Origin of the sequence: Methanolobus bombayensis (assembly GCF_017873415.1) — an archaeon.
Lineage (GTDB): Archaea > Halobacteriota > Methanosarcinia > Methanosarcinales > Methanosarcinaceae > Methanolobus > Methanolobus bombayensis.
This window is the reverse complement of the sequence record NZ_JAGGKD010000006.1, coordinates 115,344-230,686: the sequence shown is the minus strand read 5'-3', so window position 1 is coordinate 230,686 and position 115,343 is coordinate 115,344. Positions and strand designations below refer to the sequence as shown.

The window sequence follows — 115,343 nt, the reverse complement described above, 5'->3', positions numbered from 1 at the left end:
GGAACAGAGGACATCCATACCTGCCATTTCTTCAATAGACACCAGTTTACTTACAATAGCACCCTTGCCTGCAAGATGGGTGGCACCCACGGCCATGGATACCGAAAGCACCGCGGGCAAGGCTGCAGGTATGGCAGCAACGACAAGTACAAGGGCAAACTGAAGGGTTTCTACAAGACTCTCATGACGGAAAATGGCGACAATAAAAACAATAGCAACAAGAATAGCAGCCAGGAATATAAGATAATCACCGATCTTAATAATAGCTTTCTGGAAATGGCTCTGTGTCTTGACACCCGTCAGCAACTTTGTTGTCTTGCCAAAATAGGTATTCATTCCGGTGGCAAATACAATCCCGTTCATTTCACCTTTCTGGATCACAGAACCTGAAAAAGCAATATCACCTGTTTCTTTGTCTGCTGGAAGGGATTCTCCTGTCAATGATGATTCATCTATCTGCAGGTATTCACCATCAAAGAGCTTGACATCAGCCGGTACAATATCACCTGATCGAAGACGGATAATATCTCCCGGAACAAGTTCACGTGCAGGAAGAGGTTTCCATTTACCATCTCTCAGAACCCTTGCCTGAAGAGCCATTTTTCGTTTCAGTAACTCTATGGCATTATCTGCTTTGTTCTCCTGCCAGAAACCCACCACACCATTTAAGACCAATAGAATCGAGATTATGACAAAGTCTTCCCAGCGTTGAATGAATGCTGAAAGCAAAGCTGCTATCTCTATCATCCAGGGAATCGGACCCCAGAAATAACCAATGAACTTTCTGAAAGGACTTTTCTTCTTTTCAAGCAGTTCGTTATAGCCATATTGCTGAAGCCTTTCCTGTGCTTCACTATCTTTGAGGCCGTTAATGTCAGAATTGAGTTGGTTAAATAATTCATCCAGAGTTGTATCTTTTGCATTTTCAATTTCAGAAGATGCTGATTGTTTCATGTTTTCATCTCAGTTCATTGAGATATGTCTAAGCAGATCTAAACACTATTCAACGAGCTTTTTGTGGAAAGCTCTAAACGAGTTTTCAAATAATAAAATCATTTTAACTCCCCATTGAGATGTTAAATTTATACTATTTAATATATGCTATTTAAAAAGAGAATATTCTGCATTCTGTGACCATGAATATGAATTAAAATCAGATTAACAATATTTATATACCAAGTTATATTCCTTTTATATGGTACACATGAGTGACAGTGGCAAGTCAAGCACAATGGGAATGATGCTTGTAATTCTCCTGTATATCGCAATGATAGTTGTCATGGGGTTAGCTGCAGCTTATATTAACCTCAGATAATAACAACATTTAGAACTGGAATAATGCTCTATATCAGCAACTTAGTTCATAGAATGAGTTCTTACTATTCTTTTTCAATCTAACTCAAAAAATAAGAAAATAATGCCAATGGAAGCCATAAGGCTCCCATTATCTAAAATCGAATTATTCATTCTTGTTTCTGAAAACAAGCATTGCAAGTCCAAACATGGACAATGCAAACATCAGACCAAATCCAGGAGATTCCTCTTCTGCAGTTTCTTCAACTGGCATTGATTCGGTCATTGACTCCTCTTCCTCAACCGGCATTTCTTCATATGCTTCTGTAGGAGCCACATCCATCACTGCTTCTTCAGCTTCATATTCATCAGAAGTGTAATCTTCCTCTGGCTCTTCGACCTGTGGAATCTCTACAAAGAACGATGTATAAGGAGTGACAAAACCATACTCAAGTGATAGATTGGTCACTTCAGAAACCAGTTCCTTGGTCTCTCCTTCAACTTTCATCATATCAAGTTTGTTCCTGATTGTATTATAAGCCCACAAACGAGGAATAAAATCATTATCATCTGAGGTCTGAACGGAGAAACTATTCTCAGAAGAGTAATTTCCGTCTCTTGTGTTTCCGTCTGCCGTTGAAATAACAGTTGCTGCAGTCTCATCGTAGTTACCAAGGACAATTGTCTCTGAACCAACGAAAAGATGGTCCTTTCCTGTGAGAACCACATTCTTGCCTTCAGCATAGGTGAACACCAGGTCTGTTACAAGTGGAGTTGAGATAGTCTCATAGAAATCACTTATACCTGCCGAAGCTTCTGAGTTCTCCTCGAAATAGACTGCAATACCCTTGTTCTCAAAGCTCAGTGCCTGAAGGAAACTGAAATCATAATTATATTCATTTCCAAATGCTATGGAGAATATAGCTGCATCGACATTATTTGCATCCAGTACATTCTGCCTGATGACCGCAGTTGAAGTGACACCTTCGGTAGGTTCGCCGTCCGTGAGGAATACTATAATAGGCACATTACCACTTTCGTCATAGAACATATCAAGAGCCTCTACAAGTGCATCGTTGATGTTAGTGCCCCCATCTGCAGTTGTATTGAGCACCTGTGACGCTGCTTTTCCCTTATTGACCTCAGTAGCCATAAGGATCTCTTCGCTATATGGCCTTACATGTGAATCAAAGAACACAATATTGAAACGGTCATTTTCAGGCAGGTCAGCTATTATACCGGAGAAAGCTTCCCGGACCTGTTCCATCTTAAATCCGGACATTGAACCGGATTTGTCTATCACAAAGATGATATCCTTGTTAAGAGGCGATGTACCTAACTCTTCAGCTGTGGGTGAGAAGATATGCATGAAATATCCCGTACCATTGAGCTCATAGAACAGCATCTCACCATCAACATCGGTATTTTCCGTCTTGAACACAACGATCATATCAGACTCAGGCAGACCTTCAGAACTATATTCCACCTTTGCAGTGTCGGTGGAAGGATAAGTGACATCGGTCTCAAATCCCGGTGTTTCAACGCTCAGGACATCGGTGGATGAACTTATATCGACATTTACACTCAGATCTTCCACAACATGATTGCTCCTTAGATATTGCAAATACTCATACTCATCCATCGTCCTTGTAAGAGCCTGCTCATAGGTGAGTTTCACTATGATGCTCTGGTTTGCCTCAAAATTCAGAGAATAAGAGAACAGTTCGGTATCTCTTGTTTCCAGAAGACCTGCTGTCCTGCCGCTTGACACCGCCTCTGCAAACTTTTGCTGTGCTTCCTCATTTTCAAGTATATCTGCCTGATACTCCTCACCATCTATCGTCATGGAGAAAGCAGACATGAAAGCACCATCAGGAATAAGGAACTGGAACTTGTCTGTTACAGATTCATTGTTCACGTTGTCAAGTTTTTCCTCAACGGTTGTTATGGCATAACCATCGTTTATTTTGACGTTTATGTTCATATAATCAGACTCAATATTCGATTGTGCCAGAGAAGGCACCACCAGCGATACACATGCTAAAAATAATAACAATAGAACCACAGCTCTTGCAGAGCTTTTTTTAATATCCATTATGACCACATATCCCAACTAAAATTCTTATTACTTTATGATGTAATTCATTGACTATATAAAATGTTTGGGCCAGAACTTTAAATATACACAGATTCCTCCTGCACAGCACATTTAAACCAGAAAAGGATAGATTACTATCATAAGAGGAGGATTGCTATGGCAATGAAATGCGCTTTATCCGAGGAACTGCCGGTTGATGAATACCTGATAACTGAAGAACCTTATTACGTACCAGTAGGCAACGAAGTGGAAATTTTTATAGCTGCTTACAGGAACAAACTACCAGTAAATCTCAAAGGACCGACAGGTTGTGGAAAAACACGATTCATGGAATACATGGCATGGAAATTACAGCGTCCTCTGATAACAATTGCCTGCCATGAAGACCTTACAGCAACCGACCTTGTGGGAAGATTCCTCATCAAAGGCGAGAATGTGGAATGGAGTGACGGACCACTCACAAAAGCGGTAAAAAGCGGTGCAATCTGTTACCTTGATGAAGTTGTCGAAGCCAGAAAGGATACCATAGTAGTCATCCATCCGTTAACCGATGACAGGCGCATAATACCCATCGACAAGTTAGGAGTTATTGTCAAAGCACCGAATGAGTTCATGCTCTCAGTTTCATACAATCCCGGCTACCAGAGCATTGTCAAGGACATGAAACAAAGTACAAGACAACGTTTTGTTGCAATTGAATTTGATTATCCTCCTGCTGAACTGGAAAAACAGATAGTGGCTCATGAAACACAGGTAGACGAGCAAACTGCAACCAGGCTTGTTGAAATCGGACAGAGCATCAGGAACTTTAAACACCATGGACTTGAAGAAGGAGTCAGCACACGCCTGCTCATCTACGCAGGAAAACTCATCCAGGAAGGCATCGAGGCAAAAGAAGCCTGCAAGATAGCAATGTCACAGCCTATAACTGATAATCAGGATCTGCAGAAAAGCATTGATGAGATCATTGCTGCAATTATGGGGTAAATATCGGGGAATTAATGAGTACCGGAGTGAATCTGTAACCAACTGGCGACTCTGAAAATAGAGATCCTATGAGTACTGAAATGATTACAGGACCTATATCATCCTGCTTTCCATCACTGGAAGATACACTGGTTTCTGAGCTTGCAATCGGATTTGACGATCTTGATAATGATGCACTTGAGATCATACTCCATGCAGGAAAAGGTGCACAGAAACGAGGGCAAAGAGTTCTCATTGCCTATCTTGGAGCAGCACCCGGAGTATACAAAGCCCTTGGAGATGCAGAATTCAATAACTGGCTTGAACTCGCAAAGGAAGTATCACAACTTAGTGTTTCATGCTGTGAAGGATTCTTTGACTCTTCAATTATTCTTATAGAAAAAGGCGGACTTGAGCTTCTGGAAAACTGGACCCTGAGAGGAATTGACCTATCAGACCTGAACAAATGGATTGCAATAGCCTATTTCAAATACACTGGAAAAGTTCTTGTTACTACAGAGCCTCAAATATTCCAGAAATTAGTTTCCAATGGGAACAAACTCGCAAATATCAACACAAAGGTTGCAGAAGTTTATTTTGAACATCTGGAACAAATCAGCTCACTAATAAATGAAAGTGACTTCGAAACCTACTGTGAGATTGTTGAACATATCAGCGGTATACACTGGCTTACAGGCATTGAACTCATCAACATTACTGAAAAGATATTAGCCGAGATCCCGCCTTTAAAAAGAAAGAAGCTTCTTGTTTCAATGAAAGAAACATTGGAATGCGGTGAACTTGTTACAATGGCATTATTCAGAAATGCCGGAACAATTGTGGAAAAAACAGATGATGAAAAACTGACAAAACTAATTGATGCTACCTGCAGTCTTGCAGATAAAGATAAAAAAAGCGCCAGTTCTTTTCTAAAAACATACCCGCAACATATTAGTACACTTGATCTTTCTGAAGCATTAGAATGGATAGACAAAGGAACCAGGGAATTCAGAAACAACAAAGATGCTCTTCGAGAGTTTATAACAACGGTCTTTGTACTTGGAAAATATGAAGATACTAGCCCTGAGATAAGATCAGTTATCGTAGAAGCGGGAATCGGGCTGGCGACTATTCAAACCGAATGCCTTGATAGTTATTTTGAGAATGCTTCGGCCGCTTTCAGCCTTCTTGATAAAGACATGTTCACCATCTGGACAGGAACTGGAGAAGCAATTGCATTACAAGACCCGGATAATGCCAGAGAATATTACGAAAAATCGGTTTTTTCTCTATCAAAAATACCACTTAAATTCCATGAAGAAATATTCAATATAGCTGACAGGCTTCTACAGAAAGAAGGAGCTCTTACCAGTGCATTCTTTATCAATCTTGGAAGTTTTTCTGAGAAAAACAATCCTGAAAATGTGAAAAAATGGGCAAACATAGGATTCAGGGTTTACGGAAAAGACAGGAAACTTGCACTGGATTTCTTTGAAAACTCACCAACAATTCTAGAAAAACTTGATATAAATGAGCTTGAAGAGTGGACTCTTAAAGGGCTGGAAGCGGCAGATGAAAAAAAGCCTGCCGGAAAAGCCTATTTCTCACTGGAATCGAAGAGCTCAAGAAAACTTGTGGAAGAACTCACCGGTGCTGTCGCTCTCAAAAAAGTGGCCAATGTACTCAGGTACTATGCCCTCGGTCTTTCAGGTAGCAATTTTATAATACGCTCCATGGCATCTCTGCCATTGCAAATCGAAGTTCAGGGTATGAACCCCATCATCGCAGGAAACACTATTTATCTTGCACCAAAGATGGGAGTTTACGAGAACATAAAAGACAATTTCAAGATCTACAAACTCAGTGTGATGCATGAAGTTGGACACGCACTTTACAGTTCACTGAATGTAGAACCCGTAAAATTGAAGGAACTGGAAAAACTTATCAGAAAAAGATACCCAGGATCAATTAGCGATAATACACAAGATGAAGGGAGCAGCGACCTTGTTGACCTGATCTCACTTTTCCCGAACCAGATAATTTCAGCCACCATATTCGGACTGCTGGAGGATGCACGTGTTGAGTATATGATAATGGAGCATTACAAGGGAGTGCGCACCGATCTTGAAGAAGTACGCCATAAAATGCTTTTGATGAGAGATGTTCCTGATAAAGACCTAGAAAAATTCATGGAAGGATTGCTATGGATTTCCACCGGACATGAACCAGGAACAGAACTAGAACTGGATGAAAAGATACTCCTGATCCTGAAAGGGATACAGGATGAAATTGAAAACAGAATATTCACTAAAGAATCAAGCACCTTCTCAGCCTTTGAGCTTGCTTTTGAAATATACTGCTCACTTGAACAAGAACTCGGACCACTTAATGAGATCAACTACAGGATGATTCAGAATATAACATATCGTGGGATGGATGTTGGTGCAACCGGTGAAACAGACCTTTCAATGACAAAACCATACGAAAATGTCATCAAGAACTTTATACCGGAAACTGAGGCAGACCTTACTGCTGATGAAGAACGACCTAAGGAGCAGGCAACGGATAAACCAACACAACCCCTGAATAACAACTGGCGAGTGCTTGGCAGTTACAAGTATGATGAATGGGACAGCAGTATCAATGATTATCGCTCGGAGTGGAGTACCGTCAATGAAATGGAACCCCATGGAGGGAACACTTCTCAGTACAAAAAAGCAATTGAACGTTATGGGAATGAGATCGCGCTTCTCAGACATACATTCGGCCTTATGAAACCCGAAGCATTCCACCGGATGAAAGGACAGAATGACGGTACTGAAATTGATATTGATGCTTATACGGAATCCCTGATAACTAAAAAATGCGGAGCAAATCCCGATGAAGGAATGTACATCAGGTGGCATAAACATGAGAGGGATGTAGCAACCCTTTTCCTAATGGATGTCAGTGCCTCCACACGCAAGATACTTGGAATGGATGGCAGAAGCATACTTGACGTTGAGAAAGATGCTTTGATAATTATGAGTCAGGCACTTGAAAGCATTGGAGATAAGTATGCAATCTATGCATTTTCGGGCAAGAGCAAAGATAACGTGGAATACTTCAAGATCAAGGAATTCGATGAGAAATTCTCAGATGATGTTGCAAAGAGAATGAGCATACTGGCTTCCGAATCAAATACACGCCTCGGACCAGCTATTCGGCATTCCATCAAAAAACTGGAAAAAACCGGTGCCAGAACTAAAATGCTGGTATTGTTATCTGACGGTGAGCCTTATGACAGGTCCAGAGGTGAGGATTCATACCAGGGCGACATTGCACAGGAAGATACCCGAATGGCAATTTCTGAAGGAAATAACCATGGGATGCATTTCTTCTGTATAACTGTGGATAAGAATCCGGGAGAATATCTCAACAATATATTTTCCGACGTTGGTTATACTATCATCGATGATGTTTTGATGCTGCCGGAAATGCTGCCTCTTTTGTATAAGAGACTTACAACGTAAAAAAAGAGAAAATCAAAAACAGTAAGTATCAGAATACAATAGTCCATCCGGACCTGACTTCTCTGCTACTGTATTTTACTTCATGCATGAGTTTTCTCTGATCATTATAAAGGCTGATAGAACCCCCTCTATTGGAAAGAATAACACCTTTACCAGATAGCAATATCCTAATACCGGATCCGGGGCGTATCGTGCCTTTAAGATTAGACTTACGATCTGCTGCATCCTTAATAGACCAGCCGCCAAGATCGATTGATTTTGGAGAAGCATTGAAGAGTGTCACAGACTCATTGCCTGAATCCACGCCTTCAGGATTTACAAGTGCCCCAATGATAAGCACTGAACCTGCCTCAACTGTTTCTGTTTGTTCAACCTCACTTTTTTCAGATGAGGTTCCAGGGACTTTCCGGACTTTCGGAGCTTCAGGTAAACAGTGTCCTGTGATATCATCGGTGTTAAAACATTGTGACTGGAAAGCCAGGAAAATAGCAACCCAACGGTCCTCTTCAGGCAAATTGATAATAAGGCCACCGTCCTGATACGGTGAATCGTCATGCTTCCATTTTTCGGAATTGCCCTGGTTCATGTGAATATCATGAATTCCACTTCCAGGCCTGAAACCAAAAAAGCTGTCAGGTAAAAATGATTCAGGACCCCATCTTTCTCCAAAAGCATAGATCATGCCGCCTTTCATATTAGCAGCTTTCTCCACGTATTTCTGTATCAGTTCATTAAGGTCGTTGGAGGGGCCAGGAATATCGCACTCAAGAGGAAGCATTTTTGATGTATCAAAAAGTCCTCCGCGGACGTAATCAAGACACATGTCTCTTGAGGATCTGTCAACATTCCTGTAACCCATTTCCAGATCCGGAAGCTTTTCAATTATGGGATGAATGAAGTTATCATCGACAAAGTAAAGCAATTCAGACGGGGATATCTTTGAATTTGCATTCACAGCTACACGGTGTTCATTTTTTCCATCATCAACAAGTATCTGGTAATGAGCACTCCTGCCCTTCCCCCGTTTGCAGTCTTTTGGTTTACCTTTCAATATCCCATAATTTTCAAGAGGCATAGTAAAACTTACTTTGCAACTGAATTAAAAGTTTTCCGTATTTTATTTCCTAATAGCAGAGCAGGTTACTCAAAATGTGCAACTTTAAATTTTAATCCAGCTGCATTAAATACATCTTTTATCAAAGCTAAAGGATGTTTTCTACTGTAAAACAGGTGTGAAGAACAGCCACAATCACTTGAGCCAAAACCGGGAATTAAATTCTTCAAACCTGATTGCAGCTTTCCTGCGAGCTCACATTCAACTGCTCTGTCTGTAATTGCATATACCACAGAGATAAGTTGAAATTCCTGTGAGACGGAGAGATAATCCACATGCCAGCGTGGTTTCTTGTTTTTCTCTAATGAGAGAAGCACATGTCTTTTCAGTCTTTTGAGACCTCCACTTCCAAGTGCAGAACCTACATAAACGTGGTAGCCTTTTGAAAACTCAATCTTTTTGAGACGACCTGCATCAAGAGTACAGTTCCCATTCCTGAATATAAGAAAGTAAACACCTTTTTTAGAAATATCCGGAAAATTCCCTTTGTCCTGCATATTAAAGAAAGGGGAAGAAAACATTAAATCGTTTCCTGCCAAATCTTGAGTTGCAAATCTAAAAAGAAGCAAAAGAAACAATGGAAGGGAAAGAACAGATGCCAGATGAAATAAAGGAAGCAAAAGATGTGAAAGGTTTCCAGCCAAGAGCTGTGACCTATGCAAAAAAGATGGGCGATGATTTTTCAGAAGCTGTAGCCGGATTATATAGTTCAGTATGGGAAGAGAAGGAAGGCGGACTTTCCAAGAAACAAAAACATCTTCTGGTATTTGCAATTGCATGCTCAAGCCAGAAAACAAAAAGTGCTGTGAAGATTCTTCAGAGGCTGAAGAAATATGGCGTAACCGCACAGGAGATCAAGGATGTCATGATGATAGCGGCCTGGACCAACGGTATTCAGAATTTCACCAATCTAAGCCCGGAAGTCCTTAAAGAGATGGAAAGACTTGAGTTCTGAACTTTAGCCTCAGCTTAAAGCGTATAATGGCAGAAGGAACCGGATCAAAACATAGATCTGTACCAGTAATATCAGAGGCATTCCTATTGTAAAAGATGGATGTTTCGTCTTATGACGGAAAAGATACATGCCTGCTATGGAACCAATGCTGCCCCCGATTATTGCAATCGTAAAAAGAGTTTTTTCAGGAATCCTGAATGCATTCTTTTTTGCTTTTCTTTTATCAGCCCACATCAGATAAAATCCAATAGTATTGACAAGCAGCAAATACAGAAGAAATATAAAGGATGTTTCCATAGCCTTTATTTCACCAGAAACCGTATAAGTTTTTCTGAAAATGTGTTCTAACACTCATTTTTAGAAAGATATATGGAATCTTCTAAGAATATAGAAATGGGTGGTATATTGAATAAAAAGTGGATGATATTGATTACAATATTTATGCTTGCAGGTGTTCTTGTCAGCGGATGCACTGACAATGCTGATGACACTGCGATGGAAGAAGAAACTGAAAATCCAACACCAGAAGAGATTACAGAGGAAGTAGATGTCGTTGGTGAAGGAATTGACTATGGTATCAGAATGGAATACTACGGAATGATGAAGCCTTCTGAAATAGAAATAAACAGAGGCGACACTTTGGTATGGACTAATTACAAACCACAGAACACATTCGTTCTTGTAAGTGACGACGGACTTTTTGAAAACCAGGAAATGTACGTTCACGACACATATGAGTACACTTTCATGAACAGTGGTACTTACACCTTCAGCGTTGCAGACGTACCAGACATGACCCTTACGGTCACAGTTAACTGATCAGAGGTGTAAACCTCCGATCACTACTTTATTCCTCTTTTTTAAAGTCCAGTGAAATGGAATTCATGCAGTATCTTTTACCGGTGGGTTCAGGTCCGTCATTAAAAACATGACCAAGGTGACTTCCACAGCGACTGCAGACAACCTCTGTCCTTTTCATGAAATGGCTGTTATCCTCTTTCAGCGTAACCTTGTCCTCTGAAATCGGTTCATAAAAGCTTGGCCAGCCTGTGCCGGACTCATATTTTGCTTCAGAGTTGAATAGTTCCTGACCGCAGGCTGCACAGAGATATAAACCTTTTTCTTTATTTGCATAATATTTACCAGTAAAAGGTGCTTCTGTACCTTTTTGCCTCAATACTATGAACTGATCTTTTGTCAGTATCTCTTTCCACTGGTCCTCGGATTTTTCAATCGTTTCTCCCATTTTAAACTCCTATAAAAAGGTGGAGATATTCACATAAAAAGATATCGTGAAGTAAATAGGAAATATTGCAGTAGTTAAATAAACAGATAAATATAAATATTATTTTTGAGAGATTTTATATCATTGAACTAACAAACCTTAAACATGGGATTAGTTTAATATTTGGGTAAAATCACAGGGGAAAGAAAATGTCGGATTGGATAAACTACTATGAAGACAACAAACAGACAGCATTGATGAGAATAAATAACATGGCTCTTTCTACAGGTTACAGCCGGGAACTCAACTGCTGGGTCAATAAATATCTGGATCCTTTTTCAGTTGCAAGAACAATAGCAGAGGTAAGAAAAGAAAGTCCTGATCCTTTTTTCAGAATTCGTATGGAAGCGGAAAAAGATCTTGAGTTCACATTGCTGAGGGCAAATAAAAGAGACAGAAGTGACCTTGATATCATCTTCTTTGAAAGCAATCTCTTGCTTATGTTCAATCTTATGCTTAAACACATAAGGACTGCATAAGCCATCTCAAGAACAATCTTCCGAATACCTGACAGTAATTCCTGATCGACCAATACAATGCATTTAAAAAGCATCGGAACAATTCAGAATTCATGTCATATGAGAACGGACCACTTTTACTTATGATACTTGACGGCTGGGGCTACACAACCGAAGAGAAAGGAAATGCAGTAATGGCTGCGAACACTCCGGTACTTGATTCACTTATAGAAAAATACCCATCTTGCTTGCTTCAGGTATCAGGAGAAGGTGTTGGTCTTCCTGAAGGGCAGATGGGAAACTCAGAAGTAGGACATCTGAACATCGGTGCCGGCAGGATAATCTACCAGGATCTTACACGCATAAACAAAGACATAAAAGAAGGCTCTTTTTTCAAAAATCAGGTCCTACTTGAAGCCATGGAAAATGTGAAAAAGAACAACTCAGCACTGCATCTTATGGGACTTTTCTCATATGGAGGTGTGCACAGTCACATGGACCACATGAGAGCTCTTGTGGAAATGGCAAAAAAGGAAGGGGTCGAAAAAGTCTACATTCACACATTCCTTGACGGTAGGGACGTGCCACCTCAGACTGCACTTGATGATATGAAATCACATGAAGAGTTCTGCAAAAGCACTGGCATTGCAAAGACAGCAACGGTAAGTGGAAGATATTATGCAATGGACCGTGACAAGCGCTGGGAGCGTACTAAACTGGCATACGATGCATTGACACTTGGTGAAGGCATCCTTGCAGATGATGCTGTTTCAGCCGTAAGTATGGCTTACGAACGTGGAGAGAATGATGAATTTGTAAAGCCTACTGTTGTTACCGATGAAGATGGAAAACCTGTTGCAACCGTGAAAGATGGAGATTCAGTAATCTTCTTCAATTTCCGTCCGGACAGGGCAAGGCAGATTACCTACGCATTCATGAACGATGATTTAGATGGTTTTGAAAGAAGGGTAAAACCTAAAGTTCACTACGTATGCATGGCAGAATACGATGAGAAACTGGATGCTCCAATCGCATTCCCACCGGAAACCATCATCAATACACTCGGGGAAGTCCTGAGTAAGAATAAGAAAAAGCAGCTCCGTATAGCTGAAACTGAAAAGTATGCTCATGTGACATTCTTCTTCAACGGTGGCGTGGAAAAGGAGAACGAAGGAGAGGAAAGATGTCTGGTATCTTCACCGGACGTTGCCACATATGACCTAAAACCTGATATGAGCGCATACGAGGTCACAGATCAGCTTGTAGAGAGGATACAGTCTGGTAAGTATGATGCTATCATTCTCAATTTTGCTAATATGGACATGGTCGGCCACACCGGAATAATGGATTCAGCCATCAGAGCAATCGAAGCTGTGGATGAATGTGTCGGCAGGATTATTGATTCACTCCTTAAAATGGGTGGGGCTGCACTCATAACAGCAGATCACGGTAATGCTGAGAAGATGATAGATTATGAAACAGGAAAGCCACATACTGCACACACATCAAATCCTGTAAGATGTCTTCTTGTAAACGGTCCTGATGGTGGTGAATTGCAGGATGGAAAACTTTCCGATCTTGCACCAACGATGCTTGAGATAATGAAAATAGACCAGCCTGCTGAGATGACAGGAGTTTCACTTATCGCAAAAAGCAATTGAATCTAAAGATTGATGGAAAAGTAGTTCTAGAACCATTTATCAAGGGTACTCTGACCGCTTCCTGATGAAGCTTCAAGGCGTTCCAGAGCCTTTGTTACCCTGTCCTCTGAGAAATCATGTTCTCCGCAGAGGAAGGATATAACTGCTGATGAATCAGGCTTTTTCCATTTGAGAGAATAATCATCGGTGACCGGTGGAGACTTAAAAAACTCTTTTATCTCTTCTAGATTCTCAATTTCCAGACCTTTTTCCTGAAGAACGATCTCTATGCCGCCGTGTTCTTTTACAAGCTTAAGAGCGGTCTTCGGACCAACACCCTCAATTCCATCATTGTAATCAGTACCAACACAAAGAGCAATATCGATAAGTTGTGACTGGTCAATTTCCAGTTCATCCAGGTTTTCCTGAAGATCAATGAGTTCAGGTTTGACATCCACGTAGATGTTCTTCTTAGGAAGTTTTCTCTTACCTGAAACTGTAAGGTTCCTTACAACCTTTGGTGAACCAAAAAGCAATGAATCGTAATCCTGTGATGCTATCCTGTCAGCATCTCCTTTTTTAACCATATAGGCTGCCTGCGCTTCACCTTCTGATGGAGCATCAACATAAGGAATGCCCATTGCACTCAGCAGTTTCTTTGAATCCTCAACAATTGTTGCATCAACCTTGGCAGATGCCTGAGCATATTTGTATGCTTCTTCAGCAAGTCCTTTTTCTTTGGCCACTTCATAATTGGCTTTTGCTTTTTCACGCTTTTCATTACGTTTTTGAATAGTTTTTGATTTAAAATCCGGAGACTTCCCATCAAAAACAAAAACAGGCTTCACTCCGGCTTCAACTATATTTGTCATCCTGTAAAGAATACCTGACAGGTGCGATGTAACGTTGCCCTGAGAATCTTTCAGGGGAGTGCCGTCTCTCTGGCGAATTATACTTAAGAATTGATAAAGTGTATTAAAGGCGTCTATTGCCACTGTATTTAATGAAAGGTCAGATACTTCGATCGTACTCCTCGTAAGGAGATCTCCTATATCAACACCCATAAAGAATCATAATATATTTAAATTCATTCAAAGCCTTTCAGGCTTCAGTTGTTATAAATCCATTGCATTCCAGTCGCACATCGATAACAGAATCATCATTTGCGTCTATCTTTCCCACTTTAAGGATATTCCCTACCCTGTCTATAAATTGTGTTTTACTAATCTGCACCTGATGAAGGTCGCTGGATTCTTTATTTTTGTGTACAACCACAAGACTATGCTGATCAGTTTCATCCCTGCTTAACTTTGACATCATGTTTTTCACAAGTTGCTCAAAGTCAGAGTAGATGAGAATTTCAGAACATTTTCCGGCTTTTTTGATAATCCCAATAGGTTCTAAATTAATGCGCATATACGCACCTCTTATAGATAGAGTATTTCTCATCACTCTACTACAATATAGTTAATATGGTTTTCGGGATTAAGAATGGTATTATTATTACAAGTAGTATAAATAAAAATTACCTATACCTTCGACGGTCCATGGAATCCATCATATCATCCATCTTTATGAGAACTTCATGCATTCTGGAATCCAGATTGTTCTCTACACTCTGTACATTGATCCTTAAAGAGCGTTCCTTTGCTTCAAGCATGTTATCGATCTTGCGCAAGCGCATATCCACTGAAAGTATCATGGCGGCCAGAGCGCCGACCATAACCATTGCAGACAATATTATCAAAGCATTTGCAGGACTGTATTTAAATCTGCCAAGCCATTCATATGTAAGTACAAACGAAGACACAACCATTACAACTGAAAATATGATATCTCTGGTTTCCATTCTGTTCCCTCATTATTAATAAGGGGTTTTTTGCTATTTATATTATTTAACTCTATTTTTTTAAAAGAGAATCACTTAAATACTGTACAGAATATTTACTATTCATAATTATATAATATTCATAAATTTATATATTTGGAGTTGCTGAGTTGAGTTCTGAAAAGACAGTATTAAAAGATTATGTTCCGATGCTTGTAATGGCTGGCATTATACTGGTAGTACAGATCACGGCGTTGCTTTTGGCTGCGCCAATGAACGCAAATGACATGCAGGCATTTGAAGATCCTGACTCGACCTCAAACGCCATATATTACATATTCCTGATCCTTATATTCACAGGCTTTTTGCTGCTGGCTATCAAAAAGAACATGGAATGGATAATACAGCTCGTAATCCTGCTTGCAGTCGGAGCAACCATGTATTATGTATTTTATGCACTACTTTCAATTGCCGATATATCCATCATGACAAACAACGTTGTATCCGGTCTTGTAGCTGCCATACTCACAATACTACTCTACAAATTCCCTGAATGGTACATAATCGACATAGTAGGACTTATCATCGGAGCCGGAGCCAGTGCGATATTCGGAATTTCCTTATCAATACTACCGGTAATTGTGCTTCTGGCACTGCTTGCTATTTACGATGCGATATCCGTTTACAAGACAAAGCACATGATCGACCTTGCAGAAGGAGTCATGGACCTCCATCTGCCAATCCTTTTCGTTATCCCGAAACATCTGAGATATTCATTCATTGAAGATTCTCTCAACAAGGAGGAAGGAAAAGAGAAGGAAGCTTTCTTCATGGGACTTGGAGATGCCATAATGCCTACGATCCTGGTGGTTTCAGCAAATGTTTTCCTGACGCAGAAAACTACCATCGCATCAATTGGTTTCATATCCTATCCTGCCCTTGGCGCAATGATAGGTACTGTTGTTGGATTTATAGCTCTGAGCATACTGGTCATGAAAGGAAAACCACAGGCAGGTCTTCCGTTCCTTAACAGCGGAGTTATACTGGGATATTTAGGTGGAGTGCTGCTCAGCGGAGCACCACTCTACTAATCTCATTTTTAGATTAACTTAAGAAAAGAAAATAATTCAGTCTTCCTCAGGAAGTTCTGAATTAATATTACATATTGAACAGTTTGCAGATGAGGCAATGCCCTGTTCCTCGTCAGCAAAAGCATTATCAACAGAACGAGTACCTTCTGCAAGGACAGCTGCTGTTGAAACACTGCTGGCTATGAGAACAGAATCAAATATCTCCTCTTTTGAAACGCCAAGCCTTTTTGCAACCCTTACGTGAGTCTTCAGGCAGTGCTCACAACGTAGTGCCGATGCCACTGCAATGCTGATCAGTTCTACGGTCTTAGGATCCATGCGTTTGAATTCACGCATAACACTATTCTCGTAGATCATTCTTGATATGAAAATTTCCGGCATATCCTTCATAAAATTAGTAATATAGGGAATTTCTCCATATCTTTTCTCAACATCAGCCAGAATTTCATCTACTGCGTCTTCTGGTTCTTTGTCAAGAAGCTCTTTGATTTTTTCAAGTTCCATAATAACCCCAGATAAGTTTCAAACATTGCAAATGTTTTTATCGAGCTTTAAGCTGTAAATCCTACCTCAGATTCACGTTTGATCTTGACCAATATATAATTTTTCATCCGGGATTTTGTGATGAGCGCTATATCTGAGAGTCTGACACCTTCATCAAATTCAAGGTTCTCCACCCTTTCATGGAACTCATCATATGGAAGTTTCACACGCAGGCCATCAAGCTGGAGGGTCACAGGTGCAGGAGATAACACATTAAAGATCTCAGGAATCTGCTCGTGTATCTCTTTCATAACTCTGGGTGGAAGCACAGCAAGCGGATCCTTTGCAAGGTCCTCACGCATTTTTTCCACAACTTCCACAACCTTTTCGAGCAAAACATCAAGTGAACTAAGTTCTCCGGGTTTTCTCAGACGATGAGCAACTCTGCCGATTCCACCAACATAAAGATCGGCATTTTCAACTTCCTCGGTCTTTATATTTTTAGGTCCGCCTGCTACGATCTTCGGAACGGTCACGCCTTCAAGAAGCTTTGGTTTCTTGTTCTTGATACAATCAGCAAAAGTGCCGAATGAGAATAGAGCAATGTCATGTTCATTAATAAGTTTCCTTTCATAATTATCCGAAAGAGATACCCTTCTGCCCATACCTCTTGCAAGACCGATCATATTAGTGTTTGCACCGCCTCTGCGCATGAATTCCGCAACGTCACATGCAGAGTGAGGAAGGTGATGGGAGGCAAGAGTCGGGGAAACTACAGCAATCTCAGTTCCGGTGAGAGGAGCGCGCTCCAGCTTGCCGAGAAGTTTCTTTCCAAGCTCTTCAATAAGATGAACATCATCTCTCGGGATGAGCATGACAAGAGTTACTTCGGTAGCTGCCGGTACTTTCTGGATAAGATAACCTCCGAGATCTTCCAGAAGCTCTGTAATGAGAGTGTGCTGGTGAATTCCACCTTCGTAAATATAAGGTTCAAGAACTGCTGCCATTATTCATCCTCCTGAAGTTCCGTTGCAATATCCTGCGCTTCCTGTATCCACTCTTTCTTGAGAATATCCTCGGTTGCAGCAAAAACAAACACATGTTTATCCATTGAATGGTAACGCACCCTGAATCCTTCAGGTGTTGCGCGGATAGCCATTTCAACAAGTCTTGACTGGAGTGTCTTCTGAGGATCTGCAACTACAAGGTTACGCAGAAGGTCAACCTCAGTGTCAAGGTCCTCTACGGTCATGATAAGGGTCTTTCTCTCAGGCTGGCGTACTCCTGCACGTCCGTATCTTGCCCAGAGTTGCTCAAGTAATTCAGGAAGATATTTTTCCTGTTCAATTGAAATTGTGACCTCTTTAGTAAGATGATTTGTGACATCAACGCTACCCATATCATATACTTTAACTGTTGGCTGGCTGTCCCTGAGGACTATAGCCATAAGAAAAAGAGAGTCTTCGGGTCTTACTCTCACCTTTATTCTTCCAATGGCACCCCCAAGCACCAGTTCGGTAATGATATCCGCAACTATGCTCTTGTAGGCATCCCCCTCTTCCGGCACCGTGGACTCTACTATGAAAGTCTCAAGAGGTTCCATAGAATTACTCCTCCACGAATCCAGAGGACAGTAAAGCACTTCCTACAGCACCGATAAGATGAGAGTTCGGTGGTACGAGAACATTGATCTTGAGCAGCTCTCCAAGTGCCTTTGGAACTCCTTCGATAAGGGATGAACCTCCTACAAGGATAAGTGGTTCCTTAACATCGACTTCCTGAAGCTGCTGTTCGAATATCTGCTCAACAACACTGTGACATGCTGCTGCAGCAACGTCCTCTGGTGTTGAACCCTTTGCAAGTGAGTTTACAAGCGACTGTATACCAAAAACGATACAGTAACTATTCATATCGACATTCTGTTCCATTCCCTTAACTGCAAGGGCACCCAGTTCTGTGATATCGACACCGAGCCTCTTTGCAGTCATATCAAGGAAACGTCCTGAAGCACCTGCACAAATGCCTCCCATGGTAAACATTCCGGGAATTCCGTCATCTACTGATATGGCTTTGTTGTCCATTCCACCGATATCGATTACAGTTGCATGGCCTTTCTGGGAGTTAGCAAGATAGACAGCACCCTTTGAATTTACAGTGATCTCTTCCTGTATGAGCTTGGCACCGAAATGCTCGCCGATAAGGAAACGACCATAACCTGTGGTACCGATAGCCTGGATATCCTCCTGTTTGACACCTGCCTCTTCAAGGGCCTGGTTGAAAGCCTCTGTAGCACTGTCAATAACCTTGATCGTAGGCACCCAGCCGGAACCTATGATCTCGTTGTCTCTCATGACAACAGCTTTTGTGGTGGTGGAACCGGAGTCAATACCTGCAGTAAGCCCGCTCTGCTTTTCTCTCGCAAGCAGGTGCCTTCTTCTTGCGATAGTTGTTAGAGCTTCCATACGTGTCAGCAGTGTTGCTGCAGTTGTACGCTCTGTAAATGAATAACTAATAACCGGAAGCTCAGAATGCTTGTTTATGTAACGGCGAACCTCATTTCTTACAATTGCCGCCTCAGCACATCTGAAACATGAGGTGATAAAAACACCATCAACATCAGAGAGCCCTTCCACAACAGCCTTTGCCCTTGCCATCATCAGACGAAGATCAGGACTTGCTGCCTCAATACCAAAATCCTTGCCAATATCATCCAGAATATCAATCTCGATCTCAGGATATACAAGTTTAGCATTGACACTTGAAGCCACAGACTCCAATTCTCCATGCACACCTGCGTATTCGGAACCACATGATACGAGTGCTACTTTAACAACGGCTTCGTCATTCATTCTGTTGCCTCCTCAGAATCGCCTTCACTTTCAGGCAGTGATTCCAGGAATTCTGCTATCTTGTAAACGAATTCCTGTCCTTCATCATCGGTCTGCGGGAATTCCAGTTCCAGAATTGGCATTTCACGGCTTCTGATAAGATACTTGGTGAGTTCATTGGTACGGGCACATCCCATGCAACCAAAAGCCATTGGAGATTCCCCTACAATAATACCGGCTTCCGCCTCCTCGATCATCGGGCCTACTATAGCCATCCTTCCTCTTACACCTGCAGGAACTTCAACAGCTGCATATTTCAGACCGTGCTTTGGTTCCTCTGCTGTAATATTCATGGGTGGTGAATCAACACCAACGGTAGTGACCTTTTCCTTTATCTTTTCCATCATTGCTATGGGTGTATGACCGAACCTCTGGACCAGGTCAGAAAGGATCAGACTGTTTGTAGGGTATATGATAACTTTAGCCATGGTATTGCCTCATAAGCTGGATTCAACTATATCCCGGAGATCTTTTACTCCAAGTTTTTTCTTGTGTTCTGTATCTTTAAGTGGAACATGTTCATCATATTTGTCAAGCGCCTTACCTATCATCGGAAGCATCATTGCCTCTTCTTTCAGGAAATAGAAACCGGGCCTTGAACCTCCTCCACGTGAAGCACGACAACGCCTGTCGTCACCCGGAGGGAAACCTCTCTCTTTTACGAAAATGTGATTCTTATCAAGATCAACAATCTCTTTTACCACTTTATTAACAGCCTCTCTGGGGCCTGTGACCATTGTTCCGAAACATGTTTCCTTGATTACGATATCAGTACTGGATTCGTATATCTTCATGGCAGCATCGATGGGCAGCACACTGTCAGAACTTGTGACAACAAGCTTTGTTATAACATCATCATTGTTCTCTTCGGACATACTTATTCCTCCTTGCTGCTCTCTAAGATATACATCATGTCTCCATCCTTGAAATGTTTGAGTTTCTCAGGTTCCAATATTTTTCCGATAATATTCGTACTTCCAAACCTCTCTCCGGTCGGGCCGAACAAATCATCATCATTTAACTTGACACCTATCATTCCGGCTCTCTTTGCAGCCTGATTGGTAACACCAATTTCACCTGCAATTGTCTTTTCAGGGATATTTTCCGGGAATATTTCCTTGTAGGATTCCGCAGGTTTCTCAGCCTTGAAGATATAAGTGTTCTCATAGGTCATCATTACCGGAAGCTCACCAACAGGATTATACTGCAGACCCACTGCATGTCTGAAGAAATCAAGAGTCTTGGGAGCAAGATCATCATAAAGCTCTATCCTTACAAGCATTTCAGGATCAACACCCTGAACTGTTACTTTCTTTTCATGCAGGATCTCAATTGTGGTTGATGGAGACTGCTTTACAATGAAACCATCATCATCGGTATAACCTTCTCTGATTACTTCAATATCCTGCTGAGACATTTCAGTTTCTGCGTCTGCATTGCTCTTACCAAGAAGCATTACCTGTTCAGGAACCGACTCCACCATGATCTTCTGGTCATTTTCTACCATTCTGGCAAGTTCTATACCTTTTACGACGTGACCTATCACAGAATGCATTATAGATGAAGTGCGGTCATCAGTTGAAATGAAAAGTTTTCCGGCACCATATCCCACAGTTCTCACAAATACCGAGCCCGTAGACCGTGCCTCAAAATTTTCATATGTTACCAGTTCACCCTGGAAACGATGATCGGATATAAAAGAAGTTGAAAGATAATCGATATGGAACGTACCGTCTCTTGTAACTGAAAAAAAGAACTCTGCACCTTCAGGAGCCAGAGGGTCGATCTCTATCTCAATGTAAGTAAAAATACGATATCCATTTTCCAGTTTTGTAGAGAGATCAGTTGTGGATATATGCTCACCTACTTTTTCCCATTCAACAACAGGCTCAATGGAAAGTATCCTGTCTCCTTTCTCAAGGTCAGGAAGAACATGTTTTCCGCTTATCAGTCTTGCAAACACACCGTCCTCAGGAGCTCCATATTCCGCAGAGTGACGGGTCTTACTTACAATAATATGAGTATTTGCAGCATCACCACCACCTGCACCAAAAAGAAGTGTGAACCTTTCCATCTCAGAAGTTCCACGTGCAGGTTCCATGTCAGTGCTGAACGGACCAAAGGCAAGTACATCTTTATTTGTCCATCGCACAGGAAGTTCTGTAAGATCTTTAAAAATAGATATCCAGCGTTTGGAAGAAGAAGATGATTCATCCAGAAGCTCTATTTTGAACTCACCTTTAGAGGTTTTCACAAGGTATTCTGTTGATGCCTGTGACCTGAGATCTTCCTTCTCTATAAGAATACCAATAGCTGTACCCTTTTTGTAAGGGGCGTTTGACACCTTGATGGCGTCCTCAAGGGTTGAACTTTCGGGTAATTTCAGTTCCTGTCCGTTGATCTCTAACGTTATTTCGCCACTCGTGCCAAACTCCTCCGTGTATATCTAAAATATCATGTCTCTGCTGCTTCCATACGCTCTTCATCGGTAAGCTCTGACAGAACAGCCTCTGGTTCTCCGACACTGACTATCTTACCCTGCCTCATGAGAGCTACACGGTCACAAATCTCTTGCAGGAAGTCCATATCGTGAGATACGATAACGAATGTGTCACCCATTTTCTCACGTGCTTCCAGAATAGACTTTGTTACCTCTTTCTTAGTGAACGGATCCATTGTTCCCGTTGGTTCGTCCATTATAATGATATTAGGTTCCTTCATCAGGATCTGGGCAAGTGCAACCCTGTGCCTTTCACCTTCACTAATCTCATCTGACATCTTTGATAATATAGATTTTGCCTTCTCTTCGGTAAATCCGGTTGCAACCAGTGTGTTGATAGCCTTTCTGACTGCAAGCTCATATGGAAGATCAATTCCTATGGATTCTGTAAGATTGTCAATTATGGTTCTGTGCGTGTAAAGACCATATTCCTGATGCAGTATTCCCATATACTTAACAGCACGGCCCCTGCATTCTGGTCCGGGCTTTCTCATGTCAACCCATTCATCACCGACACGTACCTGAATATCACCACTGGTTGGCTGTACGATGCCCATGAGAACTTCTGATGTTGTTGTCTTTCCGGCACCACTTGTACCTGCAAGACCGAATATCTCTCCTTCTTTTACGTCAAAGGAGATATCATTAACGGCGTAAACAACACCCCTGCTCACAGAAATATACTTTTTGACAAGATTGTCCACCTTGATAAGAGGATCACCTACAGCAATATCAGCTTTCTTCTCTACAGAACAGATCATCTGCATGAACTCATTTGCTACTTCGGAAGGTTCACCTTCCCTTACAATTGCACCATCTTCAAGAATGATAGCCTTGTCAGCAAGGTCCTCTACCACTTCAGACCAGTGAGAAGTGATGACCATCGTCATATTATATTCCTTGACGGCCTTTGCAATCACATCGTGTACAACTTCAGCGGTCCTTGGGTCAAGAGTACCAGTTGGTTCATCAGCGATAAGAAGCATTGGATCCCTCACAAGCTGACGAGCAAGTACTACTCTCTGCTTTTCACCACCACTGAGGTCACGTGCAACGTGCATCATACGGTGTGAGAGCTGGACCTTTTCCAGAAGTTCCACAGCACGGGAAATAGCTGTCTCACTGTTAACACCGATCTCTGTCAGCGAGTTCACTACATTGGTAATAACCCTGTCATCACCATATAGCGCAAATGTACGCTGGAGCATGATAGCGATTCTCTTGGTAATTTCACGCCTGTCTGCATCATGGAGAGAAAGTTTGATGAAATCAGCTTCAAAGGGCTTGAGAGTATCATTACCACATGACGGGCATTCCTGTCCAACCTTACCTGGTGGTTCCATATGCCCACATTTCTCACATCTTGCGAGATGGTATATTACTTCTCCAGTGATACCTTCATACTCTTCAACACCACGCAGGACGTGCATCAATACTGTCTTACCTGATCCGCTTCTTCCAAGTATACCGAGAACTTCTCCCTCGTTTATGGTCAGGTTTATGTCTTTAAGAACTTTGACACCATCAAATTCAAGTGTCAGGTTTTTGACTTCAATGAATAATGCCATTTGATTTCCTCCGCCCAGGGGTGCATAGGAGTCCTGTTTCACTAATCATGATATGCATATCTACTCAAATTACTTAACGGTTTTGTAGATTGTACACAAAACTAGCTCCATTGGAACCCATGCAAACCTGATAACAAGTTTTTAGCGATCTTTTTTAAAGAATTACTGTTGGATTATTGAACTCAATACATAAACATAACGCATATGCTTCGCGCTGTGAACTTCTAAAAAGCTGATATGCATGCCGATTTTACAAAGTAACGTCAGCATATATATTTTGTACAATGTCTGCCACATCAATGATGTTGCCAATGATAATATCTGCAGAATCCTTCAACACCTGTGGACGCTCATCCCCCTGCTGCGAAGTAAGAATTCCCACATCAGCGGCCCTCAAAGCAAGTATATCGTTCATCCCGTCACCAACCATGAGAACATTATCATAGATTTTTTTGAGATCATTAACTATACGTTCCTTGTCGTGTGTTGTGGCAACTGGAAAAACATCATTCATAGGTATAGATAATAACGAGGCAAGAACCTGCAGGTTCTGAGCATCGTCTCCTGAAGCTATATAGATATCCACACCCATATCCCTGATTATATTCACCGCCTCGGAGCTTTGAGAATATAACCTCCCTCCGGTGCTGAGTACATAGGGAATCAAATTCTCCTGAGAATCAACCACAAGACCCGCCGCAACATAAAATACATCCGGACAACGTCCTTTCACCATGGATACAACATCAGAAATATCGCTAATCCTTACAGTGCTGCTGCGGATGATACCGTAAACATCCCTCAATTCAAAGGGACTACTTGAGCAGCTAATTCCCAGAGGGACATTATACATTTCTATAAAATCCCTGAGTTCAAGAGACGGATTGCATTGCCACAGTTCATCAAACACGGTGCGTAATACAACGAGTGCTCTGTTGGGCTTTTCTGCAACCAGAAGGGTTGTCTGTACATCTTCAAGCACCAAGCCACTGCTCATATCCCTGGCAACACGATACATATGTAACAGTGTCCCGGCACTGTCAAAGACAACAGCAACACGTTTTTTCATAAGTTGTGATTGAATTCATCAGATATACGTTTACTCCTTTACCGCTAAATAATAACAATTCAGACTGCCAAATAACTAATAAGCAAACAGCAACTATTTTCAGAACACCAATGATCAGAATGAACCGGGTAATAATTGTCTTTATACTTGCTATTGTGCTGGCTTTTGCACTTGAAGGTGTCAGACACATGGACAGCAATGGACCTGTAATAATAGCGGAACCCTGGGACCATTCACCCATTACAGTCTACATTGATGACAAGGATGTGCCACAACATTACAGTCCCAGTTATAGAGAGGAAGTATTGAATGCACTCACTTACTGGGAAAACGGAGGTAACGGGCAACTGGTATACCGGCCAGAATTCCAGGTAGTTGAAACTGATAATGCTGACATACTTATCATGTGGGTGGATAATCTGGAAAAGGATGTAGGTGCATCCAGTGGAGTTGCGGGATTTACGAGACCATATATCGTAAACGGCCGCTTTGAGAGAGCTGATATAGTTCTTGAAACCGGTAATTACGAAGGTTATGCATGGAGACAATATGGGGACAGTTCAATGGAATATATTGCCGCACATGAAATGGGACATGCTTTAGGCCTTGGACACAGTGATGACAGAAGCGACATTATGTATCCAAGATACAACCACAGAGATAATCTCAATCCGCTGTTGTTCAACTCTACACGCTACATTCTTCTGGCCCTTATAATCGGAGCAGCATTAATGATCTCATATCATGGAACCGGATGGCTTCGTTACAGGAAACAAAGAAAAAAGCTTGAAGATGATGTGTTCAGTGATTCTGAAGGGGATGGAAAAAATGAGTGATATGACCATCTTCCAAGCTATTCTCAGATATTTTGGTGGGGAAATAGTGGACTTTTCAGAATATGATGTTGATCTTTCAGGAGTCACGGAATTCCAGCGTGAAGTGCTTGAAGAGGTCAGAAAAATACCCTATGGTGAAAGAGTAACATATCAGGAACTTGCCTGCAGAACAGGAAGAGAAGGTGCTGCCAGAGCTGTTGGTTCCGCTGTTGCAAAAAATCCATATCCGATAATAATACCATGCCACAGGGTGGTTTCATCCTCTGGAATCGGAGGGTTTTGCGGGAAGACCTGTGGAGAAAAAGTAGAACTTAAAAAAAGAATGCTTGAAATGGAAGCAAACTGCAAAAGAAAATTAAATGATGGAAAAGATACGTAAATATCGATGGTGGGAAAAAAGAAAAACATATGGGGTAAATAATGTTTGGATGGACAGGAAGAACAGTCACTATTGATCTGGGCGACAAATCCGTCACAGAAACAAAAACCAAAAAATCATACGTAGAGAAATATATTGGAGGACGAGGTCTTGGGTGCAGGCTTATGCAGGACTTTGCAGATCCTGGAATAGAGCCTTTTAACCCTGAAAATCCACTTATTTTTACTACAGGGCCAGCGACAGGAACTTCTATTCCCATGTCCGGACATTTTTCGATCACCTGTAAATCACCACTTACATCCACAATATTCAGTTCCAATGCAGGTGGTTATTTTGGCGCAGAACTTAAATTTGCAGGTATAGATGTTCTCATAATTACAGGAAAAGCTGAAAAACCAGTATATATCGAAATTTATGATGAAGAAGTAGAGATATTATCTGCCGAGCATCTATGGGGAAAGAATACTGCTGAAACAACCAGTCTTCTTGAAGATAAAGGAAAAGTTGTCTGCATTGGTAAAGCCGGAGAAATGCTTGTAAGCATGGCAAACATGGTGAATGACCGAATATATACCAGTGGACGCGGCGCTCACGGAGCTGTTGCGGGGTCAAAGAACCTTAAGGCTATTGTTGTTAAAGGAACAAATAAGGTAGAAGTTGCAAAGCCTGATGAGTTTGAAATGGTTGTAGAAAAAGCAAAGAGGCTGCTAACCGCAAGTCCTCCTGCTTCCAAGGGGCTTAAAAAATATGGCAGTTCCGTAATAACAGACCTTCTGAGTTATATGGGAACTGTGCCTGCACTAAATTTCCGTGAAAAGAATTTTCGGAATGCAAACAAACTTTCAGGAGAAGAGCTCAACCAGACATTTAATTTAAAAGAAGCTCCCTGCTATTCATGTCCAATTGGTTGCAGACGAACCGACCAGGCCGGAATACCTGTTCCAGACTATGATTCAATATGGGCATTCGGACCAAACATCGGAAATGACGATATCGAACTGGTAAGAGAACTTGACGGGTTTTGTCTTGATTATGGACTGGACCCTATCTCTGTGGGTTCTGCAATTGCAGGCTATATGGAAATCAAGCCCTGGATCAAAATGGAAGAAGTAAAAGACATGGTCACGGAAATAGGAGAGGGAACACATTATGTGTGCAAAGGTTCCCATGATTACCTTCATTCCATCGGAAAAGAGGAATGCGATACTTCAGTGAAAGGACTTGAGATCCCGGGATATGATCCCAGGGAAATTAAAGGTATGGCAATCGCCTATGCAACATCCAATACTGGTGGCTCTCATTTGAATGCATTCATGGTTGGGCCGGAGATAATGGGCAAACCCATGCTTCTTGAAAGAGAGAAATTTGATGGAAAAGCTGCCCTTGTACTATATTTCCAGGATCTAACAGCAGTGATAGATTCCCTTGTGATGTGCCCCTTCACAATGCTGGCTGTAGGAGAGGTTGATTTTGCTGCACTGCTTAATAAACTTACAGGGGAAAACTATTCTGCTGAGGAATTGCTCAGGGCAGGTGAGCGGATTTTCAATCAGGAGCGGATTTTTAATCTTAAAGCAGGAGTCAAATCTTCTGAGGACACACTCCCTGAAAGATTCTTTGAAAATGATGAGATAAAAAAAAGTGAGTTTGAGAAGGCAATCTCAGATTACTACCACTTCAGAGGATGGAATGCCGAAGGAATTCCTGAAAAAGAAAAACTAAAAGAACTTGGCATTTGCAATGAAAAAAATAATGATCGATGTTCTGCAGAATGAAGGAGATATAAACACATATATATTAGATTCTTCTATTATTACCCCCTATTAATGCGGAATCAAAGGTTAAGTTCATATATAGCATTAAGAATTATAACCTTAGACCTTTTAAGCTCATAACTAATTGTTACAATTATGGAGGATTTTAAGTGAAAGTACAAGTTGAAGTTAAAGAACTCAAAGAAGGCAAATATGTCGTCGTGGACGATGAGGCCTGCGTTATCAAGAGCATTTCTAAATCAAAGCCAGGTAAGCACGGTTCAGCAAAGGCAAGAGTTGATGTTATAGGACTTTTCGACAAGCAGAAGAGATCATTCGTAAGCCCTGTTTCAGATAAGATCTATGTTCCTGTGGTAGAGAGAAAAAACGCACAGGTTCTTTCTGTTGCAGGCGATATTGCACAGCTCATGGATATGGGTGACTTCTCAACATTCGAAATGACAATTCCTGATGAGTACAAGGACAGAATCGTTGAGGGTGAAGAGGTTTCATACCTTACAGCAATGGGCAAGATGAAGTTCGATCTCAGATGATCGGACACAACTTTTCTTTTCTTATTTTTCATAACTAAAATTATGTTTTACAAACCTGATATGATGGATGCACTTGCAGACTATAACTCTGCAAGGTATATTATATTCGGTGTCCCTTTTGATGCTACTTCTTCTTACAGACCGGGAAGCCGCTGGGCCCCTGATGCAATGAGAAAAGCTTCAGCTAATTTTGAAACATATAACGAGTATTTTGATATCGACTTTGAAGATCTCCTCATACATGATATAGGAAATCTTGAGCCCTATTCTTCGGTGGATGAAACGCTGGAAGATCTGTACCATGCAGTAAGACCAATTGTAAAAGACGGTAAAATTCCCATTTTGATGGGAGGCGAGCACTCGCTTACTTATCCATGTGTAAAGGCATGTTCAGAAGAAATAGGAGAAGATATAGGCTTTGTTGTTATGGATGCACACTTCGACCTGCGTGAAGAGTATGGAGGTATCAGAAACAACCATGCTTGTGTGTCCAGACATGTGCATGACGATATAACTGATACTTACGTGACCATAGGTGTTCGCAGTGGACCAAAGGAAGAATGGGCCTATGCAAAAGAGAACGATCTCAAATACTACACCTCAGACGATGTCCGTGAAATGGGAATCAAAATGGTCATTTCCGAGGTAAAGGAATATCTCGGTTGCAAGAAAATATATCTGTCACTTGATATGGATGCACTTGACCCTGCATACGCTCCCGGTCTTGGAACACCTGAACCATTCGGCCTTACTGACATCGATGTTCGTGAAGTGATACGTGAACTTGCACCGCATTCCATAGGATTTGATGTTGTGGAAATTGCCCCTGAATATGACAATGGCATAAGTGCTCTGCTTGGAACAAAGCTTCTCAGGGAATTCATTGCTGCACACGCTGCAAGTGAGAGATAGACTCAGCAGGAAATCCAGATTATTGTTTTTGAGGAATTGTAAAAATAAAGGTACTTCCTTCATCCACTTCACTGACAAGGGATATATTACCATCATGCATCTCAACAAGCCCTTTTACAAGGGAAAGACCAATACCCACACCATCATATCTTCTTGCGTGTGACCAGTCAAGCTGAACAAAAGGATCGAAAAGTGTTTCCTGTTCATTGTCAGGGATTCCGATACCACTGTCAATTACCTGAACACGTATATCATTGCCATCCCTTTCAAAAACAACCTTCACATAGCCTCCCTCTTTGTTGAATTTGATAGAATTCCCAATTAAATGATGGAGGATTGTTTTTAATTTTGATTTATCTGCAAGAATGTATTCAATATCGTCCCTGATCTCAAATTCCAATAAAACTGAATTTTTCGAAGATGTGACATGGAATATCCTTTCAAGGTCAACAACCATAGGTTGCAGATCAAATTTAGTAATATTAAGGTCGCGACTTCCTCCTTCGATCTCTGCAATATATATAAGGGAGTTTACAATCTCGAGGAGATTAGAGCCTGCTTCCTTGATACTGGTGGAATACTTCATCTGTTTTTCATTTAGTTTTCCTGAAACTTCACTAAGCAAAATATCCGAATATCCTATAACTATATTTAACGGAGTACGCAACTTATGACTTATATTGGCCAGAAACTCACTTTTTGATTTCGAAGCATTCTCCGCGAGCATTTTAGCTTCAATCAATAATTTCTCAGTCAGTTTACGGTCAGTTGTATCCACACAAAGTGCCAGAATTCTCTTTTCATCGATCATAACAGCTTCTACCTGCATGTAAAAAGTATCATTGTCCTTTTTAAGGAACAGAAACTCGGCAGAAGCTTTACTTTCCTCTTTTACTCTCAGAAAATGCTCTGTTGCAGCATTAATTGACTCGGGGCTGCACAGGTCGATGATATTCATATCCAATAATTCTTCAACAGAATAACCTGTAAGGTTGCATGCAGCAGGATTTACATCAAGGAGCATACCAAAAACATCGGTTACAAAGATAGGATGGGGAGAATTGTCAACATAAGCACGGTATTTCTCTTCACTTTCTTTAAGCCGTTGCTGTGAGGTTCTTATATCGGTAATATCAAGAACATTGCCTATATAATATAATGGAGTTCCCTGCTTATCAAAAATCAGATTTGCATGAAGCAAAGCATGCACAAGATAACCTGATTTATGAATGTACCTTTTTTCCATTTTAATAGAAGAAACTTCACCAGATTCTAATTTGTTTTGCTGAGCAATATTCTCTGGCATATCCTCAAGGAAACTTATATCACGCAGATGTTTGCCCTTAAGCTCATGTTCTTCATAACCCAGCATGTCACAAAAAGCAGCATTTGCCTGCTCAATTCTTTTATCGTGAACAGACATTTTGACGATTCCGATACTACTGGATTCATACATAGTTCTGAAAAAGGCTTCACTTTCATGAAGACGAGCCTCTGCTTCTTTTTGAGCTGAAATATCAGCCACAATAGAAAAAACGTTTCTGATATTGCCAGAATCATCCCGGGTTACATTTGTGTATAACTTTACCCAGACATGATGGCCTTTTTTGTGAATATACCTCTTTTCGATCTCAAAAGAATCAGCATCTCCATCAAGAATCTTTTTCACCATTTTGTCTTCGATCCCTTTTTTGTCAGGATATGTTATGTCCATGCAGTTCAGCGAAAGAAGTTCTTCCCGGGTATAGCCTACGATATCACAAAAACGCTCGTTGACCTTCAGGAAATTACCTTCTAAAGACATCTGGGCAATACCTACAGCTGACTGCTGAAAAGTAGCCTTGAAAAGCTCTTCATCGTCCGGATCAAGACATTCTTGAAATGTATCTCCTGCATGAGATACCTCTTTTTTGAGCCTATCATATTTGTCAGCCAGACATCCGAAATTATGCCTCTTGTTAATGAGGGCTTTCAGATAGGAAACTGTTTCTTCTGAATCAAAAGGTTCTTCGAAATAGTCATCTGAACCTGATTCTACCAGTTTCACCCTGTGCTCTCTGGAAAAAGAAGGGCCTATGAAAATAACCGGAATAAAGTGATATTTATCGGAGAATTTGACTTGCTGACATGCCTGATATGCTTCAGGATCATTAAAAGATTCATTGATAATTATAACATCCGGAATCCGATTCTCAAGTTTTGCTAAAATAGACTTGCATGGACTTATCTCAACAATCTCGAAATCATTTTCGATCATACTTTTGAAGCGAGTGTTTTTGTCCGGACCATTCTTAGCTATAAATACCACAGGTCTCAATGAATTATCCTTCCCATATCATTGGATTTTACAGAGGTAATATATTTTATATGCAATCCATATATAAAAATGCAATTGCTACGCAGTAATAATTTCCATGATAATAGAGAAATTATTGAGGATTAAACTGATTAACTTTTTCATCCGATCATGTACTGGATCATTCAAAAAGATGCAATCACAGATAATTATTTACATACTCCAGACAATGACCTCATTGAGAACATGAAAGATGAAATTGAAGTTGTATGTCCATCCTGTTCACCCAAAATACCGGTGATGCATGATGTTTTGAAGGGAGGACAAAATCCAGTCGTCCAGTGTCAGGAATGTGAGAATGTCCATCCTGCTGAAATAGAGAAGGTCAAAACGTTCAAGATCAAAGTAATAATCAGTAAAGGTGAAGAGTCTTTCACACAAACGACTCTTATGACATCAGAAGAAGATTTGATGGTAGAAGATGAGATAATTGTAGATGATGGAGAATCCGATGAAGTTTATCCTATACTTGTAACTGCAATAGAAGTCGGTGAAAAGAGAGTAAAAGGAGCCAGTGCATCTGAAATCACTACAATATGGGGAAGAGCCATTGATGAAGTAGTAGTGAAAATCGCAGTTCACAGGGGAAGAAAAACTGAGCCGCTTCACAAAAGAGTACCAGGCGGATATGAGTTTATTATCGGCCAGGAAGAAACTGTTGACAAAACAAAAGTGCGCATTAAAAAGATCAAGATACGTGATGGAAGTCTTGAATCTAAAACAGGCATTGCGGTTCCGGCAAAATTCATAAAGAGGATTTTTGCAGAAGAAGTATTCAGAAAAAGCTGGGGAGATGGGAAAACCCAATGGAGTATGAAAGGGAAAGGAAGAAGCTGGTAAATGCTTTGAGAGAGTACAATATATCTGAAAGAACACTTAACGCAATCAAGAAGGTGCCAAGGCACCTTTTCGTACCTTCTGTCCAAATAGCGAACGCCTATGTGGACCACCCTTTACCCATAGGATATGCACAAACAATATCAGCACCACATATGGTGGCTATGATGTGCGACCTTCTTGACCTTCAAGAAGGACAAAAAATACTTGAGGTCGGTGCAGGGTCAGGATACAATGCTGCAGTCATGTCAGAGATCATCGGCACAAAGGGAAGGATCTATTCTATTGAAAGACTTGAGAAGCTTTCTGTTTTTGCACAGGAGAATGTGAAAAAAGCAGGTTACTCCAATGTTGAGATAATAAATGCAGATGGTTCTCTGGGTTACCCCGAACATGCACCCTATGACAGAATATGCGTAACTGCATCTGCACCATGCACTCCACAGCCTCTTGTAGAGCAGCTTAAACCAGAAGGAACCATGATACTTCCTGAAGGAAAAAGATACCAGCGTCTCTACATTATTAAAAAGGACATAGAAGGAAATATTACAAAAGAAGACCGTGGTGGAGTGATATTCGTACCTCTTGTAGGAGATCATGGTTTTAACATGTTCTGTGGTAACTGATCAAACACCAGGGATTATCAAAGTAAAAATACTTTTATTCATCCGGGCTTATTTAGCGTAGCATATTTTATAATATTACAAAACGCTCATTGATGGAAATACGATGGCTCCGATCAACAAAAAATGGCAATTCTGGATAGACAGAGGTGGCACATTCACTGATGTTGTTGCCCGAAAACCTGAAGGACAATTGATTGCCCATAAACTGCTTTCAGTTGATCCTGAGCATTACACAGATGCTGCAATGCATGGTATCAGAACTATTCTAGAAATTGGATCTGATGATATACTGCCAACTGAGAACATAGCTTCTATTAAAATGGGAACCACTGTGGGAACAAACGCATTGCTTGAAAGGAAAGGTGAGCCGACAGCCCTTGTAATTACCAGAGGTTTCAGGGACGCATTAAGGATTGGATACCAGAACCGTCCTGATATCTTTGCCCTGAAGATAGAGCTTCCAGACCTGCTTTATGATGAAGTCATCGAAATAGATGAGCGATACAGTGCATCAGGTGAGGAGTTAGAAACTGTTGAAACTGAAAGTGCACGTGCAGAACTTGAGAGAATTTACCAATCAGGAATACGTTCCATTGCTATTGTACTGATGCACGCTTACCGGTACCCTGAACATGAGATTAAGCTTCGCGAAATTGCAGAGGAGATAGGATTTACCCAAATCTCGCTTTCACATGAGGCAAGTCCACTAATAAAATTAATCAGCAGTGGAGAAACCACAGTTGTTGATGCATATCTTTCTCCGGTGCTTAAAAGATATATCAATATGATAACTGCCACCCTTGAAGCCGGAGGGAACAATACAAAACTAATGTTCATGCAGTCAAGCGGTGGACTTGTGGAAGCAAGCCAGTTCAGAGGAAAGGACTGTATTCTTTCAGGACCTGCCGGTGGTATTGTAGGAGCTGTTGAAACTTCCAGAAAAGCAGGCTTTGAAAAAATTGTCACTTTTGATATGGGAGGGACTTCCACTGATGTAGCTCATTACAACGGAGAATACGAGAGAAGTTTTGAGACAGAAATTGCCGGTGTTCACCTGCGTTCTCCCATGCTTTACATTCATACTGTTGCAGCAGGTGGTGGATCAATTCTCCATTTTGAAGCAGGAAGATTTACGGTAGGGCCTGATTCCGCAGGCTCTGAACCCGGACCGGCATGTTACAGGAAAGGCGGATCCCTCACAATTACTGACTGTAACCTGATGCTTGGAAAAATTGACCCGAAGTATTTCCCTCATGTATTCGGACATAACGCTGACATGCCACTTGATGCTGAGGTTGTTAAAGAGAAGTTTGCATCTCTTGCGGAAGAGGTCACCGAATTTACAGGAGAGAAAACAAGTGCTGAACAGGTTGCCGAAGGATTCCTTAAGATAGCTATTGAGAACATGGCAAATGCCATCAAGAAAATATCAATCCAGCGTGGCTATGATACTAAGGAATACGCTCTTTGCTGTTTTGGTGGAGCAGGGGCACAGCATGCCTGTGGTGTTGCAGATGCACTGGGAATCAGCAAAATATTGATACATCCTCTGGCAGGTGTGCTTTCAGCTTATGGAATGGGACTTGCTGACCAGAGAATTATGAAAGAGCAGGCGGTTGAGAAAAAACTTGAAAGCGGACTGGTTGAAGAACTACAAAGCATTGTTGCTGAACTTGAAAGAACCTGCATGGAAGAAATGAGAATGCAGGGTGTTACTGAGGAAAATATTAGTGCACTACACAAGGTTCATGTCAAGTATAAGGATGCCGGAACATCCATAATTGTTGATTTTGGTTCTGAAAGTGAAATTAAAAATGCTTTTGAGAATGAGCATAAAAGCCGTTTTGGTTTTGTAATGGAAAGCAAGGAGATTTTCATAGAAGCTGTCTCTACGGAAATAATAGGTTCTGGAGAAAAGATGCATGAAGGTTCTCTTTCTGATAGTTCACTTTCACAACAAGGGCAAAAAGCTGGGCTACCTGAAACTACAATGTACACATGTGGCGAATTCCATGAAACACCAATTTACAGGAGAGAGGAACTGAAAAAAGTTGGAAATGGAATTACCGGACCGGCTGTGATTGTTGAAACTAACACAACTGTAATAATCGAACCCGGATGGAAAGCAGAACTCATGGAAAGCCAGGAAATTGTACTGGAAAGAGTTGTTCCTCTGCCAAAGCGAGAATCAGTAGGAACCGAAGCTGATCCTGTGATGCTTGAGATATTCAATAACAGGTTCATGTCCATTGCAGAGCAGATGGGTTATACTCTCCGGAACACCGCTTATTCGGTCAATATCAAGGAGAGACTTGATTTCTCATGTGCTGTTTTTAACAGGAATGGAGACCTGATAGCCAATGCACCTCACATACCTGTGCATCTTGGTTCCATGGGAGAGAGTGTAAAGGCGATAATCAGAAAGTTCCCTGATATGAGAGAAGGAGATGTCTTCATGCTTAACTCTCCGTTTGAGGGTGGAACCCATCTTCCTGATATTACGGTTATAACTCCTGTATTCCATGATGGAGATGTTGAGTTCTATGTTGCTTCAAGGGGCCATCATGCAGATATTGGTGGTGTAACTCCAGGATCGATACCTCCTGAAAGCAGGCACATTGAAGAGGAAGGCGTGATTACCGGAGGGCAGCGTATTGTTGCTGATGGGAAGTTCCTTGAAGATGAAGTTGCAAAGTGGCTGAGTTCGGGAAAATATCCTTCAAGAAATCCTTTCCAGAATATTGCTGACCTGAAGGCTCAAGTTGCTGCAAATGAGAAAGGTGTGAGAGAGTTGTTGAAGCTTGTTGAACACTTTTCAATGGAGACGGTACAGGCATACATGCAGCATGTAATGGATAATGCAGAGGAATCTGTCAGAAGAGTAATTGAGGTTTTGAAGGATGGAGAATACTCACTTTCCTTTGATGACGGGACTCTAGTATGTGTTAAAGTGAGAATTGACCGTGAGAACAGAGAAGCTCATATCGACTTTACCGGAACTTCAGGACAACATTCCGGCAACCTGAATGCTCCTGTTGCAGTTTGCAAGGCGGCTGTGCTCTATGTTTTCAGGTCGCTTGTTGACAGAGACATTCCACTTAATGAAGGCTGCATGAGGCCGCTCAGGATAACTATTCCTGAGGGCAGTATTCTGAATCCTGAATACCCTGCGGCTGTGGTTGCCGGAAATGTTGAGACCTCGCAATATATAGTTGATACTCTTTTCGGAGCACTGGGAGTCATGGCAGGCTCGCAGGGGACCATGAACAATTTTACATTTGGAGATGATGAGTTCCAGTATTATGAGACCATATGCGGTGGTTCTGGTGCAGGAGAAGGATTTAATGGGACAAGTGCTGTGCAGACGCATATGACAAATTCCAGAATTACTGACCCCGAGGTTCTGGAGTGGAGATTCCCTGTGAGGCTTGAAGAGTTCTGTGTTCGTAAAGGGAGCGGTGGTGATGGGGAATATCATGGCGGTGATGGTGTTGTCAGGAAGATACGATTCCTGAAACCTATGAGGGCTGCTATCATTTCCAGCCACAGGATATTTGCACCTCGGGGTTTGAATGGTGGAGAGGAGGGAAAGACTGGTAGGAATTATGTTGTGAGAAGTGGCGATTCACAGATTGAAGAACTTGATGGGAGGGACATCACGGAGATGAACGAAGGTGATGTTTTCATAATTGAAACTCCCGGAGCAGGTGGTTTTGGTATGCGAGCAAAAAGAAAGAGTTAAGTAAGGATACTTATTAAACATCTGTGGAATTAGGGAATATTGCAATAAGGGAAGGCTGTTGTTAAAAATATGGACTCTGCAAGCGAAATAAAGGAAGTTACCGTAAAGGGAGTTTACATGATCAACATCTTTGGGCGAGCTGTGCCTGCTGTGATGCTTGAAGATGATGATGGAATGATTATGCCGATTCACATCGGACAGTCTGAGGCTCTGTCCATCAATTCGGTTTTGAAGAATGAGACTATGCCAAGGCCGATGACACATGATCTTATTATTTCCATACTTTCACGGCTTGAGGCTGATGTTGAAAGGATACTGATAGATGAGAAGAAGGACAATATCTATTATGCCAGAATGACCCTGAAAAAGGAAGGAAACAGGATGGAATTCGATGCAAGACCAAGTGATTGTATCGCAATTGCGCTACGCAATAATGCTCCTATCCTGATAAATGAAAGTGTGTTCAATGAGGATGCTATCAGTAAGGAGAATTTCACAGGCTCTAAGGCGATCACAGGATTTGCCTGAGCTTTACTTTTCTAGATTCGAGATTTAGAGATATTGCAATTATATTCATACTTTGCTTTAAGATTTGAAACCCAAAAAAGTATATACTGAAAATTAGGACAATATGATATGAGGCATCGGATATTCTATAATCCTTTTAAGTTTGTTTTCACTATCATACTGGCCTTTGTGCTTGCGTTTAGTATTTCCGTGCTCTTTTACGGTCTGGTCAGCAGCGCTTTCAGCAAAATAGGGTTCTCATGGAACGATGCTCTTATCCTGCTTCTTGCATCCCTTATTGGAAGTAGTATCAATATTCCGCTTAAGACTCTTGAAACTAAGATCCCGATAGAGAATCACAAGTATGTGAAGATATTTGGAGTTTCATACAGGGTGCCTTTCAAGGAAACTCACAAAACTAGGACAACAATAGCTATCAACGTAGGCGGTGCCCTGATACCAACTATCGTTTCCATCTACCTGCTGGGACTTTTCCCACATTCTGCAATATACGTTCTCTACGCAACCCTGATGGTTGCCTTCATCACAAAAGCAGTAGCAAGACCTGTCAGAGGTGTGGGAATCGTTACCCCTGCACTTCTCCCGCCAATTGCTGCTGCCCTGAGCTCCGTCCTGGTGGTCTACTCCACCAGTATTCAGCACGACCTCATCTTTGCAGTAGCCTATATCAGCGGCACTTTAGGTACTCTGATAGGAGCCGACCTATTGAATATGCGTGCGATCACAAAGCTTGGTGCTCCTGTGGTCAGTATTGGTGGCGCGGGGACTTTTGATGGTGTGTTTTTGGCGGGGGTTATTGCGGTGTTGTTGGTTTGATAGAAAATCAATAACATACTTTTTTTTCTTTTGATGCGAGTAATTAAAAAAAACATATATAGTTGTATAATTTAAGAGAACTGTAGAGTAAAAATGACTTCTGAAATCGTAATAATGAATAAAGATGCGATTGCACTAGCTGCTGATAGTGCTGTCACCATTTCTGGCTTTTCACGTGACAAAATATTTGCATCTGCTAACAAGCTTTTCTCATTGTCGGATAAATGTCCTGTTGGCATAATGGTTTATGGGAATGCGAGTTTCATGGGGATTCCCTGGGAGACTATCATCAAGATATACAGGGCAAAGAACGGAAATAAAACATACAATACACTGGAAGAGTACGCAGATGATTTCATTGATTTTTTAGATGAAAATGAAATGCTTTTTACACAAGAAATCCAGGAACAAATGTTTAAAGCTCAACTTTACGCTTATTTCAATTCAATCAAAGGTGAGCTCTTCGCTGAGATTCAGAAGAAAATCAATGAGGAAGAAGTTGTTGATGAAGATGTGCTTATGGATCTTATGACAGAAATTGTGGACTCTCAATATGAATTGTGGGAAGAAGCACACAAATGTCCGGGATTTCCAGACAATCTGGAAGAAATGATACTTGAAAGATATGAATCAAGTATTAAAGAAATAATATCTGATGTTTTTGAAGAGTTTCCTCTTGATGAAGAAACTATAGGAATAATGGAAGAAATTGTTCCCTGGGTATTTTCAAAGTTTCCAGAGATTAAAAATAACTCATATTCCGGTATAGTAGTAGCAGGTTTTGGAGAAGAAGAGATATTTCCTTCTTTCAAATCCTTTTTTATTGAGTGCATAATATGCAACAAACTAAAATATGAAGTTGAGCGTCATGAAAATATCTCTCTTGAAAATAATAGTGTTGTTGCACCGTTTGCACAAAGAGAAATGGTGGATATCTTCATGAGGGGAATTGATCCTTCAATGTTTGAATTTAGCGTATCTTTTTTAGATAACTCTTTAAAAGATTTCACAGAAACTATTATAGAGAAAAAACAGCATACTTCTGAAACAGATAAATACCGGGAAGAACTAGATAATCATGTAGAAAGAATAATCGGAGGATTTGTCTCCAGTTTAAATGGAATACAACAAGAACACTATGTGAGTCCTATAACGAATGTTGTTTCTGTGTTACCGAAAGATGAACTTGCTTCAATGGCAGAATCTCTTGTGAACCTGACTTCATTTAAAAGGAAAATTTCATTAGATGCAGAAACTGTAGGCGGACCTATAGATGTTGTTGTAATTTCTAAAGGAGATGGCTTCATCTGGATAAAAAGGAAGCATTACTTTAAATCAGAATTAAATCCGCAATACTTTATCAATAAATACAATGGAGGGAAAGAAAGTGGGAAAGAATAAAAGGAATTATAAGACTTTAGCAGAAATTGAAAAGAATTATTTCCCCAAATCCTACGAAAAAAAGCAGTTTGAGCAATTATTGGATAAACCAAAAGAAGCAGGAGAAGCAGTTGCTCAGAAATTGATGAAAGATATTTGATAACAGGCATTATTAACAGCGTTCCTCTTACGGAACCTGTACTTTTTTAATTCAAATGAAGGCTGGGAGTTTTAAGAACCACCCAGCAACCCACTCACAGCCGCTTCCATCAACCTCTCCCCATTCTCCTGCGCCTGCCGTATGTTAGATTCAAGCCGGTAGCAGAGTTCCATAAGCTGATCGACTTTGGCTACGATGCGTTTTTGTTCTGCGAGAGGTGGGAGAGGAATTAAAAAATCAGCTAATGTTTTTAAGTTCAAACCTTTATACGCAATTCCTCTAGTTTTACTAACATTAAACTCTTGTATATATGGCGAAGAAATTACATTCAACATATATTCATTATTAATTTCTTTGATTAAAGGAATTAAGGCAATTTCTCTAGCTATATTATAACCTTTAACATATTCTGGAGCAATTGCACAACCACCCAAGGTTCCCCTAATTGTCATTAATAACTCTCCACCCTGAATGATTGTTCTTTTGTATTTATTGGAGATTTGTGTAGTTACTGTCCTAACATTGTGTAAATCAAGCCGTCTAAATTTGACATTACTACACCTTAAAGCCAAAACTCCTTTTGAATCTTCAGCACCCATTTTGACTATTCCATAAGTGATACCTCTGGAATCAACAATATCACTTAATTTAACCCATTTCCAACTGGTAGGAATTTCAAATGGATATTCGTTGGATTTAGGAGAGAATAGGTTTTTTTCATTTTTGTTCTTAATTGCAATTTTCTCCAACAAAACCTCCGCAGGTTCATCCCCATCATCCTGCTCCACAAGCTTCCCCATCACCGCAAGCTGCAAAATAGCCTGCCTCAATTTCTCCACGTTCTCCAGATTATCATACAACAACCCGAAATTATCGCATACAAGCCGCCAGTTATCTGCAAACTCCTCCGGGCTTCCGGCATCCAGCATCTTGTTGAGGGCAGCGTTGTTGAGATGAATGCGGCTTTCATGCTTCTTTTGTTGCAGGAATTCAAGCTGGTCGCAGAGTTCCATGAGCTGGTCGACTTTGGTTACGATGCGTTTTTGTTCTTCGAGGGGTGGAAGGGGAGTAACAAGTGAGCGAAGAGCTGTTCCATTTACATTTGGCTGACCTGTTCCTGAACATTTTGAATATAATTGTTTCCAGTAAAGTGGAGATTCTGTGAAGACCTTGAGGTATCGAGGTAAAATGAAAGAACTAGGAACTATACGAATGAGATATGAAGCAAAAACAGAGCAGATGGTTATATGTTCCACCAAATAGGATTTGCCTATAGTCCCACCAGTACGAGCAATGAGTAAATCACCATTTGATAAAGAGTAAGATTCAATCTTTTCGTTCTCGATTTGACAACCTGGAACTGTATCCCAATTTACTTTATTGTTTTGTATGTCAGTAATCCTAAGCAGCTTCACATCCTTGATGGTTTCATCCGCAGAAGCAGTGTATCCATAGTGAACCTTATCTGAAATATCATCAAGCAGAGACCACTGCCAATTTACAGGAATATCAAATGGAACATCAATTTCTGATGATTCCTTGGATTTCTTAATTTTCTTCTCCTTTCTTATCTTTTCCAGCAAAACTTCCGCAGGCTCATCATCTGGATTCTGCGGTACAAGTTTGCCCTGCACTGCCATTTGCAGAATCATTTCACGCAGCTTCTGGATGCCATTAGGGGTTTCTGCTAGTAGGAAAAAGTTCTCAAAAAAGGAATTGGGGTTCATGCGTTATTTCCCTCAAGGGCTGTCATGAGTTCTGATTTCAGGGTGTTGCGGGTATCTTCGATCTCTGAGAGAAGGGTTTTGTAGTCTGCAAGGAGTTCTTCGGGGTCGCCGTGGTCGATGTCTGTGACGTGGGGGTTTTTGATATCGAGATTGTAGTTGTTGGCTTTGATCTCATCTATTGTGACCTTCCAGGCAAACTCATTTTCCTCGCGATTTTGCCACCATGCTTTTTCGGGTTTGAACTCCTGTATTCGCATGGGTTTGGTCTTGGAATATGACTTATAGCCATCAGGGTATGGGTGCTCGTAGTACCATATCTCTTTGGTTGGCTCACCTTTTGTGAAGAAGAGCAGGTTTGTCTTTATACCGGTGTAGGGATTGAAAACACCGTTTGGCAGACGCACAATCGTGTGCAGGTTGCACTCATCAAGCAGTTTCTCCTTGATGCGGGTCTTAACACCTTCACCGAACAGCGTGCCATCAGGAAGGACTATTGCACCGCGTCCGTCTTTCTTGAGCAAATGAGTGATAAGAACAAGGAAAAGGTCAGCAGTTTCCCTCGTCTGGTAAGACCCCGGAAAACCGGATTCAATTCCATCTTCCTCCGTACCTCCGAATGGCGGATTGGTGATAATCACATCCACCCTGTCAGAAGGCTTGTAATCTCTCAGAGGTCTGGCAAGGGAATTATCCCTCTTGATCTGTGAAGGATTCTTAACACCATGAAGCATCATATTAGTAACACATAACAAGTGCGGAAGTGGCTTTTTCTCAACACCGTGGATAGAACTTTGCAGAGCATCCTCATCTTCAACCGTTTCAACCTGCTTTTTCAGGTGTTCTATGGAAGAAGTAAGAAAACCACCAGTTCCACATGCAGGATCAAGTATGCTCTCTCCTATTTTCGGGTCAACCATCTGCACCATGAACTCAGTAACAGCACGAGGCGTGTAGAACTCTCCAGCATTCCCGGCACTTTGCAGGTCCTTTAGAATCTTCTCGTACACATCTCCGAAAAGATGCCTGTCCTTGGAACTGTTAAAGTCAATCTCGTTAATCTTGTTGACAACCTGACGTATCAGAGTTCCGTTCTTCATGTAGTTATAAGAATCCTCAAAAACGTCACGCACCACAAAACCGCGCGGGTCAGAATCTGGTGTGAAATGAAGCTCTTTCAGCGTCTTGAAAAGTTCATTGTTCACAAAATCAAGCAGTTCCTCTCCGGTAATTCCCTCCGGGTCCTTCGCCCAGTTTCTCCACCTCAGACGCTCAGGGATAGGAGACTCATAACTCTCCTCCATCAACTCATATTCTTCTTCCCTGTCATCAAAAATCTTGAGGAACATCATCCATACTAACTGACTGATACGCTGTGCGTCTCCATCCACACCAGCGTCTTTCCTCATAATATCCTGAATACTTTTAATAGTGGTACTGATTGACATCGTTTTACCTTCATCCCGCGGTTTCTTCTACATTAAACTTCAGCCATGTATAATTGAGTTTCCATTTCAGAAACCGCATCAATAAAATTCTGCTTCCCACCAAACAGTTTGACAATCTCCATAGGAGTTCCAAGATCATTCAACGGTTTCACCCTCAGAACATCCATATCTTCAAGATTCCTTATGCCCTCATCCGCATATTTATCCAGAAGGGCATCCAGAACAGCACGGGCTTCATTTCCGTATTTCTCAAAATATCCGTTTTTCTTAACGTTACTTGCCCTTTCCCTGCGGCTAAGTGCTGGCTGGTCAAACACCACATGGCAGATGAGGTCAAAAGGATCGTATTCCCTGCCAACTTCCTCCGCAAGAGCATCCAGCATCAACCCCTTATCTTCAAGTTCCTTTAAAATTGCCAGCTTCTTACTGCTTTCAGCCCAGTATTTCAAAAACAGATCAAGAGAATCAAATTCATCACGCAATGTTTTCCGTGTATAATCCTTGATAGATTCAGTGATTAACTTACCATCGGGACCATAATATTGAACCCTTTCAGCTACAATGGAAACTCCCACATCAGGAACCCTGTATGGTTTTATCTTCTGATGCGGCAAATTCGGTTTCAATGGCGATTCTGCTTTTCCTTCAAAGATGTCGACAGGCTCACCATCAAAATCCGGGTCAGCAAATAATTCCGTGGCCTTTTTGAAATCCATAATAGTGAAAAACAGCTTATCAAATTCTTCATTGATACGAGTTCCACGTCCAATTATCTGCTTAAATTCCGTCATTGACTGAATTCTCTTATCAAGAACGATCAGTTTGCATGTCTGAACATCAACTCCGGTGCCCAGAAGTTTTGAAGTGGTAGCAATAACAGGATATTTGTTTTCAGGCATTATGAAATTATCAAGCTCTTTCTTAGCTTCCTGATCGTCACCGGTAATCCTCATAACATATTTGCTTTCATCCACAAGATCAGGATTCTCATTAACAATAGCCTGTCTCATTCTTTCAGCATGATCAATGTTCTCACAGAAAACAATGGTTTTATCGTAACGATTGGTAGCTTTAAGGAACTCTGTGACCTTCCGGGCAATGATCTCAGTTCTTTTTTCCAGAACAACTCCACGGTCAAAATCTTTCTGATTATATATGCGGTCCTCAATCTCCCTGCCGTATCTATCAAGTTGCCCCCTTTCAGGTCTCCAGCCCTGCAAATCTTTATCCAGATCAATACGAATGACCTTATAAGGAGCAAGAAAACCATCCTCAATACCCTGCTTCAGTGAATAGGTGTAAATCGGTTCTCCGAAATACTCTATATTTGAAACGGTCTTGGTTTCCTTTGGAGTAGCCGTCATTCCAATCTGAGTGGCGGAATCAAAATATTCAAGTATCTCCCTCCATGCTGAATTTTCATCAGCACTTCCACGATGACACTCATCCACAACAACAAGGTCAAAAAAATCCCGTGAAAACTGTTTATAAATATTCTTTTCCTCTTCACTGCCAGTGACAGCCTGATAAAGAGAAAGATAAATCTCATAAGACTTATCCACCTGACGTTTTTCTATTTTTGTCATAGCCTTTTCAAAAGGCTTAAAATCATTGGTCTTAGCCTGATCCACAAGAATATTTCTGTCAGCAAGGAAAAGAATCCTTTTTTTAGCTCTGGATTTCCACAATCTCCATATAATCTGGAAAGCAGTATATGTTTTACCGGTACCGGTAGCCATCACAAGCAGAATACGGTCCTGTCCTTTTGATATGGCTTCAATAGTTTTATTTATAGCATTTAGTTGATAGTAACGTGGAGCCTTGCCTGTGAAATCACTGTAATAATCCTGATCGATCAGATTATGATCAACATTGTCTATACCTTTCCACTTACAATAAGACTCCCATAGCTCATCAGGAGAGGGAAAGCTATCCAAAAATAATTCCTTTTCTACAAAATCTGAGTTTCCTGAAAGATCATGGAAAAGAAAAGCATCACCATTAGAGCTGAATACAAATGGCAGGTCCATCATCTGAGCATATTCCAGAGCCTGCTGCATTCCTTTTCCAACTTCATACTCGTTCTTTTTTGCCTCTACAATAGCTATCGGAATATTCGGCTTATAATAAAGAACATAATCAGCACGCTTTTTCATGCCTCTGGAAACAGTTTGACCATCGACAATAACCCTGCCATTAGTAAGCTGAACTTCTTCACGTACCTGTGTATGGACGTTCCATCCGGCATTTTTGATTGCAGGAGTGATATATTTAGTACAAATATCTCTTTCACTAAGACTTCGTTTATCAATATCAGTCATTGTCTGTTCCCTGAGCCCAATGTGAATACTTTATGAAATACTTCATAGATAAAAATGTAATTAGCATATAAAAAATTAATTAGCAGACAGAAACAAAAACACTCTCTTTCATTCCCCATCAATAACTTCCCAATAACCACCACGTGCTGAACCTACAACCTGAGAAGACATTTTTCCTTCAATCTAGCGATATTCGTCTCTATCTTTCTTTGGAAAATACCAATTAATTCTGATAGCAATCTGGCGGAAATGGAATTGTCTTACAGGATAAGATCGAGAATCTTTTGCTGGTTCAGGGTGAGATTTTCTCCGACCCTATAACCTACCTTTTCACAAGATGTGTAGCTTGTTGTGTTTTCAATTATACCTGATTCGTATCTTTTGAAGGGTACAATAAACTGTGCCCCTACTTCTTGAAAACTTGTATCTGGTTCAGCAGCAAGTATCTTGCGAATACCTGTTCCCCATTTTTCAACCAGACCAGCATCATGGAAAATGTCTGCTATAACCTCATTCCTTCACTCTGAAAACATTCCGGACCGGAGCAATTCACAGATAATCCACCATACAGGCGGCCTTTATTCCTGACCTCAACCCGGTTTTTGATTTTCTGAAAAGAGCAACATCAACGCGGATGGCGTTTTCATTTATACTGGACCTCCAGGGTTGAGTACTATGAACAGAAGGGGGCCATTGTTGCATATCGGATCAGTTGTTTCATGTCTGACATTTGTTTATCTACTATAACAATAATTATAACTTTTATACCAATATTGATATTTTGAAATTATTATTCCTGTATCTCTCCAGATGCCCTTAATGTACTTACATTTTCAAGGACACATTCTCATAAACAAACTGAATCACAATAACAACCAGCACAGCAACAAGTCCACCGATTATTAAAGCAATTATCTTGTACAGGATGCCGCCTGTGAACCACAGGAGATGTGTAAGAGCCAACCACATAGTTGCAACCGCTGCTACGAATATACTCATAAGTAATGCTGTAAGAAAACCTTCGGGCATAAAAGCCACATATGAGAATGCAAAGAAGAAGATAAGCAAAACCCATATGTAACCCCATTTTTCAGGTGGCATGACATTTTCATTGTTCAAATTATTTCCTCCATATCAGGTAATTATAAAAAAATAAAGCCTATTTATTCATAAACTTTCCGATTAATCGACTGGTTATGCTAAATAAACTAATGCCTAATGAATGATCATTACAAGCAATCAGACCTAATATGACCTAATAAGGGTATAGGAAACTGCCTGTCACACCAGCCCCGTGAATGAAACTGCTTATTGGTTAAAGGAAATTATCGGCAAGTAGATCTGCCGGATATTATTAATGAAGCACATTCATTGATATTTTATCTATATTCTCTTATTGAATCTAAAAGATATATGCCATCTTCTTGATATACAATAAAAGAACAACAAGAAACAATTAAATAGCATACAAATCAACAAAATATTGACTAGTAAGGTGGGGGAATCTTATTGAAGACATATGTTTCTGCAATTTTAATAATTATCATCAGCGTGTTGATCACGATATCCGGTTGTGTAGGAGAATCCGGCAACATTACAGAAAGTAATAATCAGACTCCTGAACAGATTGAACCGGAAGCAGATGAAAATACTCAGATAAACAGCAATGACAACCAGACAACAAAACAAACTGAATTGGAAACAGTGGAAACCCAGGAATCTGAAAGTGACTTTGCGGTGTCAGATGAATCAAACGAAAATACGAATTCAATCGAACAAGAACAACCACAATCGGCCTCTAGTGTGAAATTCCAGGCTTCTGCGCTTTCCGAAGGAAAATACCTGCTTGAACAAAAAGAAGGTGAGGGTATTGATCTATCAGGAGTGAAACTAATCATCTCATCACATGGACATACATATGTCTATTCTCCCCTCACTGAAAACAGAGAGATACTGAATATAGACGATCAGATGGTCATTGATATCAATTCCGGTGTTTTTATGATCAATGGTGAACAGATAACTGTAACTCAACCGGGAACAGTAGATTCTTCTGTAACAGATACCAGCATAATCCTTTTTGATATCAGTTCGGACAAAATGCTAGCATACATGACAGTTACTGAATGATCAGGCACAATGAATTTTTTGCCATCATTCATCTAATGTAAAACAAGGTAGAAACAAAATCTTTTAAACTTCTGTAGTTATAATTCACCACCTATAGCTGATTTTCTCACCTTCTAAATATCCCTGTATCTAAAAACCACAACAAGTGTTAAATAAAAACTCAGTATCTTCCTTATTAAATAAGCATCTTCCAGTTAGCCTGGCAGATACAGATAATCAAATGCAGTGAAAGGAACAAAGTCACATGCTTACAAAAAGGATCATACCATGTCTTGACGTTACACTTGATGAGGAAGGTGGAACTGTCGTCAAGGGAATAGAATTCGTAGACCTGAGAAAAGCAGGAGACCCTGTGGAACTCGCCAAGCAGTACAATGAACAGGGTGCCGACGAACTGGTATTCCTTGACATTACAGCTTCTCATGAAGGCAGGGGAACAATGGTTAAGGTCATCGAGAGAACCGCAGACGAGGTTTTCATTCCACTTACTGTCGGTGGCGGGATAAATTCCATTGAGGACATACGCCAGATTCTCAGAGCAGGCGCTGATAAGGTATCCATTAACACAGCAGCCGTAAAGAATCCTGAACTCATCAAAGAATCATCAGAGATATTTGGTGCCCAGTGTATTGTTACAGCAATTGACTGCAAGCGCAACCCCGATGTTGAGAACAATCCGGATAAGACCGTCATTGAACTGGAAGATGGAACACCTGCGTGGTATGAGGTTGTTATCTACGGCGGCAGGCAGCCAACAGGAATAGATGCTGTCCAGTGGGCAAAAAAAGTAGAGGAACTGGGTTCCGGCGAGATTCTGCTTACAAGTATGGATAGGGATGGAACCTATGACGGATTTGACATTCCTATCACAAGAAAACTTTCCGAGGAACTTGAGATCCCAATCATCGCATCCGGCGGAGTAGGTAATCCTGAGCACATGTACGAAGGATTCACAAAAGGAAAAGCCGATGCAGCACTTGCAGCAAGTATATTCCACTTTGGAGAATACACTGTCAGCGATGTCAAAGAGCATCTCAGAGAAAAAGACATTCCTGTAAGGCTCTGAACCAAACAGGAGGATAATTATGGAAATCTCCGAGTTCCAGAAACGCATGTACGACCTCTATGCACATAACGATAAGAAAAGAGGTGCAGCAGCAACAACACTCTGGCTTGTGGAAGAGATTGGCGAACTTGCGGAAGCCATCCGCAGGGAAGACATGGAAAATATCAGGGAAGAACTTGCAGATTGTTTTGCATGGATAGGAGCAATAGCAAATCTCTATGATATCGACCTTGAAGCTGCATTTCTGGAAAAATATCCAGACCATTGTCCTACATGCAAACAAAATCCGTGTATTTGCACAGACTGAGAAAACTATTTTTTGAACAGTATTACATATCAGGTTCGCAATGGATGTAAAGTATACTGTCCGTTCCGAACTTTGAACGTAAGCGATTCTCAACTTCAGTACATATGTCATGAGCTTCGATAAGACTTAGGTCCTTATCTACCTGGATATGTACATCAGTTGCGATGTTACTTCCTATCTTTCTTGTTTTAAGCTTGTGGAAGTCCCTGACACCCTCGGTAGAGACAATAATATGACTTATCTCTTCGACAGTATCTTTATCAAGGGCTGCTTCCGTAAGTTCATTGATGTTTGTATAAGATATATCAAATGCAACCTTGAATATGAAAAAACTCAGAATGACCGCGGCGATAGGATCAAGAATTACCCATCTTCCTCCAATTATTATTGCTCCTCCGATACCTATCATTGTTCCCACAGAAGAGAAAGCATCTGAACGATGATGCCATGCATTTGCAATCATTGCATCACTTTTTATTGACCTGCCGGCATTCAGTGTATAGCGGTATAACCCTTCCTTTATAAGAATTGATACTACTGCTGCAATAAGAGCAATTGTTCCCGGCTGTTCGAGACTGCCTCCACCAGCTACAAGAAGTATCTTGCCCATGCCAGTCAGGAGGATCTCTAATCCAATTATAAAAAGAGCAATACCAACAAAGGCTGCACAGAGAGTCTCTATTTTGCCATGGCCGTAGTGATGATTATGGTCAGCCGGTTTTCCAGCAGCCTTAAGCCCGAAAATTACCACGATGTCAGTAATAAAATCGGAAAATGAATGGACAGCATCAGCGATCATTGCAGAACTGTGCCCAGTAACACCCGCAATGAATTTAAAAAGTGTTAGTAAGACATTGAAGATCATCCCATTTGTAGTCACTTTTAATGCAGTTTTGCTTCTTCCATCGTCATTCTGCATACATTATGCACTCCCTTTGAGTAAATAGAGAAGAATTGAAGTCTATTTAAGCTTTTGCAACTTTTTTGAACTCCATCATCTTTTAAAAAGACCTTTAATCCTTATTCAATACTCTAATCCGTATATATTCAAAATGATATTTTGTGAACCTACATTGAGAAGACTAAAAACAAGTCATATACTATTTTTTACATCCATATTTAACAATAATTAAATAGTAGTGTTTTGTAGTATCATGGGGAAACATCAATGAAACAGAAAGAGAACAACATACGTTTCATTCTTATTTTAATTATTATCGCTTTTTTCACAGTGTCCAGCGGATGCCTGCAAGAGTTCGATGAACAGGAAGCACACCTGGGAATAAGGGACATTGAAATCTCGGCAGACAGTGTCAAAAGCACTTATGTCTGGCTCAATGTAACAACATATGTAGAGAACTGGGGAGCTGACAGTGATGGCAATGCAACGGTCATGCTGAAAGCTTTCAGCGAACAGACCGGATTGCTTGAACTGAAACAGGAAGAAGATATCGGACCGATAAAGGAAGACGAGACAAAAATGGTCAGCCAGAAGATACGTCTCCCAAAAAGCGGCAGTTATCGCATAAGTGCTATTGTAGTCAACGAGGGAGAGATGGGTTATGATCTCCGGATGACACTTTCAGGACTGGAGAGCCTGCCAACTGACCAGCAGGAAACAGGCGTCCGGATAGAAAGTATCGACTTCATAGCAAGGGAGACAAGCTCCAATGGCGTCGTCATCCAGAATGACATCTATCTCAAGAACGAGGGTGTGGAAACAACAGAAGACTATCGCATACTGGTAAAGGCCAGGGAAATGGATGCAAGACTCATTGCCGATAAGAAATGGATAAGTTCAGGCGAGATTAAACCCGAGAACACCGTCATCAGAAGTGTCAACCTGACAGTACCTGATAACTACAATTACATTGTCGAGGTCAGCATATGGGACGATAATACTGTGGTCCGGACAGGAGAGGATTACGTGCAGCTAAACCCTGAAAAGGTAATTGACAGGGACCAGATGGTACAGAACAAGAATGTCAATACCGCTGACTTTGTGATAGAGGATGACTTTAACAGAGAATATGAGGAAGAAGCAGCATATGAAACTGCAGAGGAAGAAAGTCCCGGATTTACGTGTTCATTTGCAGTAATTGGCTTTATCGCAGCACTATACATGGTGAGGAGGAGATTGCAATGAGTGAGGAAAATGAAAGTGTTCAAGTGAAGGAAGAGAAAGTCAGCTTTGCTCCTAAAACTGAGAAAAAAGAGAAAAAAGAAAAGACCGCTGAAGATCATTTCAGGAATGGAATGCTTGCACTTGTGGGAATTATAATTGCCATTGCAACACTTCAGTTGTATTTCTCAGTTGATGAAATAATCTATACCTGGTTTGAATACCAGTACAGACCTATCTTCCGATCTGTTTATTATCTGACAGTTATCATCGCCGGACTTTTTGTACTGAACAGGTTCTTCCTGAAAAAGGAAAAGAAATAATTTCCTTCCTCTCTTTTTTCTTATTTTTATCCTCACTTTTCTGCTACTTTTACTTCATGTTCCTATCAGTTCAATCCAGCAACACTCCCTTATTAGATTAATCAAGAAGATATTAGATAACACAGAAGGTATGCATATGAAAGAATTGCCTGAATGGTATTACGATGAACTTATCCAAGTTGGAACGGATTATGGAAGTGAAGACGAAGTCCTTAGCTACGACAGGAAGATGGCAACCATCCGCAACATCCCAAAGGAAGCTGAAATCATGTGTCAACTCATTAATATCCAGCCGGGAGATGAAATACTGGAAATCGGATGTGGAACCGGAGAATTCTCCATTGAGCTTTCGAAACATTGCAAACAGGTAACTGCATTGGATATTTCACAGAAGATGCTTGATTTTGCAGAGAAAAAAGCAAAGTCAAGGAAGAGAGAAAATGTAAGGTTTGTCAATGCTGGATTTCTGACTTTTGATTCTGGGGATGAGGTATATGATGCAGTTGTCACCCAGCTTGTACTGCATCATCTGCCTGATTTCTGGAAATTTATCGCTCTGAAGAACATCAGCTCCATGCTTAAAAGTGGTGGAAAATTCTTCCTGAAAGATGTGGTTTTTTCTTCAGAGACTCCTGATTTTGATAGCTATTTCTCACAGCTATTCCGGACTATGCCACCTGAAACAGATGAGAAAATCGTTGAGGAAATGAAACTTCACATAAAGGAAGAATACTCGACCTTTGACTGGACCATGAAAGGACTAATCGAACAGGCAGGTTTCAGGATAGAAGAATACGAGCATAAGAATGGTTTCATGGCAACCTACCTTTGCATAAAAGAGTGAGATTTTTCTGTGCTTACTATGAGAGGGGCATTTATATACTCTCAACTCATGTGAGCGATTATCATGCTTAAAACTCCCGAACTCTTAGCTCCTGCCGGAAATATGGAATCACTGATAGCTGCCGTTGAAAATGGAGCAGATGCAGTGTACCTTGGAATAAAGGATTTCAGTGCCAGGGCATATGCAGGCAATTTCACCATAGAGGAATTCAGAGAAGCACTTGACTTCGCACACCTTAGAGGTGTTAAGGTCTATGTTACCATGAATACTCTCATCAAGGACAGTGAAATGGAAGAAGCACTTGAACTTATGTACACTCTTGATGAACTGGGAACTGATGCCATCATTGTGCAGGACATGGGACTTCTGGAACTGGCAAGGGAAAAAGTTCCGTCACTTCCAATACATGCAAGCACCCAGATGACGATACACAACACTGAAGCCGTGCTGGCTCTGAAGGAGATTGGAGTAAAGAGAATTGTGCTTGCAAGGGAACTCTCACTTGAAGAAATTTCAAGGATCAAAAACGATACAGGAGTAGAAATTGAGGCTTTTGTACATGGTGCTCTCTGTATCTGCTACTCAGGCCAGTGCCTCATGAGCAGTATGATCGGTGGCAGGAGTGGTAATCGCGGATATTGTGCCCAACCATGCCGCAAACAATACAGATTACGAAGAGATGGAAAGGAGATCAAAACAGAAGGTAGCTACCTTCTGAGTCCTAAAGACCTGAATACATCCGAAATATTGCCTGAACTCATTAAAGCAGGAATAGATTCCTTTAAGATCGAGGGCAGGATGAAGCGCCCTGAATATGTCGCAGGTGTTGTGAAAATATATCGAAACCTTATTGACAGGTTTGTGGAAGACCCGGATAACTATTCTGTCACCGATGAAGAAAAGGAGAATCTGGAACAGTTATTCAACCGCGAGTTCACAACCGGGTACTTCAAAGGCGATCCTGCAGGGGACCTGATGAGCCGGGAAAGACCTCATAACCAGGGAATCATGGTTGGAAAAGTGTCAGGATTTAATAATAAGTTCAAAAGACTGGAGATCACACTTACCGGAGAACTTGAGGTCGGAGATGGAATCGGTTTTGAAGGTAGCAAGAACTCAGGGACCATAGTAAGAGGAATCTACATTGGGAACAGACTTGAGAAAAAGGCAGGCAATGGAGAAGTTATAACCATAAACTTCGATCAACCTCCAAAGAATGGAACACCTGTTTACAGGACACTTGATGATTCCCTGATGAAAGAATTACAGGCTTCATATAGTTCACCTGCACCAATACGCAAGGTTCCGGTTTCCATTAAATTTAAAGCACATATTGGTGAGAATCTTGAACTCTCACTTTCTGATAATGAAAATAATACATCAACTGTTGTTTCCGACTATATTGTGGAGAAGCCGCAGAAAAGACCCACTACTGAAGAAAATGTCAGAAAACAGCTTGCTAAAACCGGAAATACTGTTTTTGAAACTCAGGAAATTGAAGTTGACATGCCGGATGATGCATTCATTCCAATAAAAGAACTGAACAATGCAAGAACTGAAGCTACTGACGAACTGGAAAAAATTAGAATCGAAAAGTTCAGAAGACCGGCACATGAAATAAGTTCTGAAATTAAGGAAGAGCAGAGTGAAGAAACTGAGATAGCAGACGAGAAAGAAGAGAAAAGGATACTGCTTTCTGTTAGTGTTAAAAATGCTGATGCTCTCGCTTCGGCTATGAAAAGCGGAGCAGATCTTGTTTACATTGATGCTTCACTTAAAGAGCTTCAAAGTAATGATTGGAAATTTATGATAGAGGGTGCTTGTGAAAAAAACATCCCTCTATATCTGCATACACCGATCATCACAAAAAATTCAGATTTACAGAATGTGAAAGAAAAAATAAAACTTGCAAAGGAACTGGGATTTGAGGGTATTATTGCAGCGAATTTTGGTGTCCTTGAAATCGCACGGGATTCCGGTCTGAAAATACTAACTGACAGTTCCATGAATGTTTTCAATAAGCACACAGTTCAGGCTTTTAATAAAAAAGGAGCAGACACTGTTACACTCTCAACTGAAATGAATCTTGGACAGATACTTGAGATCGCAGCATACGGAGATTGTGAATACATCGTCCATGGACAAATACAGATAATGGAATCCGAACACTGCCTGATAGGTGGCATTCTTGGCGAGGGCAATGAGAACGGTTTCAACTGTAATTCCCAGTGCAAGAGTGGCAAGTTTGAGATAATTGATGAGAAAGGATATGAATTCCCAATCAGAACAGACTCTGAATGCAGGACCCACATATTCAACTCAAGAGAACTCTGCTTACTTGAGGATGTACCTCAGCTTATCAAAACTGGTCTTTCCAGACTCAGGATCGATGCCACAAACATGGATGATTACAATGTTAGTATGGTCACAAGGGCATACAGAGCTAATATTGATGCCTACTACACAGGTGATACTAAACATCTCTGGCATGGAAAAGATATCAGTGAGTTCCACACCAGAGGACACTACCATAGAGGTGTGAAATGAGAATATTCCTTTCAGCTTCAATTCGGGGTGGAAGACAGATGTTATCCACTTACATTGAGATGTGCAATTATTTTCAGAATAGAGGCCATGAAGTGCTTAGCTGGCATGTTGCTGACCCAGAGCTTGAAAAGTCAGAATCATTGCTTTCCGAGGAAGAGATATACATAAGGGATATGGGATTCCTTGAAAAGAGTGAGTGCATGATAGCAGAGGTGAGCACACCTTCAATTGGTGTTGGATATGAGATCTGCAGTGCGCTTCAAAGGAAAATTCCTGTTCTGTGTCTGCACGTCCCTGAAGCTAATGTTTCTGCGATGCTTCTTGGGGATAAGAGGATTATCTGCAAAGAGTATCACAACATTGATGACATGAAAGAAAAGATCAATAAATTCCTGAACGACACTAACAGACTCTGATTTTTTAGTAACAATTAAATACTTATCATAGCAATATAAAAGTGGTGTTTATGGTAACCGAAATAATAACTCTTATAGTGGCTATAATAGTCGCTATCATTCTCTGGAAGGTACTGAAGACAATAAAGAGCATGGTAATCAACACAGTTCTGGGTCTTATCATACTGGTTGTTGCAAATCTTGTGCTTGGCCTCAATATAGCTTACACGTGGATAGTTGTTCTTGTGTGTGCAATTGGTGGTGTAGTAGGAGCACTTCTTATTATTGCCCTGAACTATCTTGGAATCGCATTCTAAAGACTTGCAATTACTCTTATTTGATGGCGCCTGTGTGGCTCGCCATGAAACTTTTTTTCTGAAACCAGATCCTTCATTTCTAATATATCAAATTCATCCAGCAGTGATGCCAGTTCATTACGAGTGAAATAGTGGTATATGATTCCATTTTTTCTGATGAAAGTATCTTTTTCCACAGATTCACCACCGTATCTCATATCTTCAGTTCCGAAAACTTCCAGCACAAAAATTGCATCGCTTTTCATCACTCTTTTAATCTCAGAAATTGCCTGTTTTCTTTCATCTTCCAGAAGGTGCTGCAAAACCCCAATACACAGAATTGCGTCAAATGAATTTTCAGAAAAGGGAAGCGAGGTTATACTCGAAGCAAGGCATCCAGCTCTTTTATCGCTTTCAACATTGCTTTTTATTAGATATTCCCTGGCCCTTTGAACTGCAGTTGCAGAGACATCTGTACCGATCGCATTATACTTACGGGAAAGCGGCAAAAGGAACCTGCCGTTCCCGCAGCCAAGGTCAAGAATTAGTGAACTGGAAGAGATAAAACCTTCCAGCATTGATATCGACCTAGGACCACCCCAGGTCACATGTTTGTATTCTTCATCCCAGGCAAGAAAATGAGACTTGCCCTGAAGGTCTTTGCCCGGGAAAGAATTGTTTGCCATAATCAGGATCAGGGCTTATACTCTGCTGCTTCCTTAAAGCGAATTGCAAGGAAGTCCTTTTCAAGTGATGAAAGGAACCATCCTGCCTTAGGTCCTGAAGGCTGTCCAAGAACTGAAATATAGATTGCCTTGAAGAGCTGCTTTGGACTTACTTCAAGTGATTCTGCATCAACATTCAGTGATTCAGCTATCATTGTGTTGAGTTCTGAACCTGTTTCCTTTGCTGAGTACACAAGATTGTGATAGTCCTCACCGTTCAGTTCACCGCTCTTATCCAGTATGGTTGAAAATGAACTGAGAAAAGCTCTCTGGAAATCACTGAGCTGTGAAGTGCTTACCGGAAGCTCTTCCTGTACACTGAACTTAGCATTATCAGGTGCGTACATCTCAAGCCATTTGCCAACATTGTCAACAAGCTCACGTATGCATTTCTCATTGCTTGTGTCGTATCCTGCTCTTTTCACGATATTCATGATCTTATCAAAGTCACCTGCAGCAACCTGATAGATTGTTGTCATGTGTTTGAACGGAATATCTGTATGGCAGAGTCCTGCTGCATGTGAAAGCTCGATCATTCTCTTATCATAAGACGTTGCCTTGTCGCTTGAGTGAAGACGTTCGAACTCATCCACAAGTGTGAGCAAAGGTAATGAAGGATCGAATCTGATGTGCTTTTCAGGCTTTGTACGGATAATCAGGTAACGCAGTACTTCAGGTGGCACCACCTTAAGCATATCTGATATTGAAACTACAACACCAGTTGAAGATGACATTGCACCTTTCTTACCCAGCATGATCCATTCATAAACTATTGGATGTGGTGCCTCATAGTCAAATATCTCTCTGGAAATGGCCTCTCCGGTATCATATGAACCGCCTCTTGAAGCATGGTCCTTACCAAATGGTTCAACAGTAACGCCAAGTGCCTTCCACCTTGCCGGCCAGTCAACACGCCAGGTGAGTTTTCCACCACCCTTCATTGAAACTGTTCCCTTGCTTCCGCAAGAACATTCATAGTCCACGGTTTCCGCATCGATGTCAAAACCGGTTACTGTGGTTGTGTTGACCTTGCCACAATCATTGCAGATCGGGTTGAACGGGTTCCATGTATCTGCAGGAGTCTTACCGGACCTCTTCTGCAGGATCGCTGCAATCTCATCCTTTTTCTCAAGGGCCTGCTTGATAGCTTCTACGTAGACACCTTCTTTGTAAAGCTCATCTGCCCTGTAGACCTTCGGGTGGATTCCCAGATGTTCAAGTGCTGCAAGGAAAGGCTCAAGGAAATGTTCGGAATAATTCTTGTGATTACCGCATGGACATGGAATTTCAGAAAGTGGTTTTCCTACATGCTCTTCATAACTTTCATCCAGGAAAGGATAGACCTTTCTTAATGGGTCGTATGTGTCTGCAATGTAGATGAACTCAGCTTCCGCATCTTTATCTTCAAGAGCCCTGAATGCTACATCTGCAGTTACAACCTCGCGCATGTTACCAATATGAATGTGACCTGAGGGCGTGATGCCTGTTGCAACAAGGTGCTTTTTATCCTTTGCCAGCACCTCGTCTGCTATGACATCTGCCCAGTGTGTAATTTCTGCCATAATTTCACCGATATATGAATAAGAGTGTTAATGAACAATATTATTGTAAGTATTGAAATTACCGGATGACCCGGAGTCAGTAATCTAAGATGATTGTTACTATTATAATCTTTGCTTATGGCAAAAATCCCAAACGGAATCTTACAGGATTTTTTGTCCTTTTGAGGACAGATTCCTGCCTCATATAATTGCAACACGAAAGATATTAATAAAAAATTACTGTTCAGTAAAATATGACACGTATTACCGAAAATATGCACAGGATCTCATTAAGTACCTCAGAGGATATTTTCAACATGAAGAACCAGCGTGACCCTGAAAGTAATGAGCTCTGGCCATTTCTGGTGGTCCATGCAAACCATGCCACCATCAACGAAGAAGTTGTAGTGTATGATGAAGAGGGTGTATATCAGGTATATACGAAAAAAGTCATGTCTGAACTGAAAAAAGAATAAAGAAAGACCAATAATTCAAAAATAATCACCAGTATGTTTTGAAATTCAGAAGTTCTTCTACCGTATCCCTTTCTTTATCAAAGAACCTGTAATCTTTTATCAGATTTCCATTGTAGCTGAGCGAATCTATGAAACCGTACCAGTAAACGATCATACCGACGCCGTAATTCTCTTCGTATTCCCTGAACTGTTTTTTGATATAATATTCATGCTCCTTTTCATCACCAAAAAGAGCCTTGCTTTCTATCCAGGAAATAGTTACACCATCGATCTCAATTTCCTCATCCAGGAAAAAATCAGGTGTTTTTAAAAAGCCTTCATCCCTCAGATCATCCTCTGATCTGTATGATATACCACATTCATCAAGCCATTCCGCTAAAATGGCCTCTCCCATCTTACCTTTCTCTGCATGCATTTCATGAGCTTTGGGGGAAAAGAAGAAATCAGAATCCAATGCTGCAATCACCTCTTTTTTGAGGCGACCTTCTGGTTGTTCATCAAGATTCCTGATGAAACCTTTCTTTGGGATACCCATCTCCTTGAGCAGCATGGAAACCATAAGAGTTGCGGGAATATCGTTCTTCCTTGCGATCTGAACTATACTTTTACCTTTTTTCCATTGCCTCAGGTGCCGTGGACTTTTGTTCTTTATTCTAGAGAAATTTTTCTTGACCTTTGTAACAGTTTTCTGATTTAGTATAGAATGAATTGTTCCTATGGGTTGTGAGAACTGTCTGGATAAGTTTTTAACATCATCAACGGTCTCCAGTCTGTCATATATTTTATAGTAAGTATCAATATCCATTCTCATCTAAATCCTTCAGAATACATTCATTACATCTTTTTTTGCCACAATAGGCTTTTGAATATTCAACTATGAGAGCATGATATTCCTTATATATATCTACATCCTGCGGAATCTCTGTCTCAAACATATGCTGCAGCTGCATATAATTCCCTTCAATACCGATACACTTCATCATACGAGTAGTATAGACATCAATAACGAACTTTGGTTTACCGGCAGCATAAAGCACAATACTATCAGCAGTTTCGTTGCCAACTCCTTTTAGGGATAACATGGTCCTTCTGAGTTTTTCCACAGGCATTGAAAATACCTCTTCCATTCCATAATCGGCAAAAAAAGCTGCCATTCCTTTCAACCGGGAAGATTTTTGTCTGTAGAAACCACAACAACGCACAAGTTCCTCGAGCAACTCAATATCAGCACCAGCAAGGGAATCAACTTCCATCAGACCGTGTTCTTTCAAACCTGAGATGGCCTTTTCCACGTTGGTCCATTTTGTCTGCTGAGTAAGTATGGCCCCTACAACAACTTCAAAAGCTGTCTCTGCAGGCCACCAGTATTGTGGTCCGAGTTCATCCAGAAGCAGATCATATACTCTGCAAAGTTTTCCAGCCTTCATGAAACACTAAAAACAATTAATCCCAGAACTTTTCTTCATAGTCATCCGGAAGGTCCATATCCATCACTTCATCCAGAGACTTTCTTTTTTTCTCATTTTTTGAATCATCTTTACGAGACTCAAAAACCGTGGTATCTTTATCATTTACCACAATCTCTTCACTTTCGTCCGAAGATACCGGTTCTTTTAATGGGAGTTCTGCAACTATCTCTGTGGGACCTTCTTCAGAAACTGGCTTCCGTTGAAGATGCTGGCGCTTTTCAGGAGTCTGCCCGGGTTCAGGCCAGGGTTTTCTTTCTTGTTTTTCAAGCCTCAGACGTGTTTTTTCAGCATAAGTATCTTCCATTGGGGTTGATCTTGTAAGCTCTTTGTGAGTTGACTGATATCCTATGATACATTGCTCATCCCCTGTACGCCACTCTACTACGTAAAGATGGCAGGCTTTTTTCTTACACTGGGAAACACCGTCTTTGGGACAAACATCAGGCAACGTCATGATCAAACCTCAATATATTAATTATCATATACTTCTTAAAGCATTGGCTATCAAAGGTGCCACACTGACACAACTCTGTACCTTTTCTATTGTGTCGGTGGTTATAATATCTTTTACCCCTGCATTGTACAGGCGCAACACAGCATTTCTTGCGAGAACCGGATGCACACATGCGAGATAGACATCCTTCGCTCCCTGGGATTTCAGCAATTTGATGGATTCTGCCATTGTTCCGCCGGTTGCAATCATGTCATCGATAATAATAATGTCTCTGTTCATTACATCGACATTCTTTGCTTTGATAGTAACTGAATCACCGGAATGCCTTGTCTTTTCAAGATAGTCAAATTCCAGGCCTACATCGGTAGCTGTGTTCTCTGCAAGATTTATTGCTCCCTTGTCAGGTGATACAATCAGAGGGTTACACAGGTTCAGTGACCTTATATGATAACCCAGAAGACGGGAAGCATCAAGATCGAATGCATCAGCATTAAAATAATTCAGAACACTTGCCTCATGTATATTGACCGTGAATATCCTGTCCGCATTAATTGTCCTTGCAATAGCCCTGGCAGTTATTGGTTCCCCGGTCTTGAACTTTTTATCCTGTCTGGCATAACCCATGTATGGTATAACCACATTTATGACAGGTGAATCCTCGCAGGCGTCAATAAGCTGTAATAATGCAACAAGATCAGAATCCGTTGTTGTACTCTGGACAATAGTAACTTCATCCACGTCCTCATCAAGTATACGTGAATACAGTTCGCCGTCAGGGAACCTTGTGAAGTCACATACAGTAGGCTCAATATTAAGTTCTCTTGCAACCCTTGATGAAAGAGCCTGGGATGCTGGTCCTCCTATAATTTTCAAATAATTTACCTCTTTAAGATTTGATTAATAATTAAATTTGATAATTGATCAGAGTGATTTGGAATGCACCCTAATGCATCCCTCAAATACATTATTTTTGGTTCATTTTGACTTTCTCAAGAACCTTTATATTTTGAATCCCAGTAGCAGGATAGTTCCCGGTCTCATCTTTCTCTGCAGACTTAACCATGTCCCAGACTGTCAGCAGGGAAACCGAGACACCTGTAAGAGCCTCCATCTCAACACCTGTCTTTCCCACGGAACGTACCTCAACAGTTGCACGAACGATGTTCCCATGAATTGAAAAATCCACATCCACTTTGGTAATTGGAATCTGGTGGCACATTGGAATAAGTTCAGGAGTCTTTTTTACCGCCATAATAGAAGCCACGCGTGCGGTGGAAAACACATTTCCCTTTTCAACATTTCCTGTGCGTATCTTCTCAATGGTTGCATCATTGAGGACAATATCACCAGAAGCTATTGCTTTTCTGACAATTGTATCCTTTTTACTAATGTCCACCATGACCGCGCGATCGTTCTCAATATGTGTGAATGTGGCTTCCAATTAATCACCGTTTTTAATCAATTCTAATATTTTGTCTCTGCAGGTAATCCTCAATAGTAGTATTTAGTTGTTCTTTCAGACTGCGCGCCTCATCAATTTTAAGTTTGAGTATTTCCTCATCCTTACCATGACTGACAATAATACGTATCCACTTTCTTTCAATATCCACACTAATTTTTCTGCTTTCCCGCTCCATTATAATACACCTAATATAACATCGGTTATCCGGTCAATTATATCTGTCGCAAGCAAACCGTTACCTCTTTCCTCAAATGCAAGATCACCGGCTGAACCGTTAATGAAAACAGCACATGAAGCAGCATCCATAGCATCATTGACTGCAAAGAGAGCACCTGTAATACCAGTCAGTACATCCCCTGTGCCACCAACAGTCATTCCGGCATTGCCTGTTCTGTTAAGCCGGGTAACTGTTCCATCAGAGATTATGTCGGTCTTTCCTTTCAGAATGACCGTAACATCTTTTCCAGAAGCAAACTGATTGACAAGATTCTTTTTAGAATCGAGTTCTTTCGGAACATCTGAACCTGAAAGCCTCGAGAACTCGGCAGAATGAGGCGTCAGGATGAATTTTACCTCACTTTTTATGGGTAACTTCAGCCCAAAGAGCGCATCTGCATCAACAACAGCTTTCCTACATAGAGGCAGAAGCTGTTCCACTGTTTCCTGAGTTTCTTTCTCCCTCCCAAGACCCGGACCTATAACAGCAACATCATGGGTTTGCAGCAAGTTTTTAATGACAGGAATATTTGATGGATTTAATCTTTCACCTTCAAGTGGTACTACAATGAGATCTGGTGAGAATGAAGCAACAGTATCGGCAACATTTTCCGGTACTGCAACTGTTACAATATCGGCACCTGTCCGGAGTGCTGCCATAGCTGCAAGAGCAGGAGCACCATAGTAAGCGCCTCCACCGACAACGAGAACTCTTCCGGAATTGCCTTTGTGAGAATCTTTATTCCTGCATGCAAGGGACATCAAATCTCCCATTCCCACATATTCTTCGGCATCCCTGCAAACACCTATTGGAGCAACTTTTACCTGACCTGCATACTTTTCAGAATTCGGAAGTTCAAGGCCTGTTTTCATTTTGTGGAATGTGATTGTCAGGTCTGCAATCACACTTTTTACAAACTTTCCTCCATCTAAATCATACCCTGATGGGGAATCTATGGAAATTATGTATGAATTGGAGGAATTGATCAAATCAATTGCAGTGGATTCAGGTTCCCTGGGTACACCTTTTATTCCGGAACCCAGTACTCCGTCAACGATGATGTCATTATTCATCCAGCCGGGATATTTTTCAAGTTCCTTTGAATCTGTGATTTCTTTTATTTCTGTAAGGCCGCTGTATTGGAGAAGAGAAAAGTTCTGTTTTGATTCTTCCGTTCTTATGCGGGATGAATGTCCAAGGATTATTAGTTTAACATCATAGTTCTTATTCATTGCAAGATGACGCGCAGCAACGAAAGCATCTCCTCCGTTGTTTCCCCTTCCCGCAACAAAAAGGACTTTACCGGAACTTATCTTTGAAATTATCTCCCTTGCAATTGAGGCACCGGCATTTTCCATAAGCTGCACAGGTATTTGTCCAAGATATGAGCAATTAGCATCAATTGAGCGCATTTTTGAAGAAGTGATAGAGAACATGGTTACCTATTTATTCCTTAGTTTGCATTCTATTTATCAGTTAATGTATTATTTCTGTTATTTTATTCAAAATTGTTTTATGCAAATATGACCCTTAACCAGATGGAGGTTATTATATTAACAACGTTGCAAAGGAGATTAACGCAACTGACAAAACTAAAATCAAGCCCACATACCTTATCCTTGGTAGTGGAAGTTTTGGATTTGCATTAGCCAAGGAACTCAGGGAACTTGACAAGGAGCTTATTATCGTTGATAAGGACTCTCAGAAGGTTGAAACACTTCGTGAGGAAGCATATGAAGCTATGGTTGGTGATGTCAGCGATCCTCATCTCTTTGACATAATAAACACCAAAAACCTTGCAGGTATTCTGATATTGAGTTCTGATCCGAAGGCAAACAAAGTAGCCCTTAAGAACATCAGGGAAAAAGTATCATCGGATATCTACTGTGTGGTTAGAGCTCCTGATGTGATCAACATGCAGGAAATGGAAACCCTTGGGGCAGACCTTGTTATAATGCCTCCGAGAATGGTAGCAAAATCCCTTTCAAGATCACTTGAACGCGCAGAGGCAATGCGCAGAGGTAATAAACTCACACAATGGTTTGAAGCAAATAAAACAAAGAAGCTTGGTATCGTGGTCCATGATAATCCCGATCCTGATGCTATATCCAGCGCCCTTGCACTGAAAACAATTGCCAACCATTTTGACGTGCTTGCAGATATCATATATCATGGAGAGATCGGTCATCAGGAGAACAAAGCATTTGTGAATTTACTTGGAATCGACCTTTTCAGATCTGAAGATGTGGGATTTACAAATTATGAGAACCTTGCTCTTGTCGATTGTTCAATACCAGGAGCAAATAATTCACTTCCGTCCGAGACTCATGTGAACATAATAATAGACCATCATCCTCTTCCTGATGCAGATATAGATGCAGATTATATAGACATACGACCACATGTTGGTGCTTCTGCTACAATCCTGACAAAATACCTGCAGGAACTCAATATTGATATTGACAGTGAACTGGCAACTGCACTTCTTTATGGCATCAGAACTGATACCCTTGATTTTAAGAGGAACACCGATTCTTCAGACCTTTCAGCGGCTTCATACCTATATCCTTTATCAGATCATGATGTGCTGGAGCAACTGGAACGTCCTTCAATGTCAATTGAAACCCTTGATGTTCTTGGTGAAGCTATCAACAGCAGACAGGTTATCGGGAGCTATCTGCTCTCAAATGTGGGAAGTATTCGAACCAGGGACACCTTGCCTCAGGCAGCGGACTACCTGCTGAACCTTGAAGGCATATCAACATCCATTGTATTCGGAGTTACTGACGAAAAGATATACATTTCCGGTCGCAGCAATGATATCAGGGTAAATCTGGGAGATGTAATGAAAACAGCTTTCGGAGAGGATTCCGGTGGAGGACACGCAACTGCTGCAGCCGCACAGATCCCGCTTGGAGTATTCAGTGCATCCAAGGACCGCCAGACATTATTAAGGCTTGTCAATGAATCTGTGGTCAAAAGATTCCTGTCAGCCGTGGGTGTAGAAGAGACCGATGAGTAGGCTCTTCTGTTGTCTTTTTAAGTTATTGAATATAAGAATATATACTATAGAATATAGAGCATATTACATAGATGATAAATAATATATTATATCTCACATATATTTCAGTATATATATCAGGCTGCAATATGGCACATTTTATATTTCAACCTATAAACCATATAAGAACAATTTCTCAGACGAATCGTAAATAAATGCAAGAGCATACACGCGAATACAAAGAGATTACGTATTAAACTGCGTAAATTATATGCTCTTACAAAATAATACCACATAATACAGGGTATTACCAGATTCACACAGTGGTCACAATAAAAAAAGTGAAAACATACGTAACACAACAAATTTATGAATGGATTCTCTGTGAAGTTCAACCTTACTAAAGATAAATGATGAAAACATTCAGATAAGCAGATGAATGAGAAATTAAAAGAAATCCTTATCCATGAGCTTGAAACAGAGCTTGGTGTTGTTAAAAAGATAAACGTGCAGCAAATTGCAGATCAGATCTACAATATAGGATTTCAATGCATAATGTGTGGAAAATGCTGTCGCAGGGATTTTGGAGACAACCGGGTTGCTATAACCACCACAGAGATACATAATATCGAAAATGAAAGTGATCTCAAATGGGAAGAGATTGCAGAACCTTTTATCACTGAAGCTGAATCTCCTGAAGAAGAATGCAAGATAAATTCAGCAGACGGACTCATTGATGAAGATGGCAATATCCATACATTCGGATGGATGCTGAAACGTAAGAAGAACGGAGATTGCTCTTTCATTCCAGATGATGCCACAAATAACCGTTGTGGGATTTACAAACTAAGACCCCTTTTGTGCAGTACGTATCCATTCTACATAGAAGGATTTAAGCTCAACACTTCGGAATGCGAAGGTATTGGAAAAGAAATAAGCCACCAGGAAAGTTGTGAGCTTGCAGAGCTAGTGCTCAAAAGATATATTCTGGAATTAGAGGACACCATACTTACATATAAGAACTACATCGGATTCAAAACAGGCGACAATAGTCTTAATATTGCTGAATCTGACCTGAAGCAAGGGTACTTAAATTACATTATCCATTATAGTGAGGGAAGCTGTAGGATTAGAAAAAAAATCTGAATTAACTCGAATTTACACTTAATTCCAGTTTATCGATTGATTTATAATGAATAAACATTATGCAGGAATAAACATGTCCACTAATAATGAACCTATGACGATCTCTGAGAAGATCTTTTCAAAGGCTGCCGGGAAAACGGTAAAAGCCGGAGAATTCGTACTGGCCAATATAGACAGGGCAATGACCCACGACATCACAGGACCTCTTGCAGTAGATGGATTCTACGAGATAATGAGGGACAAGGAAGAGAAGAAAGTATGGGATCCAAGTAAGATCGTAATTCTTTTCGACCACCAGGTTCCTGCAGACTCACTCAATGCTGCACAGAACCATATAATGCTCAGAAAGTTCGCAAAGGAACAAGGCATTATCAACTATGACGTTTACGAAGGTGTCTGCCACCAGGTTATGCCTGAGAAGGGACACGTCAAACCAGGAGACCTTGTAGTAGGTTCTGACTCACATACCTGTGCATACGGTTCACTGGGTGCATTCTCAACAGGCATCGGCTCAACTGATATGGCAGCTGTCTTTGCATCAGGAAAACTCTGGTTCAAAGTACCTGAGACTATCAGGTTCGAAGTTGAAGGAAAGCTTCCGGAACATGTCTACTCAAAGGACATCATCCTCCATCTCATCGGAGACGTGGGTGCAGAAGGTGCAAGATACAAGGCAGCAGAATACGCAGGTTCAGCTATCAGCTCACTGCCAATGTCCGAACGTATGACCATCTCCAACATGGCTATTGAAATGGGCGGTAAGGCAGGTATCATTGAAGCTGACGCAGTTACAGAAGCATACCTCAAGGAAAGAATACCAGACTATGAGTTTGACCCATACTGGAAGTCTGATGAAGGTGCAGACTGTGAACTTCACAAGTATGACATAAGCAACCTTGAACCACAGGTCGCATGTCCACACAATGTAGACAACGTTAAGCCTGTAACAGAAGTTGAAGGTACAAAGGTTGACCAGATATTTGTAGGTTCATGTACAAACGGAAGATTCGAGGATATCGAAGTTGTTGCAAAGATGATGGGTGACGAACCTGTTGCAAAGGGTGTAAGGCTTCTTATCATCCCTGCATCAAGAACTGAATACATGAAGGTTCTCAGAGCAGGCTACATTGAGCAGTTCATGGAAGCAGGAGCAATTGTTGAAGCACCATGCTGTGGACCGTGTATGGGAGGTTCTTTCGGACTTCTCGGTGAAGGTGAGGTCGGACTTGCAACATCCAACCGTAATTTCAAGGGACGTGAGGGAAGCCCACAGTCCTTCGTATACCTGAGCTCACCAGCAACCGCTGCAGCATCAGCACTCACAGGAGAAATCACAGATCCGAGGAAGATCTGAACTCCGCCTTTTCTTTTTTTCAACTGTGAGACCACAAAAGATATATTACACAAATTTATATGATAGTTCCAGACGTTGGTATAACCAACACTATCCCGTCATATTGTGTGTGGATTACAACCAACGTCACTATAACTGTTTTTAAGCTGTTTACCTTCAAAAATCATCTTTTGGGTTGCCCGTTTGAACTGTGCACCATAAAGATGTAATATGATTACTTTCTATCAGGAAAGGATAAATCATGCCTGAAACTGATCTCTCAATACTTAACGAGCTTTACGACATAGTAACAGACAGAAAAGAGAATCCTTCTGAAGACTCATACGTATGTTCTTTACTCAATCACAGAAAAGGTATTGACAAAATACTGGAAAAGGTTGGCGAGGAATCTATAGAAACAATTCTTGCAGTTAAGAGTGAGAATAAGGAAGAGATGATATACGAATCATCAGACCTTTTATTCCACCTTATTGTTATGTTCGTGGCAAAGGGAATAAACCTTGAAGAAATTGCCACCGAACTTAAAAAAAGAAGGAAATAATTCCTTTTAATTTATTTTTAATATCAGTACACGGTCAGTTCATGGAATACATCCTTTTTGGACAGGATTCCCTTTGGGACACCATCATAAGACACCAGTAAAAAGCCTATATTGTGAACGTCAAACATTTTCACGGCGTCATAAAGAGATGTTTCTGAATCCAGTGTAATGAGATCACGGGTCATTATATCCTTGACCTTTGCAGTCATCTTTCCACTAGCCACAGCATCTCCAATATCTGTAAAAGTAACTACCCCAAGGATGTTATCACCCTCATCGACAACAGGTGCGCCATGAATACTGCGATCCACTAAAATGCGGGCTGTTTCCTGAATGGTCGCATTCATACTTATGGAAATCATATCTGTCCGGGCATAGTTTTTAACAGGTTTTTTTGGCAGAGATATCATTTCACTTATAGAGAAAACAAGAGTGTTCTGTGTATCGTCCCTTCCGACTACCTCTCCCCGAACCACCAGTTTGTTAACAGGTGTCGGACCTGCCTGAACAAGATCTCCCTGTTCAAAACTCTTTATGTTTCCAAGTACTTTTATCATACCATGACAAAGATCAGGATGCCTCACTGTTGTAAAACTAATCTCAGCTACTGTTGCCCCATCTACCAGATTATCGTTCCTGTAAATAGGAACACTTGCCTCATGGTCCATTGCTGTGATACTTAAAGCTTCATAGGCCTCGCCTGTTGCTTTATATCCGCCTTTCGGACCGGGAACGCCTTCAACAAGACCAAGGACTTTCAAAGATTGCATCTGATTTCGGACTGTACCTGGGTTTCGGCTAATGAGTTCTGCAATTTCTTCACCTTTTACAGCACGATCTTTTTCCCTCTGGAGATTGATCAATGCAATAAGAATATCTTTCTGAATAGGAGTCAGTTCCACTAAATCACCGGTCCATAAACTCAAATATAGTTTATAGATACTCAAAGGAGATATATAAAACATAGTATAGTATCTCCGCAGGTGAGTACCAAATAGATAATTTGTAAATATTGTATATATAGGAATAGGGATTTATATTTTGAAGTGATTTGAAGCCAAGACAGGAAGAAACATGATCTTTGAGAAAATTAATACAGTGCCAAGTTCTGACGAATTGTTGGACAAGGCATTCAGAAGAGCCACAAGAGCAATGACGGGAAAGAAAATAACCGGAAGGAAGACAGCTCTTGAGGCAAATGAATCAATGATACTTACAGCTGCCAATATACTCACAGATAATCTGAAGAATATAGTCAGAAGATTCCCAACTTTTGAGAACCTGCCACCATTCTATTATGAACTTGCAGATGTAGTGGTGGGTGTGGATGATATGAGAAGATCCCTTAGCAGGCTTGACTGGGCCAGCGCAAAGATACACGAAGTCGCAAGAGACCATGTAGGAAAGATGAGAAAGAGCAGAGACCCTCTGCCTATCAGGAAACAATGTTTCGGACGTCTTGCATCCATTATAAGTTCAATCAGCAAGGACCTCAAATTCTTAAATGAGGCCCGTAACAAACTCAGGAAACTACCTTCAGTACATGATGAACCAACTATTGTCGTTGCAGGTTATCCCAACATAGGAAAATCCAGCTTTGTTACAAAAGTAACAGGTGCAACACCTGAGATAGCGTCTTACCCCTTTACAACAAAAGGAGTATCAATAGGACATTTCTTTGTAGGTAATGATAGATATCAGGTAATGGACACGCCAGGTCTTCTTGACAGACCAATGTCAGAGCGCAACGAAATTGAGCTTCAGGCAATCACAGCACTGAAGAATCTTGATGCTGTTGTTCTTTTCATCATTGATGCAAGTGAGACCTGCGGTTATGAGATCGAAGACCAGAAGCGCATGCTTGAAGACGTTCACAGTGAATTCAAATTACCGGTACTCGTTGTTGCTAACAAGGCAGATCTGCCGCAATTCAGGGAACTTGATTTTGTAGACATGAAAATGTCCACTGCAACCGACGAAGGTGTCGAAGAAGTAACTTCAACTCTTATAGAAATGGTCAAAAAAGCCATCGAAGAAAAAGAAGCAGTTAAAGAAAATGAGATAATAGATGACTATTAAAAAGTCATCACAATACTTTTTCCATTATATCAAGAGCTTGTTTTAAATTGTCCATTGATGATGCATAGGAAAGACGTATGTGTCCTTCTCCGCGGTCACCAAAGGCAGTACCAGGGACAACTATTACTCCGTTTGAGATTAATTTTGAAGCGATCTCTCCTGATGTTGCTCCCTCAGGAACTTCAGGGAAAGCATAGAAAGCACCTTTTGGAGATTCACATTTAAGTCCGATAGAGTTCAGACCTTCAACAAGCATATCCCTGCGAGCCTTGAACTCATCACGCATTGCATAGACAGAATCCATCGGACCTGAGATCGCTGCATATGCTGCCTTCTGCGCAATTGAATTGGCACACGCCTGCACATACTGATGAACCTTGATCATCTGCTCAGTGTACTCTTTTCTGGCAGCAACATAACCTATTCTCCATCCGGTCATAGAATATGTTTTGGACACTGCATTAATTGTTATCACATTATCTGAGAGCTGAGCAGGACTTACGTGTTCACCCTCATAGATGAAATGCTCGTACACCTCATCTGAGATTATTGTGATGTTGTGATCGTCTGCTATTTCCGCAAATGCCTTCATGTCAGCCTTACTCTGCACCGCACCTGTTGGATTTGCAGGAGAATTGATTACCATCGCCTTTGTTTTCGGAGTTATATTCTCCATAACAGTTTCAGGACTGATGGTCAGGTCATCAGCAAGAGGTAGAGGTACTACATTTCCACCCATAATATTTACAAGAGAATTGTAAGAAACAAAACCCGGGTTTGCTATCATCACATCATCACCCGGATTTACAAGGGATGCAATGGCAAGTTCAAGAGCTTCTGATGCACCGGAAGTTACGATTATCTCATCCGGAGAAACATCAAAAAAATTCTGCTCTTTGAATTTGGAGCTCAAAGCCTGAAGAAGTTCAGGAATGCCGGGACCTGGAGTATAGCCGGTAAAACCTTCATTGATAGCATCGATAGCAGCCTGCTTAATGTGTTTCGGCGTATCAAAATCAGGTTGTCCGAGACCAAGATTTATAGAATTTGTACCTGCGCCCTCAAACATCTTTCTTATCCCGGAAATATCAATACCCAGAACCCTTTGTGCGAACTTCGAATCAGGCATATTATCACTTTGCATCTATTCAATATTTGTGTGTCTTGACTTGAGTCCTTCTTCTGAAGCGCCTGTTATGTAGATAAGCTCTGCAATAACAGCATCAAGGAAAACACTTGATGAAGTTTCAAAAGAAGTACCTAGAGGAGTAAGATATGTATATTCACCACGCATGTGACGTTCAACATAGCCACCTGCATCATCCTTTGTCCTTCCCGGAAGAACAATTACTGTGTCTGACAACTCACCAAGGGTTGAGTCCTGATTGGTTGTGATGGTAACAAGTTTTGCACCGATCTCTTTAGCAACTCTTCCCAGATTTGCAATAGAACGAGTCTGACCTGAGCCTGAGATTGCTATGACAACATCATCTTTGCTGACAGCAGGAGTTGTTGATTCACCAACAACGTGTGATGTGAGACCAAGGTGCATAAGCCTCATGGCAAATGCCCTTCCGACAAGTCCTGAGCGGCCTGCACCCATCACGAAGATGCGCCTTGCACCCATTATATCCTCAAGCATCTGCCTGACGGAATCCTTGTCAAGCTTGTTAGCCACATTTTCAAGGTGTTCGGCCATCAATAAAATAGAAGAAGTTAAGTATTTACATTCAGTTAAATGGATTTCTTTCATCAGAGTTCCTCAATTTACCAGGTCAATCAGAAATTATAATATCACTATTTTTTTCTTTTGCATCCTCTTTATAATTGATGCTTTTAAGTTTCCAGCCTTCGATATTGTTTAACTCCTCATACAAACGCATTATATCGGAGTCATCGCCGGTCCAGTAGCAGTCTAAGATAGTGTCCTTCTCTTTAAGTTCTTCGGTTATGGAACCTGCTAGATGGAAAAGAGCTTTCTTGCTGGAAAAAGGAACATTGAAAGTTGTTCTGTACCCCTCCTTTGACTTCGCATAAGAAACAAGAATATAGCCATTGCTTTCATATTCCATTATCTCATCGAAGTCGCATATGATTTCAAGTTCATGGATTGCCGCTTTGTCAATCTTAGAGATACCAAGAAGTATCTGACCTATAACTATATCCGGCACCTGTCTTCCGAACCATATGGATATTTTACCGTAGGTACAGACTACGTTCACATCATCTCGCCCCATCTCAAAAGAAGACAGGGAAAGATTTGGTGATATTAAATTTTCTTTCGTTGATTTTTGACCCATTTGCTTCACGCAAATTATTTGTTTGTGGAAATGAGAGCACTGATCATATTACGATCCTTTTTCAAGGTCTTTAGCTGATCAGCAGGCCCGATGACAGTCAGACGTGTTTTGAGAGTATTCTTTTTGAGGATCTTCCCGAGGAAGGATGTGTCCATTTCTGATGGATAACTTTCCATCTCTATTCCGGAAAAACCGTCTGGCTCAATAAGAGTCATTGTCATCTCTATAAGGCTTGCTTCCTCTTCAGGACTCAGACCTTTTTCAAGGACCAGTATCTTTCCGCTTTTTACCTCATCTATAATAAATCTGACCTTTTCAACAGGTGACATTTGAGAAAGCCTGTGCTCTGATACAAGATCCATCTGGAAGCCCTGCATTGCAATCACCCGAACCTCTTTGCAAGTTCTTCATAGAAAGTCTCTATGTTCTTTCCCTCCAGGGCTGATATGGAAACCATTGGATGCTGCGGGAAAGCATCTCTTATAGTTGAAGGAGAAGCTTCCGGAAGATCCACCTTGTTAGCGACAATGAGAAGCGGAAGATCTCTTGCTTCCATATTACCAATAACAGTCACATTTACCTGGGTAAAAGGGTCTTCAGTTGCATCCATGACAAGAATAACACCATCAAGGTTCTCAAGCCATTTTACAGCTTCAATGACACCTTCAGTGGCTTCTTTGGCGCGCCTCTTAGACTCAGCCTCATCCATTCCCTGCTCCATGAACTCATGGAAATCGATCTTTGTAGCAAGTCCGGGAGTATCAATAATATCAAGTGTTATGGAGCTTCCATTGGTGTTAATTGTCACGCCTTCCCTGCGCCTTGCTCTTCTTGTTTCATGAGCAACATTGGAAACAGAACCCATTGCATCACCGGTCCAGTCTCTTAAGATCCGGTTAGCAAGAGTTGTCTTCCCTGCATTTGGCGGTCCATATATCCCTATTCGGGCATTCTGTTTATTAAACAGTTTTTTAAAAAGGTCTGAAAAATTCCTCTTGAACGATGTGATTACGCCCATTCATTCCCTCCGTGAAGTAGCATTATATTTAATTATGGATAATTTTAGTAGTATAAACACTCATTGACATATAATTTTTATTATCTGAACATGCAAATTGAGTATTTTCAGATCATACTATCCTTGACATTGCAGAGTTTATTGCAATTTCGGCAATATTTGAACCGTAATCGCCGGTCCTGTCAATACTGTCAACCACAGTACCAAGGGCAACTACTGACCCATAAGAATCGATCTTTAGAATAGCACCGTTCAATTTGTGGATCATAGGAGACATGCGGGCAACCCTGTCTATTACCTGATTTGCCATTTCCACATCAAAATTATACAGTGCATCAATTGCATCCTCAACGATCTTTCTTGACATCTCAGATGTATTCTCTATCATTTCCATAATATCATCCGGAATTGGCTCATCCAGTACATTAGTAACCTTTGCTATTTTACGCGCATGGTCTGCTATACGCTCAATAGGACCGGCTGCCATTCGGAGGTCATGATATTCATCAATAGATGTCTCTGCTGCGTCAGGCAATCTTGCACCACGTAGTATGGAACGGAACTGTTTTGCTATCAGAAGGAAAAGTCTGTCAACATCATCATCCCTCTGGTCCACATCAAGTGCAAGATCAGAGTCACGGGTCTTGATTGCTTTTACTGCATCTATGTGCATGGAATTGGATATCAGATACATCCTTCGTACACTCTTTTTAATAGAGATCTCATCTGGATTCAAAAGGTCCTGGATAACTACTTTTTTAGCAGTTTCCTCGATGATCTCAGGCCCGATAAGCTTGTAGCACATACTGCGGATAATATTCTTCTGTTCTGCCAGGATTCTGTCGGCTTTCACCTCAATGATATCAGAACCTGCAAGATAAGCTGCAATCATATCCCTTATGAGCGCATCACCCATAAGCCCGCTAACATCTATCTGGATCTTCCTTACAGGAGGAGCATCATGTATTGGATCAAGTACCAGTTTACCATCCGGTTGTGGCTGTAAAGTCACCCTGCTACCTGTTTTGATACCCACTTTATCTGCCCAGTTTTTCGGAAGAGAAATTATATATGTAGAACCACCTGTCTGCTGAACTTTTCTGGTTTCTATTGAAATCCCTCATTTATGTTTGTAAATCATCCGAATATATAGAACACAAAGTAATATATAGGCACTTCCCTTTGCATAATAATATATATTTTGACTTATACAATACATATGTATGCGGAATATAAATTTTCAACCGAATGACTTGAAACTTCTAAGAAAAATAATGCCACCTATATGCCTGGCCATTCCATGGGAAGTTTATTTTTATTCTGCCTATTCTAGCGGATGGGGAATCAAGTTCTCAGTATTCTATGCCAACTTTGATGTCAATTATGGTACGATTTTCGTCAGCATTATCAAACAGATGACACTGCTATCCATGGGAGGACTGCTCCCCTCGATACGAACACTTGCATGGACTCTTGCAGCCATTATTTGCATTATGCTGGCTGGCTATGAATTGCTAAAAGAAAATATAGAGAAAGAACTTGATATCAGAACTTCAGGATATGTACTTATATTCTGTGGGATTCTTTCACTGATAAGTTCTATTGCCGTGTGGAACAGTGGTTTCAAAACACTGCCTATAGCTCCGGCATTTTTCATAATATTCGGATACATATTAATTCAAACCGCAGGAAATGACACAATCATTTGAATTGATCTTCACTTTTAGATCAGCAGGAATCATTTTTCTGGAAGAAAGGATCAATGTTGCAAAAGAGATCCATTCTATCAGAACTTTAACCATTAAACGTGGTCCTTTTGCAGTAAAAGGGAGCTTTTTCACATCTTCAAGTAACCTGAAAGAAAAATCACGCACAAAAGACATTTCAAACGGATATATATTCTGCAGAGCATCAGCTATATAGTTGCGAATGGCAACGACAGTTCTCTCATCTTCTGACCCACAAAGGCAAAAATGAAATGACAGACCATAACTGTTTGAAAAACAATGTGGAAGTACGCAATTATTTTTTTCAGGATGGGTGCAAAGAAAGATCATATGCAAATCAGAGATATTACCTTCCATACCAATAGATCCTTAAATCAGTCCATAAACAAGAGATAAAAACCAAATAGAATAAATGGCACACAAATCCTGGTGGTGTTATTCATATAGACCACGTTATATTTTTTAATGGACTTTACTGCATATATAGTAGATTTTAATTAACAATAGTTTAGTTAATCATTTTTTGTCATTGGTATAATCAGTGCCCACAAAAATTATATATAGATAAATAATAGTACTATAATAATTATAGAAGTTGATAATGATTGCACCTTTCGTGCATAAAAATAATCGGTACAAACAAATAGTGCAGGCATATTATAGCTGGTTTGAATATTTTGCCTGAGTAGTTGCATCTTTAATCAAAAAATAGTAGTTTATTGGTATAATATTATACTCAAAAAATAATATTAGATAGTTTGAGCCCTATTATTCATATGAGCTCGAACTGCACAGTGACTCTTCCGGGTTTTTTAGTAAAGAAGTACGAACAAAACTACAATCGTCAACTTACTGATCTGTCACCAACAATAGATCTTCTTAAAAGCTCCATACTGGTATCTTTCTCAGGAGCTTTAAGAATACACATCGCTTTTCTCTTATTACACATTCAATCCGTATTTTTAAACTGCCTTGCAGGTGGACTGATAATCTATGCTGTTTATACCATAGACAGAGCATTGGACGCTGAAGAAGATATGGCCAACAGGCCCGAATTAAAGGGTGCATCGAAGAAAACAGCTCTGACAATTTCTCTCATCTGTTTTTTAGTTGGTGCCTCCATCCTCACGGCAAATGGCCTGTTAATTTTCGCATTTCTCCCTCTTATAACAGGTTATCTTTACAGCAAAGGTGCAAAGATCGGCAAATTCAATTTCAAGCTGAAAGGTGGACTTGGGATGAAGAATATCGTTGTCGGTACAACGTGGGGCGCATTTATTGCAGGTATTGCAGGTATTTATTCTACAAATATAATCGCGCCTGTAATGATTTTCCTTTATTTTGGTCTCAAACTCTTTGTAAACTCTGCAATCTATGATTTCAAGGATATAAAGGGCGATACTCTGGCAGGTATCAAAACACTACCTGTGGCACTTGGACAAAAGAAAGCTAAAATACTGTTGTTCAGCCTTCACATCCTGTCTCATGCAATACTGCTGGCTTCAATAATCACAGGAACACTGGCCTTTGAACCCATAATCCTTGGATATAGTTTCATTATCGGAATGCTGTACATCAAAACTTTTGCAGAACCCGTAGAGGTCGAAACAAAGAACAGACTTACCAGAAGACTGTTCATGATAGATGGAGAATCAACCACAATAGTCGGACTAAGATCAATTGCAGGTGGACTTATTGCCTGATAGGTTCATATTGAGGTAACCTTACGGGATTTTTGTACATAATGATCGAAAAGGTCACTTCCCCATTTTAAGGCAGCTTCATCATATCCAACGAGATCATCCCTGGGATCATAAGTATCAGGGTTGAAGAACAAAGACATTGAGAAGAAGATATCCGTAACCACAAATGCAAGTTTGACATCATCTATTACATAGAGTTCAGTGTGAGGAGCATTCAGATATATTTCCAGTTTTTCATGATGCTCATCCCTGACCTTCTCGAACACCTTCTCAGTCAATATAAGAGAGGTCGGCACCTCCCTTTTAGCCAGATTCACCACAAAATCAGGGTATGTAGGTATAAATATCGAAGATACTCCCTTAATCACAGAAGATTTCAGGATATTCTCTACAAAAACCTTATGCGATTCATAGATGTTTTCAATGCTGTCAGACACAACATTACATTCCTTCAGAGAAATCAGGTCATTAAGTAAATCCTGAGGTATGTCACACAAATAATGTTCTTTCCAGAATGTTTCATTATTCTCAATAGTTTCAATGATATCCAGAAATGGTCTGAAATGATGAATTATAGCTCTGCCAACAGGAGTAATTTGATAATTCTTATCTGTCTTTTCTATAAGATTATTCTCCAGCATTTCCTTGATCCTGGGAGAGATCTCCGGAGAAGACACATTGAAATAATCTTTAATATCGGACAGGGTACAGGACTTTTCTTCAAGCAGGAACAATATGTCCTTCCTCTTTTCTGAAAAGGTCAATATACTTAAAAGTCCCTTTGACTTCAACTTTCCACCTCAATTGCATGTTGAATTCTCTATCCAACCAACCGACAACCTACAAGATTAATTATATAAAAGTTTGTTAATGAGTAATAAGTGTTTTTGCGTAAAAAGTAGCAGAAGATAATTTTTCTCGATGAATACAAAAGTATAATAATATGTCAGATCGGCTTCTAAAAATTAAATTTAAAATAAAAATGTCCATTAAAAAAGAAGATTTATGTAAAAATATAAAGCACTTCAATGTAAGAAGTGCCTCATTCCGGTGAAGATCATTGATACGCCAAGCCTGTTAGCTGTGTCAATGACTTCCTGATCCCTTATGGAACCTCCCGGGGAAAGAATATACATAATTCCGTATTCTTCTGCATGTACCACACTGTCATCGAATGGGAAGAAAGCATCAGAAGCCATCACACATTTTGAGAAAACATCTTTGCAGTAATCGTCATATGACATATCAGGTTTATCGCGATCATACATTACCTTAAGATTCTCGCGTGCTTTTGTTGCAGCAAGCTTTCGAATAGAATCAACCCTGTTTGGCTGGCCTGCTCCCATTGAGAGCATCATGTAGCAACCTTCATCATACTCATATGCAAGAGTAACTGCATTTGATTTGACACACTTGCATGCGTGAAGGGCAAACTCAGATACTGCACGGAGTTCTTCTGGGTATGCAACATCGGTCACACATTCCCACTTGTCATAGATACCTACATTACATGACTGCTTCAGTATTCCGCCAACCACGAACTTGTAAGTGTCTTCAACTTCAAAAGGTTCATTCAGTCCAGGCATTTCAAGAAGACGCAGGTTTGCACTCTTATTCTTCAGATACTCAAGCGCATCCGGTTCGAATCCCGGAGCAAGAATGATCTCCACGAATTTACCATTCAGGAATTCCGCTGACTGCAGGTCAAAAACCTTGTTAGAGCAGATGATACTTCCATAGGCAGATATCGGATCGCAATCCCAGGCTGCACTGAGAGCCTGCAAAAGTGTCTTTCCGGTTGCAAAGCCACACGGATTGTTATGCTTTACAATTGTTACTGCCGGGTTAGAAGAAGAGAGCTCTTTTACGGTCTTAAGAGCATTGTCCGCATCAATGTAATTGTTAAAGGAAAGTTCCTTTCCATGAAGTTGTTTTGCATTTGCAAGAGATGGACCGGTTATACCATCCTCTTTATAGAATTTAGCATTCTGATGCCAGTTCTCTCCATATCTGAGAGTTACTCCATCTTTGTAACTGAGGCGCAATACATCTTCACCAAGAAGCTCCTTGCTAAGGTATGTGTCTATGGTCGCATCATAATCTGCAGTGTGTCTGAAAGCCTTCACTGCCAGTAATTCCCTTGTTTCCGGGGACACAATTCCCGTGGAACGAATCTCTTTTAAGATGTGTCCATAATCATCAGGGTCACACACAACACTTACATAACGATAATTCTTAGCTGCTGAACGAAGCATGGCAGGTCCGCCAATATCAATGTTCTCTATAGCTTCGTCAAGCAAAACGCCTTCTTTTGAAACTGTTATCTCGAATGGATAAAGATTGACTACTACAAGGTCTATCATTTCTACATCTGCTTTCTGGGCCTCTCCCATATGATCATGGTCATCTCTTATACTGAGAATTCCACCATGGACCCTTGGGTGGAGAGTTTTAACCCTGCCGCCCATCATTTCCGGGAACCCGGTTACATCTGCCACGTCCATGACCTCAATACCTGAGTCACGGAGCATGCGGGCAGTTCCGCCGGTAGAGATGATCTGTATGTCCAGTTTCTCGAGTCCGCGAGCAAAATCTACAATTCCGGTTTTATCAGAAACGCTGAGCAGTGCTCTTTTTACCAAAAAATCACCGTATAAAAATGGCGAATATATACTAAAAGGTTTATGGTCAGGATCATGAATTGAACTTCACGACAGGACATACATCTATGCATTGACCACAATGTGTACATTTATCTTTGATAATAGCCAGACCTTTTTTCATTTTTATAGATCTGCTCTGGCACTTGCCCACACAGACACCACAACCACTGCAAAGAAGAGCCCTTCTAACAGAAAGTTCCACTTTCTTCATGAGTCTGCGGGCATCCCTATCAGAATCACCTCTGGCAGTTACACTACCGGAAGCAAACACCTGAGCACGGTTCTCACCATCAGTAACCATTGCCACACCTTCCATGTATGAAGATTTTCCAACCGCTTCCAGCATGCCGGTGAGCTCCAGTCTGTTAATGTCAACAGGGCCATCAAAACCACCTTCTGCGGATATTCCCCCCTGCTTGCAGGGACGATAGCCAGTGGTCACTGTGAAGTGGAGATTGTGTTCATTCTCGCAATTCGGAACAAGGTTGATCTCCTTCTTCTTTGCAATCTCCTTTAACTGCGCAGGAAGATCCTTCCATCTCCAGAATCCGTGTTTTACCCATTCTTCTGAAAGACCCATACGCTCTGCATATGAAAGCAGGTAGTCGTTGAGCTTTTTCTCCATTCCAGGATGGGTTTCCTTGAGCCTGTAAAGGTCAGCAACAGAGCAAGAAGGACAGAGCCAGCATCCTATCCTGTCATATCCTTCGCCGTAAAGCGGATTGTAAAGAAGGTCATTCTTGAAAATATAGAGCCAGACATGCATTGCGGTCCAGTTCTGTATAGGAGCAGCAGCTACCTGATTGCCTACCCACGGATTTTTCCAGACACGTTCACTCTTTGCCCTGGTATCGGATTCATACTTTCTCTGGCCTATGAAAGTGAGACATCCGTTATCGTAATTATCATTGATTATCTGAGTAATCGGCCCAAGTTTACAGACCTTACAACACCAGCGAACCTCAACACTTGGCGGACCGAAGCTGTCAACTGAATCCCAGAACGCTTCGCCTGAACTGATCATATTCAAAGGCTTTCCATAAGCCTCTGCAACATCATGGACATTCTTTACAGTTTCAGGGAACTCGATGCCTGTATCGGCAAAAAGAAGATCGTAATCATCAAGGCACTCACTTACAAGGTGCAAAACAGCGAGGCTATCCTTTCCTCCTGAGTAGGAAACTGTAACAGGACGGTCTACTGATGAAGAAACATTTTTTATGAATTTATGGGAGCGCTCAATGAAATCATTTATGTAGCTCTCATTGGCTTTTACAACGTCATCCCAGGTCTGCCCACCTTCAGGAACTGTGATCTCAGCAGGCTCTTCCTTAAACCTCACTTTTACGCCAACACCCTTTCCTCTTTCGAGCATCTTTTCCCCGTTCATACGAGTGCGTCCTACACCAAGGACCTTCCCTTCATGTGTAAGGACAACTACCTCTTCAGCTTCCAATATGGATGGATCAGCGTCCTTTATACCCGGAGCTAGTACACTTGCACCGCCCAGAATGAACTTCTCAGCACCTGCATCGATAACAACCCAGTTTTTCAGGGTCTTGTAGTCAGTATTGTCAAAAATACGTCTGGCGCCATTAATCCTCAGAAGGAGGGTCCATTTAAGCTTCTCAAGTTCAAAACGTATGCTTCCTATGACCTCACCGTCTACGATAATCTCTTCCATACGGTCGTCATAGGGAGATTTGTTAAGTACTACCGTGCGCTGGTCTGTGATAAGCGGTGCATTGAACTGTTCTACAGAAATCTTATTGATAAGCTCTATTTCATAAGGAAAAGCAGGTCGGATATCCCCAGGAGGAGTAATAGTTACCTGTTTAGTCTTTGCCCCACAGGAGCATTCTTTTCCGAGTACAGGGACTTTACATGAAGAGCACCAGTAAAGGAGCAGTTCACCAAGATAAAGAGGTTTGGACATTCTGTCATCCTCCATATTAAAGTCATATATACTTTTTGCCAAACTCAGAATTTAAAATTCGGTAGTTTGAATACCGGGTTTTTAGGGTCTCACAATAACTTTGAAGCAAGCGATGCTTTCACGTTGCACATCTCTGTAAATTCACAGCTTGCACACAATGCACTCTCATTTTTGTCCGGCATTTTTCCATCTTTTATCTTTCTTGCACGGCCAATCGCTTTCAAGACCTGCCTTCTGTCATTGGAATGAATATTTACCTTCCTGAAATGACCTGACTTTGCATAAATAACAAGACCGGATTTTATTGGAACCCCGTGTGCTTCTTCCGCAAGCATTGCAAAGGAAGTAACATGCAACCTTTCATTGTTCCATACTCCATTTTCAGGAGCTTTTGATGTCTTTATCATCACAGGAACAAATGAATCATCCATGCTGAGAAGCCTGTACGGAACACCAGTTACATTTAACTTTTCAGACTGAAGATATGGTTCATTATCTGAAGAGGAGATCATGTCTGCAATTTTGCAGATTTCCGGGTTTTCAACCTGCTCAGAAAGGTTCTCTTGAATCTCTGGCAGAAAAGAGCGGACATTTTCAGCAACTTCACTCATTTTTTCTTGTGTGAAACCTGAGACTTCATCGGGATAAATAATACCCAGTTCATCCATAACCTGCAAAAGCATGGAATCAAAGTCTGCGGATAGTACATCGTCTTTTGACGAAGAGCCCTTCAACAGCTCAGAATACTGCATAGCCACTTCCTTTAATACAAGGTGTTCCATATAGCTAGGAGAGGAAGAATGGAACTGCTCGTGGCCGCGGCATGAATAATATAATTTCCTTGGACAGGAAAAATATGTGGATAACTCTGATACAGTTATTTTTATTTTTTCGTTTTTAAGAAACATATTTTTATAGTGGATATATAACATACTATAAATAAACAAATGATTTGAATCGGATAGAATCGACAATAAACGAACTTGTATTCGTTAAATATATATGGTAATCTACCCTTAGGAATAATGAAGCATGAGTGAAGACGAATCGCATGATATGGTTCGCCAGCGTCTTGCAGAAAAGATGGCAGGCGAGATTACGCTGTCTGAGAAGCCTGGCGAAGCCCTGAAAAAATGGCGATTGAACTTCGAGATCGCACAGACTGACCTTTCAGGTTATCTGAGTGTTTCTCCTTCGGTCATCAGCGACTATGAGAGCGGCAGGAGGAAATCTCCGGGTACGCTAATAGTGAGCAGAATAGTCGATGCGCTCCTCGAGATTGACGCACAGAGGGGAGGACAGAAAATTCATGCTTATGAGGGGATACTTTTCGCAGACAAGAAGTCTAAGGCCATTTACGCCACCTACGAATACACATTTCCCATGCAGGTTGCAAAGCTTGCCAATATCATTGAAGCAGATATCGTAAACAAAGGGGTTGAGAAACCACTTTACGGTTTTACTGTTGTTGACAGTAAAAAAGCTATTCTTGAGCTTTCGTCCCATGAGTTCCAGAAACTCTATGGATGGAGTACTGAGCGTGCAATGATATTCTCCAAGGTAACAACCGGCAAGTCACCAATGGTTGCAATAAGGGTCACTAACCTGAAGCCAGGTGCTGTTGTTATGCATGGCTTGCGTGGAAATGAAGTACATCTGATGGCAAAGAAAATGGCTGAGATTGACAGGATACCCCTTCTAGCAACGACAATGGACATTGACGAAATGGTAGAAGCGCTGAAAAAGTACAGCGAATACCATGTAATCGAATAAGTATCACTAAATGCACATTTGAACGGTGTTAAGATGAGTGTAGGGATAGTCTCATATGGTGCCTATGTACCAAAATACAGAATAAAAGTAGAAGACATCGCCCGCGTATGGGGTGACGATGCAGGAATTCTCAAAGCAGGACTGATGGTCAATGAAAAAGCAGTTCCTGATGTTGATGAAGATGCAGCTACTATTGCAGTGGAGGCTGCAAGGGCTGCAGTTAGCAGAACGGACCTGGATGCCCAGAGAATTGGTGCCGTATACACCGGTTCTGAAAGCCACCCTTATGCCGTAAAACCTACCAGTACTATAGTAGCAGAAGCCACGGGAGCAACACCAGTGCTCACTGCAGCTGATTTTGAATTCGCATGTAAGGCAGGAACCGCTGCTGTTCAGGCATGTATGGGACTGGTTAATTCAGGTATGATCGATCTGGGAATGGCAATTGGTGCTGATGTAGCACAGGGTGCTCCAGGAGATGCACTTGAATACACTGCCGCAGCAGGTGGTGTGGCGTATATTATCGGAAACAAGGAATCAGAACTTGTGGCCGTTATCGAAGACACATATTCTTTTACAACTGACACTCCTGACTTCTGGAGACGTGAGGGAATGCCATATCCGGAACATGGAGGAAGATTCACAGGAGAGCCAGGATATTTCAAGCATGTAACAAACGCTGCAAAGGGACTCATGAACAAACTGGATACTAAGCCTGAGGATTATGATTATGCTGTATTCCACCAGCCAAACGGAAAGTTCCCGACCCGTGCAGCAAAGATGCTTGGGTTCAGCAAGGAACAAATAGCACCGGGACTTGTGGTTACAAGACTTGGAAATACATACTCCGGTTCCTGTATGATGGGGATCGCAGCAACACTTGACCAGGCAAAACCAGGCGACCGCATATTTGCAACAGCTTTCGGTTCAGGTGCTGGTGGAGATGCTTTCAGTATTACCGTGACCGACAAGATCGATGAGATGCGTGACAATGCACCAAAGGTAGAGGAACTACTTGCAAACCCTGTGTACGTGGATTACGCTACATATGCCAAGCATAAGGGCAAGATAAAGATAGCATGAGGTGTGGAAAATGAGAGATGTAGCAATTATAGGTGTAAAAAACACAAGTTTTGGTGAACAGTGGGACCGCTCCTTCAGGGATGTAGTTGTTGAAGCAGGCGTAGGAGCAGTTGGCGATGCAGGCGTTGTCGGAGAAAAAATAGACTCAATGTTTGTCGGGAACATGAGCGGGGGACAGTTCGTTGAGCAGGAGCACATTGGTGCACTTATTGCTGATTATTCAGGCCTTTCAAAGGATATTCATGTACCTTCAACCCGTGTGGAAGCTGCCTGTGCTTCAGGTGGACTTGCACTCAGACAGGGAATCTACGCTGTAGCATCCGGAATGGATGATATTGTTATTGCAGCCGGTGCAGAGAAGATGACAGACGTACCTTCTCCAAAAGCATCATCAGCTCTCGCAGCAGCCGCTGACAGAGAATGGGAAGGCATCATGGGAGCAACTTTCCCGGGACTCTACGCAATGATAGCAAGACTTCACATGCACAAATACGGAACTACAAGTGAACAACTTGCGGAAGTGGCAGTTAAAAACCACCACAATGGACAACACAATCCTATTGCCCAGTACAAAAGTCAGATCACTGTAGAATCTGTTCTTAAATCAATAATGGTCGCAGACCCATTACACATATTCGATTGTTCACCTATCACAGACGGTGCATCAGCCGTGGTGCTTGCACCTGCGGACGTGGCACATGAATACACTGACACTCCGATTTATGTGAAAGCAACTGCACAGGCATCGGATACCATTGCACTGCACGACCGCAGGGATATTACAACCCTTGATGCCAGTGTGGCAGCAGGAAAGAGAGCATATGAGATGGCAAAGATGAAGCCAAAGGACATCGACCTCGTTGAAGTCCATGACTGTTTCACAATTGCTGAAATATGTGCCATTGAAGACCTTGGCTTTGCTAAAAAAGGTGAAGGTGGAATTGTAACCCAGAACGGTGAGACCGAAATTGGCGCAAGGATACCTGTGAACACCTCAGGTGGACTGAAGTCATGCGGACACCCTGTTGGAGCTACCGGTGTAAAGCAGGCTGTTGAGATCGTAGAGCAGCTTCGCGGAGAGGCAGGAAAGCGTCAGGTTGACGGAGCAGAGGTTGGAATGACCCACAACGTGGGAGGTTCCGGAGCGACTGCTGTTGTACATATTTTCTCGAGGGACAGGTGATCATCATGTCAGTACCAAGATTTTGGAGAAAACAGATAGCCAGGTACAACCTTGTAGGTACACACTGCAAGAAATGTGATGAATATTTCTATCCACCACGTAACATGTGTCCCGGATGCAGGCGTGAAGGCGAGATAGAGGATTTCAAATTCTCAGGCAACGGTGAAGTTGTTACTTTCACTGTTATTCACACTGCTGCTGAGGGTTTTGAAGGCCAGACACCTTATGTCCTTGGAATTATCAAACTGGAAGAAGGTCCAAGTCTTACAAGTCAGATCATCTGTGATGCAAAGAACGTGGAAATAGGTATGAAGGTCAGACCTGTGTTCAGAAAGCTTGGACAGGCAGGAGAGCGCGGTATGATCTACTACGGAACAAAATTCGTACCCGAAGAATCAGAGAAATGTTAGAAATTGAAGTTAAGGCCCGTGCCGATCACCTGCAGGTAAAAGAGCAATTGTCGGCCATGGGTGCTGTTTTTGCAGGTATCCAGCATCACTGTGACACCTATTTTAATGCCCCTGACAGGGATTTTGCCAAAACGGACGAAGCGCTTAGAATACGCTCCGTTGATGGCAGGTCTGTCATGACCTACAAAGGCAAAAAACTGGATACTCTGTCCAAAACAAGAGAGGAATTCGAAACCCCGATTGATGGTGGAATTACCCGCAACATCCTGCTTGCACTTGGATTCCGCGAATCCGGCAACGTTAAGAAAACAAGAGAAGTCTACCGATACAAAGGTATGATCATCTGTCTTGACAAGGTCGAAGGTATAGGAGAATTCATGGAAGTAGAGATTGGTGCGGAGTCAGATATTGAAGGCCACCGAAAACAGATATTCTCATTTTTGGAGAAATTTGGAATTGGAGAAGAGGATTCCATCAGGACTTCTTATCTTGAGATGGTTTTGGATAAAAAATAAAGCTTTTACTATTTTATTTACCACCAACAAGAATCTCAAAATAGAAACAAAAGCCTATGCTCAATTCACTTTCTATCCACACTCTTCCATCATGAATTTCAGTATCCACTAGAGTTAAAGCAAAATCAAAAAGAGGGTAAAAACTAAAAAGGGTGCAGAATGCACCCTCTTAATAAAATATCAGCAAATGCTGGATCCTGGGTCCATATCTTTATCGGTACTAAGCAAGGAAACCTTTTCACCAGCATCTGCTGCCAAAAGCATTCCCTGTGATTCAACACCACAGAGCTTTACAGGCTTGAGATTCACAAGCACATTAACAGTCTTGCCGACCATTTCTTCAGGATCATAATATTCTGCAAGACCCGCAACAACCTGTCTTGGTTCCTTGTCTCCTATGTCGACTTCAAGACGCAGGAGTTTCTTTGATTTCTTGATCTTCTCAGCGGTAACTATCTTACCCACCCTGATATCAAGCTTTGCAAAATCATCATATTCTATCTCATCTTTGAATTCCATTTTTTCTTCCTCTTCGATACCTGCTTCTTTTGCCATTGCAGCCTTTACACGATTGGAAGATATCTCTTCCATCTCATCGATCTTATCATCCTCAAGCTTGGTGAAAAGTATTTTCGGCTTTTTGAGCTTTGTTCCGCTCACAGCAGGAACGGTTGCTTCCTCATATGTAGCTTCATGGACATCTGAATCCATACCTATCTGCTTCCATGCAACTTCCATGCTGCCCGGTGTCATTGGCTCGAACAACAATATAAGTGCTTTAGCAAGCTGGATGCAGTTCTTCACAACCTTTCCGCAGGCGTCCTTATCTTCTTTAATGAGCTTCCAGGGTTCATTTGACTGGAAGTATGAATTTCCGTATGATGCAAGAGCCATTGCAGTGTCAGCAGCTTTCTTGAACTCGTATTCGGAGTTTGCTCTTACTACTTCTTCAATGGTTGAATTGATCTTAGCCATAACCTCAGGGTCGATATCACCCTCAGGGATCTCACCGAAGTTCTTGAAAGCAAATAGCAGGTTCCTGTACAGGAAATTACCCAGCACACCTACAAGCTCGGTGTTTATCTTATCCTGGAATATCTTCCATGAGAAATTGACCTCTTTTGTGTGTGATGTATAACTTGCAAGATAATATCTGAGAAGGTCAGGGTGGAAACCATGATCAAGATAATCTTCCTCAACCCACACAACATATCCGCGACTCTTTGAGAACGTCTTGTCCTCAATTTTCAACATACCTGATGCAACAACTGCAGATGCCTGGCTGTAGTCTGCTCCCTTGAGCATTGCCGGCCAGAAAATACAGTGATGATAGATGATGTCCCCACCAATGAAGTGAACTATAGGACAGTCACCTCTCCAGAACTTCTCCCAGTCGCCTCCGGTTGCTTCTGCCCACTCTTCTGTGAAAGCCATGTAACCGATTGGTGCATCGACCCATACATATACCACAAGTTCATCGTGTCCCGGGAATCTTACACCCCACTCAAGGTTCCTGGTAATACACCAGTCTGTAAGCTCCTGCTTAATCCAGCCCATTGCATAGTTGCGTGCATTCAGTGTACCGCCAAGGTTCTCAAGGTGTTCCATGAGGAAGTCCTTAAACTCAGAAAGCTTGAAGAAAAAGTGCTCCTGTTCCTTATATTCGGCAGGACCTTTGCAGATTGTACAAACCGGCTCCTTAAGCTCTCCTGGTTCCAGATGTTTTCCACAACCCTGGTCACATTCATCTCCACGTGCCTTCTCACCACAGTGAGGGCATGTACCTGCAACATACCTGTCAGGAAGGAAACGGTCACATTGAGGACAGTAAGCGATCTCGATGACCTTTGGATAAACATAGCCTTTATCGATGAGCTTGTCAACTATCTCTATGGTACGGTTGTGGTTTGTTTCATCATCGGTTGTTCCGAATGCATCGAACATAACATCCATTTTTTTGAAGATTTCATCGAAATGAATATGATACTGCTGCACAAGTTCTTTAGGTGTGATTCCTAACTCTTCGGCATTTACTACAATGGGAGTCCCATGAGTATCAGAACCACAAACAAATGTTGTTTCCTGTGAGTTCTTTTTAAGTGACCTCACAAAAATATCCGCAGGAATGTATGTTCGAAGGTGTCCCACATGTGCCTTTCCGTTAGCATACGGAAGACCACATGTGACAAGCACGGCTTTATCAGAAGAAATGTTTGACATTTATTATCTCCACTAAAAATATGATCAATATATATGGTGTTGCATTGCTTGCAATTATAAAATATATTTCGCTCGCTAGCCACAAGGGAAGCTTTTTGAATATGCAAATACATTTTATATGCGGGATGGACTGAATAGATGAACGGAGATAATTCAGATAAAAACACAGAGGATGATAGCGAATATCATCTTTACCCGTATAGTTATGATAAAAACGAGAGTGGTGACACTCAAAAAGAGAACGATAAGATCCAGACCAGAGTCAAATACGAAGATCCTGAGATAGAAGCAAGTTCTGAAGATGAAGCACCTGTTATAACTGAAGCTTCTGAACCTGTTCAGGAAGAAATAGAAACCCAGGTAGAAAAGGATACTTCAAGTAACATTACGAGTGGTGAACCTGTAGACACTGTTACTGATACACATGTAAAGGAAGAAAAAGCAGAACCTGCACCACAAACAGGAACAGGTTATTACGAACCATCCCGGAAAACTCCTGTTGTTAAGAAGAAAAGCCGTAAATGGCAGTATGTTGCCATTGTCCTGGCTCTCTTGTTCGTCATTGGCATAAGTTTTGCAGCTATTTATCAGTCATTCAACGGTGATCTTTACTCTTCCAGCGATAAAATTGCTGTAATCTACATTGAAGGGACCATGGTTACAAGCAGCGTACCTGGTGGATTTGGCTACGCAAGCTCCGAAGTGATATCTGATAACATAAGAAAAGCCCTGAGAGATGAAAACGTGAAAGCTATAGTATTGCGTATCAACAGTGGTGGAGGATCTTCAACAGCCGGTGAAGAAGTATATGCTGAAGTCAAAAAGGCAAGCGATAGTGGAGTTCCTGTTATCATTTCAATGGGAAGTACGGCAGCCAGTGCAGCATACCATATTTCAGCACCCGCAGACCTGATAGTTGCTAACCCGTCAACAATGACCGGAAGTATAGGTACTATATGGCAATTCCAGAACCTATCAGAATACTACGACAAAGAAGGTGTCGAGTATTACATTGTAAAGTCCGGTGAATTCAAGGACATGGGAAGTGCTACCAGAGGACTTTCAGATGATGAGAAGGAATACGCCAACAAGGTTGTGGCTGAAGTTTACAGTAATTTTGTCATAGATGTAGCAGAAGGCAGAGACATGAGTGTCAGTGAAGTAAAAAGCCTTGCAGACGGTAGAATTTACACTGGCAGAGAAGCAAAGGAACTTGGACTTGTGGACGAACTGGGCAATTTCTATGATGCACTTGACATGGCTGGAGAACTCGCAGGAATTGATGAACCCACAATAGTTTACATGAACAAGCCAACCCTTTCCAGCCTGCTTTTCAGTTCAGAAGCTGATGTAGATGCAACCGCTGAACTGGTGTATTATTACAAAGACAGCCCTTTTGGATACTTAACCTGATGTGAATGCCTTTCACACCTTTTCATTTAGGACCAATCTTTCTTCTCGGAGAGATATTTGAGAAAAAGGTCAATCTTTTTTCTATTTTAATCGGAAGCATCATTATAGATATTCGTGCAACCTACTGTTTGTTTGCAGGCTGTCGGCCTTTGCACGGACCTCTTCACACTTTTTTGGCTGCGACTATTGTAGGGCTGCTAATTGCATGGTTAATTTATTCCCAAAGAACATGGTTGCAGAAAATAACCGATAAACTGAGGATAGAACAGAGTTATTCATTTAATTCAACCATACTCGGTTCAATTATCGGAACCTGGAGTCATGTGGTTCTGGATTCTCCCCTTTACAGTGAAATCACTCCTCTCTGGCCATCAACATCAAATCCATTGCTCTGGGAGATTAGTTCCGTTACAATATATGCTCTATGTGCAGTCTCTTTTCTGCCTGCAACAATTATATTCATTTACCGATACTGGAAAAGAGATTCAAAAAGTCAAAAATAATAATCATTCAATGCATTTTCCGGCATTCCTCATACCTGAAACAACCCACTACATGGTCATTTACCATTCCCACGGCCTGCATAAAAGCATAAATTATTGTGGGACCCACAAAATTGAATCCTCTCTTCTTCATGTCCTTACTTATCTTTTCAGATAACTCAGTTTTTGCAGGGATCTCTTGCATGGATTTCCATGAATTCTGTATTGGTTTCCCATCAGACAGGAATGTTTTGAGATAAGCATCGAAAGAACAAAATTCATTTCTAATTTGAATGAACACTTTTGCATTATTAACAGCAGAACGCACCTTCAGTTTGTTCCTGATAATTCCGGAATCCTGTAAAAGTTGGGAAATTTTCTTTTCATCATAAGTAGCAACTTTTTCGAAATCAAAATCATCAAAGGATTTCCTGTAATTCTCTCTCCTTTTCAGGATCGTATCCCAGCTGAGTCCTGCCTGAGCTCCTTCGAGTATCAGGAACTCGAACAGTTTCCTGTCATCATGTTCCGGAACTCCCCATTCCGTATCATGGTATGAAATTTCATGTTCGTTGGCTTCGGCCCATTCACACCGTGTATCCATAGAAAAATAATTTCCCTTACATTATAGATATAGATTATTAATTATTAGCAAATAAATATATTTATATACAAGGGACTACATCCCAATACTGTGTACCACTGCACAAATATAAATAAATCAATATGTGGGCGAGCACATAAAAAGGTGAATTTAATGTCAGAATGTGATTTCATAAAAGGATGTATATTTTTCAACGATAAAATGGAAACTAAATCAAATTTAGCATCTATGTACAAAAGAAAGTATTGTCAGGACAATTATGGAAATTGTGCGAGGTATATGGTCGCAACCACAGTTGGTAGAGAAAAAGTGCCATCCGACATGTTCCCGAATATGAGAGACAAAGCAGAAGAAATTATTTCCGAGAACAACTAACTCCTTATTTATCCAAATCTGACAGGAAGCAACCTGAAAGATATTCTCTTTTTTAGTTGATTCAACGTCCTTTCTTAATTCCACTGTGCTTTTCAAAAACGTATTCCTTTTAAGGGAAACACTCACATCTAACCTTCATATATTTCAGAGAGGTATCAAAGCTTTTATAGTTTCTTTTAGAGAATCCTGTATGGGAATGTGGGCATGAAGAAAACCGTTTATGATATCCGTGCTAAGAACTACGATAGTTGGTACGACAGGAATCCGGCTGTCTACGCTTCTGAAATAGAAGCTATCCGAAAACTAATGCCAGTGAATCCTGGAAAGAACAGCATAGAGATCGGAGTTGGTACAGGCAGGTTTGCATCAGAACTGGAGGTAAACTACGGGATTGATCCTTCTGTCAGTATGCTGGAAATTGCAGCAGGCAGGCAGGTAAGGTGTATAAAAGGAGTTTCAGAATCACTTCCTGTAAAAAGTTCATCTATGGAACTTTCCCTGATAGTTACAAGTTTTTGTTTGATGGATGCAGACCTGACACTGGAAGAAGTGCATCGTATCCTGACTTCAGATGGGGAGCTTATCATCGCTTTTGTCGAAAAGAACAGTATTCTCGGTAAGAAGTACCGTAAAAAAGCATCAAAAAGCAGATTCTACAGAAATGTTGTTTTTCGCACTGCAGAAGATATAATATCATTGTTGAAAGAACACAGATTCGGTGATATTACTGTCATGCAGACACTTTTCAAACCCCTGAATCTCATTCATCATCCGGAGGAGACAGAGGAGGGGTTCGGAAGAGGTTCCTTTATAGTTATAAAAGCAAAATGTATAAAGAACGAATGAACCCGTTTTAAGAAAATAGTGGGAGGAAAATATCTTGGTCAAAATTGGGAAAGAATTCATGGAAAGGACACAGTACCGGTATCTTGACAGGTCAGACCAGTCAAAAGGATATCCTAATCCTGATCTGGAACTTGGTTCAGAAGAAGACAAGAAGGTAATCGACCTTCCATCACCAGAGGATATTGAAATTGAGAACATTGATCTCAGAAGAGCAATCGAAAAAAGAACAAGTGTCAGAAGCTACATTCCAGAGCCGCTTTCCCTTGAAGAACTATCTTACCTGCTCTGGTGTACTCAGGGAGTGAAGGAAGTCGTCAGGAACGTTGCTACTTTCAGGACAGTACCGTCAGCAGGAGCAAGACACGCTCTGGAAACTTATATTCTCTCAAATAATGTCAATGGACTTGAGAAAGGTCTTTACAGGTTTCTTCCTATCGAGCATAAACTTGTGGAAATAAACACCCAAAAAGACATTGCCACAAAGATCAGACGTGGATGTCTTGACCAACCTTTTGTTACCAGTAGTGCTGCAACTTTAATCTGGACGGCGGTTCCCTACAGAATGACATGGAGATACGGACAGAGAGGTTACAGGTATCTGCATCTTGATGCCGGGCACGTGTGCCAGAACCTCTACCTAAGTGCAGAATCCGTGAGCTGCGGTGTCTGTGCCATTGCAGCATTCCTTGATGAAGAGATCAATCCTGCAATGGGAATTGATGGTGAATCTGAGTTTGTGATCTATGTTGCGACTGTGGGAAAAAAATGAGAGGAAAGAAACCATGAAATCAAAAAAGAATGAAAAGCTCAAACCTGTGAGTGAAAACTACAAAGTCGTTACTAAAGAACTCATGATTATCCCGGGTGTTGGAAAAAAGATAGCAGATGACCTCTGGAATCTCGAGATCCGCAGTGTTTCAGAACTTAAAGATAAAGATCCGGAGAAACTCTACCAGCAATTATGTGATTTTCAGGGAATGCATGTAGATCGGTGCATACTCTATGTTTTTAGATGTGCGATTTATTTCGCATCCAATGATGAGCATGACCCTGAACTTCTAAAATGGTGGAACTGGAAAGACTGAAACTTTCCAGAAGTACCTGATTAAAACTGGAAAAGCACTTAAGCAGATTCTCAAATTTCCATCTCAAGACCCAGATAATCCCTTAGAATTGTAAAAGCCATAGCGGGTGGGAAAGCACCGACTTCGGTGATTATAAGATCAATGTATTCTGCCGGAGTGACATCGAAAGCCGGATTGCTTACTTTAACATTTGGAAGCTCTTTGAGAATATCAGCATCTATTACTTCATCGCTTGCACGATCCTCAATCTCTACCATTTCACCAAGAAGGGTTCTGGGGCTGAATTTATAGGTCTCTGCAGCAACGATAACATTCCTGCGGGCTTCCTGTGCAGCCATTGCAAGCTGAGAAGTTCCTATCTTATTGATTAGCGCACCATTTACAGAGATTGAATCTGCGCCGACTACAACAAGGTCAACTTGCTTCATGGTCAGTCTTACAGCTGAATCTACGATAAGAGTTGTAGGAATTCCATAATCATTCAGTTCTTTAATAGTGATGAATCCCTGCCTTCTGGGTCTGGATTCAGTAGCTATGACTGATATGTCCTTGCCCTGATCAAAAGCGGTTTTGATAATCGAGAGTGCTGCATGGGAATTACAGTGCGTCATGATGACATCGCCATCATGAATGCGCTCTGCACCTATCTTTCCCATCTTATCAAGTGCTTGTTCCGCATTTGTTATGAATTTATCAGCATTCGCCTTTATGTCATCGATGGCATCGTAGACGTTTGTGGAACTGTGCCTTTTTGTGAGAGCAACTGCATTAGGAAGAGACACTGCCGTTGGTCTTGTATCAACAAGTGTCTTAGCGGCTTCTTCAAGTTTGACGTTAAACTCACTCATTGGAAGTGATTTCAGTGTCATTGCATAATCCCTGAGTGCTGCAGAAGCTGCAACTGCAATCCTTCCGGCACCCCTGATGTCCATCGTCTTTATCTTCTCTGCTGTAGTATTCAGGTCGTCCATAGCATTCATATTTATAAGTCGTAGTCAAAGAATTTATATTTAGCCAGTCAATCAATGTTATAAAAACGGAGACATGAAGCATGTACCAGCCTGATTTCCAGTATAACGACAGAATTGTGCGACTACTCGCACGAATACATGCAGCAAGGGAGATAATTCTCAACACGCATGTACCTCCTTCATGGGAAAGAAGGTTACAGATCAATAATCTTTTCAGACTCGCTTATCATGCTACCAGTCTTGAAGAGAACGGGCTTTCTATCAGGCAGGTTACAAAACTTGTTAACGGGCAGGACATTTTCGGAGATGAGACCGACAAGATGCAAGTATTGAACTTCCTGGAATTGAACGATTACCTGCAGGAAATGGAATACGATGAAATAACTGAGGATACTATTTTTACACTTCACAAAATAGCCATGAAGAATATAGCTCCTGAGGATGAGATAGGGAAGTATCGCACAACCATTATGGAAGGATTCATGGAACCTGAAAGAGTCAGATACTGTATCAGAGATTTACTGGAATGGGCATACGGGGAAGATTCCGACGATGTTTTGCCAGCACTAAAAGCAGCTATTGTGCATTTTGAGCTTTATCGAATGCATCCTTTTGAAAAAGCAAGTGGTACTGTTGCCAGAAGTGTTTCTTCTTACATGCTTGCAAAGAACTTCAGGGAAGCAAAAAAACTGTTTACAATAGAAGAGTTCTTCAACCAGGGAAAAAAGGACTATTTTGAGAGACTTGAAGGAAAGGGTGACAATAAACCCGACATTAACGAGTGGCTGGAGTATTATCTTTACGGGCTTGCGCTTAAGATCTCAAGAGTAGAAAATGCTGTACTTAACATTAGTCGTGACTACGGAACAATAGGAAAATACATTCAGACAGGACTGAAAGACCGCCAGCTTGAAGCTATCAGGTTTGCCCGTGAAATGGGGAAGATCACTAACAAAGAGTACCAGAAGTTATGTGACCTGAGTGTTTCAACTGCAAAACGCGACCTTCAGGACCTTGTTAAGAAAAAGATTTTCATACAGGTTGGAAGGACCGGCAGAGGAACTTATTACAAACTTCGGTTTGACCATCTTGATGAACTCATATGAGCTTTCTGAAAATCAGAAAATGAGAATTAAATGAGATTTGGATTACAAGCACTCTCTAACTATGTTTGTATATATCTTGTTCATGAGGGTGTAGTATCCTGAAAGCTCCTTGTAAATCTCTTCTGCAACATCCTCATGATATGTATGAGTTGTCATGTTCCTGTCATCGGTCATATAAAGTGCCTGCATGCTCTCATCTTCGTTTATGAGATGCATTCTGAAAGCTTCACGGAAGCATGACTTTGGAGAATTGCATATCAGACCTTCCCTTTCAATGAGATACTCTTTTACAAGTTTCCAGATGGCTTCAAAGGTATACTCAAAACGCTGGATAGCAGCATCCCTGATTATCATGGAATATGGTTCATCCATTATTTCCTGAAGAGTATCAAGGGCCCTTTTTGCAACCTTTGCTTTCATTTTGAGTTTGTACTGCCTTTCCCTTTCCATATTTCTCCCTCATTAAGCACCTGCTGCCTGAAATCCTCTGAAACTGTGGAAAGGTCCACAAGGTCCACATTATAAGGAATATTCATCTCTTCTAATTCTGCTCTTAAAGCAGTTATTATTTTTCTGTCAAAACAGCCTGTCGGCAGAATCCCAATATCAATATCGGATGTTCTATGAGCATTTCCCTTTGCCCTGGAACCGAACAGAAAGATTTGAACATCCTCATTTTCAAAAGCCTGAAGTACAGCAGCTTTGACTTTTTGAATAGATGTTTTAAAAACAGAAGATGAAACATGAGCCTCAGGCATAAACAGCTTCCCTCATGATATAATCCTTTAACTTGGGTTTAATAGCTGTTTCAATTACCAGATCAACTTCTCTTTCAAAATGTTCTTCTAAATAAAATTTTATTTCCATGAAATTGTCAAAGGTCTTTTTACCTTCTGAAAACTCTACAAGAACATCTACATCACTTTTATCCAATGCTTCGCCTCTGGCAAATGAGCCGAAAATGCCTAATTTTTTAAGGCCAAAACGTTCTTTAATAACGTTTTCATGCTCTTTCAGAAGGTTTAAAGCATTCATAATCAATACTTGTTCACAAAGTTTAAATTATTATCCTTGAAATTTGGTTCAAATATATGCTTTCTACATACACTCAACTGTTAATTCAAAACGAATTTCAATAAAAAGCCACATAAAAATAAGTGAAGATTATGTCCGACAGAATTCCAGTTTCTGATGACTCCATCCTGACACGCTGGATGAGAGTTGAAATAGGAAAAATAAACGATGGTCTTGTTTCTGAACGTAAGAGCCTTGCCCAGCTGCTAATGGAAGAAAAACCTGCATCCATAACAAAAGCAGGACAGGAACATACATTTAATAAAGATGTACTGAAAGAACTGGGAAATAAACTTCCATCCGACCTGCACAGGAAACTGAAGGTACCTATTATCTTTTTTTCAGATAATAGAGTTCCTGACAGTTGTTATCTCAATGACCCCACAGCTCTTGAAACTTTAAAGATATTAGGAGAAATGAGTAAAATGAGAAGGATGCAGAAGGGAAAATTGTGGGTTGGCAGGTCCATAGTATATGCAATAATGCAGAAGTATCCAAGTGTTGTACAGATAGCTATGCGATGACAGGACATCAGAATTATAATAAGTCTCTTCAGATTCCTTTCTTATATTTTTCTTTAATACCATTTTAGAGAGCATTTTACACTTAAAACTATCAATCTATAAACATCAGGTTTCTCGATTGTCCACAATATGTCGCATATTGACGTCTAAAAGGCAAATTATATATACAATATGTCAAGTATATTTTACATGGAGATAAGTATGAAAGCTCAGGAAATAATATCGCTAATATTTGGAACCGTTTTGTTTACGATGGGAACCTACGTAATGGTCTATGAACCTGCATGGGTTTCAAGCATTTATGGTGCAGCTGCAGGACTCATAGGAGCAGGTATTGCGCTTGTTGCAATAACCCTGTGGAACTATATGAACAGAAAAAGCGGAATAATAAAAGAGGATGAAAGGGATTATAGAATTGCTGAAAAGGCCAGTTTCAGGACTTTCCAGATAATATTCATAATCCAGGGATTCCTGCTTGCTGTTCTTGGAATTATCAATATCCAGTTACCTGCACAGCCTGTCGTTGCGACACTTTTTGCGATCACAGGAATATCTTATATGGGATTCTTCCAATGGTACAGGAAGCAGATGTGATGAGGAATAGCAATGAAAAATAACATCAAGGTGTGGCGTGCTAAAAATGACATTACCCAGGACGGACTGGCAAAAAAGCTGGGAGTCACCAGACAAACTATAAATGCTATTGAAAGAGGAAAGTATGACCCAAGTCTGGAACTGGCTTTCAGACTTGCCGGCTTTTTCGATTGCACCATTGAAGATATTTTTACTTATGAGTAAAAACCAGTCTTAATGGTTAATATTTCTAATTTAATATTTCTGAATATAAACAATAATACCAAATACGGCCATTTCAATTATATCATAGAGATCACAGATTTGAGGATTTATCATGACCAAGATCTTATCCATTAACCCTGCAACAAGTACAGTCATCAGCGAAGTTGAAATGCACACCGATGAGCAGGTGAACCAGATGCTCAAAAAATCTGCTGAAACGTTCGGGGAATGGAAAAGAACGGATATCTCTGAGAGAAACAAGCTACTGAAGAACTTTGCCGAGATTCTGCGGAAAAATAAAGAGGAGTATGGAAAACTCATCACTACAGAGATGGGTAAGGTCATGAAGCAGGCTGTTCCTGAGGTTGCCAAATGTGCCACCATGTTCGATTACTTTGCTGACAATGCCGAAAAGATGCTTGAACCTGAACCTGCGGAAGAAGGGACTTGCGACCAGATGATCCACTACGAACCTATGGGAACCGTGCTTGCGATAAAGCCCTGGAACTTCCCTTTCTGGCAGGTTCTCAGCGCAGCAGCACATGTGCTGGCTGGTGGAAATGTCATGGTTCTCAAACATTCAAGCTACGTACCCCTTTGTGCTCTTGAGATAGAGAATATCTTTCTTGAAGCAGGATTTCCTGAAGGTGTCTTCCAGACAATGATAGTTGATGGGAAGACCGCATCCTCACTTATTTCAAGAGATGAGGTGAAAGCTGTATCTTTCACAGGAGGATACGATGCCGGACAGAAGGTTGCTGAACTTGCAGCGCATAACATGAAGAAATTCGTGCTGGAACTTGGCGGAAGTGACCCATTCATAATCCTTGATGATGCAAATGTTGAAATGGCTGCAAAGGTTGGAGTTCCGAGCCGATTCATCAATACCGGACAGACATGCATTGCAGCCAAGCGTTTCATAGTCATGGAAGATGTGGCTGAAGAATTCACTGAAAAGTTTGTTGAAGGAACACTCAACCTGAAGATCGGTGATCCTATGGACCCTGAAACAGATATCGGTCCAATGGTCAGGAATGAGCAGATGCTTACACTGGAAGAACAAGTCGCTAATGCCATATCAATGGGTGCAGAACCTCTTGTACCCGGAGGAAGAATGGCAGGTAAGGGATTCATGTATTCTCCAACTGTTCTCAGCGGAGTGAGCAGGGACATGAAGGTCATGACAGAAGAAACATTCGGACCTGTGGCACCGATTATTACTGTGAAAACTGAGGAAGAAGCCATCGAACTTGCAAACGATTCAGAGTTCGGACTTGGTGCCAGTGTCTGGAGCCAGGAGCGTGACAGGGCTATGAGAGTTGCATCAGAACTTGAAACCGGAATGGTTGGAGTGAACTCATTCTGCACACCACAGGCATGCCTGCCATTTGGCGGAGTTAAGAAAAGCGGAATGGGAAGAGAACTTTCAAGACATGGATTCCTTGAGTTCATGAATATCAAGTCTATGAAGCTGATGTGAATGAAGTTGATTCAAAGAGACTTTTAGTCTTATTTTTTCTTTTTGTTCATAATATTCATGAATCGCTTGTTACTGATAGGATGATAACTGATGATCTCTCCATTATAAATGATGCTAAAAGTTCCGAAAGCACATGGAGAATTCTGAACAGCTTCATGGCCTTCAAGATCAATTAAAGTAGCATCAATACCGAATTCCTTTTTTGCAGACTCAATGATGGCGTTCACATTCTTTTCAGTATAAGGACACTGAGCTGAACGCAAAACAAAAAGTCCTTCTTTGTAATTCTCCAGTTGTTGCTCCATATTCTTAAATTTAGGATTAGGTGCATCCTCGTTGAATTTTAGAACCAGCAATTCAAAATCAGGCTTGGCTTTGTCAACCTCAACAAACCCTTTTTTGATAAAAATATCCTTTTTAGCCATGAATGAACCTCTTCTGGTAACAACAGAAACTCCATTCATACCCTTGTTTTTGGCTTCTTCGATGCATCCATCAATGAGAGAGGATGCATAGCCCTTTCCTTTAAACTCATTTCTGAATCCCACAAAAATACATTGGATAAACATGTACCCATCAGCATCAACCGGCCTGTGTGCATATTCGCCGGGAATATACTCAAGCATTCCCTGATACAGTCCTTTTTCGGAGAGCAGAGCTTTTATTCTCAGACCTTTTGGATGATATCCACTGAACCAGTTTATCTTTTTTCTGAGTTCAAGATGCTTCTTTATATCTTTGTAACCGCACACACCATATTCAGAAATGTTATCCGGTGTCAGGTCTATAATTTTAATATCGCTCATTTTTTGCATCTCCGCTTAAACTGGAAAAACACATATTTAGAATATTTTTGTACAGAGTTTGATATATCTTTCTAAACGACTATATCCCTTTCAGTAATTAAAAAACAAAAAAAGAAAATGAAAGAAACGAAGATTTACTCACAATTATACGATTGTGTTAATCTTTTAAAGTCCTTGTCTCAATAATATCTATAGACGACATTAGATTCCTGATAAACTAAATTTTGGTTCAGAGAGAAATTTACTTACTCATTGCTGTTCTCTGCAAATGCTAAAATGTAGCCATTACAGTCCCTTATATAGAACTCCTTCATCCCGTACCATGTTGTTTTCAAATCAACTACAACATCGACTTTCGATCTTATATTTTGATAGAATTCTTCAATACCCTCAACTCCCATATAAAACGATACAGATGCACCATACTCTACATCCTTAAGGGGTGGAATGTCTTCTCCAATACTATCTAAACGCTGGAACTGGAAATCAATTCCATCTCTGCCCATCATCACATAGATATAAGTCTTGTCTCCGTTAAGTTCGTTATCAATTCCGCTTTTGTCTTCTGGAACAGCCATTAAAACATTAAATCCCAGAATGTCCTGATAATACGAAACTGTCTTTCTTATATCCTGTACCGCAAAATTTGGTGTCAATTTGTTTAATTTCATGATTTACTCCCCATAATGTCAAAGAACTTTTTGATAAAAAATCAATTTCTATTCTATAATCAGTACGTATCCTGATTTTAAATACCTTCTACAAATCTGTAATTTCAGACAAATGAGGGAGTTGATTTATCAGGTGTCATAGTCCTTATCATTTCATACTGAGAATACCAATTTTCAAAACAATTCCCGTAAAAATTCAATTTTAAACTCATATTCAAAAAGTACCTTTCTAAGCAATTATATATCATGCCAACTATTATATAAAAGAGGGAATCTGGATTTTAATGGTCCTTATTCCAAAAATAAGTGAGAGGAATTCCAATTGGGGAAAATTAAGTCTGTAAATCCCGCAACCGGAGAATTGAACGGGGAATTTAACCTCTATTCTCAGCAAGTTGTGGATGAGAAAATAGGAAATTCCCGAAAAGCATTTGCTCAATGGAAAAACGAGCCTCTGTGTGAAAGAACTTTTTCCATAGAATGTGTGGGTGAGGTTCTGAGAAACAGAAAAGAAGAGCTTGCAGAGCTCATCACAAAAGAAATGGGCAAACCTATAAGGGAATCAATGTCAGAGATCGAAAAATGTGCGTGGACATGTGATTACTTCTCCAGGAACGCTGAAAGTTTTCTCGAACCAGAATTTGTAGAAACTGATGCTGAGACATCCGGCTTTGTATATGAACCGATGGGAACAGTACTTAGTATAATGCCCTGGAACTTCCCGTTCTGGCAGGCACTGAGATTTGGAATACCTGCACTTGCAGGTGGAAATACAGTCCTTTTGAAACATGCCAGTAACGTTCCTATGTGTGCTCTGGAGATAGAGAAGATCTTTGCTGAAGCCGGAATGCCGGAAGGTGTCTATCAGACACTCCTTGTGGATGGTCCCACAGCTTCTTCATTGATATCAAAGGACGAGATCAATGCTGTTACTTTCACAGGGAGCCAGCCTGCCGGAGAAAAGGTGGCAGAAGCTGCAGGAAGGAGTATAAAAAAAGTTGTTCTTGAACTTGGGGGAAGCGATCCTTTGATAGTCCTGGAAGATGCCGACATAGAAAAGGTGGCTGAAGCAGCAGTTTCAGCTCGCTTCCAGAATTGCGGACAAAGCTGTATTGCAGCCAAACGTTTACTAGTTGATGAAAAGATTGCAGAAGCCTTTACTGACAGATTCATAGATAAAGTTGCTGAACTCAATATTGGGGACCCCATGGACCAAAATACCGATATGGGACCACTCTCCAGTGAAGCACAGAGAGATATAATTGAAAAACAAATGGCAAGGACACTGGAGATGGGAGCTAAAGTCCTGCTGGAAGGAGGTTCCCCGGAAGGAGACGGATTCTTCTATCAACCAGTTGTGCTCAGCGACATTAACAAAGAGGCACCTGTTGTCAGAGAGGAAACATTCGGACCTGTGGCCCCGATAATAACTTTCAATAATGATGAAGAAGCTATTAAATTAGCAAACAGCACTGAGTTCGGACTTGGAGCCAGCATCTGGAGCAAAGAGACCGAGAGGGCAATGAGAATGACACGGCATATCGAAGCCGGGAACATTGCAATTAACAACCTTGTGGCATCAGATCCGCGATTACCGTTTGGGGGTATGAAAAAAAGCGGTATCGGAAGAGAGCTGTACCGCATAGGAATGCTTGAATTCATGACTGTAAAATCCATGAAGGTGTATTAAGAATGAAAGCCAGTGACCTTTTTGTGAAATGTCTCGAAAATGAGGGAGTAGAATACATATTCGGAGTTCCGGGAGAGGAAACAATAGATCTCACAGAATCTCTCAGAAAATCAAAGATAAAATTCATTCCAACAAGGCATGAGCAAAGTGCCGCTTTTATGGCAGATGTATACGGCAGGCTCACACACAAACCAGGTGTCTGTCTGGCAACACTGGGTCCGGGAGCTACAAATCTCATTACTGGCATTGCAGATGCACATCTGGACAAAGCACCTCTTGTAGCGATTACCGGACAATCAGCCCTTGAGAAAACACATAAAGAATCACACCAGTATATTGATATTGTCACAGCTTTTAAGCAGTTCACAACATGGAACTCAAAGGTCACACGAGCAGATTTCATCCCGGAAATTGTACACAAGGCTTTTGATATCGCAACTGATCGGCCAGGAGCAACACACATAGAACTCCCGGAAGACGTTGCAGGTGAAGAGACATCAAAGGAACCTATTTCAAAAAAGGTTTATCCGCATACCAGTGTTCATGATGAAAGTGAGCTTAAAAGATCTGCTGAAATGATAAAAAAGAGTTCTATGCCAGTAATTCTTGCAGGAAATGGTGTTTTCAGAGAGGAAGCAGCCACTGAACTCAGAAAACTCGTTCAGTTCACTGGTCTTCCGGTTGTTACAACTTTCATGGGAAAAGGTGCAGTAGCTGCAGATGACGAGCACTATCTTGGTTCAATGGGAATAAAGGACCATGACCACATTATGTGTGGTTTTGAGATGGCAGATCTTATCATCTGTGTGGGATACGACTATGTAGAATACAGCCCTAAATTCTGGAATCCTGATAAAGCCAAGAAGATAATCCACATACATACAGACCATCCGGAAATCGATGAAAATTACATGCCGGATATAATGCTCATTGGAAGCATCAAACAGGCACTTTTTAATCTCAGACAGCAATGTGAATTTACCAGGGAAATGCCTGACAAGTTTACAAAGGTCCGCTCAAGGATGAAAGCTGAAATTGAGGATTATGCAGAAGATTTGGCATACCCGGTAAAGCCTCAGAGAATACTGTCCGATGTAAGAGAATGTATTGACAGGGATGACATACTCATCAGCGATGTCGGTGCCCATAAATTATGGATCGGTCGCCTGTTCCCTGCATACGAACCAAATACCATTTTTATTTCCAACGGACTTGCAACCATGGGTTTTGCACTTCCTGGTGCCATTGCAGCCAGCATGATAAAACCTGAGAAGAAAGTTGTTGCAATTGTAGGAGACGGTGGTTTCCTCATGAATTTACAGGACCTTGAAACTGCTGTGAGATTTGGATGCAATTTTGTTGTTATCATTTTCAACGACTCTAAATACGGTCTCATTGAATGGCATGAAAGGAAAGCTTTCAATGAAACCATGGGAATTGATTTTACAAACCCGGACTTCGTTATGCTTGCACAGAGCTTCGGAGCAAAGGGTGTTAAAATTGAGAGCACCGAAGATTTAAAGCCAAAACTTACTGAAGCCCTGGAAGCTGGAGGAGTCTGGTTGCTGGATGTACCGGTAGATTATTCCGAGAACATCAAACTTACAGAGAAACTGAAGGATAATTACTGTGAGATATAATAGATTCATAATCCCGAATTTAACTCCCTGAAAATCAGATACATTTATAAAAAGTCCACTTTATCTATCTTATAGGGAAGTCGTTATTGAATTACAGTTGAATAAAAGCGATTTTCGGGGTGTTAAACAATGAAAAAGACTATTTTGATAGTTTTAATTGTAATTATGGCTCTTTTTGCAGCCGGATGTACTGAAGAGACAAATGAAATGCAGGAAGACACTGCAATAGAAGATTCAGCTGATGCACAGGTGAATAAAGAGACCGTTGTGATAGGCTCAAAACTTTTCCAGGAATCCTATATTCTTGCCCATATGACAGCTCTTGTACTTGAAGATGCAGGATATGAAACTGATGTTAAACAGGGACTTGGTGGCACTTTTGTCAATTATGAAGCTCTTAAAGCAGGTCAGATACACACATATGCCGAATATACCGGTACTGCTTACAGCCAGATACTCAGTCTTGAGCAACTCGATAACTGGGACAGACAGGTTGTTTACAACATGACCGAAGAAGGTCTCATGGAACAGGACGAAGTAATGATAGTAAGCAACCTTGGTTTTGAGGATGCGTATGCCATTGCAGTACAGGAAGAATGGGCTGCTGAAAACAATGTTACAAAAATAAGCGACCTTGAACCCTACGCCGGAGAAATGACAATCGGTACTGATCCTGAGTTCGCTACACGTGAGGACGGATTGCCACGTATAACTGAGGTATATGGCTTTGAATTCATGGATTATAAGCAGGCAGTTGCCACTGTAATGTACGAAGCCATCAAGAATGATGAGGTAAATGCGATTTCAGCATACACAACAGATACCAGAAATGAGGTATTTGAACTCAGGGTCCTTGAAGATGATAAGAATGCACTGCCACCTTATGATGCAATCCTTATAGTTACAGAGGAATTTGCAGAAGAAAATCCTGATGCAATTGCTGCAATGGAGAAGCTTGACGGCGCAATTGATACCGGCACCATGAGGCAGTTGAACTACCAGTTCGACATTGAACAAAAGGAACCAAGGGACATTGCATATCAATTCCTTGTTGACGAAGGAATCATTGAGGGAGAATAAATCCCTCACTTTTTTGAAATAAAATCTAATCTCCGGGTATTGACATGCAAACAGAAAGGCTGTTTGACAGGATTGAGTCTATCCAGTTCAAAGGAATTACCAAGAAGTATGGAGAAGGATTTGCGGTAAAAGAGCTTGATCTGGAAATAATCGGAGGAGAACTCCTCATTCTTATCGGACCCAGTGGTTCAGGGAAGACAACAACTCTGCGCATGATAAACCGTATGATCGAACAGGATGAAGGTTCGGTCACTATCAACGGAATTGATACAAAAGATGCCGACCCCGTACGTCTTCGCCGCAATATTGGCTATGTTATACAGAATATCGGCCTGTTTCCGCATATGACAATCAGAGAGAACATAGGGCTTGTTCCTAAAATTGAAAAACAAAACAAGAAAGATATTGAAGAGAGAGTAAAAACACTGCTTGACTTTGTATCCCTACCTCCTGAAATGTTCATGAACCGCTATCCAAAACAGCTTAGTGGTGGACAGCAGCAGAGAGTCGGGCTTGCAAGGGCCATGGCTATGGATCCACCTCTTTTTTTGATGGACGAGCCATTTGGTGCACTGGATCCTATATTACGAAAACAGCTCCAGAAAGAGTTTTTGAAAATAAAAAATGAGATCAATCGTACAATCGTTTTCGTGACACATGACATTGAGGAAGCACTGGTACTCGGTGACAGGATAGCAATAATGGATCAGGGAGAACTCGTGCAGGTAGGTCCTCCTGAAGAACTCATATTCAATCCTGCAAACGAACTTGTTGCTGATATCGTTGATAACCAGCGTAAATTCAAGCACATGGATACTCTTAAGGTCAAGGATTTGATGTCGCCATTTGAGGATAAGTATGTACTTGAAGCAAAAATGGAAGCATGTGATGCTGTTGATGAAATGACAGACAGAGACCTTGAAACTGCTTTTGTTTTCGAAGGAGATGAACTCCTCGGACAGGTGGAAATTGTTGACCTGATGAAGTGCAGGGACAGGGGAGAAAAACTGAGTGAACTTGCAAAACCCATCAAGACCTTCCAACCAATGGATTCGGTTGCATTTGCATTATCAGAGATGAAAAACAGCGGAGAATATCTTGCAATTGTCATGAATTCAAAACATCCGGTTGGTATTCTGGTATCCGATGAGGTTTTACTGAAATTGATCTGATGAAATAGGATTGGAGAACAGGCTATGTTGTCAATACAGGTTATAGCAGATGTATGGGACAGGCATCTTATTACAATGCGCACCATTGAACATCTGCATATGTTCAGTATAGCCCTGATCCTGTCGATAATAATCGGTGTTTCTGTTGGTGTTTTCATCTATATGAAACCAAAAACAGCAAATCCTGTACTCAATTTCCTGAACATTGTTGAAACAATTCCGGACCTTGCACTAATCGTGCTTCTTCTGCCGATACTTAAACTCGGAGCAGGACCAACGATTGCGGCCTGTGTGCTATATTCCATACTTCCGATTGCAAGAAACACATACACTGGACTGAAAAGTGTTGATGAGCAATACACATATGTTGCACAGGCAATCGGACTTTCTCCCAGAGAAGCATTGATGAAAGTCAGGATTCCAATGTCACTTCCACTCATTGCAGGAGGGATCAGAATTGCACTGGTGTTCTGCATGGGTGTTGTAACTCTGGGAGGACTTGTTGCTGCCGGAGGACTTGGAACAGTATTGCAGAACGGCATACAGCTTTACCAGAAGGACGCAATTCTTGTTGCCGGACTGTGGACTGGATTGCTTGCTGTTTTACTGGATGGTTTTGCAGGTATGATCGAGAAAAAGCTCCATGAGAGGTACGGAACATGGTAGTCCTTGAAACTGTCCTTGATGCTACATGGGAGCACATAATCCTTGTCTACACCACACTTTTTGTAAGCATATTAATTTCCATACCACTTGCTTTTGGAGCACTGTACAGCAAGAAACTGGAATTTCTTATAATGAAGTTTGCAAACCTGGTTCAGGCAGTACCAAGCTTTGCCGTTGTTGCTATCATGGTCCCGTTCCTTGGAATTGGTTTCACACCCGCACTGGTTGCAATAATGCTGCGTGCCCTGCTTCCAATAATCAAGAATACATACATCGGACTGAGCAATGTTGACCCTGCGTTGATAGACTATGCAGAAGGAGTGGGACTTAGCCAGTGGCAGATACACAGGCACATAAGACTGCCGAATGCATATCCTGCCATGTTTGCGGGAATTAAGTTTGCAGGGATTCTTGCTAACAGCATTGCAGTACTCACGGCTTTCATCGGCAGTGGTGGTCTTGGGGAGATTATATTCCAGGGACTCATAGGATACAATACAAACACTCTTCTTGCAGGAGCTATACCTGCCATTATGCTTGCAATTCTGATAGACACATCCTTCTCAATACTTGAAAAAAAAGTTACTCCCGGTCATTCCAGTAAATAACACCTGAAGGAAGCAATACTTTTAATCCTTCGTTGCGTTAGAGCAAAAAGACAGAAAAATGAGTATTAAGGATGATTTGAAAGGGATTATTCCTGAAAAAGAGCTTGAAAAATTACCAAACCGTTTTGATATAATAGGGGACATTGCTGTTGTATCCATACCGGATGAACTGGCTAATTACAAAGAGGATATAGCCACTACAATCATGGAAAAAATGCAGAGCATCAAAAATGTGCTGAACAAAGTCTCAAAAATCGAAGGCAACAGGAGAGTTGCAGATTTTGAGATAATTGCAGGAAACAGCACTGAAACAATCCACAAGGAATTCGGTTTCTCTTACAAAATCGACCTGAAACAATCATTTTTCAACGGAAGACTATCCTATGAGAGAAAAAGAGTGGCTTCCCAGGTAAAACCAGGAGAGAACGTGCTTGTACCTTTCTCTGGTGTCGGACCATTTGCTATACCTGCTGCTGCATCTGCTGCAAGAGTTGTTGCAGTGGAAATGAACGGTGCTGCCTGTAAATCTTTTACAAAGAATTGCAGACTCAATAAACTTGAAAGTAAAATACATATAATCAATGCTGATGTTAACAACATACCAAATATACTAAACACCGATTTTGACAGGGCAATAATTCCAACTCCCTATGGTATGGATCATTTCCTTGAAAAAATTTCTCCACTTGTAAAAGATGGAGGATTCATTCATTTCTACACCTTCAAACCAAAAGAAAAGATTCCAGAGCTCATGCAGAAATATGAAAAAGCAGGATTTGAAGTTTTGTTCCATCGAAGATGTGGTAATGTGGCACCCGGAATAAGTCGATGGATCTTTGACCTTAAAAATGAGATTTGAATTTTAAAAAAGAAAGTGATATGAAAAAGACTTGCTTTCTCACATTGATTCAGGTGCACCGATACCAAGTGTATCAAGAGCGTTTGCAAGGACTATCCTTGCACAATTCACAAGAGCCAGTCTGCTTGCCCTGATATCATCCTCTTCAGCGCTTACAACAGGCACGAACCTGTAGAACTGGTTGAATGCATCTGCAAGTTCCCTGGCATAGATCGCTATTGTATGTGGTTTTAAGTCCCTTGCACTAACATCGATTATGCTATCAAAGGATGCCATTTTCTTGATCAGGTCCACTTCAGTATCCTCTGTGAGAAGTGAGGGGTTTATTTCCACTGCAGGATCCCATTTGCCTTCCTCTTCTGCCTTTTTGAGAATATTACATGCCCTTGCATGTGAATACTGAATGAAAGGAGCTCCCTGCTTCTCGAAATCAAGTGCCTCCTTCCAGTCGAATACTGTGGATTTCTCAGGTGATACTTTCACTATATCATACCTGACAGCACCGATACCGACCATGCTGGCAATCTCTTTCTTGAAGTCATCTTCCATCTCAGGTCTGCGCTTGTCAACCTCAGTATAAGCACGCTCTTCTATCTGGTCAAGCAGGTCATCGGCTGAGATGAACTTTCCACGGCGTGTGCTCATGGAGCCTTCAGGAAGTGAAACGAACTCAAAGATAACAATTTCGGGTTCCTTCCTGCCTATTGAATTGAGGGTTGCTTTTAGTTGTCCTGATATGAGTTTGTGGTCTGCTCCCAGAACATCTATCATCCTGTCTGCACGCTCGCCTTTCCACTCATGGTAGGCAAGATCACGTGTTGTGTAAAGTGAAGTTCCGTCACTACGCTGGATAACAAGAGTCTTTTCAAAGCCATAATCTGAAAGATCAACTACAAGAGCCCCATCGTCATCCTCAGTTCTTCCTGTAGCCTTGATTTCCTCAACTATTTTAGAAACCGCACCGTTGCGGATGAAACCTGATTCATGAGGGAAACTGTCATGACTTACATTCATACGGAACAGAGTTTGCTTGATACCTGTTATTGCAAAATCCACAGCTTCATCAAAGCTTTTGATTGTTGCTTCATCACCGCTTTCAACAAGCTGCATGCGTTTGTCAATTTCTGCAACCTTGTCGGGTTCTTCATTAAGCAATGCATTTGCCTTGATGTAAATATCTGCTATTGCATGGTCAGGTTTTCTGGAAGTATCAAAGTCAAAAAGTGAGAATGCCCATGACACAATAGCTATCTGACGACCCATGTCATTGACATAGTATTGGGTCTCAACTTCATAGCCTGCCTTTTTGAGAATTCTGACAAGTGTGTCACCGATAATTGAGTTTCGGATGTGACCCACGTGAAGCGGACCGTTAGGGTTGGCAGAAGTATGCTCAAGCAGTATCTTACCTTCACAGAAGTTTCCACCGAAGCTTTCCTTTTCTTCAAGGATGGCTTCCACAGTGTTGTCAACGTAATTGCGTCCTGCATTTATGTTGATGTAAGGACCAACTGTTTTGATATCACCGATGAGAGTGTCTTCTGACAAGTCAATTGCAGCGACTATTTTATCAGCAAGCTCTTTTGGATTACACTTTGCCTGTGCAGCCAGCCTGAAAGCTACCTTTGAAGCAATGTCCGCATGCTGTGATGGCTCAAGTCCGAGATCATCGACCTCGTATCCCAGAGATTCAAGAGCACTATTAAGAGTCTCCATAACATGTTTTTTAAATTCTAGGAACAAAAATAACACCTACACTATTAATAATCATACACCGGTACTGAACCTTAGAATTGCTACTATTCCACCGAATGCATTCATGAGCTGAGAACCTTCGTCGAAGTCAGTTGATATAAACTCAACCTGTGTTGCCATCTGATCGGCAAGTTCTGAGAGTTCATCTACAATATCAACTTGCTCTAAAACTTCAACATTTGTTCCGCAAACAGGACATGGAATGCTGGAAGTATCTTCTTCTCCGGGTTTGAAATTACGGGTAATTGCATCCTCATAGTCACCGTTGGGGCATTTGAGAGTAAGTCTCTCAGCCCTGAGACCTTCGGATATCAGAAGAACCTCCACCGCACCGATATTCAGGTTCTCACGTACCTGAACCTCACCGTAGGCAGCTTTCCCTGAATCTGCAACTAGTTCTTCCAAGAAACGTTGCATGAGTTTTTTCTCTACCATAAGATCAATGTCTGCAAGTCTGTCACTGGCAGCATTCACCAGTTCATTGAGACCTGATTCATCTGTGTATGCAACATCAAAGAGGCCAATTACCTTCTTCTGTATCTCATGGTGCAGGAACTCACCTGAATCGAATTCTTCCTTCGTCGGAGAAGGACCACCGATGAGAACACCCTGGAAGTCCTTATGATCAATTGTCAAAAAGACGTCACTGGCAGCATCACCAATACGTTTGTAGAAGTCATGGATTGCAATAAGCCTGAGCTGCTGGAACCTGTGAGCACTCTGCCCTCCTTTTCTCTGTTTGCCAGGAACAGTGGATGTCAGGTTCCTGTGAGATTCAATGCGTTTTCCTACAAGAAGACCAACTGTTGCTTCTCTTCTGTCGAGTACAAGCAGACCATATGTCTTTGCGTCTTTGAGCATTTCCTCAAGTGGCTCAAGGAAAAATGAGGAATCACAGTGATATCTGTATGTGACAATTGGCTGAGGAGGCTCAACTATGCGTGTCTCCATATTGGTCTTATTGGCACCTACATCTACAGCTCCTGTGAAGAAAACGATTCCGTTCTCAGGAACTTCCACGTACCTTAACCTTGAAAGCAGGGATTCCAGTGCTCCCTGAACATTATCACGAGTTACCTTTGATTTGATGTTAGCAGCCTGACCGTGTTCGCTCTTAAGCTGAGATGTAACATCAGATACTTGCTTTGTGGGAGGGATGTATAAAGAGACAAGTTCTGTACCACGTCCTTTTTTGGCACGTAACTCCTCTAATGTCTTTTTGAATTCATATTTTGAATGAGCAGATTGTTCTGACATTGTGTGAATACTCCGTTTGAATAAAGAGATTATCTATATCTTCGATTATTTTGGATGCTTATGTATGCCTTGCTATAAATATAGCTTGTGACAGAAATCAAATGGAAAAGTTTGAAATATAGACATCGTGAACCTCACAACTAAAAATATGTTAGTGGGATGTTATACAAGATGGGTTACACAGCCATCTTTGGACAGGAGCACTACCCTGCTGACCTCAACGTCTGATGCCACCTTATATCCCAGATGCTTTGCAAGTTCCTCTGAGAATTCCATTACTTCATCATGAGAAGGCATAGCTTCACGTGGAAGTCTTTTCCTGGAGAAACCAAGGTGCATATAGGCTTTGACTTCTATATAATCAGGCTCTGCAATCTTTATGAGGCTAGCATAGGCTTCAGGATAGAACATATTTACACCTTTTATCAGAGTAATACGGATAACGGTCCTTGTTTCCTTACTCTTGAGTATTTCCAGTGACTTGAGAATATTATCCCACAGTTTTGGTGAATTCGGAAGACAGACCTTTTCGTAAGTTTCTCTGTCCGGTGCATCAAGGCTCATGTATAACTGTGCAGGGTTGATCTTTGCCATCATTTCAGGAACTGTACCGTTGCTTACAACAAAAGTCGTGAAATCCTGTTCTTTGAACTCATCAACCAGTTCGTGAAGGTGAGGGAAAAGAGTAGGTTCTCCTGAGAGAGAGATAGCTACATGCTTTGGGTCGTTGCCTTCTTTCCAGCGTTCAAGAGGTGCTGAGCCTCCAAAGCCGGATATAAGTTTTCTCTGTGATTCAATTGAAGACCCCACTATTTCCACTGGAGAGTCCCATCCAACAGGCATTGGAACATCTACTTCTGTAGGTCTCCAGCAGTGCAGACACTTCTGGTTACACATAAGAGTCGGGGTCATCTGAAGACATCGGTGGGATGTGATACCATAGAATACGGATTTATAACATTCACCTTCATCCTTTATGGATCTGCGAAGCCACATGCACGTCTTGACAGCACTATGCCTGCCTGCAAGACTATATCCCTGTTTCCTTAACAGGCTTTTAAAATCCGTGATTTCAGCTTCTTCATCGCCGATTGCTTTATTTTTATTTTTTCTTCTGCGAGCCATCTCTGCGTCTAGTAGAAGTTCAGTATATATAAATCTGTGGAAAAATAAGAGTTTACAAAAATAGAATCCGACACCGGCTCTAAAGTACAGAAAAGAGCCGGTGCTACGGAGGGTGGAACTAGGGTTGCAAATTTAATATTTGTGGCTTTTAGCCATCTCTACCATTGCCTGAAGGTTTTCTGTAGGAGTCTTACTTACTATTCCACAGCCCGGTGCAAGCAGACCAATTCCTGCGTCCAGTACCTTTTGTGACTCTTCCTTGATAGCTTCAGGTGTCTGGTTCCAGAGCATATTCACAGGATCGAGGTTACCGACGATGATAGCATTTTTCACATTTCCTACAGCGGTTGCAGCATCTACATTCTGATCAACACTGATAGCATCCACACCACATGTTTCCATTACTCCAAGACCTTTGGTCGTGTCACCACATACGTGAAGTACTGTTGCAACATTAAGCTCACGCATTGCGTCACAGACCTTCTTGTGGAAAGGTACTACAAACTTCTCATAGAATTCATTACCTATAAGCTGTGGACTTGCAGTTGGGTCGATGATGACCATTGTGTCTGCACCGTTCTCGACCATCTTCTTTGCATATGCAACACTGAACTCAGTTGTGAACTCCATGAGTGCAAGACCGAATTCCTCATTTGTCATGATCTCCATGAACCAGTTGTCACCATTGACGTGCTGTGCAAGTGAGAAAGGACCGATCATACTGCCCATGATAGGGAGATCGTCTCCGTACTTGTCTGCAAGAATCTTGATCGCATCACATACGACATTGATCCTACCTTCGTCAAGGGAGTAGCCTTTAAGCTTCTCGATGTCTTCCGTGCTGCTTACAACATGACCAATGACTGATGGCTGCTGTTCTTTTGTACCGTCCTTGATCTCACAGCCGAAGAACTCAGCTTCTGCGGTGATGTCGAAAGGAACACGGACAGCTTCAAAGCCTACTACGGTGTGACCTGCTTCTGCGAGGGTTGCCATCTGCTCAGCATCATAGTTTGCTTCTGGCCAGGATGCGCCACAGGCTTCCATCTGGTCAACTGTTCCTGTCTGGGTTACTGAGATTGCAGGCATCCTGTCAACAGGCTGACCTTTCAATGCACGCGCTAATCTTTCTTTAGGGGTATATTCTGCCATAAATAGAATCTCCTTAATGCGATATTTATCAAATTTGAATCACTAGAATATATATTTTTCTATGCAGCTACAGTTAACTATAAATAATACATACACAATCAGAAGATTAGAAAGACATAAATAGCAGATTAAAACCTAAAGTTAATTTCAAATAAAAAAGAAGAAATAAAAACAATTTTATGCCCTATAGACACTGTTTTTGAAAAAAAGCACACGAATATTTCAACCAGAAAAAAGATACAACTGTATCAATAAAAAAAACTATAAAATAAATATAAATAGTGATTTAAAATAAAAAGCACGTGCACAAAATATAAATAATATAACTTCAAAGAGCGCATCTCACTCAAAAAGAGATAGAAATAAGAAACTTTGAATTAGCTGATCTTTATTTAACAGAATATAATCAAATTCATAATCAACATGATTGTAATAAAAAATTTGACATATAAGGCTTACTGAATTAAAAAGGCACAATTTTAAGTAAGATCAAACTAAAAACATAGCCATGTAAGCCATTAATGAATTATTAAGCCCGTTTATAACAAACACATATGGCAAAATATAAATATCAGCTATAAACCTTTATCTATCAGGAGAGAATAAACTATCTTCATTCGTCAGTCAGTATTAGCAGAAGGATTATTTCTAAAATCAGGAGAATCGTCATGCAAAATATCTACAAGTATCTGAAGTACGCCATTGGCGGAGAAAAAAGGACAGAAAGAGAGCATGATATAAAGGTTTTCAAAAAATCCGAAGAACTGGCATTCAAATATGGAATAAAATACGACCCAGAAGTTTTCGTTCCGGATGACCTCGAACTTGCAGATGCGGTTTTTGAAGCAGGTATTGAGCTCCTTCATTCTGTGGGAATATTCTGCAGAAGCACCCGCAGGGTCATCAATATAGACGAAGAGGATATCCTGAAAGCTCTCAATACAACCAATCCTCTTGAGATAGGACGGCTCAAGGAAAAAGTGGTTGTTCCGCATCGATATCCCATGGTATCATTTCCACCGATAATTATCGGTGGCCCAACCGGAGGAAGTGTCTCAGAAAAGAATTTCCTCTATATCAACTTGAGTTCTGTACAGGAGAATGTTGTACAGGGAATCTACAGTGGAGCAATGAATCAATTCGGAGGAGAATACATACAACCCCGAAGTCCCCTTGAGATGCTTGCTGTCCTGAAAGCCTCAAGGCATGAAAGACTTGCTACTAAGATAGCAGGCAGGGAAGGACTGGCAATTCTTGGACCAAGTACCTCCACGCTTACAACATCAGCTTTACTTGTTTCATCTGATGAACTTTATTCAAGTGCAGACCCGCAGGAGGTCTATATGGATGACCTCAAGGTAGATTATGAGACTCTTTCAAAGTGCATCTACCATCAGGAACACGGAAATCACTACATATCAGGCCAGGTCCCCGTTTTCGGTGGAGCTTGCATTGGTTCCCCCGAAGGACTGGCAATTATCGACGTGGCGGAGACATTACAATCAAAGGTCCTGGCCCATTCAAGTATACACGCATCCGGTGCAGTACATGCTAATACTGGATCATCATCTGCAAAGGAAATAATCTGGGCATCCAATCTGGCAGCACTTGGTATTTCCAGAAATATGAACTATTATACTGCACGCTACTACTGGAATACTGCAGGTATATGCACCGATATGATGTTCTACGAGACTGCTGCACAGGCAATAGGAGATACAGTCTGTGGAAGGAATATGCTGCTTGGCCCAATCGGAAAACGCGGAAGTGCTCCTGATCATTCCTCCGGCCTGGAATCAAGGTTCATGGGAGAGATGGCACAGCTTGCTACACAGTTGACTCTCACTGAAGCCAACAGACTGGTAGCCAAGATTTATTCCAGATACGCTGACCGTCTCAGGAATCCTCCTGAAGGAAAACCCTTTGAAAAGTGCTACAATATTCGTTCCGAATACGA

Annotated in this window: 119 protein-coding genes (2 of these 119 cut by a window edge); 60 read left to right on the top strand and 59 right to left on the bottom strand. The window is 41.1% G+C overall.

Annotated features, from left to right (window positions below; translation table 11 throughout):
- A protein-coding gene (locus tag J2746_RS09500) for a plasma-membrane proton-efflux P-type ATPase (RefSeq protein WP_209619728.1) crosses the window boundary here: on the bottom strand, positions 1-954 show its 5' portion. The gene continues 1,494 nt to the left of window position 1, outside the view; the window shows 954 of its 2,448 coding nt (coding positions 1-954); the start codon lies at positions 952-954; its stop codon lies off the left edge, out of view.
- 505 nt (positions 955-1,459) lie between these two features.
- Positions 1,460-3,388: a VIT domain-containing protein gene (locus J2746_RS09495; protein ID WP_209619725.1), complete on the bottom strand. Its 1,929-nt coding sequence runs from the start codon at positions 3,386-3,388 to the stop codon at positions 1,460-1,462.
- 159 nt (positions 3,389-3,547) lie between these two features.
- Between J2746_RS09495 and J2746_RS09490 the strand changes: the two genes are divergently transcribed.
- On the top strand, positions 3,548-4,378 hold the full coding sequence (locus tag J2746_RS09490; RefSeq protein WP_209619723.1) for a CbbQ/NirQ/NorQ/GpvN family protein: 831 nt from the start codon (positions 3,548-3,550) through the stop codon (positions 4,376-4,378).
- A 68-nt stretch (positions 4,379-4,446) separates the two neighbouring features.
- A complete protein-coding gene (locus J2746_RS09485) occupies positions 4,447-7,869 on the top strand; it encodes a nitric oxide reductase activation protein NorD (RefSeq protein ID WP_209619721.1) in 3,423 nt (1,140 codons plus the stop codon).
- 28 nt (positions 7,870-7,897) lie between these two features.
- Here J2746_RS09485 and J2746_RS09480 read toward each other — a convergent pair whose 3' ends face one another.
- Together J2746_RS09480 and J2746_RS09475 are read right to left on the bottom strand one after the other, a co-directional pair.
- Positions 7,898-8,944, bottom strand: a complete 1,047-nt coding sequence (locus J2746_RS09480; protein ID WP_209619718.1) for a DUF2278 family protein — start codon at positions 8,942-8,944, stop codon at positions 7,898-7,900.
- Between the two features lie 65 nt (positions 8,945-9,009).
- Entirely contained in the window at positions 9,010-9,480 is a 471-nt protein-coding gene (locus J2746_RS09475) for a GIY-YIG nuclease family protein (protein ID WP_209619714.1), read from the bottom strand.
- An 80-nt stretch (positions 9,481-9,560) separates the two neighbouring features.
- Here J2746_RS09475 and J2746_RS09470 point away from each other — a divergent pair, with 80 nt between their 5' ends.
- Positions 9,561-9,938, top strand: coding sequence for a carboxymuconolactone decarboxylase family protein (locus J2746_RS09470; RefSeq protein ID WP_342451828.1), 378 nt, complete (start codon positions 9,561-9,563; stop codon positions 9,936-9,938).
- A gap of 9 nt (positions 9,939-9,947) precedes the next feature.
- Here the strand turns inward: J2746_RS09470 and J2746_RS09465 are convergent, their stop codons facing one another.
- Positions 9,948-10,235 carry a DUF1294 domain-containing protein gene (locus tag J2746_RS09465; RefSeq protein WP_209619710.1) on the bottom strand — a complete coding sequence of 96 codons (288 nt, stop codon included), beginning with the start codon at positions 10,233-10,235 and terminating at the stop codon, positions 9,948-9,950.
- A gap of 108 nt (positions 10,236-10,343) precedes the next feature.
- Between J2746_RS09465 and J2746_RS09460 the strand changes: the two genes are divergently transcribed.
- Entirely contained in the window at positions 10,344-10,757 is a 414-nt protein-coding gene (locus J2746_RS09460; protein WP_209619708.1) for a cupredoxin domain-containing protein, read from the top strand.
- A gap of 28 nt (positions 10,758-10,785) precedes the next feature.
- Here the strand turns inward: J2746_RS09460 and msrB are convergent, their stop codons facing one another.
- Positions 10,786-11,184: a peptide-methionine (R)-S-oxide reductase MsrB gene (msrB, locus tag J2746_RS09455; protein ID WP_209619705.1), complete on the bottom strand. Its 399-nt coding sequence runs from the start codon at positions 11,182-11,184 to the stop codon at positions 10,786-10,788.
- 188 nt (positions 11,185-11,372) lie between these two features.
- On the opposite strand from msrB, the gene J2746_RS09450 reads away from it, so the two are divergent.
- Positions 11,373-11,702 carry a hypothetical protein gene (locus tag J2746_RS09450; protein ID WP_209619703.1) on the top strand — a complete coding sequence of 110 codons (330 nt, stop codon included), beginning with the start codon at positions 11,373-11,375 and terminating at the stop codon, positions 11,700-11,702.
- Positions 11,703-11,794: 92 nt separating this feature from the next.
- Positions 11,795-13,342: a 2,3-bisphosphoglycerate-independent phosphoglycerate mutase gene (gene gpmI / locus J2746_RS09445; RefSeq protein WP_209619701.1), complete on the top strand. Its 1,548-nt coding sequence runs from the start codon at positions 11,795-11,797 to the stop codon at positions 13,340-13,342.
- Between the two features lie 26 nt (positions 13,343-13,368).
- Here gpmI and fen read toward each other — a convergent pair whose 3' ends face one another.
- The 3 genes from fen to J2746_RS09430 all read right to left on the bottom strand — a co-directional run bounded on the left by fen (position 13,369) and on the right by J2746_RS09430 (position 15,170).
- Complete coding sequence (gene fen / locus J2746_RS09440; protein ID WP_209619699.1) at positions 13,369-14,385, bottom strand: flap endonuclease-1; 1,017 nt, start codon at positions 14,383-14,385, stop codon at positions 13,369-13,371.
- A 37-nt stretch (positions 14,386-14,422) separates the two neighbouring features.
- On the bottom strand, positions 14,423-14,737 hold the full coding sequence (locus tag J2746_RS09435; protein ID WP_209619683.1) for a hypothetical protein: 315 nt from the start codon (positions 14,735-14,737) through the stop codon (positions 14,423-14,425).
- 109 nt (positions 14,738-14,846) lie between these two features.
- Positions 14,847-15,170 (bottom strand): hypothetical protein, encoded by a 324-nt coding sequence (locus J2746_RS09430; RefSeq protein ID WP_209619680.1) that lies wholly within the window; start codon positions 15,168-15,170, stop codon positions 14,847-14,849.
- A 149-nt stretch (positions 15,171-15,319) separates the two neighbouring features.
- On the opposite strand from J2746_RS09430, the gene J2746_RS09425 reads away from it, so the two are divergent.
- Positions 15,320-16,240, top strand: a complete 921-nt coding sequence (locus tag J2746_RS09425; protein WP_209619678.1) for a presenilin family intramembrane aspartyl protease PSH — start codon at positions 15,320-15,322, stop codon at positions 16,238-16,240.
- 36 nt (positions 16,241-16,276) lie between these two features.
- Here J2746_RS09425 and J2746_RS09420 read toward each other — a convergent pair whose 3' ends face one another.
- The 9 genes from J2746_RS09420 to J2746_RS09380 all read right to left on the bottom strand — a co-directional run bounded on the left by J2746_RS09420 (position 16,277) and on the right by J2746_RS09380 (position 24,748).
- Positions 16,277-16,744 carry a carboxymuconolactone decarboxylase family protein gene (locus J2746_RS09420; protein ID WP_209619674.1) on the bottom strand — a complete coding sequence of 156 codons (468 nt, stop codon included), beginning with the start codon at positions 16,742-16,744 and terminating at the stop codon, positions 16,277-16,279.
- Between the two features lie 47 nt (positions 16,745-16,791).
- A complete protein-coding gene (locus J2746_RS09415) occupies positions 16,792-17,730 on the bottom strand; it encodes a methanogenesis marker 7 protein (RefSeq protein WP_209619670.1) in 939 nt (312 codons plus the stop codon).
- Entirely contained in the window at positions 17,730-18,326 is a 597-nt protein-coding gene (locus J2746_RS09410; protein WP_209619667.1) for a methanogenesis marker 17 protein, read from the bottom strand. Before J2746_RS09410 ends, J2746_RS09415 begins: the two co-directional genes overlap by 1 nt.
- A gap of 4 nt (positions 18,327-18,330) precedes the next feature.
- Complete coding sequence (locus tag J2746_RS09405; RefSeq protein ID WP_209619664.1) at positions 18,331-19,572, bottom strand: methanogenesis marker 15 protein; 1,242 nt, start codon at positions 19,570-19,572, stop codon at positions 18,331-18,333.
- Entirely contained in the window at positions 19,569-20,039 is a 471-nt protein-coding gene (locus J2746_RS09400) for a methanogenesis marker 5 protein (RefSeq protein ID WP_209619661.1), read from the bottom strand. The genes J2746_RS09405 and J2746_RS09400 overlap by 4 nt, the downstream gene beginning before the upstream one ends.
- Before the next feature lie 9 nt (positions 20,040-20,048).
- Positions 20,049-20,486, bottom strand: coding sequence for a methanogenesis marker 6 protein (locus J2746_RS09395; RefSeq protein WP_209619657.1), 438 nt, complete (start codon positions 20,484-20,486; stop codon positions 20,049-20,051).
- Between the two features lie 2 nt (positions 20,487-20,488).
- On the bottom strand, positions 20,489-22,012 hold the full coding sequence (gene mmp3 / locus J2746_RS09390) for a methyl-coenzyme M reductase-associated protein Mmp3 (RefSeq protein WP_342451831.1): 1,524 nt from the start codon (positions 22,010-22,012) through the stop codon (positions 20,489-20,491).
- Positions 22,013-22,065: 53 nt separating this feature from the next.
- Positions 22,066-23,679, bottom strand: a complete 1,614-nt coding sequence (gene atwA / locus J2746_RS09385; protein ID WP_209619654.1) for a methyl coenzyme M reductase system, component A2 — start codon at positions 23,677-23,679, stop codon at positions 22,066-22,068.
- Positions 23,680-23,929: 250 nt separating this feature from the next.
- Positions 23,930-24,748, bottom strand: a complete 819-nt coding sequence (locus tag J2746_RS09380; protein WP_209619651.1) for an HAD family hydrolase — start codon at positions 24,746-24,748, stop codon at positions 23,930-23,932.
- A gap of 119 nt (positions 24,749-24,867) precedes the next feature.
- Between J2746_RS09380 and J2746_RS09375 the strand changes: the two genes are divergently transcribed.
- The 5 genes from J2746_RS09375 to speB all read left to right on the top strand — a co-directional run bounded on the left by J2746_RS09375 (position 24,868) and on the right by speB (position 29,183).
- Complete coding sequence (locus tag J2746_RS09375) at positions 24,868-25,584, top strand: matrixin family metalloprotease (protein WP_245250077.1); 717 nt, start codon at positions 24,868-24,870, stop codon at positions 25,582-25,584.
- Positions 25,577-25,963, top strand: coding sequence for a methylated-DNA--[protein]-cysteine S-methyltransferase (locus tag J2746_RS09370; protein WP_209619646.1), 387 nt, complete (start codon positions 25,577-25,579; stop codon positions 25,961-25,963). Before J2746_RS09375 ends, J2746_RS09370 begins: the two co-directional genes overlap by 8 nt.
- A 41-nt stretch (positions 25,964-26,004) precedes the next feature.
- Entirely contained in the window at positions 26,005-27,738 is a 1,734-nt protein-coding gene (locus J2746_RS09365) for an aldehyde ferredoxin oxidoreductase family protein (RefSeq protein ID WP_209619643.1), read from the top strand.
- Positions 27,739-27,887: 149 nt separating this feature from the next.
- Positions 27,888-28,271 (top strand): translation initiation factor IF-5A, encoded by a 384-nt coding sequence (locus tag J2746_RS09360; RefSeq protein WP_209619640.1) that lies wholly within the window; start codon positions 27,888-27,890, stop codon positions 28,269-28,271.
- A gap of 42 nt (positions 28,272-28,313) precedes the next feature.
- Positions 28,314-29,183 (top strand): agmatinase, encoded by an 870-nt coding sequence (gene speB / locus J2746_RS09355; RefSeq protein ID WP_209619638.1) that lies wholly within the window; start codon positions 28,314-28,316, stop codon positions 29,181-29,183.
- 19 nt (positions 29,184-29,202) lie between these two features.
- Here speB and J2746_RS09350 read toward each other — a convergent pair whose 3' ends face one another.
- Complete coding sequence (locus J2746_RS09350; RefSeq protein ID WP_342451830.1) at positions 29,203-31,491, bottom strand: PAS domain S-box protein; 2,289 nt, start codon at positions 31,489-31,491, stop codon at positions 29,203-29,205.
- Positions 31,492-31,725: 234 nt separating this feature from the next.
- Between J2746_RS09350 and J2746_RS09345 the strand changes: the two genes are divergently transcribed.
- The 7 genes from J2746_RS09345 (at position 31,726) to J2746_RS09315 (ending at position 39,628) form a co-directional block, all read left to right on the top strand.
- Entirely contained in the window at positions 31,726-32,379 is a 654-nt protein-coding gene (locus J2746_RS09345; RefSeq protein WP_209619632.1) for an HVO_0476 family zinc finger protein, read from the top strand.
- Positions 32,346-33,002 (top strand): protein-L-isoaspartate O-methyltransferase, encoded by a 657-nt coding sequence (locus tag J2746_RS09340; protein WP_209619629.1) that lies wholly within the window; start codon positions 32,346-32,348, stop codon positions 33,000-33,002. Before J2746_RS09345 ends, J2746_RS09340 begins: the two co-directional genes overlap by 34 nt.
- Positions 33,003-33,105: 103 nt before the next feature.
- A complete protein-coding gene (locus J2746_RS09335; protein ID WP_209619626.1) occupies positions 33,106-36,744 on the top strand; it encodes a hydantoinase B/oxoprolinase family protein in 3,639 nt (1,212 codons plus the stop codon).
- Between the two features lie 69 nt (positions 36,745-36,813).
- A complete protein-coding gene (locus J2746_RS09330; RefSeq protein WP_209619623.1) occupies positions 36,814-37,272 on the top strand; it encodes a bifunctional nuclease family protein in 459 nt (152 codons plus the stop codon).
- 108 nt (positions 37,273-37,380) lie between these two features.
- Entirely contained in the window at positions 37,381-38,088 is a 708-nt protein-coding gene (locus tag J2746_RS09325; protein ID WP_209619620.1) for a DUF1614 domain-containing protein, read from the top strand.
- A gap of 93 nt (positions 38,089-38,181) precedes the next feature.
- Positions 38,182-39,489: a hypothetical protein gene (locus tag J2746_RS09320; RefSeq protein ID WP_209619617.1), complete on the top strand. Its 1,308-nt coding sequence runs from the start codon at positions 38,182-38,184 to the stop codon at positions 39,487-39,489.
- Positions 39,476-39,628, top strand: coding sequence for a hypothetical protein (locus J2746_RS09315; RefSeq protein ID WP_209619615.1), 153 nt, complete (start codon positions 39,476-39,478; stop codon positions 39,626-39,628). The genes J2746_RS09320 and J2746_RS09315 overlap by 14 nt, the downstream gene beginning before the upstream one ends.
- Before the next feature lie 71 nt (positions 39,629-39,699).
- Here the strand turns inward: J2746_RS09315 and J2746_RS09310 are convergent, their stop codons facing one another.
- The 6 genes from J2746_RS09310 to J2746_RS09290 all read right to left on the bottom strand — a co-directional run bounded on the left by J2746_RS09310 (position 39,700) and on the right by J2746_RS09290 (position 46,240).
- Positions 39,700-41,355 carry a restriction endonuclease subunit S gene (locus J2746_RS09310; RefSeq protein ID WP_209619613.1) on the bottom strand — a complete coding sequence of 552 codons (1,656 nt, stop codon included), beginning with the start codon at positions 41,353-41,355 and terminating at the stop codon, positions 39,700-39,702.
- Positions 41,352-42,800, bottom strand: a complete 1,449-nt coding sequence (locus J2746_RS09305) for a type I restriction-modification system subunit M (RefSeq protein WP_209619611.1) — start codon at positions 42,798-42,800, stop codon at positions 41,352-41,354. The genes J2746_RS09310 and J2746_RS09305 overlap by 4 nt, the downstream gene beginning before the upstream one ends.
- 32 nt (positions 42,801-42,832) lie before the next feature.
- Complete coding sequence (hsdR, locus tag J2746_RS09300) at positions 42,833-45,121, bottom strand: EcoAI/FtnUII family type I restriction enzme subunit R (protein ID WP_209619609.1); 2,289 nt, start codon at positions 45,119-45,121, stop codon at positions 42,833-42,835.
- 260 nt (positions 45,122-45,381) lie between these two features.
- Positions 45,382-45,627 carry a hypothetical protein gene (locus J2746_RS15010; RefSeq protein WP_425342645.1) on the bottom strand — a complete coding sequence of 82 codons (246 nt, stop codon included), beginning with the start codon at positions 45,625-45,627 and terminating at the stop codon, positions 45,382-45,384.
- Between the two features lie 43 nt (positions 45,628-45,670).
- Positions 45,671-45,823 (bottom strand): hypothetical protein, encoded by a 153-nt coding sequence (locus tag J2746_RS09295; RefSeq protein WP_209619606.1) that lies wholly within the window; start codon positions 45,821-45,823, stop codon positions 45,671-45,673.
- A 123-nt stretch (positions 45,824-45,946) separates the two neighbouring features.
- Positions 45,947-46,240, bottom strand: coding sequence for a hypothetical protein (locus tag J2746_RS09290; RefSeq protein WP_209619604.1), 294 nt, complete (start codon positions 46,238-46,240; stop codon positions 45,947-45,949).
- Between the two features lie 390 nt (positions 46,241-46,630).
- On the opposite strand from J2746_RS09290, the gene J2746_RS09285 reads away from it, so the two are divergent.
- From J2746_RS09285 to J2746_RS09275, 3 genes are all read left to right on the top strand, one after another.
- Positions 46,631-47,251: a hypothetical protein gene (locus tag J2746_RS09285; RefSeq protein WP_209619601.1), complete on the top strand. Its 621-nt coding sequence runs from the start codon at positions 46,631-46,633 to the stop codon at positions 47,249-47,251.
- A gap of 244 nt (positions 47,252-47,495) precedes the next feature.
- Positions 47,496-48,317: an imidazole glycerol phosphate synthase subunit HisF gene (gene hisF / locus J2746_RS09280; RefSeq protein WP_209619598.1), complete on the top strand. Its 822-nt coding sequence runs from the start codon at positions 47,496-47,498 to the stop codon at positions 48,315-48,317.
- 19 nt (positions 48,318-48,336) lie between these two features.
- On the top strand, positions 48,337-48,624 hold the full coding sequence (locus J2746_RS09275) for a MazG nucleotide pyrophosphohydrolase domain-containing protein (RefSeq protein ID WP_209619595.1): 288 nt from the start codon (positions 48,337-48,339) through the stop codon (positions 48,622-48,624).
- A gap of 22 nt (positions 48,625-48,646) precedes the next feature.
- Here the strand turns inward: J2746_RS09275 and J2746_RS09270 are convergent, their stop codons facing one another.
- On the bottom strand, positions 48,647-49,543 hold the full coding sequence (locus J2746_RS09270) for a cation diffusion facilitator family transporter (protein WP_209619592.1): 897 nt from the start codon (positions 49,541-49,543) through the stop codon (positions 48,647-48,649).
- 249 nt (positions 49,544-49,792) lie between these two features.
- On the opposite strand from J2746_RS09270, the gene J2746_RS09265 reads away from it, so the two are divergent.
- From J2746_RS09265 to J2746_RS09240, 6 genes are all read left to right on the top strand, one after another.
- A complete protein-coding gene (locus J2746_RS09265) occupies positions 49,793-50,770 on the top strand; it encodes a DUF7490 domain-containing protein (RefSeq protein WP_209619589.1) in 978 nt (325 codons plus the stop codon).
- Positions 50,767-51,069 carry a DUF8060 family membrane protein gene (locus tag J2746_RS09260; RefSeq protein ID WP_209619586.1) on the top strand — a complete coding sequence of 101 codons (303 nt, stop codon included), beginning with the start codon at positions 50,767-50,769 and terminating at the stop codon, positions 51,067-51,069. Before J2746_RS09265 ends, J2746_RS09260 begins: the two co-directional genes overlap by 4 nt.
- A gap of 136 nt (positions 51,070-51,205) precedes the next feature.
- Positions 51,206-51,913 carry a class I SAM-dependent methyltransferase gene (locus tag J2746_RS09255; RefSeq protein WP_209619582.1) on the top strand — a complete coding sequence of 236 codons (708 nt, stop codon included), beginning with the start codon at positions 51,206-51,208 and terminating at the stop codon, positions 51,911-51,913.
- A gap of 63 nt (positions 51,914-51,976) precedes the next feature.
- Positions 51,977-54,460 (top strand): U32 family peptidase, encoded by a 2,484-nt coding sequence (locus J2746_RS09250; protein WP_209619579.1) that lies wholly within the window; start codon positions 51,977-51,979, stop codon positions 54,458-54,460.
- Positions 54,457-54,876, top strand: coding sequence for a TIR domain-containing protein (locus tag J2746_RS09245; RefSeq protein ID WP_209619576.1), 420 nt, complete (start codon positions 54,457-54,459; stop codon positions 54,874-54,876). Before J2746_RS09250 ends, J2746_RS09245 begins: the two co-directional genes overlap by 4 nt.
- Before the next feature lie 50 nt (positions 54,877-54,926).
- On the top strand, positions 54,927-55,172 hold the full coding sequence (locus tag J2746_RS09240) for a pro-sigmaK processing inhibitor BofA family protein (RefSeq protein WP_209619574.1): 246 nt from the start codon (positions 54,927-54,929) through the stop codon (positions 55,170-55,172).
- On the opposite strand, the gene J2746_RS09235 is transcribed toward J2746_RS09240, so the two are convergent.
- Together J2746_RS09235 and lysS are read right to left on the bottom strand one after the other, a co-directional pair.
- Positions 55,169-55,837, bottom strand: a complete 669-nt coding sequence (locus J2746_RS09235) for a class I SAM-dependent methyltransferase (protein WP_209619571.1) — start codon at positions 55,835-55,837, stop codon at positions 55,169-55,171. The genes J2746_RS09240 and J2746_RS09235 overlap by 4 nt on opposite strands.
- Positions 55,838-55,845: 8 nt before the next feature.
- Positions 55,846-57,438: a lysine--tRNA ligase gene (gene lysS / locus J2746_RS09230; RefSeq protein WP_209619568.1), complete on the bottom strand. Its 1,593-nt coding sequence runs from the start codon at positions 57,436-57,438 to the stop codon at positions 55,846-55,848.
- Positions 57,439-57,671: 233 nt separating this feature from the next.
- On the opposite strand from lysS, the gene J2746_RS09225 reads away from it, so the two are divergent.
- Positions 57,672-57,893: a hypothetical protein gene (locus J2746_RS09225; RefSeq protein ID WP_209619566.1), complete on the top strand. Its 222-nt coding sequence runs from the start codon at positions 57,672-57,674 to the stop codon at positions 57,891-57,893.
- A gap of 25 nt (positions 57,894-57,918) precedes the next feature.
- On the opposite strand, the gene J2746_RS09220 is transcribed toward J2746_RS09225, so the two are convergent.
- From J2746_RS09220 to J2746_RS09190, 7 genes are all read right to left on the bottom strand, one after another.
- Positions 57,919-58,704: a C15orf41 family protein gene (locus J2746_RS09220; protein WP_245250076.1), complete on the bottom strand. Its 786-nt coding sequence runs from the start codon at positions 58,702-58,704 to the stop codon at positions 57,919-57,921.
- Positions 58,688-59,320, bottom strand: a complete 633-nt coding sequence (locus J2746_RS09215) for an endonuclease III domain-containing protein (protein WP_209619564.1) — start codon at positions 59,318-59,320, stop codon at positions 58,688-58,690. The genes J2746_RS09220 and J2746_RS09215 overlap by 17 nt, the downstream gene beginning before the upstream one ends.
- A 16-nt stretch (positions 59,321-59,336) precedes the next feature.
- Positions 59,337-59,816: a hypothetical protein gene (locus J2746_RS09210; RefSeq protein ID WP_209619563.1), complete on the bottom strand. Its 480-nt coding sequence runs from the start codon at positions 59,814-59,816 to the stop codon at positions 59,337-59,339.
- Positions 59,817-59,840: 24 nt separating this feature from the next.
- Positions 59,841-60,689, bottom strand: a complete 849-nt coding sequence (locus J2746_RS09205) for a ribose-phosphate diphosphokinase (RefSeq protein WP_209619562.1) — start codon at positions 60,687-60,689, stop codon at positions 59,841-59,843.
- A 91-nt stretch (positions 60,690-60,780) separates the two neighbouring features.
- Positions 60,781-61,257, bottom strand: coding sequence for a cyclic pyranopterin monophosphate synthase MoaC (gene moaC, locus J2746_RS09200; RefSeq protein WP_209619561.1), 477 nt, complete (start codon positions 61,255-61,257; stop codon positions 60,781-60,783).
- A gap of 13 nt (positions 61,258-61,270) precedes the next feature.
- Positions 61,271-61,453 (bottom strand): hypothetical protein, encoded by a 183-nt coding sequence (locus J2746_RS09195; RefSeq protein WP_209619560.1) that lies wholly within the window; start codon positions 61,451-61,453, stop codon positions 61,271-61,273.
- Positions 61,453-62,931, bottom strand: coding sequence for an NAD(P)H-hydrate dehydratase (locus J2746_RS09190; RefSeq protein WP_209619559.1), 1,479 nt, complete (start codon positions 62,929-62,931; stop codon positions 61,453-61,455). The genes J2746_RS09195 and J2746_RS09190 overlap by 1 nt, the downstream gene beginning before the upstream one ends.
- A 116-nt stretch (positions 62,932-63,047) precedes the next feature.
- Here J2746_RS09190 and J2746_RS09185 point away from each other — a divergent pair, with 116 nt between their 5' ends.
- From J2746_RS09185 to hisE, 4 genes are all read left to right on the top strand, one after another.
- Positions 63,048-64,517, top strand: coding sequence for a DHH family phosphoesterase (locus J2746_RS09185; RefSeq protein WP_209619799.1), 1,470 nt, complete (start codon positions 63,048-63,050; stop codon positions 64,515-64,517).
- A 414-nt stretch (positions 64,518-64,931) separates the two neighbouring features.
- On the top strand, positions 64,932-65,642 hold the full coding sequence (locus J2746_RS09180; protein WP_209619558.1) for a YkgJ family cysteine cluster protein: 711 nt from the start codon (positions 64,932-64,934) through the stop codon (positions 65,640-65,642).
- Between the two features lie 73 nt (positions 65,643-65,715).
- Positions 65,716-66,996, top strand: a complete 1,281-nt coding sequence (locus tag J2746_RS09175) for a 3-isopropylmalate dehydratase large subunit (protein WP_209619557.1) — start codon at positions 65,716-65,718, stop codon at positions 66,994-66,996.
- A 241-nt stretch (positions 66,997-67,237) separates the two neighbouring features.
- Positions 67,238-67,537, top strand: a complete 300-nt coding sequence (hisE, locus tag J2746_RS09170; protein ID WP_209619555.1) for a phosphoribosyl-ATP diphosphatase — start codon at positions 67,238-67,240, stop codon at positions 67,535-67,537.
- 23 nt (positions 67,538-67,560) lie between these two features.
- Here the strand turns inward: hisE and J2746_RS09165 are convergent, their stop codons facing one another.
- Positions 67,561-68,439 carry a CBS domain-containing protein gene (locus J2746_RS09165; protein ID WP_209619553.1) on the bottom strand — a complete coding sequence of 293 codons (879 nt, stop codon included), beginning with the start codon at positions 68,437-68,439 and terminating at the stop codon, positions 67,561-67,563.
- A gap of 172 nt (positions 68,440-68,611) precedes the next feature.
- Here J2746_RS09165 and J2746_RS09160 point away from each other — a divergent pair, with 172 nt between their 5' ends.
- Positions 68,612-69,616, top strand: a complete 1,005-nt coding sequence (locus J2746_RS09160) for an NOG1 family protein (RefSeq protein WP_209619536.1) — start codon at positions 68,612-68,614, stop codon at positions 69,614-69,616.
- Between the two features lie 7 nt (positions 69,617-69,623).
- On the opposite strand, the gene J2746_RS09155 is transcribed toward J2746_RS09160, so the two are convergent.
- From J2746_RS09155 to J2746_RS09130, 6 genes are all read right to left on the bottom strand, one after another.
- Positions 69,624-70,745, bottom strand: a complete 1,122-nt coding sequence (locus tag J2746_RS09155) for a pyridoxal phosphate-dependent aminotransferase (RefSeq protein ID WP_209619533.1) — start codon at positions 70,743-70,745, stop codon at positions 69,624-69,626.
- Between the two features lie 15 nt (positions 70,746-70,760).
- Positions 70,761-71,369 (bottom strand): 6-phospho-3-hexuloisomerase, encoded by a 609-nt coding sequence (gene hxlB, locus J2746_RS09150; RefSeq protein WP_209619529.1) that lies wholly within the window; start codon positions 71,367-71,369, stop codon positions 70,761-70,763.
- A gap of 22 nt (positions 71,370-71,391) precedes the next feature.
- Positions 71,392-71,916, bottom strand: coding sequence for a hypothetical protein (locus tag J2746_RS09145; RefSeq protein ID WP_209619526.1), 525 nt, complete (start codon positions 71,914-71,916; stop codon positions 71,392-71,394).
- 14 nt (positions 71,917-71,930) lie between these two features.
- Complete coding sequence (locus J2746_RS09140; protein ID WP_209619523.1) at positions 71,931-72,293, bottom strand: DUF2073 domain-containing protein; 363 nt, start codon at positions 72,291-72,293, stop codon at positions 71,931-71,933.
- A gap of 5 nt (positions 72,294-72,298) precedes the next feature.
- Positions 72,299-72,934 (bottom strand): Era-like GTP-binding protein, encoded by a 636-nt coding sequence (locus J2746_RS09135; protein WP_209619520.1) that lies wholly within the window; start codon positions 72,932-72,934, stop codon positions 72,299-72,301.
- Positions 72,935-73,046: 112 nt separating this feature from the next.
- Positions 73,047-74,045: a PhoU domain-containing protein gene (locus tag J2746_RS09130; RefSeq protein WP_209619796.1), complete on the bottom strand. Its 999-nt coding sequence runs from the start codon at positions 74,043-74,045 to the stop codon at positions 73,047-73,049.
- A 163-nt stretch (positions 74,046-74,208) separates the two neighbouring features.
- Between J2746_RS09130 and J2746_RS09125 the strand changes: the two genes are divergently transcribed.
- A complete protein-coding gene (locus J2746_RS09125; protein ID WP_209619503.1) occupies positions 74,209-74,643 on the top strand; it encodes a hypothetical protein in 435 nt (144 codons plus the stop codon).
- Here J2746_RS09125 and J2746_RS09120 read toward each other — a convergent pair.
- Complete coding sequence (locus J2746_RS09120; protein ID WP_209619500.1) at positions 74,608-75,018, bottom strand: hypothetical protein; 411 nt, start codon at positions 75,016-75,018, stop codon at positions 74,608-74,610. The genes J2746_RS09125 and J2746_RS09120 overlap by 36 nt on opposite strands.
- Before the next feature lie 419 nt (positions 75,019-75,437).
- On the opposite strand from J2746_RS09120, the gene J2746_RS09115 reads away from it, so the two are divergent.
- Positions 75,438-76,364 (top strand): UbiA family prenyltransferase, encoded by a 927-nt coding sequence (locus tag J2746_RS09115; RefSeq protein ID WP_209619497.1) that lies wholly within the window; start codon positions 75,438-75,440, stop codon positions 76,362-76,364.
- A gap of 5 nt (positions 76,365-76,369) precedes the next feature.
- Here J2746_RS09115 and J2746_RS09110 read toward each other — a convergent pair whose 3' ends face one another.
- The 4 genes from J2746_RS09110 to J2746_RS09095 form a co-directional block, all read right to left on the bottom strand.
- On the bottom strand, positions 76,370-77,155 hold the full coding sequence (locus tag J2746_RS09110) for a helix-turn-helix transcriptional regulator (protein WP_209619494.1): 786 nt from the start codon (positions 77,153-77,155) through the stop codon (positions 76,370-76,372).
- A gap of 234 nt (positions 77,156-77,389) precedes the next feature.
- Positions 77,390-79,006 carry a bifunctional phosphoribosylaminoimidazolecarboxamide formyltransferase/IMP cyclohydrolase gene (purH, locus tag J2746_RS09105; protein WP_209619492.1) on the bottom strand — a complete coding sequence of 539 codons (1,617 nt, stop codon included), beginning with the start codon at positions 79,004-79,006 and terminating at the stop codon, positions 77,390-77,392.
- 52 nt (positions 79,007-79,058) lie between these two features.
- Entirely contained in the window at positions 79,059-80,963 is a 1,905-nt protein-coding gene (locus J2746_RS09100; RefSeq protein ID WP_209619489.1) for a phosphoadenosine phosphosulfate reductase domain-containing protein, read from the bottom strand.
- Between the two features lie 89 nt (positions 80,964-81,052).
- Positions 81,053-81,871, bottom strand: coding sequence for a Dna2/Cas4 domain-containing protein (locus tag J2746_RS09095; protein ID WP_209619486.1), 819 nt, complete (start codon positions 81,869-81,871; stop codon positions 81,053-81,055).
- A gap of 124 nt (positions 81,872-81,995) precedes the next feature.
- Here J2746_RS09095 and J2746_RS09090 point away from each other — a divergent pair, with 124 nt between their 5' ends.
- From J2746_RS09090 to cyaB, 5 genes are read left to right on the top strand one after another with little or no spacing between them, the layout of a single operon-like run.
- Positions 81,996-82,736 (top strand): helix-turn-helix domain-containing protein, encoded by a 741-nt coding sequence (locus J2746_RS09090; RefSeq protein ID WP_209619483.1) that lies wholly within the window; start codon positions 81,996-81,998, stop codon positions 82,734-82,736.
- Positions 82,737-82,769: 33 nt separating this feature from the next.
- Positions 82,770-83,819: a hydroxymethylglutaryl-CoA synthase gene (locus J2746_RS09085; RefSeq protein ID WP_209619480.1), complete on the top strand. Its 1,050-nt coding sequence runs from the start codon at positions 82,770-82,772 to the stop codon at positions 83,817-83,819.
- 10 nt (positions 83,820-83,829) lie between these two features.
- Positions 83,830-85,002 carry an acetyl-CoA acetyltransferase gene (locus J2746_RS09080; RefSeq protein ID WP_209619478.1) on the top strand — a complete coding sequence of 391 codons (1,173 nt, stop codon included), beginning with the start codon at positions 83,830-83,832 and terminating at the stop codon, positions 85,000-85,002.
- A 5-nt stretch (positions 85,003-85,007) separates the two neighbouring features.
- Positions 85,008-85,412, top strand: coding sequence for a Zn-ribbon domain-containing OB-fold protein (locus J2746_RS09075; RefSeq protein ID WP_209619475.1), 405 nt, complete (start codon positions 85,008-85,010; stop codon positions 85,410-85,412).
- The gene (gene cyaB / locus J2746_RS09070; RefSeq protein WP_209619473.1) at positions 85,406-85,927 is read left to right on the top strand and encodes a class IV adenylate cyclase; all 522 of its coding nucleotides are present in this window, start codon (positions 85,406-85,408) and stop codon (positions 85,925-85,927) included. Before J2746_RS09075 ends, cyaB begins: the two co-directional genes overlap by 7 nt.
- Positions 85,928-86,107: 180 nt before the next feature.
- On the opposite strand, the gene metG is transcribed toward cyaB, so the two are convergent.
- Positions 86,108-88,147 (bottom strand): methionine--tRNA ligase, encoded by a 2,040-nt coding sequence (gene metG / locus J2746_RS09065; protein WP_209619470.1) that lies wholly within the window; start codon positions 88,145-88,147, stop codon positions 86,108-86,110.
- A gap of 138 nt (positions 88,148-88,285) precedes the next feature.
- Between metG and sppA the strand changes: the two genes are divergently transcribed.
- A complete protein-coding gene (gene sppA / locus J2746_RS09060) occupies positions 88,286-89,560 on the top strand; it encodes a signal peptide peptidase SppA (RefSeq protein WP_209619461.1) in 1,275 nt (424 codons plus the stop codon).
- A 5-nt stretch (positions 89,561-89,565) separates the two neighbouring features.
- A complete protein-coding gene (locus J2746_RS09055) occupies positions 89,566-90,063 on the top strand; it encodes a metal-dependent hydrolase (RefSeq protein WP_209619458.1) in 498 nt (165 codons plus the stop codon).
- 7 nt (positions 90,064-90,070) lie between these two features.
- On the opposite strand, the gene J2746_RS09050 is transcribed toward J2746_RS09055, so the two are convergent.
- Positions 90,071-90,646: a DNA-3-methyladenine glycosylase I gene (locus J2746_RS09050; RefSeq protein ID WP_209619455.1), complete on the bottom strand. Its 576-nt coding sequence runs from the start codon at positions 90,644-90,646 to the stop codon at positions 90,071-90,073.
- A gap of 153 nt (positions 90,647-90,799) precedes the next feature.
- Here J2746_RS09050 and J2746_RS09045 point away from each other — a divergent pair, with 153 nt between their 5' ends.
- From J2746_RS09045 to J2746_RS09030, 4 genes are all read left to right on the top strand, one after another.
- Entirely contained in the window at positions 90,800-91,021 is a 222-nt protein-coding gene (locus J2746_RS09045; RefSeq protein WP_209619452.1) for a hypothetical protein, read from the top strand.
- A 204-nt stretch (positions 91,022-91,225) separates the two neighbouring features.
- Positions 91,226-91,867, top strand: coding sequence for a class I SAM-dependent methyltransferase (locus J2746_RS09040; protein WP_209619450.1), 642 nt, complete (start codon positions 91,226-91,228; stop codon positions 91,865-91,867).
- A 34-nt stretch (positions 91,868-91,901) separates the two neighbouring features.
- A complete protein-coding gene (locus J2746_RS09035) occupies positions 91,902-92,636 on the top strand; it encodes a SagB/ThcOx family dehydrogenase (protein ID WP_209619447.1) in 735 nt (244 codons plus the stop codon).
- Between the two features lie 13 nt (positions 92,637-92,649).
- The gene (locus J2746_RS09030; protein ID WP_209619444.1) at positions 92,650-92,952 is read left to right on the top strand and encodes a helix-hairpin-helix domain-containing protein; all 303 of its coding nucleotides are present in this window, start codon (positions 92,650-92,652) and stop codon (positions 92,950-92,952) included.
- A 50-nt stretch (positions 92,953-93,002) separates the two neighbouring features.
- Here the strand turns inward: J2746_RS09030 and J2746_RS09025 are convergent, their stop codons facing one another.
- A complete protein-coding gene (locus J2746_RS09025; RefSeq protein WP_209619793.1) occupies positions 93,003-93,923 on the bottom strand; it encodes a ribose 1,5-bisphosphate isomerase in 921 nt (306 codons plus the stop codon).
- Positions 93,924-94,003: 80 nt separating this feature from the next.
- On the opposite strand from J2746_RS09025, the gene J2746_RS09020 reads away from it, so the two are divergent.
- The gene (locus J2746_RS09020) at positions 94,004-95,029 is read left to right on the top strand and encodes a Fic family protein (RefSeq protein ID WP_209619441.1); all 1,026 of its coding nucleotides are present in this window, start codon (positions 94,004-94,006) and stop codon (positions 95,027-95,029) included.
- Positions 95,030-95,071: 42 nt separating this feature from the next.
- Here J2746_RS09020 and J2746_RS09015 read toward each other — a convergent pair whose 3' ends face one another.
- Genes J2746_RS09015 through J2746_RS09005 form a run of 3 tightly spaced genes read right to left on the bottom strand, consistent with a single transcriptional unit; the run spans position 95,072 to position 96,064 of the window.
- Positions 95,072-95,479, bottom strand: coding sequence for an HI0074 family nucleotidyltransferase substrate-binding subunit (locus tag J2746_RS09015; protein ID WP_209619438.1), 408 nt, complete (start codon positions 95,477-95,479; stop codon positions 95,072-95,074).
- The gene (gene mntA, locus J2746_RS09010; RefSeq protein WP_209619435.1) at positions 95,446-95,787 is read right to left on the bottom strand and encodes a type VII toxin-antitoxin system MntA family adenylyltransferase antitoxin; all 342 of its coding nucleotides are present in this window, start codon (positions 95,785-95,787) and stop codon (positions 95,446-95,448) included. Before mntA ends, J2746_RS09015 begins: the two co-directional genes overlap by 34 nt.
- Entirely contained in the window at positions 95,780-96,064 is a 285-nt protein-coding gene (locus J2746_RS09005; RefSeq protein WP_209619432.1) for a nucleotidyltransferase family protein, read from the bottom strand. Before J2746_RS09005 ends, mntA begins: the two co-directional genes overlap by 8 nt.
- A gap of 131 nt (positions 96,065-96,195) precedes the next feature.
- On the opposite strand from J2746_RS09005, the gene J2746_RS09000 reads away from it, so the two are divergent.
- The 4 genes from J2746_RS09000 (at position 96,196) to J2746_RS08985 (ending at position 98,905) form a co-directional block, all read left to right on the top strand.
- Positions 96,196-96,627 (top strand): DUF61 family protein, encoded by a 432-nt coding sequence (locus J2746_RS09000; protein WP_209619429.1) that lies wholly within the window; start codon positions 96,196-96,198, stop codon positions 96,625-96,627.
- A gap of 201 nt (positions 96,628-96,828) precedes the next feature.
- Positions 96,829-97,221: a DUF2178 domain-containing protein gene (locus J2746_RS08995; protein WP_209619425.1), complete on the top strand. Its 393-nt coding sequence runs from the start codon at positions 96,829-96,831 to the stop codon at positions 97,219-97,221.
- Between the two features lie 12 nt (positions 97,222-97,233).
- Complete coding sequence (locus J2746_RS08990; RefSeq protein ID WP_209619422.1) at positions 97,234-97,425, top strand: helix-turn-helix transcriptional regulator; 192 nt, start codon at positions 97,234-97,236, stop codon at positions 97,423-97,425.
- Positions 97,426-97,537: 112 nt separating this feature from the next.
- The gene (locus J2746_RS08985; protein ID WP_209619418.1) at positions 97,538-98,905 is read left to right on the top strand and encodes an NAD-dependent succinate-semialdehyde dehydrogenase; all 1,368 of its coding nucleotides are present in this window, start codon (positions 97,538-97,540) and stop codon (positions 98,903-98,905) included.
- Positions 98,906-98,934: 29 nt separating this feature from the next.
- On the opposite strand, the gene J2746_RS08980 is transcribed toward J2746_RS08985, so the two are convergent.
- A complete protein-coding gene (locus tag J2746_RS08980) occupies positions 98,935-99,711 on the bottom strand; it encodes a YoaP domain-containing protein (protein WP_209619415.1) in 777 nt (258 codons plus the stop codon).
- 245 nt (positions 99,712-99,956) lie between these two features.
- Complete coding sequence (locus J2746_RS08975; protein ID WP_209619412.1) at positions 99,957-100,382, bottom strand: VOC family protein; 426 nt, start codon at positions 100,380-100,382, stop codon at positions 99,957-99,959.
- A gap of 322 nt (positions 100,383-100,704) precedes the next feature.
- Between J2746_RS08975 and J2746_RS08970 the strand changes: the two genes are divergently transcribed.
- The 7 genes from J2746_RS08970 to J2746_RS08940 all read left to right on the top strand — a co-directional run bounded on the left by J2746_RS08970 (position 100,705) and on the right by J2746_RS08940 (position 108,097).
- The gene (locus tag J2746_RS08970; protein ID WP_209619409.1) at positions 100,705-102,072 is read left to right on the top strand and encodes an NAD-dependent succinate-semialdehyde dehydrogenase; all 1,368 of its coding nucleotides are present in this window, start codon (positions 100,705-100,707) and stop codon (positions 102,070-102,072) included.
- Between the two features lie 2 nt (positions 102,073-102,074).
- The gene (locus J2746_RS08965; RefSeq protein ID WP_209619407.1) at positions 102,075-103,712 is read left to right on the top strand and encodes an acetolactate synthase large subunit; all 1,638 of its coding nucleotides are present in this window, start codon (positions 102,075-102,077) and stop codon (positions 103,710-103,712) included.
- A 129-nt stretch (positions 103,713-103,841) separates the two neighbouring features.
- Positions 103,842-104,792 carry a glycine betaine ABC transporter substrate-binding protein gene (locus tag J2746_RS08960; RefSeq protein ID WP_209619404.1) on the top strand — a complete coding sequence of 317 codons (951 nt, stop codon included), beginning with the start codon at positions 103,842-103,844 and terminating at the stop codon, positions 104,790-104,792.
- A 44-nt stretch (positions 104,793-104,836) separates the two neighbouring features.
- Positions 104,837-105,964, top strand: a complete 1,128-nt coding sequence (locus tag J2746_RS08955) for an ABC transporter ATP-binding protein (RefSeq protein ID WP_209619401.1) — start codon at positions 104,837-104,839, stop codon at positions 105,962-105,964.
- 24 nt (positions 105,965-105,988) lie between these two features.
- Entirely contained in the window at positions 105,989-106,630 is a 642-nt protein-coding gene (locus J2746_RS08950) for an ABC transporter permease (protein ID WP_209619398.1), read from the top strand.
- Positions 106,624-107,238 (top strand): ABC transporter permease, encoded by a 615-nt coding sequence (locus tag J2746_RS08945; protein WP_209619396.1) that lies wholly within the window; start codon positions 106,624-106,626, stop codon positions 107,236-107,238. The genes J2746_RS08950 and J2746_RS08945 overlap by 7 nt, the downstream gene beginning before the upstream one ends.
- A 58-nt stretch (positions 107,239-107,296) precedes the next feature.
- The gene (locus J2746_RS08940) at positions 107,297-108,097 is read left to right on the top strand and encodes a class I SAM-dependent methyltransferase (protein WP_209619393.1); all 801 of its coding nucleotides are present in this window, start codon (positions 107,297-107,299) and stop codon (positions 108,095-108,097) included.
- Positions 108,098-108,136: 39 nt separating this feature from the next.
- On the opposite strand, the gene argS is transcribed toward J2746_RS08940, so the two are convergent.
- From argS to mtbA, 4 genes are all read right to left on the bottom strand, one after another.
- Positions 108,137-109,840: an arginine--tRNA ligase gene (gene argS / locus J2746_RS08935; RefSeq protein WP_209619390.1), complete on the bottom strand. Its 1,704-nt coding sequence runs from the start codon at positions 109,838-109,840 to the stop codon at positions 108,137-108,139.
- Positions 109,841-109,864: 24 nt separating this feature from the next.
- Positions 109,865-111,109 carry a peptide chain release factor aRF-1 gene (gene prf1 / locus J2746_RS08930; RefSeq protein ID WP_209619388.1) on the bottom strand — a complete coding sequence of 415 codons (1,245 nt, stop codon included), beginning with the start codon at positions 111,107-111,109 and terminating at the stop codon, positions 109,865-109,867.
- A gap of 162 nt (positions 111,110-111,271) precedes the next feature.
- Complete coding sequence (gene twy1, locus J2746_RS08925; RefSeq protein ID WP_209619384.1) at positions 111,272-112,234, bottom strand: 4-demethylwyosine synthase TYW1; 963 nt, start codon at positions 112,232-112,234, stop codon at positions 111,272-111,274.
- A gap of 132 nt (positions 112,235-112,366) precedes the next feature.
- Complete coding sequence (gene mtbA / locus J2746_RS08920) at positions 112,367-113,386, bottom strand: methylcobamide:CoM methyltransferase MtbA (RefSeq protein WP_209619381.1); 1,020 nt, start codon at positions 113,384-113,386, stop codon at positions 112,367-112,369.
- Positions 113,387-114,054: 668 nt separating this feature from the next.
- Here mtbA and J2746_RS08915 point away from each other — a divergent pair.
- Positions 114,055-115,343 carry the 5' portion of a monomethylamine:corrinoid methyltransferase gene (locus J2746_RS08915; protein ID WP_209619378.1) on the top strand. The gene runs 85 nt beyond the window's last position, so 1,289 of the gene's 1,374 nt are visible here — the first part of the coding sequence; the start codon lies at positions 114,055-114,057; its stop codon lies off the right edge, out of view.

Coding starts and splice junctions, on each gene's coding strand:
- J2746_RS09160 (WP_209619536.1), top strand. CDS start 68,612: ATGATCTTTGAGAAAATTAATACAGTGCCAAGTTCTGACGAATTGTTG.
- J2746_RS09480 (WP_209619718.1), bottom strand. CDS start 8,944: ATGCCTCTTGAAAATTATGGGATATTGAAAGGTAAACCAAAAGACTGC.
- J2746_RS08985 (WP_209619418.1), top strand. CDS start 97,538: ATGACCAAGATCTTATCCATTAACCCTGCAACAAGTACAGTCATCAGC.
- J2746_RS09015 (WP_209619438.1), bottom strand. CDS start 95,479: ATGGAAAGGGAAAGGCAGTACAAACTCAAAATGAAAGCAAAGGTTGCA.
- J2746_RS09470 (WP_342451828.1), top strand. CDS start 9,561: ATGGAAGGGAAAGAACAGATGCCAGATGAAATAAAGGAAGCAAAAGAT.
- J2746_RS08995 (WP_209619425.1), top strand. CDS start 96,829: ATGAAAGCTCAGGAAATAATATCGCTAATATTTGGAACCGTTTTGTTT.
- J2746_RS09225 (WP_209619566.1), top strand. CDS start 57,672: ATGACACGTATTACCGAAAATATGCACAGGATCTCATTAAGTACCTCA.
- J2746_RS08950 (WP_209619398.1), top strand. CDS start 105,989: ATGTTGTCAATACAGGTTATAGCAGATGTATGGGACAGGCATCTTATT.
- J2746_RS08960 (WP_209619404.1), top strand. CDS start 103,842: ATGAAAAAGACTATTTTGATAGTTTTAATTGTAATTATGGCTCTTTTT.
- J2746_RS08975 (WP_209619412.1), bottom strand. CDS start 100,382: ATGAAATTAAACAAATTGACACCAAATTTTGCGGTACAGGATATAAGA.
- J2746_RS09430 (WP_209619680.1), bottom strand. CDS start 15,170: ATGGAAACCAGAGATATCATATTTTCAGTTGTAATGGTTGTGTCTTCG.
- J2746_RS09265 (WP_209619589.1), top strand. CDS start 49,793: ATGAAACAGAAAGAGAACAACATACGTTTCATTCTTATTTTAATTATT.
- J2746_RS09000 (WP_209619429.1), top strand. CDS start 96,196: ATGTCCGACAGAATTCCAGTTTCTGATGACTCCATCCTGACACGCTGG.
- J2746_RS09125 (WP_209619503.1), top strand. CDS start 74,209: ATGCCACCTATATGCCTGGCCATTCCATGGGAAGTTTATTTTTATTCT.
- J2746_RS09135 (WP_209619520.1), bottom strand. CDS start 72,934: ATGGGCGTAATCACATCGTTCAAGAGGAATTTTTCAGACCTTTTTAAA.
- J2746_RS09180 (WP_209619558.1), top strand. CDS start 64,932: ATGAATGAGAAATTAAAAGAAATCCTTATCCATGAGCTTGAAACAGAG.
- gpmI (WP_209619701.1), top strand. CDS start 11,795: ATGTCATATGAGAACGGACCACTTTTACTTATGATACTTGACGGCTGG.
- J2746_RS09450 (WP_209619703.1), top strand. CDS start 11,373: ATGTCGGATTGGATAAACTACTATGAAGACAACAAACAGACAGCATTG.
- J2746_RS09100 (WP_209619489.1), bottom strand. CDS start 80,963: ATGTCCAAACCTCTTTATCTTGGTGAACTGCTCCTTTACTGGTGCTCT.
- J2746_RS09090 (WP_209619483.1), top strand. CDS start 81,996: ATGAGTGAAGACGAATCGCATGATATGGTTCGCCAGCGTCTTGCAGAA.
- J2746_RS09370 (WP_209619646.1), top strand. CDS start 25,577: ATGAGTGATATGACCATCTTCCAAGCTATTCTCAGATATTTTGGTGGG.
- J2746_RS09220 (WP_245250076.1), bottom strand. CDS start 58,704: ATGAGAATGGATATTGATACTTACTATAAAATATATGACAGACTGGAG.
- J2746_RS09145 (WP_209619526.1), bottom strand. CDS start 71,916: ATGGGTCAAAAATCAACGAAAGAAAATTTAATATCACCAAATCTTTCC.
- J2746_RS09415 (WP_209619670.1), bottom strand. CDS start 17,730: ATGGCAGCAGTTCTTGAACCTTATATTTACGAAGGTGGAATTCACCAG.
- J2746_RS09050 (WP_209619455.1), bottom strand. CDS start 90,646: ATGGATACACGGTGTGAATGGGCCGAAGCCAACGAACATGAAATTTCA.
- J2746_RS09345 (WP_209619632.1), top strand. CDS start 31,726: ATGAAAGATGAAATTGAAGTTGTATGTCCATCCTGTTCACCCAAAATA.
- J2746_RS09295 (WP_209619606.1), bottom strand. CDS start 45,823: ATGCAACAATGGCCCCCTTCTGTTCATAGTACTCAACCCTGGAGGTCC.
- msrB (WP_209619705.1), bottom strand. CDS start 11,184: ATGGGAGAAACGATTGAAAAATCCGAGGACCAGTGGAAAGAGATACTG.
- fen (WP_209619699.1), bottom strand. CDS start 14,385: ATGGGTGTTGATATAGGAGATCTCCTTACGAGGAGTACGATCGAAGTA.
- J2746_RS09055 (WP_209619458.1), top strand. CDS start 89,566: ATGCCTTTCACACCTTTTCATTTAGGACCAATCTTTCTTCTCGGAGAG.
- J2746_RS08955 (WP_209619401.1), top strand. CDS start 104,837: ATGCAAACAGAAAGGCTGTTTGACAGGATTGAGTCTATCCAGTTCAAA.
- J2746_RS09175 (WP_209619557.1), top strand. CDS start 65,716: ATGTCCACTAATAATGAACCTATGACGATCTCTGAGAAGATCTTTTCA.
- J2746_RS09405 (WP_209619664.1), bottom strand. CDS start 19,572: ATGAATGACGAAGCCGTTGTTAAAGTAGCACTCGTATCATGTGGTTCC.
- J2746_RS09275 (WP_209619595.1), top strand. CDS start 48,337: ATGGAAATCTCCGAGTTCCAGAAACGCATGTACGACCTCTATGCACAT.
- J2746_RS09080 (WP_209619478.1), top strand. CDS start 83,830: ATGAGAGATGTAGCAATTATAGGTGTAAAAAACACAAGTTTTGGTGAA.
- J2746_RS09270 (WP_209619592.1), bottom strand. CDS start 49,543: ATGCAGAATGACGATGGAAGAAGCAAAACTGCATTAAAAGTGACTACA.
- J2746_RS09140 (WP_209619523.1), bottom strand. CDS start 72,293: ATGCAGGGCTTCCAGATGGATCTTGTATCAGAGCACAGGCTTTCTCAA.
- J2746_RS09120 (WP_209619500.1), bottom strand. CDS start 75,018: ATGGAAGGTAATATCTCTGATTTGCATATGATCTTTCTTTGCACCCAT.
- J2746_RS09410 (WP_209619667.1), bottom strand. CDS start 18,326: ATGGAACCTCTTGAGACTTTCATAGTAGAGTCCACGGTGCCGGAAGAG.
- J2746_RS08945 (WP_209619396.1), top strand. CDS start 106,624: ATGGTAGTCCTTGAAACTGTCCTTGATGCTACATGGGAGCACATAATC.
- J2746_RS09380 (WP_209619651.1), bottom strand. CDS start 24,748: ATGAAAAAACGTGTTGCTGTTGTCTTTGACAGTGCCGGGACACTGTTA.
- J2746_RS09375 (WP_245250077.1), top strand. CDS start 24,868: ATGAACCGGGTAATAATTGTCTTTATACTTGCTATTGTGCTGGCTTTT.
- J2746_RS08965 (WP_209619407.1), top strand. CDS start 102,075: ATGAAAGCCAGTGACCTTTTTGTGAAATGTCTCGAAAATGAGGGAGTA.
- twy1 (WP_209619384.1), bottom strand. CDS start 112,234: ATGGCTCGCAGAAGAAAAAATAAAAATAAAGCAATCGGCGATGAAGAA.
- J2746_RS09095 (WP_209619486.1), bottom strand. CDS start 81,871: ATGTTTCTTAAAAACGAAAAAATAAAAATAACTGTATCAGAGTTATCC.
- cyaB (WP_209619473.1), top strand. CDS start 85,406: ATGTTAGAAATTGAAGTTAAGGCCCGTGCCGATCACCTGCAGGTAAAA.
- J2746_RS09260 (WP_209619586.1), top strand. CDS start 50,767: ATGAGTGAGGAAAATGAAAGTGTTCAAGTGAAGGAAGAGAAAGTCAGC.
- hxlB (WP_209619529.1), bottom strand. CDS start 71,369: ATGAAAGAAATCCATTTAACTGAATGTAAATACTTAACTTCTTCTATT.
- hisE (WP_209619555.1), top strand. CDS start 67,238: ATGCCTGAAACTGATCTCTCAATACTTAACGAGCTTTACGACATAGTA.
- J2746_RS09030 (WP_209619444.1), top strand. CDS start 92,650: ATGAAATCAAAAAAGAATGAAAAGCTCAAACCTGTGAGTGAAAACTAC.
- J2746_RS09215 (WP_209619564.1), bottom strand. CDS start 59,320: ATGAAGGCTGGAAAACTTTGCAGAGTATATGATCTGCTTCTGGATGAA.
- J2746_RS09400 (WP_209619661.1), bottom strand. CDS start 20,039: ATGGCTAAAGTTATCATATACCCTACAAACAGTCTGATCCTTTCTGAC.
- J2746_RS09255 (WP_209619582.1), top strand. CDS start 51,206: ATGAAAGAATTGCCTGAATGGTATTACGATGAACTTATCCAAGTTGGA.
- J2746_RS09320 (WP_209619617.1), top strand. CDS start 38,182: ATGACTTCTGAAATCGTAATAATGAATAAAGATGCGATTGCACTAGCT.
- J2746_RS09490 (WP_209619723.1), top strand. CDS start 3,548: ATGGCAATGAAATGCGCTTTATCCGAGGAACTGCCGGTTGATGAATAC.
- J2746_RS09075 (WP_209619475.1), top strand. CDS start 85,008: ATGTCAGTACCAAGATTTTGGAGAAAACAGATAGCCAGGTACAACCTT.
- J2746_RS09305 (WP_209619611.1), bottom strand. CDS start 42,800: ATGTCAATCAGTACCACTATTAAAAGTATTCAGGATATTATGAGGAAA.
- J2746_RS09335 (WP_209619626.1), top strand. CDS start 33,106: ATGGCTCCGATCAACAAAAAATGGCAATTCTGGATAGACAGAGGTGGC.
- J2746_RS09155 (WP_209619533.1), bottom strand. CDS start 70,745: ATGCCTGATTCGAAGTTCGCACAAAGGGTTCTGGGTATTGATATTTCC.
- mtbA (WP_209619381.1), bottom strand. CDS start 113,386: ATGGCAGAATATACCCCTAAAGAAAGATTAGCGCGTGCATTGAAAGGT.
- J2746_RS09085 (WP_209619480.1), top strand. CDS start 82,770: ATGAGTGTAGGGATAGTCTCATATGGTGCCTATGTACCAAAATACAGA.
- hsdR (WP_209619609.1), bottom strand. CDS start 45,121: ATGACTGATATTGATAAACGAAGTCTTAGTGAAAGAGATATTTGTACT.
- J2746_RS09235 (WP_209619571.1), bottom strand. CDS start 55,837: ATGGCAAACAATTCTTTCCCGGGCAAAGACCTTCAGGGCAAGTCTCAT.
- J2746_RS09330 (WP_209619623.1), top strand. CDS start 36,814: ATGGACTCTGCAAGCGAAATAAAGGAAGTTACCGTAAAGGGAGTTTAC.
- atwA (WP_209619654.1), bottom strand. CDS start 23,679: ATGGCATTATTCATTGAAGTCAAAAACCTGACACTTGAATTTGATGGT.
- J2746_RS09115 (WP_209619497.1), top strand. CDS start 75,438: ATGAGCTCGAACTGCACAGTGACTCTTCCGGGTTTTTTAGTAAAGAAG.
- J2746_RS09310 (WP_209619613.1), bottom strand. CDS start 41,355: ATGAACCCCAATTCCTTTTTTGAGAACTTTTTCCTACTAGCAGAAACC.
- J2746_RS09435 (WP_209619683.1), bottom strand. CDS start 14,737: ATGCGCATTAATTTAGAACCTATTGGGATTATCAAAAAAGCCGGAAAA.
- J2746_RS09210 (WP_209619563.1), bottom strand. CDS start 59,816: ATGACGTTGCCTGATGTTTGTCCCAAAGACGGTGTTTCCCAGTGTAAG.
- J2746_RS09195 (WP_209619560.1), bottom strand. CDS start 61,453: ATGGAGCGGGAAAGCAGAAAAATTAGTGTGGATATTGAAAGAAAGTGG.
- J2746_RS09340 (WP_209619629.1), top strand. CDS start 32,346: ATGGAGTATGAAAGGGAAAGGAAGAAGCTGGTAAATGCTTTGAGAGAG.
- sppA (WP_209619461.1), top strand. CDS start 88,286: ATGAACGGAGATAATTCAGATAAAAACACAGAGGATGATAGCGAATAT.
- hisF (WP_209619598.1), top strand. CDS start 47,496: ATGCTTACAAAAAGGATCATACCATGTCTTGACGTTACACTTGATGAG.
- J2746_RS08990 (WP_209619422.1), top strand. CDS start 97,234: ATGAAAAATAACATCAAGGTGTGGCGTGCTAAAAATGACATTACCCAG.
- J2746_RS09045 (WP_209619452.1), top strand. CDS start 90,800: ATGTCAGAATGTGATTTCATAAAAGGATGTATATTTTTCAACGATAAA.
- metG (WP_209619470.1), bottom strand. CDS start 88,147: ATGTCAAACATTTCTTCTGATAAAGCCGTGCTTGTCACATGTGGTCTT.
- J2746_RS09420 (WP_209619674.1), bottom strand. CDS start 16,744: ATGGAACTTGAAAAAATCAAAGAGCTTCTTGACAAAGAACCAGAAGAC.
- J2746_RS09040 (WP_209619450.1), top strand. CDS start 91,226: ATGAAGAAAACCGTTTATGATATCCGTGCTAAGAACTACGATAGTTGG.
- J2746_RS09005 (WP_209619432.1), bottom strand. CDS start 96,064: ATGAATGCTTTAAACCTTCTGAAAGAGCATGAAAACGTTATTAAAGAA.
- prf1 (WP_209619388.1), bottom strand. CDS start 111,109: ATGTCAGAACAATCTGCTCATTCAAAATATGAATTCAAAAAGACATTA.
- J2746_RS08940 (WP_209619393.1), top strand. CDS start 107,297: ATGAGTATTAAGGATGATTTGAAAGGGATTATTCCTGAAAAAGAGCTT.
- J2746_RS09325 (WP_209619620.1), top strand. CDS start 37,381: ATGAGGCATCGGATATTCTATAATCCTTTTAAGTTTGTTTTCACTATC.
- J2746_RS09250 (WP_209619579.1), top strand. CDS start 51,977: ATGCTTAAAACTCCCGAACTCTTAGCTCCTGCCGGAAATATGGAATCA.
- J2746_RS09465 (WP_209619710.1), bottom strand. CDS start 10,235: ATGGAAACATCCTTTATATTTCTTCTGTATTTGCTGCTTGTCAATACT.
- J2746_RS09395 (WP_209619657.1), bottom strand. CDS start 20,486: ATGTCCGAAGAGAACAATGATGATGTTATAACAAAGCTTGTTGTCACA.
- J2746_RS09365 (WP_209619643.1), top strand. CDS start 26,005: ATGTTTGGATGGACAGGAAGAACAGTCACTATTGATCTGGGCGACAAA.
- speB (WP_209619638.1), top strand. CDS start 28,314: ATGTTTTACAAACCTGATATGATGGATGCACTTGCAGACTATAACTCT.
- J2746_RS08980 (WP_209619415.1), bottom strand. CDS start 99,711: ATGAGCGATATTAAAATTATAGACCTGACACCGGATAACATTTCTGAA.
- J2746_RS09190 (WP_209619559.1), bottom strand. CDS start 62,931: ATGTTCTCTATCACTTCTTCAAAAATGCGCTCAATTGATGCTAATTGC.
- J2746_RS09240 (WP_209619574.1), top strand. CDS start 54,927: ATGGTAACCGAAATAATAACTCTTATAGTGGCTATAATAGTCGCTATC.
- J2746_RS09485 (WP_209619721.1), top strand. CDS start 4,447: ATGAGTACTGAAATGATTACAGGACCTATATCATCCTGCTTTCCATCA.
- J2746_RS09025 (WP_209619793.1), bottom strand. CDS start 93,923: ATGGACGACCTGAATACTACAGCAGAGAAGATAAAGACGATGGACATC.
- J2746_RS09475 (WP_209619714.1), bottom strand. CDS start 9,480: ATGCAGGACAAAGGGAATTTTCCGGATATTTCTAAAAAAGGTGTTTAC.
- J2746_RS09020 (WP_209619441.1), top strand. CDS start 94,004: ATGTACCAGCCTGATTTCCAGTATAACGACAGAATTGTGCGACTACTC.
- mntA (WP_209619435.1), bottom strand. CDS start 95,787: ATGCCTGAGGCTCATGTTTCATCTTCTGTTTTTAAAACATCTATTCAA.
- lysS (WP_209619568.1), bottom strand. CDS start 57,438: ATGGCAGAAATTACACACTGGGCAGATGTCATAGCAGACGAGGTGCTG.
- J2746_RS09495 (WP_209619725.1), bottom strand. CDS start 3,388: ATGGATATTAAAAAAAGCTCTGCAAGAGCTGTGGTTCTATTGTTATTA.
- J2746_RS09245 (WP_209619576.1), top strand. CDS start 54,457: ATGAGAATATTCCTTTCAGCTTCAATTCGGGGTGGAAGACAGATGTTA.